Source organism: Polaromonas jejuensis NBRC 106434 (genome assembly GCF_001598235.1).
Classification (GTDB): Bacteria; Pseudomonadota; Gammaproteobacteria; order Burkholderiales; family Burkholderiaceae_C; genus Polaromonas; species Polaromonas jejuensis.
The window spans coordinates 111,920-223,262 of sequence record NZ_BCYO01000007.1 but is presented as its reverse complement, the minus strand read 5'-3'; the positions used below and the strand labels follow the sequence as shown (position 1 = coordinate 223,262).

103 protein-coding genes, 6 tRNA genes and 1 pseudogene (1 of these 110 only partly in view) are annotated in these 111,343 nt (G+C 63.4%); 69 read left to right on the top strand and 41 right to left on the bottom strand.

All coding sequences use genetic code 11. The annotated features are described in order from the left end of the window. From PJE01S_RS11340 to PJE01S_RS11305, 8 genes are all read left to right on the top strand, one after another. Nucleotides 1–903: LysR family transcriptional regulator (locus PJE01S_RS11340; RefSeq protein WP_068833736.1), on the top strand; the 903-nt coding region annotated here is incomplete at its 5' end. 67 nt (nt 904–970) lie between these two features. Continuing rightward, entirely contained in the window at nt 971–2,542 is a 1,572-nt protein-coding gene (locus tag PJE01S_RS11335; protein WP_068833705.1) for an ABC transporter ATP-binding protein, read from the top strand. Next, the gene (locus tag PJE01S_RS11330) at nt 2,529–3,626 is read left to right on the top strand and encodes an ABC transporter permease (protein WP_068833704.1); all 1,098 of its coding nucleotides are present in this window, start codon (nt 2,529–2,531) and stop codon (nt 3,624–3,626) included. Before PJE01S_RS11335 ends, PJE01S_RS11330 begins: the two co-directional genes overlap by 14 nt. Next, nucleotides 3,626–4,546, top strand: coding sequence for an ABC transporter permease (locus PJE01S_RS11325; RefSeq protein ID WP_068833703.1), 921 nt, complete (start codon nt 3,626–3,628; stop codon nt 4,544–4,546). Before PJE01S_RS11330 ends, PJE01S_RS11325 begins: the two co-directional genes overlap by 1 nt. Before the next feature lie 73 nt (nt 4,547–4,619). Next, nucleotides 4,620–5,774 (top strand): BMP family ABC transporter substrate-binding protein, encoded by a 1,155-nt coding sequence (locus tag PJE01S_RS11320; protein ID WP_068833702.1) that lies wholly within the window; start codon nt 4,620–4,622, stop codon nt 5,772–5,774. Between the two features lie 98 nt (nt 5,775–5,872). Next, complete coding sequence (locus PJE01S_RS11315; RefSeq protein ID WP_068833735.1) at nt 5,873–6,862, top strand: aromatic ring-hydroxylating dioxygenase subunit alpha; 990 nt, start codon at nt 5,873–5,875, stop codon at nt 6,860–6,862. 17 nt (nt 6,863–6,879) lie between these two features. Continuing rightward, complete coding sequence (locus PJE01S_RS11310; RefSeq protein ID WP_068833734.1) at nt 6,880–7,920, top strand: adenosine deaminase; 1,041 nt, start codon at nt 6,880–6,882, stop codon at nt 7,918–7,920. Nucleotides 7,921–7,986: 66 nt separating this feature from the next. After that, nucleotides 7,987–9,246 carry a YbfB/YjiJ family MFS transporter gene (locus PJE01S_RS11305; RefSeq protein WP_068833701.1) on the top strand — a complete coding sequence of 420 codons (1,260 nt, stop codon included), beginning with the start codon at nt 7,987–7,989 and terminating at the stop codon, nt 9,244–9,246. A gap of 44 nt (nt 9,247–9,290) precedes the next feature. Here PJE01S_RS11305 and PJE01S_RS11300 read toward each other — a convergent pair whose 3' ends face one another. Further along, nucleotides 9,291–10,280, bottom strand: a complete 990-nt coding sequence (locus PJE01S_RS11300; protein ID WP_068833700.1) for a LysR family transcriptional regulator — start codon at nt 10,278–10,280, stop codon at nt 9,291–9,293. An 87-nt stretch (nt 10,281–10,367) separates the two neighbouring features. Here PJE01S_RS11300 and PJE01S_RS11295 point away from each other — a divergent pair, with 87 nt between their 5' ends. The 10 genes from PJE01S_RS11295 (at nt 10,368) to PJE01S_RS11250 (ending at nt 19,618) form a co-directional block, all read left to right on the top strand. Then, on the top strand, nt 10,368–11,231 hold the full coding sequence (locus PJE01S_RS11295) for a fumarylacetoacetate hydrolase family protein (RefSeq protein ID WP_068833699.1): 864 nt from the start codon (nt 10,368–10,370) through the stop codon (nt 11,229–11,231). Then, nucleotides 11,228–11,980, top strand: a complete 753-nt coding sequence (locus PJE01S_RS11290) for an SDR family NAD(P)-dependent oxidoreductase (RefSeq protein WP_068833698.1) — start codon at nt 11,228–11,230, stop codon at nt 11,978–11,980. Before PJE01S_RS11295 ends, PJE01S_RS11290 begins: the two co-directional genes overlap by 4 nt. Before the next feature lie 101 nt (nt 11,981–12,081). Beyond that, the gene (locus PJE01S_RS11285; RefSeq protein ID WP_068833697.1) at nt 12,082–13,392 is read left to right on the top strand and encodes an MFS transporter; all 1,311 of its coding nucleotides are present in this window, start codon (nt 12,082–12,084) and stop codon (nt 13,390–13,392) included. Between the two features lie 31 nt (nt 13,393–13,423). Beyond that, nucleotides 13,424–14,611, top strand: a complete 1,188-nt coding sequence (rhmD, locus tag PJE01S_RS11280; protein WP_068833696.1) for an L-rhamnonate dehydratase — start codon at nt 13,424–13,426, stop codon at nt 14,609–14,611. A gap of 122 nt (nt 14,612–14,733) precedes the next feature. Further along, nucleotides 14,734–15,819 carry a BMP family ABC transporter substrate-binding protein gene (locus PJE01S_RS11275; protein ID WP_068833695.1) on the top strand — a complete coding sequence of 362 codons (1,086 nt, stop codon included), beginning with the start codon at nt 14,734–14,736 and terminating at the stop codon, nt 15,817–15,819. Between the two features lie 76 nt (nt 15,820–15,895). Further along, the gene (gene queE, locus PJE01S_RS11270) at nt 15,896–16,531 is read left to right on the top strand and encodes a 7-carboxy-7-deazaguanine synthase (RefSeq protein WP_068833694.1); all 636 of its coding nucleotides are present in this window, start codon (nt 15,896–15,898) and stop codon (nt 16,529–16,531) included. Nucleotides 16,532–16,554: 23 nt separating this feature from the next. Beyond that, a complete protein-coding gene (locus PJE01S_RS11265; protein WP_068833733.1) occupies nt 16,555–16,917 on the top strand; it encodes a 6-pyruvoyl trahydropterin synthase family protein in 363 nt (120 codons plus the stop codon). 82 nt (nt 16,918–16,999) lie between these two features. Next, nucleotides 17,000–18,292, top strand: coding sequence for a guanine deaminase (guaD, locus tag PJE01S_RS11260; protein ID WP_068833732.1), 1,293 nt, complete (start codon nt 17,000–17,002; stop codon nt 18,290–18,292). Between the two features lie 181 nt (nt 18,293–18,473). Beyond that, entirely contained in the window at nt 18,474–19,040 is a 567-nt protein-coding gene (gene dcd / locus PJE01S_RS11255; RefSeq protein WP_068833693.1) for a dCTP deaminase, read from the top strand. Nucleotides 19,041–19,240: 200 nt separating this feature from the next. Next, nucleotides 19,241–19,618, top strand: coding sequence for a hypothetical protein (locus PJE01S_RS11250; RefSeq protein WP_068833692.1), 378 nt, complete (start codon nt 19,241–19,243; stop codon nt 19,616–19,618). Nucleotides 19,619–19,663: 45 nt separating this feature from the next. Here the strand turns inward: PJE01S_RS11250 and pcp are convergent, their stop codons facing one another. After that, a complete protein-coding gene (gene pcp, locus PJE01S_RS11245) occupies nt 19,664–20,335 on the bottom strand; it encodes a pyroglutamyl-peptidase I (protein ID WP_068833691.1) in 672 nt (223 codons plus the stop codon). A gap of 76 nt (nt 20,336–20,411) precedes the next feature. Next, on the bottom strand, nt 20,412–21,080 hold the full coding sequence (locus PJE01S_RS11240) for a DUF4136 domain-containing protein (RefSeq protein WP_245660730.1): 669 nt from the start codon (nt 21,078–21,080) through the stop codon (nt 20,412–20,414). A gap of 192 nt (nt 21,081–21,272) precedes the next feature. Here PJE01S_RS11240 and ypfJ point away from each other — a divergent pair, with 192 nt between their 5' ends. Together ypfJ and PJE01S_RS11230 are read left to right on the top strand one after the other, a co-directional pair. After that, nucleotides 21,273–22,175, top strand: a complete 903-nt coding sequence (gene ypfJ, locus PJE01S_RS11235; protein ID WP_068833689.1) for a KPN_02809 family neutral zinc metallopeptidase — start codon at nt 21,273–21,275, stop codon at nt 22,173–22,175. 164 nt (nt 22,176–22,339) lie between these two features. Beyond that, complete coding sequence (locus PJE01S_RS11230) at nt 22,340–23,782, top strand: DEAD/DEAH box helicase (protein WP_068833688.1); 1,443 nt, start codon at nt 22,340–22,342, stop codon at nt 23,780–23,782. Nucleotides 23,783–23,815: 33 nt separating this feature from the next. Here the strand turns inward: PJE01S_RS11230 and PJE01S_RS11225 are convergent, their stop codons facing one another. After that, entirely contained in the window at nt 23,816–24,661 is an 846-nt protein-coding gene (locus PJE01S_RS11225) for a symmetrical bis(5'-nucleosyl)-tetraphosphatase (protein WP_068833731.1), read from the bottom strand. A 24-nt stretch (nt 24,662–24,685) separates the two neighbouring features. Here PJE01S_RS11225 and PJE01S_RS11220 point away from each other — a divergent pair, with 24 nt between their 5' ends. After that, a complete protein-coding gene (locus PJE01S_RS11220) occupies nt 24,686–26,023 on the top strand; it encodes a hemolysin family protein (RefSeq protein WP_068833687.1) in 1,338 nt (445 codons plus the stop codon). A gap of 283 nt (nt 26,024–26,306) precedes the next feature. Here the strand turns inward: PJE01S_RS11220 and PJE01S_RS24485 are convergent, their stop codons facing one another. From PJE01S_RS24485 to PJE01S_RS25135, 5 genes are all read right to left on the bottom strand, one after another. Beyond that, a complete protein-coding gene (locus PJE01S_RS24485; RefSeq protein WP_245660728.1) occupies nt 26,307–26,642 on the bottom strand; it encodes a hypothetical protein in 336 nt (111 codons plus the stop codon). Nucleotides 26,643–26,692: 50 nt separating this feature from the next. After that, the gene (locus tag PJE01S_RS11215; protein WP_068833686.1) at nt 26,693–27,148 is read right to left on the bottom strand and encodes a FecR family protein; all 456 of its coding nucleotides are present in this window, start codon (nt 27,146–27,148) and stop codon (nt 26,693–26,695) included. Nucleotides 27,149–27,158: 10 nt separating this feature from the next. Further along, nucleotides 27,159–29,603: a two-partner secretion domain-containing protein gene (locus PJE01S_RS11210; RefSeq protein ID WP_068833685.1), complete on the bottom strand. Its 2,445-nt coding sequence runs from the start codon at nt 29,601–29,603 to the stop codon at nt 27,159–27,161. A gap of 23 nt (nt 29,604–29,626) precedes the next feature. Continuing rightward, nucleotides 29,627–31,237, bottom strand: a complete 1,611-nt coding sequence (locus tag PJE01S_RS11205; RefSeq protein WP_068833684.1) for a ShlB/FhaC/HecB family hemolysin secretion/activation protein — start codon at nt 31,235–31,237, stop codon at nt 29,627–29,629. Nucleotides 31,238–31,431: 194 nt separating this feature from the next. Continuing rightward, a complete protein-coding gene (locus tag PJE01S_RS25135; RefSeq protein WP_157090293.1) occupies nt 31,432–31,575 on the bottom strand; it encodes a hypothetical protein in 144 nt (47 codons plus the stop codon). Nucleotides 31,576–32,107: 532 nt separating this feature from the next. Here PJE01S_RS25135 and PJE01S_RS11200 point away from each other — a divergent pair. Both PJE01S_RS11200 and PJE01S_RS11195 read left to right on the top strand, forming a co-directional pair. After that, entirely contained in the window at nt 32,108–32,866 is a 759-nt protein-coding gene (locus PJE01S_RS11200; RefSeq protein WP_068833683.1) for a type IV toxin-antitoxin system AbiEi family antitoxin, read from the top strand. After that, nucleotides 32,859–33,773, top strand: a complete 915-nt coding sequence (locus PJE01S_RS11195) for a nucleotidyl transferase AbiEii/AbiGii toxin family protein (protein ID WP_068833682.1) — start codon at nt 32,859–32,861, stop codon at nt 33,771–33,773. The genes PJE01S_RS11200 and PJE01S_RS11195 overlap by 8 nt, the downstream gene beginning before the upstream one ends. A gap of 1,382 nt (nt 33,774–35,155) precedes the next feature. Here the strand turns inward: PJE01S_RS11195 and PJE01S_RS11190 are convergent. The 10 genes from PJE01S_RS11190 to PJE01S_RS11145 all read right to left on the bottom strand — a co-directional run bounded on the left by PJE01S_RS11190 (nt 35,156) and on the right by PJE01S_RS11145 (nt 44,060). Next, nucleotides 35,156–35,482 (bottom strand): helix-turn-helix domain-containing protein, encoded by a 327-nt coding sequence (locus PJE01S_RS11190; RefSeq protein WP_068833681.1) that lies wholly within the window; start codon nt 35,480–35,482, stop codon nt 35,156–35,158. 112 nt (nt 35,483–35,594) lie between these two features. Continuing rightward, nucleotides 35,595–36,095, bottom strand: a complete 501-nt coding sequence (locus tag PJE01S_RS11185; RefSeq protein ID WP_068833680.1) for a MarR family winged helix-turn-helix transcriptional regulator — start codon at nt 36,093–36,095, stop codon at nt 35,595–35,597. A gap of 121 nt (nt 36,096–36,216) precedes the next feature. After that, on the bottom strand, nt 36,217–36,621 hold the full coding sequence (locus PJE01S_RS11180; RefSeq protein WP_084389473.1) for a PaaI family thioesterase: 405 nt from the start codon (nt 36,619–36,621) through the stop codon (nt 36,217–36,219). After that, nucleotides 36,614–37,576 carry a hydroxymethylglutaryl-CoA lyase gene (locus tag PJE01S_RS11175; RefSeq protein WP_068833730.1) on the bottom strand — a complete coding sequence of 321 codons (963 nt, stop codon included), beginning with the start codon at nt 37,574–37,576 and terminating at the stop codon, nt 36,614–36,616. Before PJE01S_RS11175 ends, PJE01S_RS11180 begins: the two co-directional genes overlap by 8 nt. Nucleotides 37,577–37,599: 23 nt before the next feature. Beyond that, entirely contained in the window at nt 37,600–39,237 is a 1,638-nt protein-coding gene (locus tag PJE01S_RS11170; RefSeq protein WP_068833678.1) for an AMP-binding protein, read from the bottom strand. Continuing rightward, complete coding sequence (locus tag PJE01S_RS11165) at nt 39,227–40,027, bottom strand: enoyl-CoA hydratase/isomerase family protein (protein WP_068833677.1); 801 nt, start codon at nt 40,025–40,027, stop codon at nt 39,227–39,229. The genes PJE01S_RS11170 and PJE01S_RS11165 overlap by 11 nt, the downstream gene beginning before the upstream one ends. A 21-nt stretch (nt 40,028–40,048) precedes the next feature. After that, nucleotides 40,049–41,056 carry a Bug family tripartite tricarboxylate transporter substrate binding protein gene (locus tag PJE01S_RS11160; protein ID WP_068833676.1) on the bottom strand — a complete coding sequence of 336 codons (1,008 nt, stop codon included), beginning with the start codon at nt 41,054–41,056 and terminating at the stop codon, nt 40,049–40,051. Between the two features lie 39 nt (nt 41,057–41,095). Further along, entirely contained in the window at nt 41,096–42,307 is a 1,212-nt protein-coding gene (locus tag PJE01S_RS11155; RefSeq protein ID WP_068833675.1) for a CaiB/BaiF CoA transferase family protein, read from the bottom strand. Next, complete coding sequence (locus PJE01S_RS11150; RefSeq protein ID WP_068833674.1) at nt 42,307–43,047, bottom strand: enoyl-CoA hydratase/isomerase family protein; 741 nt, start codon at nt 43,045–43,047, stop codon at nt 42,307–42,309. Before PJE01S_RS11150 ends, PJE01S_RS11155 begins: the two co-directional genes overlap by 1 nt. Before the next feature lie 29 nt (nt 43,048–43,076). Continuing rightward, nucleotides 43,077–44,060 (bottom strand): NAD(P)H-dependent flavin oxidoreductase, encoded by a 984-nt coding sequence (locus PJE01S_RS11145; RefSeq protein ID WP_068833673.1) that lies wholly within the window; start codon nt 44,058–44,060, stop codon nt 43,077–43,079. Nucleotides 44,061–44,248: 188 nt separating this feature from the next. On the opposite strand from PJE01S_RS11145, the pseudogene PJE01S_RS26305 reads away from it, so the two are divergent. Then, nucleotides 44,249–44,432 (top strand): annotated as a pseudogene (locus PJE01S_RS26305) (NAD(P)-binding protein); the annotation flags it as partial. 375 nt (nt 44,433–44,807) lie between these two features. Here PJE01S_RS26305 and PJE01S_RS11135 read toward each other — a convergent pair. From PJE01S_RS11135 to PJE01S_RS11125, 3 genes are read right to left on the bottom strand one after another with little or no spacing between them, the layout of a single operon-like run. Then, entirely contained in the window at nt 44,808–47,021 is a 2,214-nt protein-coding gene (locus PJE01S_RS11135; protein WP_068833671.1) for a xanthine dehydrogenase family protein molybdopterin-binding subunit, read from the bottom strand. A 10-nt stretch (nt 47,022–47,031) separates the two neighbouring features. Next, entirely contained in the window at nt 47,032–47,490 is a 459-nt protein-coding gene (locus PJE01S_RS11130) for a (2Fe-2S)-binding protein (protein ID WP_068833670.1), read from the bottom strand. A 46-nt stretch (nt 47,491–47,536) separates the two neighbouring features. After that, on the bottom strand, nt 47,537–48,202 hold the full coding sequence (locus PJE01S_RS11125) for a hypothetical protein (protein WP_068833669.1): 666 nt from the start codon (nt 48,200–48,202) through the stop codon (nt 47,537–47,539). Between the two features lie 883 nt (nt 48,203–49,085). Between PJE01S_RS11125 and PJE01S_RS26295 the strand changes: the two genes are divergently transcribed. Then, entirely contained in the window at nt 49,086–49,559 is a 474-nt protein-coding gene (locus tag PJE01S_RS26295) for a hypothetical protein (RefSeq protein WP_369406096.1), read from the top strand. Between the two features lie 275 nt (nt 49,560–49,834). Here PJE01S_RS26295 and PJE01S_RS11115 read toward each other — a convergent pair. From PJE01S_RS11115 to PJE01S_RS11095, 5 genes are all read right to left on the bottom strand, one after another. Continuing rightward, a tRNA-Thr gene (locus PJE01S_RS11115) sits at nt 49,835–49,910 on the bottom strand. A gap of 12 nt (nt 49,911–49,922) precedes the next feature. Continuing rightward, the gene (locus PJE01S_RS11110; RefSeq protein ID WP_068833667.1) at nt 49,923–50,930 is read right to left on the bottom strand and encodes a class 1 fructose-bisphosphatase; all 1,008 of its coding nucleotides are present in this window, start codon (nt 50,928–50,930) and stop codon (nt 49,923–49,925) included. A gap of 47 nt (nt 50,931–50,977) precedes the next feature. Next, nucleotides 50,978–53,707 (bottom strand): aminopeptidase N, encoded by a 2,730-nt coding sequence (gene pepN, locus PJE01S_RS11105; RefSeq protein WP_068833666.1) that lies wholly within the window; start codon nt 53,705–53,707, stop codon nt 50,978–50,980. A gap of 70 nt (nt 53,708–53,777) precedes the next feature. Beyond that, a protein-coding gene (gene prfB, locus PJE01S_RS11100) for a peptide chain release factor 2 (RefSeq protein ID WP_157090291.1) occupies nt 53,778–54,882 on the bottom strand; the annotation gives its coding sequence in 2 pieces (ribosomal slippage) (nt 53,778–54,800 and nt 54,802–54,882; 1,104 coding nt in all). A 73-nt stretch (nt 54,883–54,955) separates the two neighbouring features. Next, the gene (locus PJE01S_RS11095; RefSeq protein WP_068833665.1) at nt 54,956–55,963 is read right to left on the bottom strand and encodes an alpha/beta fold hydrolase; all 1,008 of its coding nucleotides are present in this window, start codon (nt 55,961–55,963) and stop codon (nt 54,956–54,958) included. 97 nt (nt 55,964–56,060) lie between these two features. Here PJE01S_RS11095 and PJE01S_RS11090 point away from each other — a divergent pair, with 97 nt between their 5' ends. The 6 genes from PJE01S_RS11090 (at nt 56,061) to PJE01S_RS11065 (ending at nt 63,954) form a co-directional block, all read left to right on the top strand. Then, entirely contained in the window at nt 56,061–57,770 is a 1,710-nt protein-coding gene (locus tag PJE01S_RS11090) for an acetate--CoA ligase (RefSeq protein WP_068833728.1), read from the top strand. 107 nt (nt 57,771–57,877) lie between these two features. Then, nucleotides 57,878–59,221, top strand: a complete 1,344-nt coding sequence (locus PJE01S_RS11085; RefSeq protein ID WP_068833664.1) for an ABC transporter substrate-binding protein — start codon at nt 57,878–57,880, stop codon at nt 59,219–59,221. A gap of 14 nt (nt 59,222–59,235) precedes the next feature. Further along, the gene (locus tag PJE01S_RS11080) at nt 59,236–60,975 is read left to right on the top strand and encodes an ABC transporter permease (RefSeq protein WP_068833663.1); all 1,740 of its coding nucleotides are present in this window, start codon (nt 59,236–59,238) and stop codon (nt 60,973–60,975) included. A 21-nt stretch (nt 60,976–60,996) separates the two neighbouring features. After that, nucleotides 60,997–62,085: an ABC transporter ATP-binding protein gene (locus tag PJE01S_RS11075; RefSeq protein WP_068833727.1), complete on the top strand. Its 1,089-nt coding sequence runs from the start codon at nt 60,997–60,999 to the stop codon at nt 62,083–62,085. A gap of 23 nt (nt 62,086–62,108) precedes the next feature. After that, nucleotides 62,109–62,993 (top strand): LysR family transcriptional regulator, encoded by an 885-nt coding sequence (locus PJE01S_RS11070; RefSeq protein ID WP_068833662.1) that lies wholly within the window; start codon nt 62,109–62,111, stop codon nt 62,991–62,993. Nucleotides 62,994–63,255: 262 nt separating this feature from the next. After that, the gene (locus PJE01S_RS11065) at nt 63,256–63,954 is read left to right on the top strand and encodes an acid phosphatase (RefSeq protein ID WP_068833661.1); all 699 of its coding nucleotides are present in this window, start codon (nt 63,256–63,258) and stop codon (nt 63,952–63,954) included. Nucleotides 63,955–64,102: 148 nt separating this feature from the next. On the opposite strand, the gene PJE01S_RS11060 is transcribed toward PJE01S_RS11065, so the two are convergent. Continuing rightward, the gene (locus PJE01S_RS11060; RefSeq protein ID WP_068833660.1) at nt 64,103–64,759 is read right to left on the bottom strand and encodes a YiaD family glycine zipper/OmpA-like lipoprotein; all 657 of its coding nucleotides are present in this window, start codon (nt 64,757–64,759) and stop codon (nt 64,103–64,105) included. Between the two features lie 219 nt (nt 64,760–64,978). On the opposite strand from PJE01S_RS11060, the gene PJE01S_RS11055 reads away from it, so the two are divergent. After that, nucleotides 64,979–66,043: an aldo/keto reductase gene (locus PJE01S_RS11055; protein ID WP_068833659.1), complete on the top strand. Its 1,065-nt coding sequence runs from the start codon at nt 64,979–64,981 to the stop codon at nt 66,041–66,043. A gap of 115 nt (nt 66,044–66,158) precedes the next feature. Here PJE01S_RS11055 and PJE01S_RS11050 read toward each other — a convergent pair whose 3' ends face one another. Genes PJE01S_RS11050 through PJE01S_RS11040 form a run of 3 tightly spaced genes read right to left on the bottom strand, consistent with a single transcriptional unit; the run spans nt 66,159 to nt 71,164 of the window. Continuing rightward, entirely contained in the window at nt 66,159–66,893 is a 735-nt protein-coding gene (locus tag PJE01S_RS11050) for an amino acid ABC transporter ATP-binding protein (RefSeq protein WP_068833658.1), read from the bottom strand. 58 nt (nt 66,894–66,951) lie between these two features. Next, a complete protein-coding gene (locus PJE01S_RS11045; protein WP_068833657.1) occupies nt 66,952–68,202 on the bottom strand; it encodes a M20/M25/M40 family metallo-hydrolase in 1,251 nt (416 codons plus the stop codon). Nucleotides 68,203–68,215: 13 nt separating this feature from the next. Next, on the bottom strand, nt 68,216–71,164 hold the full coding sequence (locus tag PJE01S_RS11040; protein ID WP_068833656.1) for an FAD-dependent oxidoreductase: 2,949 nt from the start codon (nt 71,162–71,164) through the stop codon (nt 68,216–68,218). 116 nt (nt 71,165–71,280) lie between these two features. Between PJE01S_RS11040 and dapA the strand changes: the two genes are divergently transcribed. The 7 genes from dapA to plsY all read left to right on the top strand — a co-directional run bounded on the left by dapA (nt 71,281) and on the right by plsY (nt 77,368). Next, entirely contained in the window at nt 71,281–72,177 is an 897-nt protein-coding gene (gene dapA, locus PJE01S_RS11035; protein ID WP_068833655.1) for a 4-hydroxy-tetrahydrodipicolinate synthase, read from the top strand. 62 nt (nt 72,178–72,239) lie between these two features. After that, entirely contained in the window at nt 72,240–73,067 is an 828-nt protein-coding gene (locus PJE01S_RS11030) for an ABC transporter substrate-binding protein (RefSeq protein ID WP_245660724.1), read from the top strand. Nucleotides 73,068–73,156: 89 nt separating this feature from the next. Beyond that, nucleotides 73,157–73,882, top strand: coding sequence for an amino acid ABC transporter permease (locus PJE01S_RS11025; protein ID WP_068833654.1), 726 nt, complete (start codon nt 73,157–73,159; stop codon nt 73,880–73,882). 27 nt (nt 73,883–73,909) lie between these two features. Next, entirely contained in the window at nt 73,910–75,364 is a 1,455-nt protein-coding gene (gene hydA / locus PJE01S_RS11020) for a dihydropyrimidinase (RefSeq protein WP_068833725.1), read from the top strand. A gap of 49 nt (nt 75,365–75,413) precedes the next feature. Then, nucleotides 75,414–76,097 carry a GntR family transcriptional regulator gene (locus tag PJE01S_RS11015; RefSeq protein WP_084389470.1) on the top strand — a complete coding sequence of 228 codons (684 nt, stop codon included), beginning with the start codon at nt 75,414–75,416 and terminating at the stop codon, nt 76,095–76,097. Between the two features lie 119 nt (nt 76,098–76,216). Then, nucleotides 76,217–76,708, top strand: coding sequence for an aminoacyl-tRNA deacylase (locus tag PJE01S_RS11010; protein WP_068833652.1), 492 nt, complete (start codon nt 76,217–76,219; stop codon nt 76,706–76,708). 21 nt (nt 76,709–76,729) lie between these two features. Then, on the top strand, nt 76,730–77,368 hold the full coding sequence (gene plsY, locus PJE01S_RS11005) for a glycerol-3-phosphate 1-O-acyltransferase PlsY (protein ID WP_084389469.1): 639 nt from the start codon (nt 76,730–76,732) through the stop codon (nt 77,366–77,368). Between the two features lie 96 nt (nt 77,369–77,464). Here plsY and PJE01S_RS11000 read toward each other — a convergent pair whose 3' ends face one another. Both PJE01S_RS11000 and PJE01S_RS10995 read right to left on the bottom strand, forming a co-directional pair. Then, nucleotides 77,465–78,118: a retropepsin-like aspartic protease family protein gene (locus tag PJE01S_RS11000; protein ID WP_068833724.1), complete on the bottom strand. Its 654-nt coding sequence runs from the start codon at nt 78,116–78,118 to the stop codon at nt 77,465–77,467. A gap of 24 nt (nt 78,119–78,142) precedes the next feature. Further along, nucleotides 78,143–78,628 carry a YajQ family cyclic di-GMP-binding protein gene (locus PJE01S_RS10995; RefSeq protein WP_068833650.1) on the bottom strand — a complete coding sequence of 162 codons (486 nt, stop codon included), beginning with the start codon at nt 78,626–78,628 and terminating at the stop codon, nt 78,143–78,145. A 55-nt stretch (nt 78,629–78,683) separates the two neighbouring features. On the opposite strand from PJE01S_RS10995, the gene murB reads away from it, so the two are divergent. From murB to PJE01S_RS10935, 12 genes are all read left to right on the top strand, one after another. Further along, a complete protein-coding gene (murB, locus tag PJE01S_RS10990; protein ID WP_068833649.1) occupies nt 78,684–79,751 on the top strand; it encodes a UDP-N-acetylmuramate dehydrogenase in 1,068 nt (355 codons plus the stop codon). Nucleotides 79,752–79,886: 135 nt separating this feature from the next. After that, the gene (locus tag PJE01S_RS10985) at nt 79,887–80,276 is read left to right on the top strand and encodes a thiol-disulfide oxidoreductase DCC family protein (protein WP_068833648.1); all 390 of its coding nucleotides are present in this window, start codon (nt 79,887–79,889) and stop codon (nt 80,274–80,276) included. A gap of 228 nt (nt 80,277–80,504) precedes the next feature. Then, nucleotides 80,505–81,548 carry a fatty acid desaturase gene (locus PJE01S_RS10980; RefSeq protein ID WP_084389467.1) on the top strand — a complete coding sequence of 348 codons (1,044 nt, stop codon included), beginning with the start codon at nt 80,505–80,507 and terminating at the stop codon, nt 81,546–81,548. A gap of 206 nt (nt 81,549–81,754) precedes the next feature. Continuing rightward, nucleotides 81,755–84,091, top strand: a complete 2,337-nt coding sequence (locus PJE01S_RS10975) for a heavy metal translocating P-type ATPase (protein WP_068833647.1) — start codon at nt 81,755–81,757, stop codon at nt 84,089–84,091. A gap of 6 nt (nt 84,092–84,097) precedes the next feature. After that, entirely contained in the window at nt 84,098–84,313 is a 216-nt protein-coding gene (gene ccoS / locus PJE01S_RS26290) for a cbb3-type cytochrome oxidase assembly protein CcoS (protein ID WP_084389466.1), read from the top strand. 56 nt (nt 84,314–84,369) lie between these two features. Further along, on the top strand, nt 84,370–85,821 hold the full coding sequence (gene ccoN / locus PJE01S_RS10965; protein WP_068833646.1) for a cytochrome-c oxidase, cbb3-type subunit I: 1,452 nt from the start codon (nt 84,370–84,372) through the stop codon (nt 85,819–85,821). A gap of 13 nt (nt 85,822–85,834) precedes the next feature. Then, nucleotides 85,835–86,440 carry a cytochrome-c oxidase, cbb3-type subunit II gene (gene ccoO, locus PJE01S_RS10960; RefSeq protein WP_377372000.1) on the top strand — a complete coding sequence of 202 codons (606 nt, stop codon included), beginning with the start codon at nt 85,835–85,837 and terminating at the stop codon, nt 86,438–86,440. A gap of 11 nt (nt 86,441–86,451) precedes the next feature. Then, nucleotides 86,452–86,589: a CcoQ/FixQ family Cbb3-type cytochrome c oxidase assembly chaperone gene (locus tag PJE01S_RS10955; RefSeq protein WP_068833644.1), complete on the top strand. Its 138-nt coding sequence runs from the start codon at nt 86,452–86,454 to the stop codon at nt 86,587–86,589. Nucleotides 86,590–86,600: 11 nt separating this feature from the next. Beyond that, nucleotides 86,601–87,575, top strand: coding sequence for a cytochrome-c oxidase, cbb3-type subunit III (gene ccoP / locus PJE01S_RS10950; RefSeq protein ID WP_068833643.1), 975 nt, complete (start codon nt 86,601–86,603; stop codon nt 87,573–87,575). Between the two features lie 12 nt (nt 87,576–87,587). Further along, nucleotides 87,588–89,066, top strand: a complete 1,479-nt coding sequence (gene ccoG / locus PJE01S_RS10945) for a cytochrome c oxidase accessory protein CcoG (RefSeq protein ID WP_068833642.1) — start codon at nt 87,588–87,590, stop codon at nt 89,064–89,066. Nucleotides 89,067–89,090: 24 nt separating this feature from the next. Continuing rightward, nucleotides 89,091–89,384: a FixH family protein gene (locus tag PJE01S_RS10940; RefSeq protein WP_068833641.1), complete on the top strand. Its 294-nt coding sequence runs from the start codon at nt 89,091–89,093 to the stop codon at nt 89,382–89,384. Further along, nucleotides 89,371–89,667, top strand: coding sequence for a hypothetical protein (locus tag PJE01S_RS10935; RefSeq protein WP_157090290.1), 297 nt, complete (start codon nt 89,371–89,373; stop codon nt 89,665–89,667). Before PJE01S_RS10940 ends, PJE01S_RS10935 begins: the two co-directional genes overlap by 14 nt. Here PJE01S_RS10935 and fnr read toward each other — a convergent pair. Then, nucleotides 89,645–90,364, bottom strand: a complete 720-nt coding sequence (fnr, locus tag PJE01S_RS10930) for a fumarate/nitrate reduction transcriptional regulator Fnr (RefSeq protein ID WP_068833722.1) — start codon at nt 90,362–90,364, stop codon at nt 89,645–89,647. The two genes, PJE01S_RS10935 and fnr, sit on opposite strands and share 23 nt — an antisense overlap. A gap of 203 nt (nt 90,365–90,567) precedes the next feature. Between fnr and hemN the strand changes: the two genes are divergently transcribed. Further along, entirely contained in the window at nt 90,568–91,950 is a 1,383-nt protein-coding gene (hemN, locus tag PJE01S_RS10925) for an oxygen-independent coproporphyrinogen III oxidase (RefSeq protein WP_068833639.1), read from the top strand. Then, a complete protein-coding gene (locus PJE01S_RS10920) occupies nt 91,950–92,627 on the top strand; it encodes a sulfite exporter TauE/SafE family protein (RefSeq protein WP_068833638.1) in 678 nt (225 codons plus the stop codon). The genes hemN and PJE01S_RS10920 overlap by 1 nt, the downstream gene beginning before the upstream one ends. A gap of 233 nt (nt 92,628–92,860) precedes the next feature. Here the strand turns inward: PJE01S_RS10920 and argG are convergent, their stop codons facing one another. The 4 genes from argG to PJE01S_RS10900 all read right to left on the bottom strand — a co-directional run bounded on the left by argG (nt 92,861) and on the right by PJE01S_RS10900 (nt 96,817). Beyond that, nucleotides 92,861–94,201, bottom strand: a complete 1,341-nt coding sequence (gene argG / locus PJE01S_RS10915; RefSeq protein ID WP_068833637.1) for an argininosuccinate synthase — start codon at nt 94,199–94,201, stop codon at nt 92,861–92,863. Nucleotides 94,202–94,217: 16 nt separating this feature from the next. Next, nucleotides 94,218–94,544 carry a pyrimidine/purine nucleoside phosphorylase gene (gene ppnP, locus PJE01S_RS10910; RefSeq protein ID WP_068833636.1) on the bottom strand — a complete coding sequence of 109 codons (327 nt, stop codon included), beginning with the start codon at nt 94,542–94,544 and terminating at the stop codon, nt 94,218–94,220. 100 nt (nt 94,545–94,644) lie between these two features. Then, the gene (locus PJE01S_RS10905) at nt 94,645–95,793 is read right to left on the bottom strand and encodes an L-talarate/galactarate dehydratase (protein WP_068833635.1); all 1,149 of its coding nucleotides are present in this window, start codon (nt 95,791–95,793) and stop codon (nt 94,645–94,647) included. A gap of 64 nt (nt 95,794–95,857) precedes the next feature. Further along, nucleotides 95,858–96,817 (bottom strand): Bug family tripartite tricarboxylate transporter substrate binding protein, encoded by a 960-nt coding sequence (locus PJE01S_RS10900; protein WP_068833634.1) that lies wholly within the window; start codon nt 96,815–96,817, stop codon nt 95,858–95,860. A gap of 287 nt (nt 96,818–97,104) precedes the next feature. On the opposite strand from PJE01S_RS10900, the gene PJE01S_RS10895 reads away from it, so the two are divergent. Beyond that, nucleotides 97,105–98,115 (top strand): LacI family DNA-binding transcriptional regulator, encoded by a 1,011-nt coding sequence (locus PJE01S_RS10895; protein WP_068833633.1) that lies wholly within the window; start codon nt 97,105–97,107, stop codon nt 98,113–98,115. A 72-nt stretch (nt 98,116–98,187) separates the two neighbouring features. On the opposite strand, the gene PJE01S_RS10890 is transcribed toward PJE01S_RS10895, so the two are convergent. Both PJE01S_RS10890 and PJE01S_RS10885 read right to left on the bottom strand, forming a co-directional pair. Continuing rightward, nucleotides 98,188–98,868 carry a glycine zipper 2TM domain-containing protein gene (locus PJE01S_RS10890; protein ID WP_068833632.1) on the bottom strand — a complete coding sequence of 227 codons (681 nt, stop codon included), beginning with the start codon at nt 98,866–98,868 and terminating at the stop codon, nt 98,188–98,190. Nucleotides 98,869–99,128: 260 nt separating this feature from the next. Next, nucleotides 99,129–99,473 (bottom strand): arsenate reductase, encoded by a 345-nt coding sequence (locus PJE01S_RS10885; protein WP_068833631.1) that lies wholly within the window; start codon nt 99,471–99,473, stop codon nt 99,129–99,131. Between the two features lie 211 nt (nt 99,474–99,684). On the opposite strand from PJE01S_RS10885, the gene pip reads away from it, so the two are divergent. The 14 genes from pip (at nt 99,685) to PJE01S_RS10815 (ending at nt 110,036) form a co-directional block, all read left to right on the top strand. Further along, nucleotides 99,685–100,647, top strand: coding sequence for a prolyl aminopeptidase (gene pip, locus PJE01S_RS10880; RefSeq protein WP_068833630.1), 963 nt, complete (start codon nt 99,685–99,687; stop codon nt 100,645–100,647). 76 nt (nt 100,648–100,723) lie between these two features. Then, nucleotides 100,724–102,034 (top strand): bifunctional tetrahydrofolate synthase/dihydrofolate synthase, encoded by a 1,311-nt coding sequence (folC, locus tag PJE01S_RS10875; RefSeq protein ID WP_068833628.1) that lies wholly within the window; start codon nt 100,724–100,726, stop codon nt 102,032–102,034. 75 nt (nt 102,035–102,109) lie between these two features. Continuing rightward, a complete protein-coding gene (locus PJE01S_RS10870; protein ID WP_068833626.1) occupies nt 102,110–102,877 on the top strand; it encodes an SPOR domain-containing protein in 768 nt (255 codons plus the stop codon). A 13-nt stretch (nt 102,878–102,890) separates the two neighbouring features. Then, nucleotides 102,891–103,376 (top strand): CvpA family protein, encoded by a 486-nt coding sequence (locus PJE01S_RS10865; RefSeq protein WP_084389465.1) that lies wholly within the window; start codon nt 102,891–102,893, stop codon nt 103,374–103,376. Between the two features lie 50 nt (nt 103,377–103,426). Continuing rightward, nucleotides 103,427–104,944 carry an amidophosphoribosyltransferase gene (gene purF / locus PJE01S_RS10860; RefSeq protein WP_068833625.1) on the top strand — a complete coding sequence of 506 codons (1,518 nt, stop codon included), beginning with the start codon at nt 103,427–103,429 and terminating at the stop codon, nt 104,942–104,944. 1 nt (nt 104,945) lies between these two features. Beyond that, the gene (locus tag PJE01S_RS10855) at nt 104,946–106,160 is read left to right on the top strand and encodes an O-succinylhomoserine sulfhydrylase (protein ID WP_068833624.1); all 1,215 of its coding nucleotides are present in this window, start codon (nt 104,946–104,948) and stop codon (nt 106,158–106,160) included. Beyond that, complete coding sequence (gene gltX, locus PJE01S_RS10850; RefSeq protein WP_068833622.1) at nt 106,157–107,551, top strand: glutamate--tRNA ligase; 1,395 nt, start codon at nt 106,157–106,159, stop codon at nt 107,549–107,551. Before PJE01S_RS10855 ends, gltX begins: the two co-directional genes overlap by 4 nt. Before the next feature lie 70 nt (nt 107,552–107,621). Continuing rightward, nucleotides 107,622–107,697: transfer RNA gene (locus PJE01S_RS10845), tRNA-Ala, on the top strand. 65 nt (nt 107,698–107,762) lie between these two features. Next, nucleotides 107,763–107,838, top strand: a tRNA-Glu gene (locus tag PJE01S_RS10840). Nucleotides 107,839–107,938: 100 nt separating this feature from the next. Next, nucleotides 107,939–108,015: transfer RNA gene (locus PJE01S_RS10835), tRNA-Asp, on the top strand. Between the two features lie 127 nt (nt 108,016–108,142). Further along, nucleotides 108,143–108,218, top strand: a tRNA-Glu gene (locus PJE01S_RS10830). 78 nt (nt 108,219–108,296) lie between these two features. Continuing rightward, nucleotides 108,297–108,373 (top strand) — tRNA-Asp (locus PJE01S_RS10825). 373 nt (nt 108,374–108,746) lie between these two features. After that, complete coding sequence (locus PJE01S_RS10820; RefSeq protein WP_068833621.1) at nt 108,747–109,226, top strand: aminoacyl-tRNA deacylase; 480 nt, start codon at nt 108,747–108,749, stop codon at nt 109,224–109,226. Nucleotides 109,227–109,298: 72 nt separating this feature from the next. Then, nucleotides 109,299–110,036 (top strand): Mut7-C RNAse domain-containing protein, encoded by a 738-nt coding sequence (locus PJE01S_RS10815; protein ID WP_068833619.1) that lies wholly within the window; start codon nt 109,299–109,301, stop codon nt 110,034–110,036. A 13-nt stretch (nt 110,037–110,049) separates the two neighbouring features. Here PJE01S_RS10815 and PJE01S_RS25120 read toward each other — a convergent pair whose 3' ends face one another. Further along, nucleotides 110,050–110,283: a hypothetical protein gene (locus tag PJE01S_RS25120; RefSeq protein WP_218017513.1), complete on the bottom strand. Its 234-nt coding sequence runs from the start codon at nt 110,281–110,283 to the stop codon at nt 110,050–110,052. A 98-nt stretch (nt 110,284–110,381) separates the two neighbouring features. Here PJE01S_RS25120 and PJE01S_RS10810 point away from each other — a divergent pair, with 98 nt between their 5' ends. Beyond that, on the top strand, nt 110,382–111,343 hold the 5' portion of the coding sequence (locus PJE01S_RS10810; RefSeq protein WP_068833618.1) for an NAD(P)/FAD-dependent oxidoreductase. The gene runs 295 nt beyond the window's last position; 962 of the gene's 1,257 nt are visible here — the first part of the coding sequence; its start codon is at nt 110,382–110,384; the stop codon falls past the right edge of the window.

Here is a 111,343-nt window from a genome sequence, read left to right as displayed (position 1 = left end):
GACCTCCATCTCATCAGGGTCTTGAACACCGTGCTCACCGAACGCAGCGTATCACGCGCCGCCATCCGCCTGGGAATGTACCAACCCGCCGTCAGCGCGGCGCTCAAGCGCCTGCGCGGTCTCGCGGGTGATCCTATCCTGGTGCGTTCGGGCGCCGGCATGGTGCCCACAGACGCCGGCCTGCGCATGATCGAACCCTCGGCCAGCATCCTGCGTGCGGCCGGCATGCTGTTCAGCGATGCCCGGGGCTTTGACCCCGCCACGGCCCAGACCACTTTCCGCCTGGCGGCCAGCGATTACCTCGACCCCCTGTTTTTGCCGCAGCTGGTCGCACAGATCAAGAGCCAGGCGCCGCATTGCCATGTTGAAATCCATCCGCTGTCGGCCGAATCCGACTACCGCGCCCAGCTGGCGCAGGGGCAGGTGGACATCGTGATCGGCAATTGGGCGGCGCCGCCCGACGATCTGCACATGGCGCGTCTCTTTGGCGACGAGGTGGTGTGCCTGGTGGCCGAAAACCACCCGGCCGTGCGCCGTGGCTGGGACCGTCAGGGCTGGCTGGAGGCCGAGCACATCGCGCCCACGGCCACGCACCCGGGTGCCAAGGGCGTGATCGACGAGCACCTCGACAGCCTGGGTCTGGCGCGCAATATCACGGTGCGCTGCCCGCATTTTGGGCTGATGCCCTCCATGGTGGCATCAAGCTTGCTGGTGATGACCACCGGCCGCCAGTACTGCGAGCGTTTTTCGGGCCGGTTAGCGGTGAAAATACTGCCTTGCCCCATTGAATTTCCCCGCATGATGTATTACCAGCTCTGGCACGAACGTACCCACGCGTCCAATGCGGCCAGGTGGCTGCGTGACCGGGTCAAGTCCGTGGCCTCCATGCTCCGAAAAGAATAGCTGCCTGTACCCGTTTATAAAGGGCAGGAAGCCTGAAACACCATAAATTTCCGGAATTCCAGAGACCATGACCGCTTTCTCCTCCCTGACCGACAAGCCCGCCGCCGCGCCGCTGCGGCTGCAGCTGTCGGGCATCACCAAGCGCTACCCGGGCGTGGTGGCCAACAGCGAGATCGCGCTGGCCGTGCAGCCCGGTGAAATTCACGCCGTGCTCGGCGAGAACGGCGCCGGCAAGTCCACGCTGATGAAAATCATCTACGGCGCGGTCAAGCCCGACGCCGGCAGCGTGGCCGTGGACGGCCAGCCGGTGGTGGTGCGCAACCCGCACGAGGCGCGGGCGCTGGGCATCAGCATGGTGTTCCAGCACTTCAGCCTGTTCGACACCCTGACGGTGGCCGAAAACGTCTGGCTCGGCCTGAGCAAGCGCCTGAGTCTGGCCGAGGTGTCCCAGCGCATCATGCAGACCACCGAGGCCTATGGCCTGCAGCTGGACCCGACGCGGCCGGTGCACACGCTGAGCGTGGGCGAGCGCCAGCGCGTGGAGATCGTGCGGGCGCTGCTGACCCATCCCAAGCTTTTGATCCTGGACGAGCCGACCTCGGTGCTGACGCCGCAGGCGGTGGAGAACCTGTTTGTCACCTTGCGCCAGCTCGCCGGCCAGGGCTGCAGCATTCTGTACATCAGCCACAAGCTGCATGAAATCCGCGCACTCTGCACCGCTTGTACCGTTTTACGCGGCGGAAAGGTATCCGGTGAATGCGATCCGCGCCAGGAGTCCAACGCCTCCCTGAGCCGCCTCATGATCGGGGCCGAGCCACCGGCGCTGGAGCACCGCGCGGCCCATGCGGGCGAGGTGGTGCTCGACGTGCACCGGCTGGATCTGGCCCGGGACGAGCAGTTTGGCGTCGATTTGCACCAGGTGGCACTGCAGGTGCGTGCCGGTGAGGTGGTGGGCATTGCCGGGGTTTCGGGCAACGGCCAGAAAGAGTTGCTGTATGCGCTGTCGGGCGAGGATACCCGGACGGCCGCCGCGGCCATCAGCGTCAGGGGCCAGGCGGCGGGCAAGCTGAGTCCGGGCCGCCGGCGTGCGCTGGGCCTGCACTTTGTGCCCGAAGAGCGCCTGGGGCGCGGCGCCGTGCCTTCGCTGTCGCTGGCCCGCAACCTGCTGCTCACGCGCAAGCAAGCCGTGGGCACCAGCGGCTGGCTGAAGGGCGGGGCGCTGCAGGCCCAGGCCGCGCAGATCATTGCACGCTACAAGGTCAAGGCCGGTGGGCCGCAGGCGGCGGCCAAGTCCCTGTCGGGCGGCAACCTGCAGAAATTCATCATGGGCCGCGAAATCGACGCGGCCCCGACGCTGCTGATCGTCTCGCAGCCCACCTGGGGAGTGGACGTGGGCGCGGCCACGCAGATTCGCGGCGAGCTGCTCAAGCTGCGCGACGCCGGCTGCGCCGTGCTGGTGGTGAGCGAAGAGCTCGAAGAGCTGTTTGAAATTTGCGATCGCCTCTATGTGATGGCCAAGGGCCAGCTCTCGCCCTCGCTGCCGCGCGCGGAAGCCACGGTGGCGCTGGTCGGTCAGTGGATGAGTGGCCTGTGGGCGCAGCCGGGCAAGGCATCGGAGGTGCAACATGCCGCAGCTTGAAGTCCGGCCCCAGGCCTCCTCCTTCTGGAGCTACGCTTCGCCCCTGCTGGCGCTGTTGATCACGGTGGCGATCGGCATGGGCTTGTTCCTGGCGCTGGGCAAGGACCCGGTCAAGGGCCTGCAGGTGTTTTTCTGGGAACCCATCAAGTCACCGTATGCGCTCGGCGAGCTGCTGGTCAAGGCCACGCCCCTGCTCATCATTGCGCTGGGCCTGGCCGTGTGCTTTCGCTCCAATGTCTGGAACATCGGCGCCGAAGGGCAATATGTCATGGGCGCTCTCGCGGCCGGTGGCGTGGCCCTGCTGGCCGACAAAACCACCGGGGCCTGGATCATGCCGGTGGTTTTGCTGGCCGGCGTGCTGGGCGGCATGGCGTGGGGCGGTATCACGGCGCTGCTGCGCGACCGCTTCAATGCCAATGAGATTCTGGTCAGCCTGATGCTGGTCTATGTGGCCGACATGGTGCTCAGCTACCTGGTGTTTGGCCCCTGGAAAGACCCCAACGGCTACAACTTTCCGCAAACCAAGACCTTTGAGGCCGTCACCCAGATCCCGCGCCTGATGCAGGGCTCGCGCGTCAACATCGGCATTGTGCTGGGCCTGCTCGGCGTGGCCGGGCTGTGGCTGTTTCTGTTCAGGACCTACGCCGGATTCCGGCAAGAGGTCAGCGGCCTGGCGCCGGCCGCGGCACGCTACGCGGGCTTTTCCTCGCGCCGCGCCTTGTGGGTGGCGCTGCTGGTGTCCGGCGGGGCGGCGGGTCTGGCCGGGGCGCTGGAGGTGGCCGGCCCGATTGGCCAGCTCACGCCCTACGTGCCGGCCGGTTACGGTTTTGCCGCCATCATCGTCGCCTTTGTCGGGCGGCTGCATCCGGTGGGCATGGTGTTTTCCGCCCTCCTGATGAGCATGTTCTATATCGGCGGCGAGCTGGCACAGTCGCGCCTGGGCCTGCCCAAGTCGCTCACCGGCGTGTTCCAGGGCCTGCTGCTGTTCAATCTGCTGGCCTGCGACACCCTGATTGCCTACCGCCTCAAAATATTCAAATCGCGCGTCAGCACGATGGCGGCGTCTGTGAAAGGAGCGCACTGATGGATTCCACCGCTTTGCTGGTGGCGGCGACCCTGAGCGCCGGCACCGTGCTGGTCATTGCCGCGCTGGGCCTGCTGATCAACGAAAAAGCCGGCATCGTGAACCTGGGCGCCGAGGGCATGATGCTGTGCGCCGCCATTGCCGGCTTTGCCACCGTGGTGCACACCGGCAACAGCTGGCTGGGCTTTGCGGCCGGCATGGCGGCGGGCGCGTTGCTGGCCGCCGGTTTCGGCGTGCTGGTGATCTGGCTCAACACCAACCAGTACGCCACCGGGCTGGCCCTGAGCCTTTTCGGCGCGGGCTTCTCGGCGTTTGCGGGCATCAAGTACGTGCAGGAAAAGCTGCCCGAGCAGTCGCAGCACCCCATTCCGTTCCTGGGTGATATTCCTTTCTTTGGCCCGGCGCTGTTCCGCCAGCATCCCATGGTCTATATCGCGATGGGATTGACGCTGGCGCTGATCTGGTTTTTATACCGCACGCGGGCGGGGCTGGTGCTGCGCTCGGTCGGCGAAAGCCCCGAGTCGGCCCATGCGCTGGGCTATCCGGTGCGGCGCATCCGGCTGGCGGCCGTGGTGGCGGGCGGGGCGCTGTGCGGCTTGGCGGGGGCCTATGTGTCGGTGGTGTACACGCCGCTCTGGGTCGAGGGCATGATTGCCGGCAAAGGCTGGATTGCGCTGGCCCTCACCACCTTTGCCACCTGGCGGCCGGCCCGGGTCTTGCTGGGTGCCTACCTGTTTGGCGGCGTGACCATGCTGCAGTTCCATCTGCAGGGTCTGGGCGTGAATGTGCCCAGCCAGTTTTTGACCATGCTGCCTTACCTGGCCACCATCGTGGTGCTGGTGCTGATCTCGCGCAACCCGCTGTGGATACGCGTGAACATGCCCAGCTCGATTGGCAAGCCGTTTTACCCCGGGGCCTGATGTTTCGGGTCGCATAATTTGACTTTCTTCCTCCAGCACCGATTCCTTGACCCTTGAACGAAAGCGAGATGACATGACTGACCTGCAAAAACGCTCCCTGCTCAAGCTGGCAGCACTCTCCGCGGTGGCGGCCGCCGCCCTGGTGGGTTGCGGCAAAAAAGAGGAGGCGGCTCCGGCACCGGCAGCCGCTCCTGCGGCAGCGGCTCCGGCCAAGCCCGAGCCGCTGAAAGTGGCTTTTGCCTATGTCGGCCCGGTGGGCGACGGTGGCTGGACCTTTGCCCACGACAACGGCCGCAAGGCGGTTGAAGCCGCTTATGGCGACAAGGTGGTCACGACCTTTGTGGAAAAAGTGCCTGAATCGGCCGATGCCGAGCGCGTGCTCCGCGACCTGGCCGGCCAGGGCAACAAGCTGGTCTTTGGCACTACCTTCGGCTACATGGAGCCCATGCTCAAGGTCGCCAATGACACCAAGGAGGTCAAGTTCGAGCATGCCACCGGCTACAAGACCGCCGGGAACCTGCGCACCTATGACAGCCGCACCTACGAAGGCGCCTACATGGCCGGCGTGGTGGCGGGCAAGATGAGCAAGTCGGGCACGCTGGGCGTGGTCGGCTCGGTGCCGATTCCTGAAGTGGTGCGCAACATCAACAGCTTCACGCTGGGCGCCCAGTCGGTCAACCCCAAGATCAAGACCAAGGTGGTCTGGGTCAACGAGTGGTTCAACCCGCCCAAGGAAACCGAGGCTGCCACGGCGCTGATCAATGGCGGTGCCGATGTGCTGTTCCAGAACACCGACTCGTCGGCCGTGCTGCAGACCGCCGAAAAAATGGGCAAGCGCGCCTTCGGCTGGGACTCCGACATGACCGCCTACGGTCCGAAAGCCCACCTGGCTTCTGCCGTGATCAACTGGGGACCTTACTATGTCAAGTCCGTGGGTGAGGTGCTGGAAGGCAAATGGAACGGCGGCACGGGCTCCTGGTGGGGCGTGAAGGAAGGCGCGATCGACCTGGTGTCCATCGCCGCCGACGTGCCTGATGAAACCAAAAAACGCATTGACGAAGTCAAGGCCGGCCTGAAGGACGGCAGCTTTGCCATCTGGAAAGGCCCGATCATGGACAACACCGGCAAGGAGCTGGTGGCCAAGGATACGGTCGCCGATGACAAGTTCCTGGGCGGCCTGAAAACCTACGTCAAGGGCGTGGAAGGCAAGGTTCCGGGCAATAACTGATCCACGGTCATGCCGCCGCGGCGTGACCTGATCGCCGCGCCGCCCCAGGGTGGCGCGATGGGAGCTGCCTTGGTGCAGCTCTTTTTATTGGTGAAATGATGATTGAAGAAACGATCTGGCACCCCGTTGCCCTGGCCACCGGCCTCACTGGGCAGCCGCTGGCCGCGCATTTGCTGGGGCATGAGGTGGTGCTGTGGCGCGATGAGGCTGGAGCGGTTCATGCGTGGGCGGACCAGTGCCCGCACCGCGGGGCCAAACTGTCTCTGGGGCGTGTCGAAAATGGGCAGCTGGAGTGCCCCTACCACGGCTGGCAGTTCGCCGCCTCGGGGCAGTGCGTCAAGGTGCCGGCCTTGCCCAACTTCACGCCGCCCGCCGCGCATTGCGCGCGGACTTACGCGGCGCAGGAGGCTTATGGGCTGGTCTGGGTGCGCCTGTCGGGTGGCGACGCCGCGGATTCGGCCGCCTTGCCCGCGTTTGCCGCCGAAGCCGATGCCCGCCTGCGAAAGCTCAATTGCGGCCCTTACGACGTGGCCACCAGTGCGCCGCGTCTGGTCGAGAACTTTCTGGACATGTCGCATTTCGGCTTTGTGCACGAAGGCTGGCTCGGCATGCGCGGCGCCAGCGCGATCGAAGACTACCGCGTCGAGGCGACGCCCACGGGCCTGCTGGCGACCCGGTGCAAGGCCTGGCAACCGCAATCCAACGTCCACTCGATTGCGCCGGCGCAGGTGGAATACAGCTATGAAGTGACCGCTCCCTATAGCGCGGTGCTGACCAAGGTGCCGGAGGCGGCGACGGTGTCTGTTGATGGTTACCGTGAGTCGATTGCCATGTTCATCAGCCCCATGACGCCGGAGCACAGTCGGGTCTGGTTCCGCCTGGCGGTGGCGGATTTTGTGTCGCCGGACGACAAGCTGCGCGATTTCCAGCACACCATCTTCATGCAGGACAAGCCCGTCCTGGAGTCCCAGAGGCCGCAGCGCCTGCCGCTGGACCTGCGTGCAGAATTGCATACGGCGGCGGACAAGGCGTCGTCCGCCTACCGCCGCCATCTCAAAAATCTCGGTATTAACTTTGGAGTGTGCTGATGTCTTCTGCCAGTTTCGTGCGCAAGGTCAAACCCGTTGCCGCCGACCGCCTGCCCGAGCTGCTCAGGCGCATGCCCAAGGCCGAGCTGCACATTCACATAGAAGGCTCGCTGGAGCCCGAGCTGATCTTTGCGCTGGCGCCGCGCAACGGCGTGAAGATTCCCTACGCCAGCGTGGAGGACCTTCGCCGCGCCTACGCCTTCACCAACCTGCAGAGCTTTCTCGACATTTACTACGCCGGCGCCAGCGTGCTCCTGAAGGAGCAGGATTTTTACGACATGGCGCGGGCCTACCTGCTGAAGGCGGCACAAGATAACGTGGTGCATGCCGAGCTGTTTTTTGACCCGCAGACCCATACGGCTCGTGGCGTGAGCATGGAAACCGTGATTCATGGTTTACACCGGGCCTGTGCAGATGCGCAGGCCGAGCTGGGCATCAGCGCGTCATTGATCTTGTGCTTCCTGCGCCATCTTTCCGAAGAGGATGCGTTTGAAACGCTGGAGCAGGCCTTGCCCTATCGCGACAAGTTCATTGGCGTGGGCCTCGATTCCAGCGAAGTGGGCAACCCGCCCGAGAAGTTTGCGCGGGTGTTTGCGCGCTGCCGCGAGCTGGGCCTGCATCGGGTCGCACATGCCGGTGAAGAGGGGCCGCCGGCCTATGTCTGGACCGCGCTGGACCTGCTCAAGGTGGAGCGCATAGACCACGGCGTGCAGTCCGGCCGGGACGCGGCGCTGATGCAGCGGCTGGCCGCTGACCGCATTCCGCTCACGGTGTGCCCGCTGTCCAACCTCAAGCTATGCGTATTTCCCGACCTGGCCAGCCACAACCTGCGCCAGCTGCTCGATGCCGGGCTGGTGGCCACCGTCAACTCGGATGACCCGGCTTATTTTGGCGGCTATATGAACGAGAACTTCACGCAGACCTTTGCGGCGACGGGGCTCAGCAGCCAGCACGCCTACACCTTGGCGCGCAACAGTTTCGCGGCCAGCTTCATCGATGCGGCCACGCGCCAGCGCCTTATCGGGCGGCTGGACGAAACCTTTGATACTTTCCAATGAGCGCAGCGCGCTTCGCCGCCGTATGGCGGCATCTCCGAATCTTCGGGACAGGCGGGTAGTGCATCAATGACCTCACGCGAGAAAACAAAAAAAACGCCAGGCCCCTGGGCCATCGCACTGGCGGGGCTGGTGTCACTGGCCGTGGCCATGGGCATAGGCCGCTTTGCCTTCACGCCGCTGCTGCCCATGATGCTGAGCGATGGCGTGATCGATCTGCCCGGTGCCAGCTGGCTGGCCAGCGCCAACTACTTTGGCTACATGCTGGGTGCCTTGCTGTGCTCGCTGCAGCCCTGGCTATGGGCCCGGTTTCGCCGGCTTCCCTTGCTGGCCTATTCGGCTATGGTGCGTGCGGGCTTGCTGGCCACCGGCGTGTTGACGCTGGCCATGGCCTGGCAGTTTTCTGCGGCCTGGCCCGGGCTGCGCTTTGTGGCCGGGGTGACGAGCGCGGTGGTGTTTGTGTACACCTCGGGGTGGTGTTTGTCGCGGCTGGCCAGGCTCGGTGTGCCGGCGATGGGCGGCTTCATCTATATGGGCCCCGGCGCAGGCATTGTGATGAGCGGACTGTTTGCCAGCGGCATGGTGGCCTGGCACTGGACCGCGGCCACGGGCTGGCTGATCTTTGGCGTGCTGGCCTTTGCCCTCACGGCCCTGGTGTGGCGCACGCTGCAGGGCCGGGATGAGCATTTGACGCCACTGGGCACGCGTGCGCCGGGTGCCGCGGCGGGTACGGCTGAAATCCCATCACCGCACGGCCAGGCGGAAATCAGCGCTTTCGTCCTGGCCTACGGCCTGGCGGGGTTCGGCTACATCATCACGGCCACCTTTTTGCCGGTGATTGCCCGGGCGGCGCTGCCCGGCTCCGCCTGGCTGGACATGTTCTGGCCCATCTTCGGCCTGGGCGTCATGCTGGGCGCCTTGCTGGCCACCCGCTTTCCGCACAACAAGGATTTCCGCTATTTTCTGGCAGGCGCCTACTTTTTGCAGGCGCTCGGCATTGCCGCCAGCCTGTGGAGTCCCAGTCTGGCCGGCTTTGCCATAGGCAGCCTGCTGCTGGGTTTGCCCTTCACCGCCATCACCTTTTTTGCGATGCAGGAGGTGCGCCGCCTGCGCCCCGCCACCGCCGCCAGCTTCATGGGGCTGCTCTCGGCCACTTACGGGGTGGGACAGATTCTGGGCCCGCCGCTGGTGGCGCTGCTGCTGCGGCACACCCGCAGCGCGGGCGAGGGTTTTACGCTGTCGCTGGAGATCGCCGCTTCGACCCTGGTGATGGGCGCTGCCATGTATCTGTGGATGATCAAGGCCTACCCGGTGTCGCGGCGAGCCTAAGCGTCATCCCTTGCCTGAGCGCAGGGGCTGGCCCTGCTGAAGCTTCAAGCACGGACGGCCGGCTTTCGCGTCCGGCGCGGCGCAGTCGCCGGTTCGGCGAAACGGTGCAGCAACTCGACGAATGTGGCGGCGATCTCCGACAGGGCTTCGCCCTTGCGCGTCAGCACCCCAAAGCCCTTCAGATCGCTGCCGATGGGGACGGGCAGTACGCGCAACAAGCCGGCCTTGACATGGTCGCGCACGACCGACTCCGGCAGCGCCGCCACGGCATCGCTGGTTTGCAGGAGCTGCAGCGTGGCGAAGACCGACGCGCATTCGACGACATTGGGCGGGGTGGACAGCCGGGCCTTGGCGAATTCTTCCTCGAGCAGCTGACGCGCGGGGCTGGTCACCGGCTGCAGTATCCAGGGCCAGTCCATCAGCGTCGCCAGTTGCAGCTTCTTGTGGCGCACCAGCGCATGTCCGCGTCGCACCACCATCTGCATGACTTCATTGGACAGCGGCGTGAAGTCAAACAGGTTGTGCTGCAGCAGCGAAGCAAAACGGCCCACGGCCAGCTCGATGTCATGGCGCTCCAGCGACGTGCTGATCTGGTCACTCGTCTCGCCAACCATGCGGATGTTGAGCAGGGGTCTTTCGCGTTTGATCTGCGCCACGGCACGCGCCACCAGGTCGGGCGCCGCGCCCATGATGGCGCCGATGACCAGCTGCCCGTGCCCGCCGCGCCGCTTGACCTCCAGCCCCTCGATGAAGCGCGCCAGGCTGGCCTGTGATTGCCGGGCATAGGCGACCACTTCTTCGCCCAGTGGTGTGGGCCGCAGCCCGCGCGAGTGGCGCTCAAACAGCGTGAACTGAAAAGCGGTCTCGATGTCGGCCAGCATCTTGGTCGCCGATGGTTGCGTGACGCTGATGCGTGTGGCGGCTTCGTGCAGCGTCCGGGTCTCGGCCAGCGCGGCCAGCAGTGCCCAGTGCTTGAGCCGCAGCCGGTTGATCAGCCTCGGTGCAGCGTTTGCTGTCATTTCTCGATATTCCATTTTGGAAATGCTTTGAATGAATTTTCAATTGGAATTGTATGGCTTGGCATCTTACAGTTCCCCATCAATCACGACAAAGGAGACATGATGAAGCTGGTTCGCTACGGCCAAGCGGGAGATGAAAAACCGGGAATGATAGACAGCGATGGCCGCCTGCGGGACCTGTCGGCCCATGTGATGGACATTCGCGGCGAGACGCTGGGGACTGCCTCGCTTGAACGCCTGGCGGCAGTCGATTCTTCGACACTCCCCCTGGTCGATGGCTCACCCCGCCTGGGGCCCTGTGTCGGTGGCGTGGGCAAGATGATCTGCGTGGGGCTGAACTATTCCGACCATGCCAGGGAGTCCGGCATGGCCATCCCCACCGAGCCGGTGCTGTTCATGAAGGCCACCAGCGCCATCGTCGGCCCCAACGATGACGTCGAGATTCCGCCCGGTGCGCAGAAGGTGGACTGGGAGGTAGAGCTCGGCGTGGTGATTGGAAGCACTGCGCGCTACGTTTCCAGGGAGCGGGCGCTGGACCATGTGGCGGGCTACTGCATCGTCAACGACGTGTCCGAGCGTGCCTACCAGCTCGAGCGCGGCGGCCAGTGGGACAAAGGCAAAGGCTGCGACACCTTTGGCCCCTTGGGTCCGTGGCTGGTCACGCGTGACGAGGTGCCCGACCCGCAGGCCCTCGACATGTGGCTGGAAGTCGATGGCAAGCGCTACCAGGATGGCAACACCCGCACCATGATTTTTGACGTGGCCACGCTGGTCTCCTACATCAGCCAGTTCATGAGCCTGCAGCCCGGTGACGTGATCTCCACCGGCACACCGCCCGGCGTGGGCATGGGCCAGAAGCCATCACCCGTCTACCTGTCAGCCGGGCAGGTCATGCGTTTGGGTATCGCCGGACTCGGCGAGCAGCAACAAAAAACCATCCCCGCCAATTTTCAGGAGACAAAATGAACCAGCTCGATCTCAACAAACGCGTGGCCGTGATCACCGGCGGCGCCCAGGGCATGGGCTACGCGACGGCGCAAAGAATGCTGGCCTCCGGCGCTGCGGTTGCCTTGTGGGATATCGATGCGCAACGCCTTGAACAGGCGCGCGAGACGCTCAAGCCTTCAGGCAAGGTCATTACGGCGGTGGTCGAACTGACGGACCAGGCCTCGGTGGAGGCTGCCACGCAGGCCACGCTGGCCGCGCTCGGACGCATCGACATCCTTGTCAACAATGCAGGCATCACCGGCGGCAACGGCACCACCTGGGAGCTGGCGCCGGAAGTCTGGCGACGGGTCATAGAGGTCAACCTCATCGGCCCTTTCCTCACCAGCCGCAGCATCGTGCCGCACATGGTCAAGCAGGGCTACGGCCGCATCGTCAACATCGCATCGGTGGCGGGCAAGGAGGGTAACCCCAACGCTTCGCACTACAGCGCATCGAAGGCCGGCCTGATCGGCTTGACGAAGTCGCTGGCCAAGGAACTGGCGAAGACCGGGGTGCTGGTCAATGCCGTCACGCCTGCCGCGGCCAAGACGGCGATCTTCGATTCGATGAAGCAGGAGCACATCGACTTCATGCTGTCGAAAATCCCTATGGGCCGCTTCCTGCAGGTCGACGAAGCCGCGTCGCTGATCGGCTGGCTGGCTTCGGAAGACTGTGCGTTCAGCACGGGTGCGGTGTTCGACCTGTCCGGCGGGCGCGCTACCTACTGATGCTGAATCCCCGCGCGGCGCCGGCATCGTGGCCGGCGTGCGCTGCTGCCTGGAGCGGCCACAGAGCCGTACCCGCCAAACTACAACCGGAGACTAATTTCATGAGCGTCAATCCCCATCCCGAACTCGAGCGGGTCACGGCCAAGGCCATTCGCCGGCTCGTGCCATTTCTGCTGCTGATGTATGTGCTGGCCTTTCTGGACCGTGCCAACATCGGCTTTGCCAAGCAGGCCTTTCAACTTGACACCGGCGTGTCGAATGCGGCCTATGCCTTTGGCGCCGGCATCTTCTTTATCGGTTATGCGCTGTTCGAGGTGCCCAGCAATCTCATCATGCACCGCGTCGGCGCCCGCATCTGGATGTGCCGCATCATGGTCACCTGGGGGCTCGTCTCGGCGGCGCTGATGTTCGTCACCAGCGAAACCTGGTTCTACGCATTGCGCTTTCTGCTCGGCGTCGCAGAAGCCGGGTTTTTCCCGGGCGTGATCTATTTCCTGACCAAGTGGTTTCCGGTCCATGCGCGGACCCGGGTGATCGGTCTCTTCTACTTCGGGGCGCCGCTGGCCTTCATTTTTGGCAGCCCCTTGTCTGGGCTCCTGCTGGAGATGCAGGGCGCATTCGGCCTGCACGGCTGGCAATGGATGTTCCTGGTCGAAGGCCTGCTGGCCAGCGCCGTCGGCATCTGGGCCTTCTGGTACCTGGACAACCGGCCCGAAGACGCGAAGTGGCTGACCCCGGCCGAGCGCGCCACGCTGGCCGATGCCATTGCCAGCGAAGAGCAGTACAAAGCCGTGCACGGACCGCGCAGCGTGCTGGCGGCCTTGACCAACACCCGGGTGCTCTTTCTGGCAGGGATTTATTTCATCATCCAGATGAGCGTTTATGGCGTCGTGTTTTACCTGCCCACACAGGTGGCGACACTGCTGGGCAAGAAGGTTGGCTTCGACGTCGGCCTGGTGACCGCCATTCCCTGGATTTGTGCCGTGATCGCCGTCTACCTGATCCCCCGCCTGGCCGAGCGCCGGCAGCAGCATGCCGGCATGGCCTGCGCGACGCTGGTGGTCTGCGCTGCGGGCATCGCGCTGTCGGTGTCGTCGGGCTCGCCGCTGCTGTCGCTGGTGGCGCTGTGCTTTGCCGCCGCCGGCTTCATCGCCGTGCAGCCCCTGTTCTGGACTTTTCCCACGGCCTATCTCGGCGGCGCCGCGGCGGCCGGTGGCATTGCACTGATCAACTCGATCGGCTCGCTGGGTGGTTTCTTCGCACCCAACGTCAAGACCTGGGCCGAGAAGGCCTTTGAATCGCCGAACGCCGGGCTTTACCTGCTGGCCGGCACGACGCTGATTGGCGCCGCACTTTTCCTGGCCTTGCGCCAGAGAAAACCAGTGCCGGTTGTGGCCACGCGCTCCGCCTGATATCCCGGACAAACCCAAGCAAGGAGTAACCATGAGCAACATGCCAACCATCAAACACGTGCGCGCCTTCACCCTGCGCGGCGGTGGGGCCGACTACCACGACCAGGGTGGCGGCCACTGGATCGACGACCACATCGCCACGCCGATGAGCAAGTACCCCGCCTACCGCCAGAGCCGCCAGAGTTTCGGCATCAACGTGCTGGGAACGCTGGTGGTGGAAATCGAGGCCAGCGACGGCACGGTGGGTTTTTCGGTGACGACCGGCGGCGAGCTGGGCTGCTGGATCGTCGAGAAGCATCTGGCCCGCTTCATCGAAGGCGCCAAGGTCACCGACATCGAAAAGATCTGGGACCAGATGTACAACGCCACGCTGTACTACGGTCGCAAGGGCATCGTGATCAACACCATTTCAGGCGTTGACCTCGCGTTGTGGGACCTGCTGGCCAAGGTCCGCAAGGAGCCCGTGCATGCACTGCTGGGCGGCCCGGTGCGTGACGAACTGACGTTCTACGCGACGGGGGCTCGCCCCGATCTGGCCAAGCAGATGGGCTTCATAGGCGGCAAGATGCCGCTGCACCACGGCCCGGCCGAGCGCGAGGATGGTTTTAAGAAAAACATCGACATGCTGGCTGATATGCGCAGCCGCGTCGGTGACGACTTCTGGCTGATGCTCGACTGCTGGATGAGCCTGGACGTGGAGTACGCCACGCGCCTGGCCCAGGCGGCCAGCGAATACAAGCTGAAGTGGATCGAGGAAGCCCTGCCGCCCGACGACTACTGGGGCTACGCCGAGCTGCGCCGCAACGTGCCGCGCGGCATGCTGGTGAGCACGGGCGAGCACGAGGCCACGCGCTGGGGCTTTCGCCTGCTGCTGGAGATGGGTTGCTGCGACATCCTGCAGCCCGATGTGGGCTGGTGCGGCGGCATCACCGAGCTGATCAAGATATCCAACCTCGCCGACGCGCACGGCAAGCTGGTGGTGCCGCATGGCTCCTCGGTTTACAGCTACCACTTTGTCATCACCCGCCACAACAGCCCGTTTGCCGAATTCCTGATGATGGCGCCCAAGGCCGACGAGGTGGTGCCTATGTTCCACCCGCAGTTGCTGGACGAGCCGGTGCCGGTCAATGGCCGCATGAAAGCCTCCGCGCTGGATGCGCCGGGTTTCGGCGTGCGGCTTAACCCGGAGTGTGCGCTGCACCGGCCATTCCCCCGCTGATGCGGGCTTTCCGGCGTATCGCCGGCAGTCGCCCGGCCTGAGGTATTAAAATACGGCTTCACCAGCGTGCTGTCTCGGCGCGCTGGTGTTTTGCTTGTTCCGGGGCCATGTAGAGGACTACCATGTATAAAAACCTCGCTGCCGTGCTCGCGGCCGCTTGTTTTATATTCCCCGCCTTTTCTCAATCTCCCGCGCCTGCAAAAGGGCCGCTCAAAATCGGCTTTGTCTATGTCACGCCGGTCACCGAGGCCGGCTGGGTGCACCAGCACGAGGAGGGCCGCAAGGCCGTCGAGGCGGCGCTGGGTGCTAAAGTCAAAACCACTTATGTGGAGGACGTGGCCGAGGGCGCAGACGCCGAGCGCGTGATCCGCGACCTCGCCGGTCAGGGCAACCAGCTGATCTTTACGCCGAGCTTTGGCTATATGGAGCCCACGCTCAAGGTGGCCAAGGACTTTCCGGACGTGAAGTTCGAATCCATCACCGGCTACAAAACGGCGGCCAACGTGGCCGTCGCCAATGCCCGCTATTACGAAGGCCGTTACCTCGCCGGTATCGCGGCCGGCCGTTTGGCCAGCAGCGCCGGCTATGTGGCGGGCTTTCCGATTCCCGAGGTGATCCAGGGCATCAATGCCTTCACGCTGGGCATGCGCTCGGTCAACCCCGGGGCCGAGGTCAAGGTGGTCTGGCTGGGCACCTGGTTCGATCCGCCGCGCGAGCGTGAAGCGGCCATGACGCTGTTCAACCAGGGCGTGGAGCTGATGGCGTTTCATACCGGCTCCACGGCCGTGATGAGCGCCGCGCAGGAGCGCGGCAAGCTGGCGGTTGCCTACCATTCCGACATGCGCAAGACCGCACCCGATGCGCAGGTGCTGGCCGTCACGCACCAGTGGGGCCGCTACTACACGCGCCGCGCCCAGGCGGTGCTGGACGGCAGCTGGAAAAGCGCCAGGCTGTGGGGCGGCGTGAAGGAAGGCATGATCCGCGTTGACGGCTTCGGCCCCAAGGTGCCGAAAAAAGTCGTCGACGAGGTGCTGGCACGCCAGCGCGACATTGCCACGGGCAAGCTGCACCCGTTTGCAGCGGGCAAGGCGCCCATCATGAGCAACGCTGGCACGCCAGCGATACTGGCCGGAACCGCGCTGTCCGACGAGCAGATTCTGGCCATGAATTTTCTGGTGCAGGGCGTGCAGGGCAAGCTGCCCAACTAACTGCCACCTGCCGGTTCAACCCCTGCGTGGGTGAGGCCGGCATCACTTATTCCAGAAAATTCCAGAAAAGACAGCCATGAGTTACCAGGTCAAAGAGATTTTTTACACGCTGCAGGGCGAGGGCGCCAACGCCGGTCGCCCCGCCGTCTTTTGCCGCTTCGCCGGCTGCAATCTGTGGTCCGGCCGCGAGCAGGACAGGGCCGGCGCCGTCTGCCAGTTTTGCGACACGGATTTTGTCGGCACCAACGGCACCTTGGGCGGCAAGTTTGCCGAAGCCGACGCGCTGGCGCGCCAGATCGAAGCCCAGTGGCCCGCCGGCGATACGGCGCACCGCTTCGTGGTGATGACCGGCGGCGAGCCGCTGCTGCAGGTCGATGCCGCGCTGATAGCGGCCCTGCACGCGCGCGGTTTCCTGATTGCGGTGGAGACCAACGGCACGATTGCCGCCCCCGAGGGCATAGACTGGATTTGCGTCAGCCCCAAGGCCGGTGCGCCCTGGGTGCAGCGCGAAGGCCAGGAGCTCAAGGTGGTCTGGCCCCAGCCGCGCCTGGATCTGGCCGAGCTGGAGGCCGCCCGCTTCACGCACCGCTACCTGCAGCCCATGGACAGTCCCGAACGGCTGCGCAACACCGAGGCTTGCATCCAGCTGTGCCTGGCGCGGCCCGCCTGGCGGCTCAGCCTGCAGACCCACAAGATCACGGGCATCCGATGAAATACGACGCTAAGGACGAAGCCATGCATTGCGAGATCAGCCAGACCTTTTATTTTGATGCGGCGCACACCCTCAAGCGCGCCATCGAGGCCGACGGCAGCAAGCGGGTGCACGGCCATACCTACAACGCCGAGGTCTTCGTCGCCGGCCAGCCCGACCCGACAACCGGCATGGTGATGGACCTGGGCCTGGTGCGGCGCGAGATCGCCGTGCTGCGCGAACAGCTGGACCACCATTTGCTCGACGAGGTTGAGGGCCTGGGCCCGCCCACGCTGGAGAACCTCTGCCAGTTCATTTTCCGCAAGCTCGATGCCCGCCTGCCCGGGCTTGCCTCGGTGCGCGTCTGGCGCGCCTCGCTGGGTGACGGCTGCCGCGTGAGCCGTTGAGTCCATGAGCCGGTGACGGGGCGATACACCTTATCGGGTTTTGCATATCGCCGCGCGCGGTGGCTGGGGTAACCTAGCGGCCATGAAAGCCTACCGCGCCGCCATCCTGTATTTCACTGGCCCTGCCCAGGCCGTGTATGAGGCCGACGGCCTGCTGGTGGTCGGGCCCGATGCCCAGGGCCGGCAGGTGGCGCAGGCGGTGGGGGCGTATACCCAGCTGGCGCCGCGCTTTGCCGAGGTGCCCATCGAGCATTTTCCGGGCCGCATCATCGCGCCCGGTTTTGTGGACATGCACATCCACTACCCGCAGCTGGACGTGATCGGTTCGCCCGCCGACGGTTTGCTGCCGTGGCTGGAAAATTACACCTTTCCACATGAAAAACGCTTCTCCGCCCCCGATTACAGTGCCCAGGTAGCTACGTTTTTCATAGCGGAGCTGCTGCGCAACGGCGTCACCACGGCGCTGACCTTTGCCAGCTCGCACCCGGAATCGGTCAACGCGCTGTTTGCCGAGGCGCAAAAACACCAGTTGTGCCTGATGGCCGGCAAGGTGCTGATGGACCAGAACGCCCCGGACGGTGTGCGCGACGAGACCGGGCAAAGCCTGATCGATACCGAGGCATTGATCCGGCGCTGGCATGGCGTGGACCGCCTGGGCTATGCCATCACGCCGCGCTTCGTGCCCAGCTGCAGCGAGGCGCAATTGCGCGGCGCCGGCGAGCTGGCCGCCCAATATCCCGAGGTGTGGATCCAGTCCCATGTGGCCGAAAACAAGGACGAAATCGCCTGGGTGCGCCAGCTCTACCCTGAGGCGCGCAGCTACCTGAGCGTGTACGAGGCGTTCGGCCTGCTGCGCCCGCGCGCCGTGTACGCGCACTGCATCCACCTGGACGACGAAGACCGTGCGCTGCTGCGCAGCACCGGCACGGCGGCGGCCGTCAGTCCTACCAGCAACCTGTTTCTGGCCAGCGGCTTTTTTGACTACGCCAGCGCCGACCGCGCGGGTTTCATGTACGGCCTGGCCAGCGACGTGGGCGGCGGCACCTCTTTCAGCCCGTTTCACACCATGCTCGCCGCCTATTACGTGGGCCGCCAGGGGCAGGGCAAAGAGGGCCTGTCGCTCAAGCCGCAGCAGCTCTGGTGGCAGCACACGGCCGGCGCGGCCCGGGCGCTGGGCCTTGAAGGCGTGGTAGGCAATCTGCAGCCCGGCTGCGAAGCCGATTTTGTCGTGATCAACCCGCAGGCCACGCCGCTGCTGGCCCGCAAAACCGCCCAGGCCGCCAGCCTCGACGAACTGCTGTTTGCCCTGATCGTGCTGGGCGACGACCGGCTGATTGAGAAAACCGTGATTTCCCAGGCCGGTAGCGCCGGCTAGCCGCTGTACGGAGAAATATGGGGTCAAATCGGCCTCCAGCCCAGGCAGGACGGGCGCAGGAAGCTATTTAATTGCTAGCGTCAGGCCTTGTTTCTGGGCCGCCTGCCGGATGAGGGCAAAGAGCCGGTTTTCCCTGGCGTCGGCTTGCCTACAATCACGGGCAACGCAAGGAACCTTCCGCATGAGCATCAAAAGCGACAAATGGATACGCCGCATGGCCGAAACCACCGGCATGATCGAGCCTTTCGAGCCCAGCCAGATCCGGCAGCGCGACGGCCACAAGATCATCAGCTACGGCACCTCCAGTTACGGCTACGACATCCGCTGCGCGCCCGAATTCAAGGTTTTCACCAACATCCACAGCACGGTGGTGGACCCGAAGAATTTTGACGAAAAGAGCTTTGTCGACTTTCATGGCGACAGCTGCATCATCCCGCCCAACAGCTTCGCGCTGGCCCGCACCGTCGAGTATTTCCGCATCCCGCGCAATGTGCTGACGATCTGCCTGGGCAAAAGCACTTATGCGCGCTGCGGCATCATCGTCAACGTGACGCCCTTCGAACCCGAATGGGAAGGCTATGTGACGCTGGAGTTCTCCAACACCACGCCGCTGCCCGCCAAGATTTACGCCGGCGAAGGCTGCGCCCAGGTGCTGTTCTTTGAAAGCGACGAGGTCTGCGAGACCAGTTACAAGGACCGCGGCGGCAAGTACCAGGGTCAGGTCGGGGTGACCTTGCCCAAGGCCTGAGGATCAGGCGATCAGCCGGGCAGCGCCAGCGCCGTCCGCGCTGGCACGGTAACCGCGGCGGTGGGGGGGGCTGCGGCAATGGCAAGCCGCCCGCCCGGGGTGTCATCGTATTTATCCTACAGCGGCATGGGGAAAGTACCGAATGGCATTTTGAAGCGCGGCAATAGCATGAGATCACACCGACGAAGAGGGAGTGAGCCATGTCTTCTGAGCATCTGAACAAAGTTGACGGATTGTCTTGCAAGACCTGGCTCGGTATCGCCGCATTCCTGGTCATGCTTTGCCAACTTGTGGCCATGGCCCTGGTCGTGGACAGGCAGATGGAGAAAGCGCAACTGCGAGACGCGCGCCACGCGTCTGTGGGAATGGCGATAGCCTCCTGCTATGAGCGCAGCGCGGGGCCGGCGCGCCTCAGCTGCATCCAGCAGGCGCAGGCAGCCGCTGATCCCGTCTCCGGGCTTGACACCGGCCAGCCAGTGCGGGCTGTGGCCACAGCCCCTGGCATTGAGTTTGTGGCGAAACCGGCCGTGCGTCAGATGCCCGGCATTCTGGCCGCTTCGTTGGCGACACGCCAATAATCCTCTCATTCACGCCTGTGACGCCGCAGGCCGCGGCAGAACCGGTCAGCTGATGGCGCCGGCGCCCAGTGCCATGTCCCGGGGCGTTGCCAGCGCGGTGGCCACAGCCAGTCGGAGTCCGCGCACCATGTCGTCCAGCGCCAGGCTGGGCTCACCCTGGCCGGGCACATAGGGCACATGGATAAAGCCGCCGCGTGCGTGCTTGAAACCCTGCTGCGTGGCCAGCGCATGCATCAGGCCATAAAACACATGGTTGCAGACAAAGGTGCCGGCGGTTTGTGACACCTCTGCAGGCAGGCCCGCTGCCTGCAGGGCTTGCAGCATGGCCTTGATGGGCAGCGTGCTGAAGTACGCGGCCGGGCCGCCCGCCACGATGGGCGTATCAACCGGCTGCCTGCCCGCGTTATCGGGCAGGCGGGCGTCGTCGAGGTTGATGGCCACGCGCTCCAGGGACAGGGCGCTTCGCCCGCCCGCCAGGCCCAGGCAAATCACCAGGGCCGGCTGGTGCAGGCGCAGCAGGCGTGCCAGCTCCATCAGCGACGTATTGAACACGGTGGGCAGTTGCGCTGCGACGATTTGATGGTCCGCGATTTGTTGGCCATGCAGTGCGCTCACGGCCAACCAGCTCGGATTGAGCGGCATCGGGGCATCTCTGGCCTCGCCAAACGCATCAAAGCCGGTGAGTAGTACGCGGTGAAGCGAAAAAGCCGTGCTCATGCCGACATTGTGAAGTGTCCCGGCATGGGCATGCTGAATGGGTGTGCCGGGCGGCTAACGGCGAACCGCCTGCCGGCTATTTCTTGATCATTGCGCCGGTTTTTCTGTCGAATTCCACCGTTCGCACCTGTCCGTTCTGGCCCGGAAACTCATCAAACACCGCACGCACCAGGTAGGGCACCAGCAGCGGCAGGTCGCCGCTCTCGCCTTCATACACGGCCTGCGATTCAAACACGGAGCGGGGCTTGCCTGGCGGGCTTGCCTGGGTGTCCAGCAGGCGTAGCCGCAAGCTGCTGGTGTGCAGGGTATAGCTCACCTGGCGGTCGCCGACATAGCGCGGCCCCCAGGGGTCCGCTGTCCAGAAGCCCGGGAAAACCCGGCCTCTCGCATCGCGGAAAGGCGGCACAAAGACATAGTTGTCCAGGTAAACCGGCTGCAGGTAGGTTTTTTGCTCGCTGTAGCCGGTGAACGACACGTCGGCCTGAATGCGCCCCAGCTGCCCGGCCGGTGCGCGCTTCAGGCCCTGCGCTTCAAGCGCGGCCTGCACATGGCTCTCGTAGGTGGCTTGCTCGAGTTCGCGCCTGCTGTCCACCGGGGTCAGAAAGCTGAAGGTGCTGCCGGCCGCATCGCCGGGCCACTGGTTAAAGCTGGTGACCCGGGTCGTGATCGGACCGGCGCAGGCGCTCAGCAAGGCCGCGACCAGCAGCGCCAAGCCCAGCCGCGGCGAGAAAAACAGGGCGGACATCGCGGAATGGCGAAAAGCGGCAAAACGCATGAAAAATAGATACATCGGGCTTCAATTTTGTTCCGCCGGGCCAAGCTCGCTCAAGTAAAGTCGGCGCATGCGCTGCCTTCTGGCCCGTGCGGAGAGTTTTGCACGGGCTGCAGGGGTGGCAAAGACATTTTGCCCGGAATGGATGGGCGATCAGGAGCGACCATGAAGTGGGAAGGCAATCGGGAATCCGACAACGTCGAAGACCGGCGCGATGACGAGGGGGGCGGGGGCGGCGGTTTTAGCGGCGGCGGCCTGCTGGGCGGCCGCAGCATAGGCATTGGCACCATTGTGGTGGCCTTGCTGGGCGGCTGGGTTTTAGGCATCAATCCGCTCACGATACTGAACCTGCTCAGCGGCGGCGCGCCGACCGCCCAGGTGCAGCAGCAACAGCCGCAGAGGCCCGCGCACCGGCCGCCGGCCGATGACCACATGGCCAAGTTTGTCTCCACCGTGCTGGCAGACACCGAGGATGTCTGGAAGGATGTGTTCGCCAAGGCCGGCGGCACTTACAAGGAGCCGCACCTGGTGCTGTTCCGTGGCGCGACGCAAACCGCCTGCGGCCAGGGCCAGGCGGCGATGGGGCCGTTTTACTGCCCGGCCGACCAGAAGGTCTATATCGATCTCGGTTTTTACGAAACCCTGAAAAACCGTTTGGGCGCGCCTGGCGAATTTGCCCAGGCCTATGTGATTGCGCATGAGGTGGGTCACCATGTGCAGAACCTGCTGGGCATCAGCGCCAAGATGGACCAGATGCGCGGCCGGGTCAGCAAGGTCGAATACAACGCGCTGAGCGTGAGGCTGGAGTTGCAGGCCGACTGCTTTGCCGGCGTGTGGGCATACAACGCCAACAATTCCCGCCAGATCCTGGAGGGCGGTGACATCGAGTCCGCCATGAATGCAGCGGCCAAAATTGGCGATGATGCCCTGCAGCGCAGCAGTGGCGGTGCCGTGGTGCCCGAGAGCTTTACCCACGGCACCAGCGCCCAGCGCCAGCGCTGGTTCAACACCGGCCTGAAAACCGGCAGTATCAAGGCCTGCGACACCTTCAGCGCCCGGAATTTATAGGAAATCATGCTCTAGCCAAGACGGGTAGGGCGCAGGTAGCTATGAATATGCTAGCGGCATGCGTATGGCCAGCCACGAGTCGGGCCGAGCCTGGCGGGATGTTGCCGGTTTGCTTGAGCGGTAAAAAGGGGTATTTGGCCCAAAGTGCGACAATAGAGGGCTAAATGACATCCTCTTTCTCGAATTTATCGCTGGCGGAACCGCTGGCCCGCGCCGTAGCCGATATGGGCTACGAAACCATGACGCCCATCCAGGAGCAGGCCATTCCGGTCGTTCTGCAGGGCCGGGACGTGATGGGCGCCGCGCAGACCGGTACCGGCAAAACCGCGGCTTTCTCGCTACCGCTGCTGCAGCGCATGCTGAAGCACGAAAACGCGTCGACCTCGCCCGCGCGCCACCCGGTGCGGGCGCTGGTGCTGCTGCCGACTCGCGAGCTGGCCGTTCAGGTGGCCGAACAGGTCAAGCTCTACGCCAAGCACACCAGCCTGCGCAGTGCCGTGGTGTTTGGCGGCATGGACATGAAGCCGCAAACGGCTGAGCTCAAAAAAGGCGTTGAGGTGCTGGTGGCGACGCCGGGGCGTTTGCTCGACCACATCGAAGCCAAAAACACCGTGCTGAACCAGGTGGAGTATGTGGTGCTGGACGAAGCCGACCGCATGCTGGACATCGGCTTTTTGCCTGACCTGCAGCGCATTCTGAGCTACCTGCCCAAGCAGCGCATCACGCTGCTGTTCTCGGCCACCTTCTCCCCTGAAATCAAACGCCTGGCGAACAGCTACCTGCAGGACCCGGTGACGATTGAAGTCGCGCGTTCCAACGCCACGGCCTCGACGGTGGAGCAGCATTTCTACAGCGTGGGCGCCGACGACAAGCGCCGCGCGCTGCACCAGATTCTTCGCCAGCGCGGCATGAAGCAGGCTTTCGTCTTTGTCAACAGCAAGCTGGGCTGCGCGCGCCTGGCCCGCTCGCTGGAGCGTGAAGGTCTCAAGACCACCGCGCTGCACGGCGACAAGAGCCAGGACGAGCGCCTGAAGGCCCTGGATGCCTTCAAGAAAGGCGAAGTCGACCTGCTGGTCTGTACCGACGTGGCGGCCCGCGGCCTGGACATCAAGGACGTGCCGGCGGTGTTCAACTTCGACGTGCCCTTCAACGCCGAAGACTATGTGCACCGCATTGGCCGCACCGGCCGGGCAGGCGCATCGGGCCTGGCGGTGAGCTTTGTGGCCGGCAGCGACCAGCGCCTGGTGGCCGACATTGAAAAGCTGATCAAGACCAAGATCGAGCTGGAGCCCGTCGAATTCGAGGAAGACCTGCCGCGCATCAGGGAACAGGGCCGCATCAACGATGGTCGCCGCATGTACCGCGAAGCCGAGGACGGCGCTGGGCGTGAAAGGCCGGAACGTCGGGAGCGCCGCGAGTACACCCCGTATCGCCAGCCCGCAGCACCGCGAGATCCATTTTTTGACCAGCCCTACGAACCCAGCGCCTCTGCAGACCTGCAGCCATCCTGGGAAGCGGCCGCCAAGGCCAGCCCTGCGCGCAGCGGTGTGTCGGCCAACATCAAGCCGAAGAAAAAAATCGCGGCACTGTTCAAGACCGCCAGCTAAAGCCCAAGGCTAGCCCAAGTCCAGGCGCCCTGGTTAAGGTATGGGGTTTTGCGCCTGGGCGCAGGCCACAGAGATCAGCTCATACTCGGCTGGCGTCGGCCCCAGCCTGGCGGCCGTCAGGCAACCACCCCACACACAGCCGGTGTCCAGCGGCAGCAGCTGGCTGCCGGTATTCAGGGTATCTTGCGCCTTGAGCGTTGACCAGTGGCCAAACATCACCGGCGTGCCCTCGGTCTGGCGCCCCGGCACATCAAACCACGGCAGGTAGCCCTGCTGCGCGGCCTCCGCACCCTCCTTGGTGGCAAACTCCATCACCCCTTGCGGGGTGCAAAAGCGCAAGCGCGTCAGCGCATTAACCACCACCCTAAGCCGGTCCGCGCCCTGCAGGCTGTCGTGCCACTGGCAGGGGGTGTTGCCATACATTTTGCTCAAAAACCCTTTCAGGTCGGGCCCGCGCAGCGCATGCTCCACCTCGGCGGCCAGTGCCAGGGTTTTAGCGGTGCTCCACTGCGGCAGCACGCCGGCATGCACCATCAGCCAGCCGTGTGCGTGAATCGCCATGTTGCGGTGGCACAGCCAGTCCAGCAGGGCGCTGCGGTCACTGGCCTGCAGGATGTCCTGCGCGGTATCGCTGCGGTGCAGCTTGCCCATGCCCTGCCACAAGGCCAGCAGATGCAGGTCGTGGTTGCCCAGCAGGCACTGCGCGGCATCGCCCAGGCGGCTCAGGTGGCGCAGCACGGCCAGCGAGTGCGGGCCGCGGTTGACCAGATCGCCCAGCAGGTACAGGGTGTCCCGGCTGGGTGAGAAATCAATCTTTTGCAGCAGGCGTTGAAAGGGGTCATTGCAACCCTGCAGGTCGCCGATACAGTAAAGTGCCATGGTGTTCATTCTGCCTCTGGATTCATGGATTTCCTCCTTATCGCCTTTCTAACGTTGCTCAATGGCGTGTTTGCCATGTCGGAGATGGCGCTGGCCTCCAGCCGCAAGGCGCGGCTCACCGCCATGACCGAATCGGGGGACAGGGGCGCGCAAGCGGCTCTGGGCCTGCTGGACAACCCCACGCAATTCCTGTCATCGGTGCAGGTGGGCATTACCTCCATAGGCATGCTGAACGGGATTATTGGCGAAGCGGCTTTCAGCAGTGGCGTGTCGGTCTGGATACAGGGCTTTGGCCCGTCCGAGCGGGCCGCCGAAATTTCAGCCACGGCGATCGTGGTCACGGTGATTACCTTCATCACCATCGTGTTTGGCGAACTGGTGCCCAAGCGGATTGGCCAGCTCTACCCCGAAACCGTCGCCCGTCTGGTCGCCAGGCCCATGATGTGGGTGGCCAGCGGCGCCAAGCCTTTTGTCAGGCTGCTCTCAATCAGCACCCATGCCACGCTCAAGCTGCTGCGCGTCGACAACGCCGCCGGCCGGTCCGTGACCGAAGAGGAAATTGCCGCCAGCCTTGAAGAGGGCGTCGATGCCGGGCTGATCGAAGAACATGAGCACCAGATGGTGCAGAACGTGTTTTTGCTCGACGACCGCTTGCTGACCTCGCTGATGCTGCCGCGCTCCGATATCGAGTGGCTCGATGCCTCCGACAGCGTGGCCCAAGCCATTGAAAAAGCTGGCGTGACCGGGCACTCGTGGTACCCGGTATGCCGGGGCAGCCTGGACGATGTGGTGGGCGTGGTCAATGTGGCCAGCTTGCTCGCCCTGCATTGCCAGATTCAGCCGCCAGCGACGGGCCACGAATCAGCGACAACGCCGATGGCCACCGACCGCATTGATGCCTATGCCGTACCCGCCGTGTTTGTGCCTGAAACGCTCACAGGCATGGAACTGCTCGAGCAGTTTCGCGCCAGGTCCACCCGCATCGTGTTTGTGGTCGACGAATATGGCGTGGTGCAAGGCCTGGTGACGCCCATGGACATGCTGGAGGCCATCACCGGCGAGTTGCAGCCCGGCGCGCAGGTGGACGCCTGGGCGATCGAGCGCGAGGACGGCAGCTGGCTGATCGACGGCGTGATGCCGGTGTCTGAACTCAAGGCCAGGCTGGACATCAGGGAGCTGCCCGAAGAGGAAAAGGGGCGCTACAACACGGTGGCCGGCCTGCTTCAAAGCGTGTCGGGCCGGCTGTTGGCGACTGGTGAGAAGGTCGAGTGTGCCGGCTGGCGCTTTGAGGTGCTGGACCTGGACGGCAAACGCATAGACAAGGTGCTGGCCAGCCGCGCCGCCGAACCCACCGCCGGTTGAGCCCTGCGCCGCGGGCCGCCTGCAGGCCAAGCTGGAGCGCAACCGCAAGATACGCTTTACCAATTTCGACCCGCTCAGCACCGGCTCAGGCATCGTGCAGGACAACGCCGACCACAATTTCGCGGTGCAGTGGGAAGACTCTTTCATCATGCCTGATCAGGAACACCCGTCTGACGGCACCCACCGGTAAGGCCGGCCTGACCCGGAGGGCGGAAGAATCCGGTCACCGGCTGGCTCGGCTATCTGACGGCCATTCGTTACTTCAATGGCCTGCCGGGCAGTACTAGCGTACTTCGCAATCAACAGTGTTCGACTTGGCGGGGCCAGTGCTTGCGCCGGGCCCGGTCGACTGGTTGAATGCTGGTGGCGGGGTGAACTGTATCCCCGGATTCTTCGGCACGATAACCGGCGGTTGTTTGATGGAGGCTGTATACCCAAACTGCCCGGCGGAAAAGTTCGTCGTACCAGTCGGGTTGGTGACATGGATCAGGCCATCGAGGACTTGCACATATAAACCCGGCGCCCTGCCCTGGGAAGGAGTGGGCACCTGCGCGAAGACGGGTGCACCGTGCAGGACTGCAAGCAGGGCTGCGAACAAGGCGATGGGTAATTTTTTCATGGAAGTTCTCGCTGTATGTGGAAGTGGTCCGGCAGTGAGGAGGCGGCCATTCAAGGCGGCGTGAGGGAAACAATCATGGACGCGCTTCCCTGCAGCGTTCCCATGGGCGTGGTGACCACGGTGGCGTCCTGGCTGCGCTGCCCCAGCAGCCCCGCGACGCTGCGAAAGCCGCCCTGTACCAGGTTCAGCTCGACCTTGTCCTGCTGCGGCTTGTCCGCATCGTAGGTGTAGCGTGTCAACACCAGCGTGGATTCAGGCTGCAGGGTGAGTTCGGCACCGTCCACGAACTTCATCAGGGCATAGGTATTGCGTTCGGTGATGAGCGTGTCGCCCTGCCTGACCTGGGAATTCACGGCCAGCACTCTGGCCTTGCCGTTCATGTCTTTGGCCACCAGCAGACCCGACAGGGTGGCCACCGAGCCGACGGCCTGGGCGTGTACGTCTTGCGCCACCAGGAGCAGGACTGCCAGGGGCAGCAGTTTGATGAGGTGTGTAAGCGGTTTCATTTGCCGCTCCTTAGTTGCAATACATCTTTTTCACGGGGTCCGTTTTTGCGATAAGTTTTTCATCCTGCGCTTTTGAGGAAGGCTTTCCGTCGTCTTTGGCGGATTTCTGGTTGTCCGTAGCGCTGCCGCCCGCAGTTCCGATCTGGGGGCCGGAGCTGGTCAGGGGTGATGGGCCGATGGGGCTGCTCAGGATTGAGTTGATGATGTTGACGGTGCTGTTGAGAGCGGAGGCTATCGGCCCACTCGCCGTGCCGAGGGCTGGGGCAAAGGCCGCCGTGACTCTCGCGGCTGAATTTCCGCTTCCCGGGTAAGAGACAGAAAAAATCGGGCCGCCGTTGCTGGATGAGGCTGGCGGTAGATTGACCTGGCTGAAGGCCCCGCTGTTGCTGGGGCTACGCGCGAACACGATGTCGGCGAAAGCGCCGCTTGCCGATGCGAAGGTGCCCAGCGTGCTGAGGTTTAGCGTGCCGCCCAGGCCGGCTGAGCCGTCGATGTCGAGCAAGTCAAACTGGCTGCTGCCCGTGCCGCTCAGCTTGATGTTGAGCACGCCGGTGCTGCCTTGCTTGTAATTGCCTTGCACGGTGAGCCTGCCCAGCGCCGCGCTGGTGCCGGGCGACACCGTGCCGTTGTTGAACAGTGTGGCACTGCCGCCCAGGGCGATGACGCCGCTGCCGCTGATGCTGCCGTTGTTGTACAGGTCCGCCTGGCCGCTGCCCAGCGTGGCGCCGGCTTGCAGCACGATGGCCCCATTGTTGGGGTTGGAGGCGGACAAGCCCGCGTCCAGCTCGCCCTGGTTGACCTGGACAGTACCGCCCGCAAGGTTGGCCAGCGAAAGAGAAGTGGAGCCGGCGCCGTTCTTCACGATGGTGCCGCTGTTGTTCAGAATGCCTGAGACCGAGGCACCCGCCCCGGCCAGGTACAGGCTGCCGCCGGTCAGCACGTTGACGGTGGCGGCATTGAGTGTTGACGTTGCCTGGTTCAGGTAGACGCTCCCGCCTGCGGCAACGTTGAGCGTGCCGTTGGGAGCGCCCATCGTGCCCTCCGACACATTGAGCGCACCGCCATTCAGGTCGATGTTGGCGTTGAGCTGTACCGCATGGCCTGTCATTACCGGAGAATTGCCCTGGTAGTTACTCTTGAGGTTGAGGGCGAGCTTGCTGTTGCTGCTGGTGATGGGTGCGTTGATGATGATGTTGTTGCTGGCGTTCAACGTCAGCGCCGAATCCACATTGCCGGTTTTGTTGATGCCTGCAGACACGGTGATATCGCCCAGCGCGGTCGTGGGACTGCCCGTGGTGATGCTCACGTTGGTGCCCAGGTCGAGCTGCGTGACGATGGTGCCGGCGCTGATTTGGGCACCGGTTTCTGTAGAGACGATGGCGTTGCCGCTGGTGACCGCCCTGTCAGGGCCGGCGGCGACGATCTCGATATCAAGCGGGTCGATATGCCACTCGCCGCCCCGGCCCACCACAGGCGCGTTGACGACGTCCAGCATGCGCCGGCCCGAGGTATCGACATAGCCGCCCGGGCCGGTGCTGCCGGTGGCCGAGACATTGCCGTCTATGTGTGCGGCGCCATCGGCATACAGCACCACCTGGCCGCCGCTGCGGCCGTTGGCGCTGATGTCGGAAGTTGCGGATGTGGCCAGGTCGCCCGACGCCCGCAGGAAGATGCGGCCGCCTTCGCGCACCACGCTGGAGGCATTGATGCTGCCGCTGTTGGCGATCAGGCCTGCGGCCAGGCCGATGCGGCCGGCTTCTGCCGTGATCCGGCCCAGGTTGCGGACTTCACCGGGAACGCCGGTGATCGCCACCGAAACGCCGGGCGTGCCGGTGTCGACGAGCTGCACGGTCTGCCCGGCGGCCAGCAGCACTTCGCCGTTAGGTGCATTCAGCGTGCCCGTGTTGCTGACCTTGGGGCCCACCAGGTAGATGCTGCCGCCGCTCGCGGCATTGATTGTTCCGGCGTTGCGCAGCTCGCCGGGCGTGCCGCCGGCTTTAAAGGTCAGGCGGCCCGCGAGGAAATCGCTGTCGCTGACATTGAGTGTGCTCACAATAAAGCTGCCCACGTCGATGCGTGCACCGGCACCCACCATGATGCCGGCCGGGTTGATCAGCCACAACGCGCCGTTGGCCTTGATCTGCCCATAGATCTGCGACGGGTCGCCGCCCGTCGTGCGCGCCAGGAGCGCCGAAGAACTGTTGAGCTGGCGAATGTTGACCAGCGCGCCCGAGCCGACATTGAAGGTCGAGAAGTTGACCAGTGCCTGGGGCGTGGCCTGGTTGATGTTCAGCGTCGTGCCGTTCTGTGCGATGGAGACATTGCCGGAAGCGACGCTCCAGCCCGTGGGCAAGGCGCCCGCCGGCAGGGACTGCGCGAACAGCTGCGTGCTCGTTGCCGTGAACAGGGCGGCGGCGAGCAGGCTCAGGGACTGGCGTTTGAAATGCGGGTGCATGAGATACCCCTTCTGTTCTTTATTTAGAATGCAAGCGTCGCACTCAGGTGCGCGTTCCAGTCGCCGCGCTTCTCGCTCGCCGAGGTGCCCGCGTTGTTGACACGGGCCAGGTCCAGGCGCACCGCGAAGTCGCGCCCCCATCCATAACGCAGGCCCACGCCCATGCTGGACACGGTGACGCTGCGCGGCACGCCGGTGCCGGCTGCCTGGCTGTTGGCGCCATAGCCCGCGTCATGAAAAACCAGCGCCCGCAGCTGGCCGGGTAGCCCGGCCATGGCGGCCAGTTCCGGCGTATAGATTTCGGCGTTGACAACCATGCCGCTGTCGGCCGCGACCGCGCGCTCCTGGAAGCCTCGCACCAGCGCCGAGCCGACAAGGCCGAACTGCTCGCTGGCGACCAGCGGGGTGTCGGTGTATTGCGCGCTCCCGGCCAGGCGTGCCTGCCAGCCGCTGGCAAAGCCCTTGAAGAGGGATGCGCTGCCGTGCAGGGCCATGAAGTCGTCGCGTGTGCTGCGGTTGCCGGGCGTCAGGAAGGAATACCTGTCGGTGCGCCCATCCAGGTTGGTATAGCGCGTGCCGCTTGGCAGGTTGCGCGACAAGCCGACACTGAAGGCGGTCACCTGATCGACGCTTTCGCGCTGGCTGCTGTAGGTAAGGCTGAGCGGCGTTGTTTCGTAAGGAACGCAGGCGGCGATAGGCGGCGTCGGCGGCTCTATGCTTACCGCCACGCCGCCCACCTCGCAGCGGGAGTCGATCCGCTTGTGGTCCAGGCCCAGCACAAGCTTTGCGGTGCTTTCACCGTTGCGGCCCAGGAAATGGTTCCAGCGCAGGCCGTAGATGTCGCCCTTGCCGGTGAAGCCCAGCGCGCCGCCCAGCGTGGGCGACGAGGCGGGGGAGTTGACGCTGGACTTGCCGTAGATGAAGTCCACGCTGTCGCCCATGCCGTACAGAGGGCTGCGGTAACCCACCGAGAACAGGTTCACGTGCACCCCCGAGGGGCTGTCGGGCGACGTGGTGTAGGCCAGCGTGCCGACCTGGTCCCGGTTGAACAGGTTGGCATGCTGCAGCGCCACGCCGGTGCGCCAGCGGCCGCTGGACGGCGAGCCCGTGTTGTCGAGCGTGGCGATGAGGCGCAACGGGTTGTTGTCGGTCACCGCGACCTTGGCGTCGATAGCGCCGGGATTGGCGCCTTCACCCAGGGTGACGCTGACTTGCTTGGCCGGGTTGTCGTTGGCCAGCTGGATGGACTCCGATATCTCGCGCAGGCTTGGGGGTTGGCCCACCCGCAGCCGCGCAAGGCTGGCGCGGATGTTGTTCTCGTCGAAATTCTGGTTGCCGCTGATGGTGATCGACGAAATCACGCTTTCCGTCACCTGGAGCTTCACGGTGCCGCCAGTCAATTCCTGCTCGGGCACGGACACCTGCACGGCTGTATAGCCAGCCTGGCGGTAGGCCTGCTCCAGTGCTTCGATCGCCAGCTGTACATCACCATACGCACGCTCGTGCCCGGTCAGCGGCCCGAGCAGGCGCTCGACCTCCGACGCGCTCAAAAGCGTGTTGCCATCAACCTGGAAACGTGCAATGTCAAATCGTTCGTCTGCCGCGCCGGCAGTTGCGGCCACGACGGCAAGCATCCCAGTCAGGCCGCGCCGGGCCAGATATCTCATCAAGCGTCGACTCATTTTTTTTGTCATTCACGGGGACCGATGGGCTGAACAAATGACTTGCGAGCGAATTCGCCAAGAATTCTGTTCAGGACTTGCGTTGCAGCAACCAAGTGTAATGAGTAGTCCAAAGTGTAACGAAAATAGACGAATTACTGCTGTAGTTAACGCGGTGCAACTTTCGGCGTGTAGGCGCCGATGCGGGCAGCAAAAAGAAAAACCTCCCTTGTGGAGGTTTTGACCAGAGCGAACCATTGAAAAAATGACGGCCATCCATCGTCATGGCTTTCAGCGGTGGATTCGTTCAATACCGCTTTCGACGGGACTGCGCATCTGACTAGGAACACCCGTCTGATGGCTGTGCTTGCTCTACCGCTTCAAGCAGGGACAGAGCATGATTCGACCTGCCTTTCGAAGTAATGTTATCGGCCGCGAGTCGATGTCACAGCAAATGCTTGCTCAGTGGGCTAGCAAAGTGATGCATGAAGACCGAACCGCCCAGGACTCTGGGCTGCTGCGCCAGTTGCGCGCAGGCAAATCAGACCGTACAGGGGGAGCGTGAAATATGCGGGCGGCGCTGAAAACTAAAGTACCGCGTTCACGCTTTGAGGAGGGCGGCTGACGGGGTCTTAGCCATCGGGGTCTGGTTGTCCAATCTTTTGATCGAACTTCGCATAAGAGTAGTGGACATTACGGACACTGGTTAGCTCGTCTTTGTTGAGAGTCAAAGTGATGATTTTTGATTGGATAATGTCTTAAAAGTAGTACAAAACACTAAAAATCATGATTAATTCAATCATGATTCTTGAGATTGATTAGAAATTGTGCTATTTTTAGCATATGGATAGAACTCGACGACACGCTCTAATCAAGAAGCTCCAGACCAGTCTGCCGCGCGGGATGCCGTTCGATCTGGCCACTCTGGAGCGTATCGGTGTGTCTGCCCAACTCGCGGCCCACTACGCTGAAAGCGGCTGGCTGGACCGGTTGGGCCAAGGCGTTTATGCGTTTGCCGGTGACACCCTGAGCGCGCATGGCGCGATCAAGCTCCTGCAAACCCGTGTCGTTGGCCTGCATGTGGCAGGCAGGAGCGCACTGACGCTTCAGGGCGTGCGCCACAACCTCGCGACGCGCGAGGCTTTAGTGTTGTGGGGTGACGTGCGCTTCGCGCTGCCCGCATGGTTTACCTCCCGATTTCCATCGCGTTATCTGTCGGCCAGGTTGTTCAACTGGCCGGACAGCACACTTGCCGACAACAGTCTGACCACGCCGCCCGGCGTAACTGATGGCTTGCGCGTATCGGTCCCGGAGCGCGCCGTCCTCGAACTGCTTTACGAGGTAGGCACGCATCAGGGACTGGAGGAGGCGCGTAACCTGTTCGATGGTCTACGCAACCTGCGCAAAGATGTTCTGGGCGAGCTACTGCAGTCCTGTACCAGCGTCAAAACCGTTCGCCTGTTCCAGACCTGGGCACGGGAAACCAACGTTGTCGATGTGGAAGCCCTGCAAAAGCAGTACACGCTGCCCGTCGGCAGCGACAAACGATGGATCACCCGCATGAAAGATGGCAACCTGTTGAGTCTCAAGCCTCATGGATAAAGCCTACGCCGATACGGTCCGCCTGCTGCTGACCGCAGCACCCGATGTGTTCGCCAACGCCATCTTCGCCATGAAGGGCGGTACCGCCATCAACCTGTTCGTGCAGGACATGCCTCGGCTTTCGGTCGATATCGATGTGGTCTACACGCCTTGGCAGACCCCGCGCGAGCAGGCCTTGAAAGCCATCAGCGACGAACTCGACGCCATTGCCGGTCGCCTGGTCCGACTGGACCTGACCACACGCAAGGTCAACTCCAGGGATCTCGGCGACACCAAGCTGCTGATCGAGAACGCCGAATCCCAGGTAAAAGTCGAAGTCAACGTGGTTTTTCGCGGCACGGTTCTTCCGGTCGAGCGCCATCCCTTGAGCCCGAAGACAGCCGGCCTGTTCAGCGTGGCGCTGGAACTGCCAGTCCTGGCACCGGCGGAGCTGTATGGGAGCAAACTGGTCGCGGCCATGGACCGCCAGCATCCGCGCGACTTGTTCGACGTGTTGAAGATGTTCGAGTCTGGCGGCTTGTCGGACGCGGCTGTGGAATGCTTTGTGACCTACTTGGCTGGGCATAACCGGCCCACCCACGAAGTGCTGTTCGGCAATGAAAAAGACATCGCCCATGAATACCATCAGAATTTCGTCGGCATGACCACCGAGCCAGTCAGTCTTGAGGTCCTGCTGGAAACCCGTACCAGGCTGCGCGAGGAACTTTCGCGACGGCTGACGGGACAGCACAAGCAGTTCCTGATTGGTCTGGCCCGTGCACAGCCTGACTGGACTTTGCTCCAATGTCCGCATGCCGCCGAGTTACCGGCATTGCGCTGGAAAGTGGGCAACCTGCAGACCTTTAGCCAGCGTCGGCCAGCGGACTTTGAAAAGCAGGCAGCTGCTCTGGAGGCTCTGTTGGCGTGATGCCGTGTGTAGTCGAAGCGAAGACCATGGCAGGCTGATCGAGGTTCCCCTTTGACGGCAGCATTTCCCCGGTGCACCGCATCCAGTACCGGTTGATTCGAACCGGCCGGAAGCGCTGGTGTTCATCGGTTCTCAGGTCTTTGAGTTTGCGCTCAACCTCGTTCACAGATCAGTAGGACACTGGCTGCGTGTTGTTCAAAATAGGCGCCCTGATTTTCTGGGGGTACGCTACTATTTTAGATAGGAGCTCTTGCGAGCAAAGGAGAATGAGATGGACATCTTGGTGCTGAGCATCGTGGCCGGACTGGTTGTGATCGGAGGCATCTGGATGGTTACTCGGGACACCAAACCCGAGGAAAAGCATCAGGACGACCATCGCATCGCTTGAATCCACGTTTCAAAAATGGAAACCCCGCCTGGCGAAAGCTGGCAGGGTTTTTCTTGTGCGCCCAGCATGGGCGCACTCCCGGAGGTGCAAGTCCTCCCGCGAGTTGACCACCGCGAGCGAAGTGAAGCGCAACTGCATGAGGGTGACCGAGTGTGGGAAGGAAGCGCAACTGCATGAGGGTGACCGAGTGTGGGAAGGAAGCGTGGCGCGTATCCAGAACGACAGACCTCAACACACCGACACAGCAATCGATCAGACCGTGTCACAGGACGGTAGTTGGAGCACATAACCCCAATGTAGCGCTAGTCCGGCCATCATGCGCGGGCGCCGATCAGGGGACTTGGCGAGCACCGAGCGCGAGCTGCAGGGGGACATCGTGCATCGAGCTGGAAGACACGCCAACTGCCAAAAAAGAGATCCCCTGCGCCCGTTCGTTCGGCCATCCGAGCGTGTGCATCAAGGGGCAGGTCAAGACTGACAGCGGCTGTAGAGATTTTCGAACTGGGCGCTCCAAACCGGTCACCGAGCTCTGCAAGTCGAATGTCGGCAATGTGGCGATGATTTCAATGATTGCAGCACCCGCACCCTGCCAGGAGCAGCCACTCGTGCGGCGAGCGCATACCTGTCACTCGAGCGCCGGCCGATGGCAACTGTGTAGGCGATGAGGCGCGACCAACCGAAATACCTGCATTGGCGCGCTTACAAGTGGCCATGGCCGTTGAATTGTTAGCATATGAGGCCGAAGGCATAGCGGCATGGGTACAACATAGGAAGGGATAGCCGATCCAATTCCCTGTCGGCTATTTCGTCGTGCAACCGGGGATAGGCGGTCTCTTCAACGCGGCTCATCGATGGACGCTGCCAATCATTGGGTAGATCACGGTACTTCGTTGCCTCTCACCGCTATCTGCTCGCGCACGACCGCCTCAAAGATTTCAGCGTAACGACCGAGACCAGCGTCTGATGGAGCGAGCACCACAGGGCAGACGATAGATCAGGCGAACTGCAGCTCGTTTTTTCCGGCGCGCCGCCGCACGGGGCCGACGACAATCGTCACTTCGTGGCCCAACTTGGCCACCAGTTCCAGCAGCTTCGCTTCGCTGACGCCGCGGAACTGTCCTCGAGTGATGCGCGACACCTTCGACTGATCGATGCCGAGCAACGCGGCGGCACCGTCTTGCGTCAGACGGCGTGCTTTGATCGCGCGGGCGATCTCGCCCGCGCGTTGGGACTTGGGTTGCATCTCGGCCGCGTCGCCATAACCCAGGTCGGCGTAGACGTTGGTGCTGCCTTCTTCGGTAATTTCGCTATATCGGGCCATCACCGTGCTCCTTGCTGTGCTAGCCAAACCTCGTAATCCTGCCGTAACAGCGAGAGTTTGGCTCCAGATTGGCATCATCTGCCTGAATGTGCTGATTCTTGGTTCATAGCCGTCAGGTACTGTGTCTATTTTTTGTCGCCTTCTGTCGCGCCTCGTCCAGCATTTCGCCCGCCCGGTCGGTCAGCTGCGCCAGGATGCGCTCGAGGCATTGCCGGTCGTCTTCGCTGAGCACTGAGAGCAAGGCCTCATTACGTTTGACGGCCTTGGGAAAGACCTTGCGGTAGACGGATTTACCTTGCGGCGTGAGGGACAGCTGCACGCCGCGGCCGTCATTTTCGTCGGCGCCGCGTTGCAGGAGGCCGCGTTGGATCAAGGCGGAAACGATACGGCTGGCCTGGCTTTTGTCGACATTGACCTCGCGGGCTAGTGCCTGCAGCGAGAAAGGAGAAAAGGCGCCAAGCAGGCCGATGATTCGCCACTCGCGAGAGTCGAGTTCGAACTCCTGTTCGTTGACAAGGGCGGCGATCTTGCTGGACAGGTAGGCCAGCACGTTGAGCCGGAAGGAAAACAGCTCCTTGAGATTTGCGGGCGGCTGGCGATCGGGAGAGGTCATTCGGGTGGCAACGCTGGCTGTCGGTTGGAAGTTAGGCGATAGCATAGTGGATAGGCCTCCGTTTTGCGTGGTTTCTCGCGTCAATTCGACTCTGAACGTCGCTTGGGCAGCCAGTCATCCATCAACGTGCCTTCGCGCCGGCCCGGCGCAGCCGCATGGTGGCCATGGCCGTGGCGACCAGAACGCCGTCTGTGTCGCGCACCTCGCCCCGGCAGAACGCCAAGCTCCGCGACTGAGAATCGACAAAACCAGTGGCTGTCAGCGTGCCGGCGGCCGGCGCCATGAACTGCACGTGCAGGTCAACCGTGCCGCCGAGTTCCAGGCCCTCTTCCATGGTGCGTGCGGCACGGGCCATGGCGCTATCGAGCAAAGTCGCCAGCACCCCACCGTGAATAACGCCGCGACGATTGTTGAGGTCAGTCTTCTGCACCACTTGCAGCCGCACCTGGCCGGCCTCGGCCGACATCAAGGTAACGCCCATCCACTCGGTGAAAGGTGCAACGTCTAAGTACCCCTGCTCACTCATGCGGAACGGCACCCATCAAAGGCAAGGTGTTCAGCGGATTGAGCCCACTGCGTGTGACCCTGCCCTGTAGTTCGCGACCTAACGCGGCCTCGCATTCAGCGGCGACAGTGAGCAACTGCGCACGGTCGATGCCGGTGCGAACGCCCATGGCCTCGAACAGGTCGACCAGATCTTCGGTAGTGACGTTTCCGGTGTGTCCACCGCCGTACTTGACCTTGACCGGGTGGCCTCCAACACCGCCGAAGGCACAGTCGAAATATCGCACGCCGGCTTCCAGCGCGGCGACGTAGTTAACGATACCGGTGCCGCGTGTGTCATGGAAATGAGCAATGGCCTCGACCCCGGGCAGTTCTGCCTGCATGCGTTTGAACAGTGCACGGGTGGTCAGCGGCGTAGCAACGCCTGTGGTATCGCCCAAGGTGACATGGCGCACGCCGAGCGCGGCAAAGCGCGCGGCGTCTCTCATAACCGAGTCCGGGCTCACATGACCTTCGAAGGGGCAGCCGAAGGCCATGGAAATGGTGCCGACAAGGCGAAAGCGCCCGCCGGCTGCAGCGACCATGGCGGCGATATTGGTCCACTGGTCTTCGCGGGAGCGCGCCAGGTTTTTGAGCGAATGGGAATCGGTGGCGCTGACCAGCAGGCTGATCTCGTTGGCTCCGAAACCTTGCGCCTGGTCGGTCACGGCGCGTTCGACGGCGCGGACATTGGCGCAGGTGGCTTTGTAGAACACGCCGGGTTTGCGCGGAAGGGTTCGCAGCACCTCGCTGGCGTCGCCGAACTGGGGGATCACCTTCGGATTGGAATACGAGGTCGCCTCGACCCGCGGGAAGCCGATCTCGGCAAATCGGCTGATGAGAGCGACCTTCCGCGCGGCACCCAGAATGGCGATTTCATGCTGCAAGCCATCGCGAGCAAAGCATTCGCAAAGCATCACGTCGCGGTCTGAATCCATGGCATTCAACACAACTCCCGAGCTCATGGTGCCGCCTTGGTCGGTGCCAGGTTCCACAGCTGGATGGCGTGTTCGCGCAGCTTGTTCTTTTGCACTTTCGAGCTGCCGGTCATACCTATGTTCTCAAAGGTCTCGACAATCTCAAGGTAACGCGGCACCTTGAAATTGGCGGCGCGTTCCTTGCACCACTCGACTAGCGCTTCGCGGCTGACTTCTTCGCCCTCCTTCAACAACACGAAGGCACCGGTGACTTCACCCAGGCGCGCATCAGGCACGCCGATGACCTGGGCTTGGCGCACAGCCGGGTGGGCGTGCAGCACTTCCTCGACCTCCGACGGGGCGACGTTTTCACCGCCAACACGGTACATGTCTTTCAGGCGGCTGACCATACGCACACGGCCTTCACTGTTCATCTCGCCGAGGTCGCCGGTCTTCAGCCAGCCGTCTTGACTGAAGGCCTTGGCGGTCGCTTCGGGCATCTTGTAGTAGCCGCGCATGACGTTCCAGCCACGCACCTGGATCTCGCCGTGCTCGCCTGCCGGTTTGGGCCGGTCGGTATCGGGGTCAGCTAAACGAACTTCGGTGCCGGGGTGCGGAAAGCCGAAGCCGTTGATACGCAGCGGCAGTGGGTCATCAAAAGACGATAGCAGCACGTTTGGCGCGGCCTCGGACTGACCGTAGGCGTTACAGAGGCCCGGCACGCGCATACGCGAATGGATCTGCTCCATCACCTCGGGGCCGGCCGCGGCCCAGCCGCCGCGCAGGTGGAGCTTGCTGGCGTCGAAGCCGGGGTGGCCCATAAGCATCAAAAAGATGGTGTCGTTGCCGGAGATCAGGCTGCACCGCTCACGGTCCAGGATGGCCAGGTTCTCGGCCACGTCGAACTTGGGCAGCGAAAGCAAGCAGCAGCCGGTGCTGAGACTGACCAGCACCGACAGCGTGCTGCCGGCGACATGGAAGAAAGGCCGGATACTGAAGTAACGGTCGTCGGCGCGCACACCCATGCGTTTGGCGGCCGCCTGCGCATCGAGCAGCATATTCGCGTGGCTGAGCATCACCCCCTTGGGGAAGGAAGTGGTGCCCGAGGTGTACTGGATCAGCAGCACGTCGTCCGCCTTGACGGCTTCGGCCAGCGTATCGAGTGCATCTGGCTCGACGCTCTCGCCCGCCGTGATGAAGTCGGCATACGCGCGACAACCCGCCGGCAAGGCGCCCCTGCCGATCATCACGGCCTGGCGCAGCTCGGGTAACTCGGCGCCGGGCAAGGTACTGGCGGCAGCTGGCTCGGCGGATTGCAGCAACTCGCGAAAATCGATGCCCAGGAATTCGTCGGTAAAGATTAGCAGGCGCACGTCGGCCTGCTTGAGGCAAAAACGCAGCTCTTCGGTCTTAAAGCGGGTGTTGACCGGTACGGTGACCGCGCCGATGCTGGCGATGCCAAGGAAGGTTTGAATCCACGCACCGCTGTTGCCCATCAAGACGCCGACGTGGTCGCCATGCTGGACGCCGGCGGCATGCAGCGCGGCGGCGGTGCGGCGGGCGCCTGCCGCGATGTCATTCCAGCTCAGGCGCTCACCGGGGCCGACGTAGGCATCCTGCGTGCCGAACTGGCTGGCGGTGGTCCGCAGTGTCGCGGCGGCGGTGGTCGGGTCAAGCGGCATGTTTAGTCTCGGTTGTTTCGAGCTGGTTGGCTTTGGGGTCTTTGTCATTGCCGAACTTGGCGATGGCGCCCTTCCAGTCGCTGTGGCGCAGGTTTTCCTGTATTGCGAGCAATTCGACGGCCATGGCGCCCTGGCGGGTGGTTTCCAGGCCGGTGTCGATGCTGTGCTTGGTCAGGCGTACGGTGAGCGGGTTGTTCTGGGCGATGGCCGCGGCCATGGCGTCAGCTTCGGCACCGAGTTGATCGGGCGCGTAGACATGGTTAGCCAGTCCCAGCGATTGCGCTTCGGCGGCATCGACCATGCGCCCGGTGTAGAGCAGTTCCTTGGCCATGCGGCGGCCGACGATTCGCGGCAGGCGTTGCGTGGCCCCTACGGTGCGCCAGCCGACTTCGGGATACTTGAAAGCGGCCTCGGTGCTGGCCAGCACGAAGTCGCAGGCCGCGGCGATCTCGCCGCCCGAACCGAAGGCTGCACCCTGCACGACGGCAATGACGGGGATCGCCAGGTCTTCGATGGCGGCGTAGGCGGTGAATCCCTCGACACGGCGCGCGACCATGTCGGCGGTGGTCATGCCCTGGCGTTCCTTGAGATCGGCGCCGGCGCAGAAGACCTTGCCGGCGGCCTTGATGAGCAGCACGCGGATATTAGCGTCGGCGCCTGCGCGTTCACAAGCTGCCACGATGTCACGGCACATCTGCAAATTGAGAGCGTTGCGGCTGTCGGGGCGGTTCAGGGTCAGGGTGGCGACGTGGTCGTCCACCTTGAACAGCAGGGTATCGTAAGTGTTCATGGTGATGTTGATGCTTGGTGGTCAGTCCGTGAGTTTTATGCCTGTGCCCTTGATGAGCTCGCTCATGGTCTTGGCGTCTTCCTGCACAAAGGCCCGGGTTTGGGCACGTGTGAAGTTGTAGATTTCAGCACTTTGCTGGGCGGCGGTGTTGACGAATTCAGGGCTGACCAGCACGGCGGTAAGCGCCTTGGTCAGGCGGTCCAGCACCGGCGCGGGCGTCTTGGCCGGCGCGGCCAGGCTATACCAGCTGCCCGAGATGAAGTTGGGAATTCCAGCTTCGGCGAAGGTCGGCACATCGGGCAGACTGGGCGAACGCTTTCTGCCGCCATAGACCAATGCACGTAAGCGGTTGGCCTTGATGAAGGTCTGTACTCCCGAGATGTTGAGCATACCCACCGGCACCGTGCCCGCGACCATGTCGGTGGTTGCGGGAGCTGCGCCACGGTAAGGAATGTGCAGCAAAAAGGTCCCAGTCCTGTACTTGAACATCTCCATGCCGATGTGTGGCGAACTGCCCAGTCCGGCCGAGGCATAGCTAAGCAGGCCCGGCTGGCTCTTGACCAAGGCAATGAATTCCTTGACGTTGTTGGCCTTGATCCCGGGGTGGACGGTCAGCACGTTGGGCACGTTGGCGACGATGCCGATGAAGTCGAAGTCCTTGATGCCGTCATAGGGTACTCTGGTAGCGGCGGGTGTGACGACGTGCGCGGCCGAGGTGCCGTAAAGCAGTGTGTAGCCGTCGGCCGGCGCCTTCGCGACAAAGGCCGCACCGATGGAAGCGCCGCCGCCGGCCTTGTTCTCGACGATGACGGGCTGGCCCAGCTGTTCGCCCAGGCCTTTCGCAAGTACACGGGCCAGCTGGTCGGCGGGGCCGCCCACGGCGTAGGGGTTGACGAGGGTAATGGTCTTGGTCGGGAACGCTTGCGCTGCTGCCGTGAGCGGCAGAAAAGCGAGGCCGGACAGTGCCGAGATCGCGGTGATGACGGAAGCCGCCGTGGGTATGAGGGAAAATGTCTTGTTGAAGGTCATGTCTTGTCTCCGGATGTCCTGCGCGTGGGGAACAGGGTTTCAGATGGCGCGCTGTGTGCGCAAGGTGGCGACCTGTTCGGCGCTCAGGCCCAGGCGTTCTTGAAGGATGGCATCAGTGTGCTCGCCGAGCAGTGGCGGTCGCTTCATGACCGGGTCGTCGAAGCCCTCGAACTTGAAAGGCACGCGCAGGCCCTTGAAGCGGCCGATGAGCGGGTGGTCGTACTCGCCCACCATGCCGCGCGCGGTCACATGTGGATCGGCCAGTACTTCATCAACGTTGAGGATGGGACCGGCCGGAACACCCACGGCGTCGCAGCGACGACAGACCTCGTCTCGGGTTAGCAGAGCGATAGCCTTGGACAGGCCGGCCATGACCTCCTCGCGGCGCGCGATACGGTCGACATTCTTGACCAGGGTTGGATCGGTCGCCCAAGCTTCGAGGCCCAGCAGGTTACACAGCAGCGCCCAATGTTGGTCGGCGCCAGTGATTTGTACCCACTTGCCATCGCCGCAGACGAAGGCTGCCGAGGGAATTCGGCCTGGGTGCTCGGTGCCCATGCGTGGCGGCACTTCCCCGAGCGTGAAGTAGCGCGCGGCTGCCAGTGACAGCAAGCCGACCTGGCCGTCAAGCATCGAGAAATCGACGTGGCAACCGGCGTCGGTCTTCTGCCGGCCGATGAGGGTAGAGAGGATGCTGATGGCGACCCACAAACCCGAGGTGAGGTCGGCCATCGGCAAGCCAGGTTTCACCGGACCGCCACCGCGCTCGCCGGTCAGGCTCATCAGCCCGCCCATGGCCTGAAAGATGGTGTCGTATCCCTTGCGGCTGGCGTAGGGGCCGTCCATTCCGAAGCCGGTGCAGGACACATAAACCAGGCGCGGGTACAGAGCGGCCATAGTCTCGTAGTCGAGTCCGTATTTCTTCAGGGTACCGACGGGGAAATTTTCCAGCAATACGTCGGCTGACGCGGCGAGCTTACGGATCACATCCTGGCCTTCAGGCGAACGCAGGTTGACGGTGATGGATTGCTTGCTGCGGTTAAAGGCCAGGTAGTAGGCCGACACGTCGCCGTCGTTGCCGTCCTTGTCCTTGCCGTGGACCACGGGCTCATAGCTGCGGGTCTCGTCGCCGGTGACGGGCTGCTCGACCTTGATGACGGTGGCGCCAAGCTCGGCCAGTATCTGCGTCGCGAACGGGCAGGCCAGTACGCGCGAGAGGTCGAGGATGGTAAGGCCTTCGAGCGGGCGCATTATTTGGCGGCCTCTGATTTTGCCTTGCGAAAGCCGCGCATCATCACGTTGGCATCACGGCCCACGTCCAACGCCTGGGCCAGCGACAGATCGGCCACGCGGTGGAAGGTGCGCTTGGTGGTCGCCATCGCGATCGGGCTCCAGCCGGCCAGCCGTTCGGCGATCTGCAGCGCGACGGTGACGACTTCGCCATCTGCTGCGACCCGGTTGCAGATGCCGAGGGCCAGGGCGCGCGGGCCGTCGATGGCGTCAGCCATGGCGACCAGTTCGAACGCCTGCTTCTTGCCGACCTGGCGTACCAGGTTGGCCAGCACCACGGCGGCAACGATGCCATGCTTCAGTTCAGGGTAGCCGAAACGCACGGTATCGGCCATTACGACCATGTCGCAGGCGACGGCCAGGCCCGCGCCGCCGCCCAGCGCGTTGCCGCGCACGGCCGAGATCACTGGCTTGGACATCTGCGAAAACACCAGGTGCAGCGAAGTGGTGAGATCGGCGCGACGGGTTACAGCACCCGGGTCTTCGGGCACGAGTGCCGAGAACTCGGTCGTGTCGGCGCCGGCGCAAAAAGACTTGCCGGCGCCGGTCAGCACCACAGCGTGGATGGCATCGTCGCAATCGGCCGCGCGCAGGGCGTCGAGCAGCGCCTGCGTCAGCTCTGTGTTGAGCGCGTTATGTTTGTCGGGCCGGTTCAGAGTCAGCAGGCGGACGGCGCCGCGGTCTTCGATGAGGAGGGTCATGGATTGTGGTGTTTCGGGGTTGTTGGGTTTCAGGTGGCGACAGTTTCAGTCACGGCCTGTGGCACGCCGGCAATGGCCCGAATGCGGGCGAAGGCTTCGCTTAACTCGCTGACCAGCGCCTGCATCACTTCACTGGCGGAATCGATGCGGTGCACCAGCCCGGCTGACTGGCCCGCCTCGACCTTGCCCCAATCGACGTCACCGTCGAGCGCGGCCTGCCTGAGCGTGCTTTTTTTGAACAGCGCTTCATATTCATTGGCCGGCGCGTTGCGCTGTTCGGCGTCGAAGATGCTCTGGGCAAACTTGTTGTTGAGTGTACGCACCGGCAAGCTCCGGCGGCCGACCAGCACCGGGTCCGCCACACCCGCGTCCAGCACCGCTTTCTTATATGCGGAGTGCACGGTGGCTTCATGGGTCATCAAAAACCGCGTGCCCAGCTGGACCGCGTCGGCCCCCAGGGCCAGCAGCGCGGCAATGCCCCAGCCGTCGGCCACGCCGCCGCCGGCAATCACCGGGAGGGACACCTGGCGCAGCACTTGCCGCACGGTGACCAGGGTGCTTACCTCGTTGGCCGGCGGGTGGCCGCCGGCCTCGGTGCCGACGACGACCAGCCCATCGACTCCGGCGGCCTCGGCCTTGAGCGCGTGTTCAAGTGTGGAGACGACCTGAATCCATTTGGCGCCATAGTCGCGAAAGCGCGGCAGGTGCGCCTTGGGACCACCTTGCGACGCGATGATGACCGGCACCCGTCGCGCATGCATGGCGTCGAGGATCTCGCCAACCTGCGGCCGGTAGAGCGGGATATTGACGGCGAAGGGCTTGTCCGTGAGGACGGCCATCTGGTCGAGCACGCTGCAGAAGTCCTGTACATACATGGGGCCGGCTGCAACCACGCCCAGGCCGCCGGCATTGGACACGGCCGCAGGCAGTGCTGAGCTGGACGAGGCCCAACTCATGCCCGCCTGCAGGATGGGGTGGTCGATGCCGAGCAACTCGGTGATACGGGTTTTCATTAATACGCTTCCTGATTAATTAGTTGCAAATATAAACTATATCGTGGATAAGTGCAACTATTTAGGCGCCAGGGATTTTCGGAGTCGTAATGCCGGGCACGGAAGGTTCAAGAAATGGAGATGACGATGGGGCAAGAAACAACCACGGCTGACCAGGCAGATGTTGGCGCTGCGCAGAAGGCCGCGCAATGACGAATACCAGTACGGTGGACTATGTGGTTATCGGCGGCGGCTCGGCCGGTTGTGTGATCACGGCAACGGCTGGTTGCTGCGGGCAAATCGGTAATGCTGCTGGAGGCCGGCCCGCCGGATAATCACCCTTTTATTCATGTGCCGGCGACCTTTGTGCGCATCATCGGTCCTTCATGTACCGTACAGAGCCCGAGCCGGGGTAATCGTACTTTCAATGTAGACAACGTCGCCCCGTCGCCGGTCGAGTTGCATTGGGACGCGCTGGTGCATCTAACGGCTTCGATGATGAGCGGTCAGGCCAGCGCGGTGGCTGCGCTGGCGCGTTTCGACTCGGCCGCCCAGGGTGACCCGATTTTCCACAAGCCGGCCGCCCGGCTCAGCGACTACAATGCGGCCCGTCTGGTCGTGATGCTGCCGCGTCCCAAGTTCTTCGAGAAACTACCCAACTTGGCCTACCTGTTGGGCTACGCCGCCACCATCGTGGCGCGCATGGAGGACGCCATGCTGCCTTGAGAGCCGTCGCGGAACACAATGGACAGAGGTCCCCAAAGCAGTTCAGACCATCAGCGCATCGAACGGCAGCTTGCGCAAGCGCTTGCCGGTCAAGGCCGCCACGGCGTTGGCGATGGCCGGCGCAATCGGCGGCACGGGCGGCTCCCCCATGCCTGTGGGCGGGTCACTGCTGGGCACGACATGCACGTCGACGGTCGGCGCCTCGGCCATGTAGGCCGGCGTGTAGTCGGAAAAGTTCGATTGCTGCACCACACCGTCCTTGAGGGTGATCTCGAACCCCGGCAAGATGGCGGACAGCCCGAAAACGACACCGCCCTGCACCTGCGCCTCGATCGTCCGCGGATTGATGGGCATGTTGCAGTGAACACCGGCCGTCACGCGGTGCACCTTTGGCTGCCCCTCGACGAGCGACACCTCGGCGACATAGGCGATCGACGTGTTGAACGCATGGTGGACTGCCACCCCCCAGGCCCGCCCTTTGGGCAGCTTGCGCTTGCCGTAGCCCGAGCGTGCCACGGCCAGGTCGAGCGCCTGCCTGCTGCGTTCGCCATGCTGACCCGACAGCAGCGTCTTTCGGTACTCCACCGGATCCCGGCCGACCGACCTTGCGATCTCGTCGATCAGGGTTTCCATGACAAAGGCGCTGTGACTGTGACCCACCGAGCGCCACCACAGCACCGGGACATTGGTCTTCATGTTGTGCACGGCCAGCGCCAGGTTGGGGATCGCATAGTGTGAGTGACGCACGCCTTCGACCATCGTCTCGTCGACGCCGTCCTTGACCATGAACGACTCGAAAGCAGTGCCAGAGATGATGGACTGGCCGACGATCACGTGATCCCAGGCGTTGATCTTGCCCGCCGCGTCGTAGCCTATGCGCACCCGGTGCACATGCATGGGTCGGTAGTAGCCACCCTTGAGATCATCCTCGCGCGACCACATGAGCTTGACCGGCGTGCCCCGCATGGCCTTGGCCACATGCGCCGCCTCCACGGCATTCTCGGAACTCGGCATGGCGCGCCGCCCGAAGCCTCCGCCGGCCATCATGGTGTTGAACTCCACCTTGTCGACAGCCAGGCCCAGGACCTTGGCAATCGCCTCCCGATCGGCGGACTGGAATTGCGAGCCCGCCCACACGGTGCAGGCGTCGCCGGTGAAGTGCAGCGTCATGTTCAACGGCTCCATGATCGCATGCGCCAGGTAGGGGAACTCGAAGACCGCCTCGATCATCTTGGCCGAAGCACCAATGCCAGAGACATCGGCCCTCTCGGCCGGGATGCCCGGCTTCATGGACATCGCCTTGTAGTCTTCAAACTGCTTGTCGGTGCTGACGCGTTCGACACCGGTGAAGTCCCAGTCAATCTTCAGCGCATCGCGGGCCTTTTTGGCGGCCCAATAGCCATCGGCGACCACCGCGATGGCCTCGCCGCCCCGAATGGCGGGAATCTTGAAGATACTGCGCACCCCGGGCATGGCCGTGGCCACCGCATCATCGAGCTTGGCCACCTTGGCGCCCCAAGGCGCTGGCCTGGCCACCAGGGCCACCTTGATCCCGGGCACGTCAACGTCGATGCCGAACTTCTGCTGTCCGCTTGACTTCGCCGCTGAGTCCAGGCGCGGTGTGGCCTTGCCAATGATCTTGAATTGCTTTGGATCCTTCAGCTCGACCGTCGGTGGCACAGGCATCTGCATCGCCGCGTCGGCGACCGAGCCGTAGCTCGCCCGCTGTCCGGCAGGCCCCGTAATGACCCCGGCCGCCGTCTTGCAGGCTGCCGGGTCGACCTGCCACTGGCGGGCAGCCGCTGCGACCAGCATGCTGCGCGCACGGGCGCCGATCTCGCGGTACTGCTGGAAGGTATTGGCCATGCTGCTTGAGCCCCCGACCATCTGTATGCCATAGACGACGTCGCGATAGGCGTCTTCACCCTTGGCCAATTCGGCCCGCACGTCCTTCCAGTCGCAATCCAGCTCCTCTGCCAGCAGCATCGGCAACGCCGTCAAAGTGCCTTGACCGATGTCCACCTTCGACACCTGGACCAGGACCGAATTGTCCGGTGCTATGCGCAAGAATGCGTTGGGTACAGAGACCTTCGTAGCTGGCGTCTGGGCGTTGGCCACGCGACCCATTGACGGGACGAAGAACTCGATGACCAGGCCGGCTCCCGCCAAGGCCGACGCCTGCAGAAATTGGCGACGCGACGCGGTCGGCTCGCTGAAGTCGGTCACGACAGTCCTACTGATTTGTTCGGATGACATGGTGCACTCCTTATGTCAGCGACTTGGATGCATCAAGCACCGCAGCCTTGATCCGCTGATACGTGCCGCAGCGACACAGATTACTCCCCATCGAGTCGACCACCTCGGCCTCGGTGGGGTGCCGCCTGCGCTTGAGAAAATCCACCGCCGTCATCACTTGCCCGCTTTGGCAATAGCCGCATTGCGGCACGTCGTGCTTGATCCATGCAAGCTGCACCGCTTTGCCGACCGGGTCGGCACCAATGGCCTCGATAGTGGTGACGGGCTGCTGGCCTACGGCGGACAAGGGGTACGAGCACGAGCGCACGGCGTGCCCACCGACGTGAACCGTGCAGGCGCCGCAAGCGGCCACGCCGCAGCCATACTTGGTCCCGGTCAGCTTGAGGTTCTCCCGGATAACCCATAGCAACGGTGTGTCGGGCGCGGCATCGACTTGTACGGTACGGCCGTTGATCTGAAGGGCAATCATTTGGATCTCTCCTTGATGGACGAAGAGGGGCTTGCTGCAGCCTGCATCACTTGGCTTGACCCGCCATCTTGGCAGGGGCCGGGCATGGCCCGCCAGCTTGCGCCCATTTTTCAAAAACGGCGACGAACTCGGCATGCGTCATAGGCGGAGAAGCTCGCGGTGTGCCGTCGGACCGTGTGCCTGGCTCGAAGGCCCACAGCACGAGCGCCTCTTTCTTGTGATGCTCGGTGAGTTCGGCCAGGCTGTGGTTGCCGTTCTTCGCACGCGTCTTGAGGGTCGAACACAAGGTGGCGCTACTCATGGCAACGCCAGGCTTGGACTCCCACGACATGCTCAGGGGCGCGATGTGCCATCCAGGGCCGCCAGGGACCCCGCTTGCCGAGTTGTTGCTCGCTTGATGACAGGCCACGCACAGTGCACCTGGCACACCCTTGCCATCGTGCCCGCGCACAATACCGAACTTGTGCCGATGCCGGTCGTCCCCTTGCCGGGGATAGTTGGTGGCGGTGTGGCAGTTCAGGCAGCGCGGGTGAGTCAGCACCGAGTAGACCTCGCTCCACTGCTGCGCTTCAGCAGTCGAAGTGCTCTGCGCATGCACTGCGCCCGAAGCACCGAGGCACGCCATTGCCACGGCGATCAGCAGTCGACCTTGTTCGCTCGGCGCGCGACCCGGTAGCCCATTGCGAGTTGTGCTTGCCTGCGGCTTGCTCATGTTTTTCTCCTACGTCGAGAATCTGAAAACTGCCCAGCGGGAAGCATGGCTTGATCGAATTCAGGAACCGCGTCGATCTCAGCGTCGGCAGCTCTTGGTGATACCCTTTATCTCTGCTCGCAATCATGAAGACCGCCTCATTCGGTGACCATCGACGCACAATAGGTGCGCGTATTACAGAAGTCAAGGTAGCCGGGGCCAGATTCCGACCAAACTTGTCGACCGGGAACCGTGGCGGTCGTTGGCGCATCAGCATCACTGGCCGCAAGCGCCGCGCGCGAACAATCCATTACGATTGTTGCGGCAGTGATGCACGTGGAAACTCCGCCCCATCACCGCAACATCCGGACGCAACGGGCTACCCGCTGCGCGCTGAGCCGAACACGGCGACCAGGCGCGCCCTGGACCTTCAAGAAAAGCAGGGGCTCGAACGGCGCATCGCCGACGCGCGAGAAGAAGAGCAACGCGAGCTTGAAGAACGCAGAGCGCGAAGAAAAGATGAAGATGAATCCTTCCACAACAAAAATCGCTCTGGTGTCGGCGCACCTCCGGCCCCGACACCCCTCCCGCCGCTTGTGGCCGACGAGGACTACGCCCCCCGGCTGATGCACCCAGTCTATGCGCCGGACGCACCATCCAGGCTGTTCGCCAAAACGGCCCTGGCTATGCCGGACAAGGAAATACGTAAACAAGACGAAGAGGTTGGCAGGAAGCTGACAAGCCGAGGCATCCTGCGCAATATCGCCGCCCCAGAAAACGCATTCGAATCACTGGCAGCGCTGCGCGCGAACCAGCCTCACTTTGGCGAAGTGATTGACCTGGTGCATGACCAACTCATGCTGACTTCACATACATCCGCATCGAGATCGGCTTCTGCTACCTGGTGGCCATTCTTGATGCCTGCAGCCGCAAGGTCGTTGGCTATGCGATCTCGCGGTGTATCGACACACCTCTCGCCTTTGCGGCACTGCGCTCTGCGGTCCAGAGCCGCAAGCCACCGATCGGGTGCATCCACCACACGGACCGCGGCAAGGGTCGTGCACAGCCTCATAGTCCCCAGCGTCGCGCCAGCTTGCGCCGACACGCATCTGAATTTTTTGCGCCTCAGTCTTGGCTTTCATCTTGTCTCCGTTGTTCGAATATCGGGGCCAATGCTTACCCGGCATGCAGTTTAAGAAGCGGGTGCTGCCACTGTCCATGGCCTTTTTCGGGACGCCGCGTGCAGGTTTTCCGCATGATCGGCGCGGCTGAAAATGGAGGGGGTACCAAAAGGAGTAGATGCTGGGTATCACTACAACAGGTAGCCGCTGGTAAAGCTAAAGACAAGTGGGAGCGGCGGGCTTGCGGGCGACCGTAATGCAGACTGTCGAAATTAACCGGAGCTGCTGCATTTGAATTCCAGAGTTTGGCCGCTACTTCAATTCATAGCCCCACTTCAGAAATCGAGCGCATAGGAACGAGCAGCAGGGCGAAAACCACCAGACCCCCCAACCCGCCGCGTGCGGGTCTTTTTCTGGATGCTGCAAGCCGAAAAGGTACAAAAACGCGTACCGCTGGCTACATAGTGGCTACATGACCACAAAGAGAAAAGGGCTTGCTACTAAATTAATAGCAGCAAACCCTTGTATCTATTGGTGCCGGAGAGATGAATCGAACACCCGACCTTCTCATTACGAATGAGCTGCTCTACCGACTGAGCTACACCGGCGTAATCTTCACATTATAGCCCGGAGTGATAGGCGGTGACCCGCTCGACCTCATTTTTCGAGCCGAGGATCACGCTGACGCGTTCGTGCAGCTTGCCGGGCTGGATGTCCAGGATGCGCTGCCTGCCATTGGTCGCGGCGCCGCCGGCCTGCTCGACCAGCCAGCTCATGGGATTGGCTTCGTACATGAGGCGCAGCTTGCCGGCCTTTTCGGGCTCGCGCTTGTCCCAGGGGTACATGAACACGCCGCCGCGGGTCAGGATGCGGTGCACGTCGGCCACCATGGAGGCGATCCAGCGCATGTTGAAGTCCTTGCCGCGCGGGCCTTCCTTGCCCTGCAGGCACTCGTCGATGTAGCGTTTGACGGGGGCATCCCAGTGGCGCATGTTGCTCATGTTGATGGCGAATTCCTGGGTGTCCTCGGGAATCTGCACGTTTTCTTCGGTCAGCACGAACGAGCCTTGCTCGCGGTCAAGCGTGAACATGGCGACGCCGTCACCCACGGTCAGTACCAGGGTGGTTTGCGGGCCATACACGCAGTAGCCTGCGGCCACTTGCTGGCTGCCGGGCTGCAGGAAGTCTTTTTCCCCGACGCCGGCGTGACCTTCGGGCTTTTTCAGCACGCTGAAGATGGTGCCAATGCTGACATTCACATCGATGTTGCTGGAGCCGTCGAGCGGGTCAAACATCAACAGGTATTCACCCTGCGGATAGCGGTTGGGCACCAGGTAGATGCTGTCCATTTCTTCCGAGGCCATGGCGGCCAGGTGGCCGCCCCATTCGTTGGCTTCGATCAGCACTTCGTTGGCGATGATGTCGAGTTTTTTCTGCACTTCGCCTTGCACGTTTTCGCTGCCGGCGGTGCCGAGCACGCCGCCCAGCGCACCCTTGTTGACGGCCTGGCTGATGCTTTTGCAGGCGCGGGCGACGACTTCAAGCAGCAGGCGCAGCTCGGGCGGAATGTGGCCGTCCATGCGCTGCTGCTCGACCAGGTAGCGCGTGAGGGAGATGTTGTGGGACATAAGGGGTTCCTCTCGGTGGGTGGATGCGTCGGCTCGCGTCAATGGGCTCAATCCGCCAATGCGCGGGTGACAACTTCAAGCGTGTCCTTGCTCAGATCGGTCTTGGCGGCGACGCGGACAATGGCTTCGCGCGCGGCGCTGCGGTAGGGTTCTGCCAGTTTGCTCCAGCGGTCCAGCGCACGGGCCAGGCGGGCGGCCACCTGGGGGTTGATGGCGTCGAGTTCGATCACGCGATCGCTCCAGAACACATAGCCTGCGGCATCGGCGCGGTGAAACGCCGCCGGGTTGCCCTGGCAAAAGGTGCTGATCACGCTGCGCGCGCGGTTGGGGTTGCGCAGGCTGAAATCGGGATGCTTCATGAGCTGCTTGACTGCTGGCAGGATATTGCCGCCGCGGTCGGGCGCGCCGGCCTGCAGGCCCATCCATTTGTCGATGACCAGCGCCTCGTCCTTGAACATGGCATGAAAGCGCGGCAGCGCCTCGGCCGCCAGCGCGTGGCCGCTGGACACCAGGGCGCTCAGGGCATTGAAGCGGTCCGTCATGTTGCCGGCGTCCTTGAAGCGCTGCAGGGTCTTGCCTGGCCACACGGCATCGCCGCTGGCTTGTGCCGCGAGGCACAGATGGGTGAGTGCCATGCCGGCCAGTGCGCGGCGCCCCGAGGATGCGGCATCGGGCGCGTAGGCGCCGGTGTCGTGGTGGGCCTGGTACGTGGCTTCCCAGTCGGCCGCCAGGGCCGTGGCCAGTTGCTGGCGCATGGCTTCGCGCACCGCGTGGATGCGCTGGGGATCGACCACGTCCAGTTGCTCGGCCAGGTAGGTTTCAGACGGCAGGGTCAGCACCAGTTCCTTGAAGGCGGCGTCCAGCGTGGGGTGGAGCAACACCTGGCGCATGGCCTCCAGATAGGCATCATCCAGCACGCTGGCGTCCGAACCGCCTGCGCTGTAAGCTATCGATTTGATAGCATTGACGGCCCGGTTGACGGCCAGGCGTTGCCCGGCTTCCCAGCGGTTGAAGGGGTCGCTGTCGTGCGCCAGCAGATGCAGCAGCTGGGCGTCGGTGTAGTCAAACTCCAGCACCACGGGGGCGGTGAAGCCGCGCAGGATGGAGGGCACGGGTTCGGCGGCTATGTTGATGAAGGTCAGCGTTTCGCTGGCCTGCGTCAGCACGACGGTGCGTGTTCCGGCAACGGCATCGGTCTCGCCGGCCGGTTGCAGCGGCAGGTCTTTTCCGTCCGCGCCCAGCAGGCCCAGGCCGACGGGAATGACAAACGGTTCCTTGACGGGCTGGCCCGGCGTCGGCGCGCAGCTTTGCGCCAGCGTCAGGGTATAGGTGCGTTCGGCGGCGTCGTACACGCCTTGCGCGTGCACGCGCGGTGTGCCGGCCTGGCTGTACCAGCGCTTGAACTGCGGCAGCAGGCGCGCCAGGTCGGACGTGGGGTTGGCATCGGCAATGGCTTGCGCGAAGTCGTCGCAGGTCACGGCCTGGCCGTCATGCCGCTCGAAGTACAGCGTCAGGCCCTTGGCAAAGCCCTTGCGGCCGACCAGGGTCTGCATCATGCGAACCACTTCCGCGCCTTTTTCGTAAATCGTGACGGTGTAGAAGTTGCTGATTTCGATGTAGCTGTCGGGCCGCACCGGGTGCGCCATCGGACCCGCGTCTTCGGGGAACTGGGCGGTGCGCAGCACGCGCACGTCTTCAATGCGCTTGACGGCGCGGGCCGAGGCAACGCCTGCCAGGTCTTGCGAAAACTCCTGGTCGCGGAAGACGGTCAGGCCTTCCTTCAGGCTGAGCTGGAACCAGTCGCGGCAGGTGATGCGGTTACCGGTCCAGTTGTGGAAGTATTCGTGGCCGACCACGCTTTCGATATTGGAAAAATCAAGGTCCGTGGCCGTGGCCTGATTCGCCAGCACGTACTTGGTGTTGAAAATGTTCAGGCCCTTGTTCTCCATCGCGCCCATGTTGAAGTCGCTGGTGGCGACGATCATGAAGCGTTCCAGGTCCAGCGGCAGGCCAAAGCGCGCCTCGTCCCAGGCCACCGAATGCATCAGCGAATTCATCGCGTGCTCGGTCTTGTCGAGGTCGCCGGGGCGCACATAGACCTGCAGCACATGGTCCTTGCCGGCGCGCGAGGTGATGCGCTGCTCCCTGGAGACCAGCTGGCCGGCCACCAGCGCAAACAGGTAGCAGGGCTTGCGGTGCGGGTCCACCCATTTGGCAAAATGCCGCGCGCCATTGGGGCCATCTTCCAGCGGGCCTTGCGCCACCAGGTTGCCGTTGGACAGCAGCACCGGGTACTGGGCCTTGTCGGCGCGCAGCGTCACGCTGTAGCTGGCCATCACGTCGGGGCGGTCCAGGAAGTAGGTGATGCGCCGGAAACCTTCGGCCTCGCACTGCGTGAAGAAGGAGTCGTTGCTGACATACAGGCCCATCAGCTGGGTGTTCTTGGCCGGGCAGGTGGTGGTGAAGATTTCCAGCTCGAATGCATCGGGCAGGTTGTCCAGCACCAGCTGCTTGCCCTCCATCTTGAACGAGGTGCCCTGGCCATTGACCAGCACGCGCGCCAGGTTGAGTTCTTCGCCGTCGAGTTTCAGGGCCTGCGCCGGCACATCCGGGTTGCGGCGCAGCGTCATCTTGTTGAGCACGCGCGTTTTTGCCGGGTCCAGGTCAAAGCACAGATCGACGGTGTCGATCCAGTACGCGGGGGCGATGTAATCGGCGCGCTTGATGACCGCGGCGGTCCCCGGTCCAGTTCCTCGATCATCCATCATTTGCAACATGTTTTTTTTCCTAGAAAACTCGTAAAACGTTCTGAAAATTCACCCACCCGCATGACGGCGCAGATCGCCGTCAGACGCCTTGTTTCAAGGAGGCCTCGATGAAGGCATCGAGGTCGCCGTCCAGCACCTTTTGGGTGGCCGAGATTTCGACGTTGGTGCGCAAGTCCTTGATGCGGCTGTTGTCCAGCACATAGCTGCGGATCTGGTGGCCCCAGCCCACATCGGTTTTGGTGTCCTCGAGTTTTTGCTGGGCTTCCTGCTGCTTGCGCAACTCGAAGTCATACAGCCGGGAACGCAGGCGCTTCCAGGCCACGTCGCGGTTGCTGTGCTGGCTGCGGCCGTCCTGGCACTGCACCACGATGCCGGTCGGGATGTGCGTCAGGCGCACGGCCGAGTCGGTCTTGTTGATGTGCTGGCCGCCGGCGCCGCTGGCGCGGTAGGTGTCGGTGCGCACATCCGACGGGTTGATCTCGATCTCGATCGAGTCGTCAATTTCGGGGTAGACAAACACCGAGGCAAACGAGGTGTGGCGGCCGCCCGAGGAGTCAAACGGCGACTTGCGCACCAGGCGGTGCACGCCGGTTTCGGTGCGCAGCAGGCCAAAGGCGTATTCGCCTTCGATCTTGATGGTCGCGCCCTTGATGCCGGCGGTGTCGCCGGGCGATTCGTCTTCGACCGTGGTTTTGAAGCCCTTGCGTTCCGCGTACTTCAGGTACTGGCGCAGCAGCATGCTGGCCCAGTCGCAGGCTTCCGTGCCGCCGGCGCCGGCCTGGATGTCGAGGAAGGCGTTGAGCGGGTCGGCCGGGTTGTTGAACATCCGGCGGAATTCCATTTTTTCGACCTCGGCGGCGACCGTGGCGGCTTCGGCTTCAATCGCCCGCATGCCGGCTTCGTCGCCTTCGCCCCTGGACATTTCGAACAGCTCGGTGTTGTCGGACAGTTCCTGGTCCAGGCGGTCAATCACATGAACCACGTCTTCCAGCGATTTTTTTTCCTGGCCGAGGGCCGAGGCGCGCTTGGGGTTGTCCCAGACCTTGGGGTCTTCCAGCGCGGCGTTGACTTCGTTTAGCTTGCGTTCCTTGGCAGGGTAGTCAAAGATACCCCCGAAGTTCATTCACCCGGTTGCTCAGGTCCGCAAGCTGGTTGCCGATGGCGTTGATGTGTTCTGCTTCCATGATGAGTGTTCAATCCTGAATGGGGTGGGGCCGAAGTTGGCTAACCCTTCATTTTCTCACGACCGGAAAAGACTTAGTCCAGAAAGCCCTCAATCAGGCGCGCCAGCTGCTCGGGCTGGTCGTGGTGCAGCATGTGGCCGGCGTCCTTAACCACGGCAACCCTTGCCTGGGGCAGGTTTTTAAGTCTTTCGTGGTACTCGGCCAGGGTGTATTTCCCCTGATACCAGCTGCCCAGGGAATCGTCGGAGGCCTCAATGGCCAGGGTGGGCGCGCTGATGCGCCGGTAGATTTCCAGTACTTCATCGAGGCGGTAGAGCTGGGCGCTGGTGATTTTGTGGGCCGCCTCGCCCAGGATCCGCCATTTTCCCGCCGCATCGGGGCGGGCCCAGTGGCTGGCCAGCCAGTCGGCCTTGTCGGGGGAGAGGCGGGGGTTGGTCTTCATGAGCCGCCGCGCCACGCCGTCCTGGTCGTTGTAGGGCTTGAGGTCCAGATCGCCGCGGTGCAGGCTTTTGAGCTCGTCCATCCACTTGGCATAACGCCCGGGCGCCTGGCTGGGCCTGCTGGCCGGCAGGCCGAAGCCCTCCAGGTTGACCAGCTTGCGGATGCGTTCGGGCCGCACCCCGGCATACAGCATGGCCACATTGCCGCCCATGCTGTGGCCGACCAGGTCCACCGCCTGGCCCGCTGCGTAATGGTCGAGCAGAAAGTCGAGGTCGGCCAGGTAGTCGGCAAACCAGTAATGGTCGACCTGGGCGCCGGCCGGGCCGGTACCGGTTTGCCCGAAGCCGCGCCAGTCGGGCGCGATGATGGTCCGGTCCTGCGCAAAAGCGTCGGACAAGGCATCCACCATGAACTGCCAGGACGCCGCCACGTCCATCCAGCCGTGCACCAGGACAAGTGGTACCCCCACGTTCCCCACTGCGTGTGGTTCACTGCCCCCCGAGGGGGCTGGCCTTGCTTGGGGCGGCCCGGCGCTGGCGGCCCTGGCGTCGGTCTGGGGTGCCTGCCAGATGCGTACGTGGTAGTTGAGTCCGCGTATAGGGACAAACTCGCTGCGGGAAGAGCGTTTTTCTTTGTACATTGCTTTCATCATAAGGAGACTCGAGTTGAAGCGCAGTCAAGACAGGGACACGCCGGGCCAGGCGCCCGGCAGCCGGCCCGCCGACCATTACGCGGCCATGCATCGCAATTTTCGCTGGCAGGTCGACGAGCACTTCAACATCGCCGAGGCCTGCTGCGGCCGCTGGGCCCGCGCTGAAGATGACGCGCTGCCTGCTACCAAAAGAATAGCTATTCGCACCCATAGGCCGGGCGCTGAGACCCTGTTTCATACTTATTCAGAGCTGCAGCGGGCGGCGGATGCGCTCAGCCATGTGCTGGCTGGCCTGGGCGTGCAGCGCGGCGACCGGGTCGCCATCGTGATGCCGCAGCGCTTTGAAACCGCCGTGGCCTACATGGCGATTTTTCAGATGGGGGCGGTGGCCATGCCGCTGTCCATGCTGTTTGGTCCCGACGCGCTGGCCTTTCGCCTGCAGGACAGCGAGGCGGTGGTCGCGATTTGCGACGAGAGCGCCATTGCCAGCGTGAAGTCCATACGCACCGACTGCCCGGCGCTGCGCACCGTGGTGGCGGCCGGCGCGGCGGTGGGGCAGGGCGATGTTGATTACGAGTCTGCCCTTGCCGCGCAGCAGCGCTCGTTCACGGCGGTGAAGACCAAGGCCGACGAGGCGGCCATCCTGATCTACACCAGCGGCACCACCGGCCCGCCCAAGGGGGCACTGCTGGCGCATCGCGCGCTGATAGGCAACCTGCCTGGCTTTGTCTGCAGCCAGAACTGGTTTGGCTTTGACGGCAAGACCAATGCGGCGTCCGACGCCGTGTTCTGGAGCCCGGCCGACTGGGCCTGGACCGGTGGCCTCATGGATGCGCTGCTGCCCACGCTGTATTTCGGCCGGCCCATCGTGGCCTTCAATGGCCGCTTCAGTCCCGAGCTGGCCTTCAGCCTGATGGCCGAGCAAGGGGTGACGCACAGCTTTCTGTTTCCCACGGCGCTCAAGGCCATGATGAAGGCCTATCCGCAGCCGCGCCGGCAGTTCAGGCTCAGGCTGCAAGGCCTCATGAGCGCGGGCGAAGCGGTCGGCGATGCGGTGTTTGCCTACTGCCGCGAGCAGCTGGGCGTGACCGTCAACGAGATGTTTGGCCAGACCGAGGTCAACTACATCGTCGGCAACTGTTCCCGGTATTGGCCTGCCAGGCCGGGCAGCATGGGCAAGGCTTACCCCGGTCATCGTGTCGCCGTGCTGGATGACGAAGGCCGTGAATGCGCCGTCGGCGTGCCCGGCGATGTGGCCGTGAACCGTTTCGATGTGCACGGCGATCCGGACCCGATCTTCTTTTTGGGCTATTGGCGCAAGGACGAAGCCACCCGCGCCAAGTTCAGCGGCGACTGGTGCCGCACCGGCGACCTGGCGCGCCGCGATGCCGACGGCTACCTCTGGTACGAGGGCCGCGCCGACGATGTCTTCAAGGCAGCCGGCTACCGCATCGGCCCCGGTGAAATCGAGAACTGCCTGATCAAGCACCCGGCCGTCGTGAATGCCGCCGTGGTGCCCAAGCCGGACCGCGAGCGCGGCGCCGTGGTCAAGGCCTATGTTGTGCTTGCTCCTGATTTCATAGCTTCTCGCGCCGGTTCGACGGGGGCTGAAGGTCAGTTTGAGCTGCAAATGATCGCCGAGCTGCAGGCCCATGTGAAAAACCTGCTGGCGCCCTACGAATACCCCAAGGAAATCGAATTCATCGACGCCTTGCCCATGACCACCACCGGCAAAGTGCAGCGCCGGGTGCTGCGGCTGCAGGAGGAAGCCCGCTTCAAGGCCGCCGAGGGTTAACCCGACGCCTGTTGCTGCTGATGGGAGGCATCAAAAACTGTGATTGGTCAGCCGGCGGCGTCGTGCGTAACCTTCGGGCACAACTCAACAACCCGAAGGAGACATCCATGCGCAGCATTGCATTCAAGCCGGTAGTCACGGCCCTGGCGCTCGCCCTAGGCCTGTCCATTTACGCGGCCGCCCAGGCCGGCACGGTCACCGTAATCACTTCTTTCCCGAAAGAAATCACGGACACCTACAGAAAGGCGTTCGAGGCCAAAAACCCCACGATCAAGCTCGAGATACTGAACAAAAGCGGCACCGCCTCCATTCCCTACATCCGCGAAACCGCGGCCGGCCAGCGCCCCGATGTGTTCTGGTCGTCGGACGTGGTGGCCTTTGAGGTGCTGGCGCGCGACAAGCTGTTGCAGAAGGTGCCCGAGGCCGGCAACCCGCTGGTGCCGAAAAAAATCGGCAACTACCCGGTCAACGATCCGGAGGGCTTTTACTTTGGCCAGGCCTTGTCGGGCTACGGCATCATGACCAACAAGCGCTATATGCAGGCCAACAAGCTGCCTGCACCCAAGGAATGGGCTGACCTGACCAAGGGCGTTTACTACGGCCATGTGGCGCTGTCGTCGCCCTCGCGTTCGGGCACTACCCATCTCACGGTGGAAACCATCCTGCAGGGTGAAGGCTGGGAAAAGGGCTGGACCCAGCTGTTGCAGATCGGCGGCAACTGCGCCGCCGTCACCGACCGCAGCTTCGGCGTACCCGACGGCGTGAACAACGGCCAGTTCGGCATAGGCCTGGTCATTGACTTCTTTGGCCTGGCGGGCCGGTATTCGGGCTTCCCGGTGGACTTTGTGTATCCCAGCGTCACGTCGGTCGTGCCCGCCAGCATTGCGATGATTGCCGGCGGCAAGAATACCGCCGAGGCCAGCAAGTTCATCGCCTACTCGCTGTCGACGGAAGGCCAGGAGCTGCTCTTCGATCCCAAGATCAGCCGCATGCCGGTGCTTCCGTATTCTGTCGCGGGCCTGAAGGTGCCGCACGACTACCCCAACATCTACGACATCGCGCGCAAGTCCAAGGTGAAGTTCGACTCGGAGCTGTCCGAGGCGCGCTACGCGCTGGTGACCAGCCTGTTCGACCAGACCGTCACCTTCCGGCTGAAAGAGCTGCAGGCGGCGACCAAGGCCATTCATGAGGCTGAACGCAAGCTGGCCGCCAAGCCCAACCCGCGCGCCGCCGAGCTGCTCAAGCAGGCGCGCAGCTTTGCCTACACGCCGCTGGTGGACGAGAAGAACGTCAACGACAAGCAGTTCCTGGAAATCTTCCGCAAGAACAAAAAAGACGTGGCCGTCGCCAAGCAGCTTACCGGCCTGGAAGAGCTCTGGAACTCCAAAGCTAAAGCCAACTACGCCCGCGCCGAACAGCTGGCCGGTGAAGCGTCCGCGCTCCTCAAATAAGGACTGCCCCGTCAATGACTTCTTCAACCGTGAACTCGCCGGTGCTGCTGGCACAACCCCGCACCTGGCGGCTGCCGGGCGGGCTGGGCGCCTGGCTGGCCGGCCTCATCATCTTCGCCTTCCTGGCGCTGTTTCTGCTCGCGCCCGTCGGGTCGGTGATCTACACCGCCTTCGTGACGGAAGAGGGGCGGCTCACCTTGGGCCATTTCGCCAACTTCTTCGGGCAGTCCCTGTTCAGGGAGTCCTTCGTCAACAGCATGCTGGTGGCCGTGTTCTCCGTGGTGTTCGCCTCGCTTATCGCGATCCCCCTGGCCTACCTGACGGTGCGTTTTGAGTTCCGCGGCGCGCTGGTCATCCAGACGCTGGGCATCCTGCCGCTGATCATGCCGCCCTTCGTGGGCGCCGTGGCTTTGCAGCTGATCTTCGGGCGCAGCGGCTCGGTCAACCTGCTGCTCGACCAATGGTTCGGCTTCACCATCCCGGTCATGGAAGGCCTGGGCGGCATCATCTTCGTCGAGAGCCTGCACTACTTCCCGTTCATCCTGCTGAACCTGGTGGCGTCCCTGCGCAACATCGATGGCGCCATGGAAGAGTCCGCGCAAAACCTGGGCTGCACCGGTTTCAGGCTGTTCCGCCGCGTGATTTTCCCGCTGGCCATGCCCGGCTTCCTGGCGGGGGCGTCCCTGGTCTTCGTGAAGGTGTTCGACGACCTGGGCACGCCGCTGGTGATGGGCACGACCAATATGCTCGCGCCCCAGGCCTATCTGCGCATCACGTCCGTGGGCGTGGACGACCCGCTGGGCTATGTGATCAGCGTCATCATGATTGCCTTTTCCATCCTGGCCATGTGGCTGGCGGCCCGGGTCATGAAGGGGCGCGACTACTCGACCCTGCAAAAGGGCGGCAACAGCATCCAGCGGCGCAAGCTGACGGCCTGGCAGTCCGCCATCGCCTACTTCTGGATAGGGCTGGTGCTGGTGGTGGTGCTGTCGCCGCACCTGGGCATCCTGCTGATGAGCTTTGCCAAGGTCTGGAGTTTTTCCGTCCTGCCGGATGCCTTTACGCTGCAGCACTACGCTACCGTGTTCAGCGACTCCAGTCGGATGATCCACAACACGCTGCTGTACTGCGGCCTGGCCGCCGGGCTGGACGTGGTCATCGGCACGGCCATTGCCTACCTGATCCTGCGCACCCGGCTGCCGGCGCGCCAGTGGCTGGACTGGGCCTCGTCGATTGCGCTGGCGATTCCCGGCCTGGTGCTGGCGATTGGCTACCTGCGCATCTTCAAGGGCATGGCGGTTCCGTTCAGCGACACGCCCATCACCGCCACCTGGGTGCTGATCATGATTGCCTATGCCGTGCGACGCCTGCCCTACGCCTTGCGTTCCTGCTACGCGGCGCTGCAGCAGGTGCACATCTCGCTGGAGGAGTCGGCCCAGAGCCTGGGCGCCAACCGGCTCAGCACGATACGCCGCATCGTGGTGCCGCTCATGGCCGGCGGTATCCTTGCCGGTTTTGTCACCAGCTTCATCACCGCTGCCGTGGAACTGTCGGCCACCATCATGCTGACCACGACCGAGTCGAACGCGCCCATGAGCTACGGCATCTACCTGTACATGCAGAGCGTCTCGGGCCGCGGCCCCGGCTCGGCCCTGGGCGTGATCGCCGTGGTGGTCGTCGCCGTGGGCACCTATCTATCCCACTGGGTGGCTGAGCGCTCCAATGCGCGCACGGCCGCCCGCCACGAAGACTGAGAGTAAACCATGTTGAAACCCTTGAAAAAAGTGGGCGTTGTTGCCAAACACCTTTCCCTGAGCTACGGAAAAACCGAAGTCCTGAAAGACATCACCCTGTCGGTGGAGCCCGGCGAGTTTTTCGCGCTGCTGGGCCCCAGCGGCTCGGGCAAGTCCACCTTGCTGCGCCTGATCGCCGGCTTCAACCAGCACCAGGGCGGCTCGCTGCTGATCGACGGCAAGGACGTCTCGGGCACACCCCCGCACCTGCGCAACGTCGGCATGGTGTTCCAGAACTACGCGCTGTGGCCCCACATGACCGTCTGGGACAACGTCGCGTTCGGCCTGGTGGAGAGGAAAGTTGATAAGAAAACCATCCAGCAGAAAGTCGAGGATGCGCTGGACCTGGTGGGCCTGAAACAGTACGCCAAGCGGCGGCCTTCCATGCTGTCGGGTGGCCAGCAGCAGCGCGTCGCGCTGGCGCGCACCATCGTGATCGAGCCGCAGGTGCTGCTGCTGGACGAGCCCTTGTCCAACCTGGACAAGCAGTTGCGCGTGCAAATGCGCGAGGAGCTCAAGAACCTGCAGCGCACCTTGGGCATCACGACGATTTTCGTGACGCACGACCAGGAAGAGGCCATGACCACGGCCGACCGCATGGCCGTGCTCGACAAGGGCATCCTGCAACAGGTCGGCACCGCCGCCGGGCTGTTCGATTTCCCGGGCAACCGCTTCGTGGCGGGCTTCGTCGGCACGGCCAACCTGCTGGAGGGCCACATCAGCCATGTCAATGGCGAGACCATGAGCTTCAACGTGAACGGCCTGGGCCCGCTGACCTTCCCGCATCCGCCCGAATCGACCCTGCGCCCCGGCGCGGCGGCCATGGCGTTCAGGCCGCACCAGGTCAGCATCCGGGTGCGCGACGAGCAGGTGGACGCTTCCCGCGTCTGGGTCGAGGGGCGCGTGGAAAGCTCCGAATTCCTCGGCGAGTTCTCGCGCTACCGCGTGCGCGTGGGCGAGGTGGCCATGGTGGCCGACCAGGCGCACTACTCGGGGCTGGCCATGTTCCCGCCAGGCGCCGAGGTGCGGCTCGGCATCGAGCCGACGCAGGTCCGCTTTCTCGACAACTGAACGACGACCCCGCGTCGCCGCTCATGGAAATCTACCAACTGCGCGCCTTCGTCACCGTGGCCAAGCTGGGCCATCTGACACGGGCCGCCGAAGTGCTGCACGTGACGCAGCCGGCCGTCACGGCCCAGATCAAGGCGCTGGAGGAGGAACTGGGCCTCACCCTGTTCGACAGGCGGCCGGGCCGCATCACGCTGACCAAGGCGGGCGAGCTGATGCTGGCCGACGCGGAGCAGGTGCTGGCCGCGGCCGGGTCGCTGCTCGGCAAGGCCATGGAACTGAAAGGCAAGGTCACGGGCTCGCTCGTCATCGGCACGGTCGGCGACCCGGATTCATTGCGGCTGGGTTCGCTGCTCAACTCGCTGGTGCGGACGCTGCCCTTGCTCGACATCAAGACGCGCCACGGCCATGCCGAGGAGCTGCGTGATCTCGTGGCGGCCGAAGCGCTGCAGGGCGCGTTCTACATCGGGCCCAATATCCCGCGCGAAGTGCTGGGCGTGCCGCTGCAGACCATCCAGTACCGCATTGCGGGGCCGTTCGGCTTTCGCCCGCGCCTGCTGCATGCGGGCTGGCGCGAGATTGCCGGCATGCCGTGGATAGGCGCGCCGGCCCAGCACCATGCGCAGACCCTGCTCAAGGACATGTTCGCCCGCCAGGGGCTGACGCCCAATACCGTGCTGGAGTCGGATGAGGCCGCCTCGCCGCACAGCCTGGTGCGTTCGGGTGTGGGCCTGGCGTTGCTGCGCGAAGACATCGCGGTGCCGGCCAGCGAGCGCGACGAGGTGGTGATCTGGCCGCACACGCGCGTGGCGGCGCTGCTGAGCTTCATTTACCCCAAAACCGCGGAGCACGACCCGGCGGTGATCGCGACCCTGTCGCAGCTGCGGACCATCTGGGGGGTGTCGCACTGAGCGCGTGAGAGTTTTTCGATTTCACTCCCTCTCCCTCTGGGAGAGGGCGGGGGTGAGGGCCGGCGAGTGGCCACGACAGGGGCGCGCGGCCCCTCTCCCCAAAGGGGCGAGGGAGGAAATACCGTCGCTTCGAAAAACTCTCAGCCTCTGAGCGCGTCCGCACCGTGATCGCTGGCGATATTTTGTTTTGACCCGTCTTGTGAGGAATTCCGCGCCGCCCGGTTGGCGGCTGATGCATAAGCGTAGACCGAAGGAGAGATGAATGAGGAGACTGGCCAATTTGCTGTTGTGTGGCGCCTTCGTGGCTTTTGGAAGCACGGCCGTGCTGGCGAAAGAGGAGCAGTCGCTCTATCTTTCCGTGGAACAGCTCGATTCGACCCGCTTCCTGGCGCCACCGCCAAGCGCGGAGGTTGCACGCCGGGAAATCGAATGGATGCTGGATCTGCAGAAGAAGCGGACGCCGGAGCAGGCGGCCCGGTCGGCGGCCGACCTGGAACAGAGCGTCTTCCGTTTCGCGGATGTCATGGGGCCGGCGTTCACCGAGCAAAACCTGCCGGCGGCGGCGAAGTTCTTCAAAAGGCTTTACAAGACCGAGAGCGCGTTCAACAAGCAGGGCAAGGACATGTGGGCGCGCCCGCGTCCGCCCGTGGTCGACAAACGCCTCGAACCGGTCGCCAAGTATTCCAACAGCGGGTCTTACCCGAGCGGGCATTCCACGTTTGGCTTTCTCACCGGCATTGCGCTGGCCGACATGGTGCCGGAGAAACGGACGCAGATCTTCGAGCGCGCCAAGGAATTCGGCGACAACCGGGTGCTGGGCGGCGTTCACTACCCCAGCGACGTCGAAGCGGGCCGGCAGCTGGCCGTGATGATCGCGGTGCTCGCGCAGCAGAACGCCGAGTACCGCCGGGACTTCGCCGCCGCCAAGTCCGAATTGCGCGGCGTGCTCGGGCTGCCGTGAGGTCTTGTGCGCGCCCGAGTGCCGCTTTTTCGCTGTCGCAATTCGAGATAAAAATCCGCATTGGAACTGGCACCGATCGGTTGGGTTGCCATCCTGCAAAACAAAAAGCACCCGAAGGTGCTTGAGAAGGAAGCGCGGGGCGCCGGGATTATCGGCCTGCGACCCGCTCCGCCACATAGATTTCGACGCGGCGGTTTTTGTCACGGCCGGCCTGCGTGCTGTTGTCGGCGACCGGTTCGCGCGAACCGCGTCCGTCCGTGGCGATGCGGGTTGCGGCCACACCACGGCTGACGAGGTAGTCGCGGGCCGCATTGGCACGGTCGAAGGACAGGGGGTTGTTGATGGCGTCGGTACCGGTGTTGTCGGTATGGCCAATGATGGTCACCGTGGTGACCGGATTCTGGTTCAGGCTGGTGGCGAAGTGGTTCAGCACCGGTGCGAAGTTGGGCTTGATGGCCGCGCGGCCCACGTCAAACGACACATCGCTGGGGATGTCCAGCTTCAGGCGATTGTCGGCGGTCTGGCTGACGGCGACACCGGTGCCCGCGGTGGCTTTCTCCATGGCCGCTTTCTGGTCCTGCATTTTCTTGGACCAGATGTAGCCGCCGCCGGCGCCCAGGGCGCCGCCCAGCACGGCTCCGGTAGCGGCGCCTTTGGAGCCGTCGGTCGCCGCACCCAGCAGGGCACCAGCGACGGCACCAATGCCGGCGCCCTTGGCCGTGTCCTGCTGTGTTTGGCTCATGTCGGCGCAGGCCGTCAGGGCCAGTGCAGCGCAGATCAGGGATGTGATGAAGGGTGTTTTCATGAAGATGCTCCTCGGAATGGGTAAATGGGACAGGGCGAGTTAACACCGCTGATGGAGGAATCCTACTGCTCAAATGCGCAGGTGTTGTAAGACAAGGGCGCGAATTGCTGAGCCGCAAATGGTCATTCAAGGCCTTAAACTAAGGCTTTGTGAGTTCCGTCACCGATCGTCTGTCTCCTCTTCACGGGGGACTGTTCACTAATTTCCAGCCTCATTCCCATGAATAAAGTTCAACTCGGCAGCAGTGATTTGCACGTCACGCCCATTTGCCTGGGCACCATGACTTTTGGCGAGCAGGTCGATGAAGCCACTGCCCATCGCATACTCGACCGCTCGCTGGAGCGGGGCATCAATTTTCTCGACACCGCCGAGATGTATTCGGTGCCGGCACGGGCCGAAACCTTTGGCGCCACCGAGACCATACTCGGCAACTGGTTCGCCAAACATCCCTCCGCCCGCGGCCAGCTGGTGCTGGCCAGCAAGGTGGCCGGCCCGGCGCGCGGCATGCCCTGGATTCGCAACGGCAGCACCGACCTCACCGCCGCAGACATCGTGGGCGCCTGCAATGACAGCCTCAAGCGCCTGAAGACCGATGTGATTGACCTCTACCAGATTCACTGGCCGGCACGCCATGTGCCGGCGTTTGGCGCCTTGTACTTCGACCCGGCCAAGGACAAGGCGGTGTCGTCGATTCATCAGCAGCTCGAAGCGCTGGCCGGCCTCGTCAGGGCGGGCAAGGTGCGCGCCATAGGCCTGTCCAATGAAACGCCTTATGGCGTGCACGAGTTTGTGCGCCTGGCCGAGCAGCACGGCCTGCCGCGCGTGGCCACCGTGCAAAACCCCTATTGCCTGGTCAACCGCACGGTGGAAAACGGCCTGGACGAAACCATGCACCGCCTGGGCGTCTCGCTGCTGGCTTATTCGCCGCTGGCCTTTGGCCTGCTGACCGGCAAATACGACCAGTCGGGCATTGACGGCCCCGATGCGCCCAAAGATGCGCGCATCGCCAAGTTTGAATCGGTGCGCATGCAGCGCTGGGGCCGTCCCGAGGCGCTGGCCGCCGCGCGGCGCTACAACGCCCTGGCGCGTGCGCATGGCCTCACGCCCTCGCAGCTGGCGCTGGCGTTTTGCTACACCAAATGGCAGGTGGCCAGCACCATCATCGGAGTGACTTCCGTGGCGCAACTCGATGAAGACCTGGATGCTCACGGCACCACCCTGTCACCTGAAGTGCTGGCCGAGATTGACAAGATCCGCTGGGAAGCACGCGACCCGGCCCTGTAAGCCGGTTGCTATTGATTGAATAGCTTCTGACATAGGCGGAATAAGTGCTGGCGGCCTAAAGCCTATGCGGCGCATGTGCACCTGCATGAGGTACCCCAAAACCATGTCGGTTCTATCAATGCTGAAGTATCTTGGATAGAAACTGCTGTGCCCGTTCGCTGCGGGCGTGGGGGCTGCCAAAGAACGATTCCTTGTCGCAGTCCTCCACAATCGCACCCCGGTCCATGAAGATGACGCGGTGCGCCACCTTGCGTGCAAAGCCCATTTCGTGGGTCACGCACATCATGGTCATGCCGTCGCTGGCGAGCTGCACCATGACGTCGAGCACTTCGTTGACCATCTCGGGGTCCAGCGCCGAGGTGGGTTCGTCAAACAGCATGGCGATGGGGTCCATAGCCAGGGCCCGGGCAATCGCCACCCGTTGCTGCTGGCCGCCCGAGAGCTGGGCCGGAAATTTGTGCGCATGGGCCGACAGGCCGACACGTTCCAGTAAGACCAGGGCCTTGCGCCGGGCTTCGCTCTCGCTGCGTTTGAGGACCCGGATCTGCGGCAAGGTGAGGTTCTCCGTGATCGACAGGTGCGGGAACAGCTCGAAATGCTGGAACACCATGCCGACGCGCGAGCGCAGCTGGTTGAGGTTGATCTTGGGGTTGGTGACCGAGACACCGTCCACCACGATGTCGCCTTGCTGGATCGACTCCAGCGCGTTGACGCATTTGATGAGGGTGGATTTGCCCGAGCCCGACGGGCCGCACACCACCACCACCTCGCCCTTGCGGATCCGGGTGCTGCAGTCGCTCAGCACCTGGAAGCTGCCATACCATTTGCTGACATTGTTGATGTTGATCATTTCAATACTTTCTGTGCGGTCCTGAGCGGTTGAGGGGGCCTGCGGTGCAGCTGCGGCTTCAGCCGGTCAGCAGTTCCAGCAGGACGTTGGCCACCACCTGCGTGGCCTGTTGCAGTTCCAGCAGCGGCACTCGCTCATCGGCGCGGTGGCCGTTGGCTGCCAGCAGCGTGGCCGGGCCGGCGCCGTACATCACGGTGGGAATGCCGGCTTCGCTGTAGAGCCGGGCATCGGTGTACAGCGGTACGCCTATCGGTGTCACCGGTGTGCCCAGCACGGCGCTGCCTTCGCGGCACACCAGATCGGTGAGGGCCTGCGCGCCGGCCACGGGCTTGAACGGCCGGGCCAGCAGGATTTGCGTGACCTCGACCTGGATGCCGGCGAGCTGGCGCACCGACGCGGCAACCACCTCGCGCAACTCGGCTTCGACCTGCTCCGGCACTTCCTCGGGCACGATGCGGCGGTCGACGCGCAGGGTCACCATATCGGGCACGACATTGGTGTTGATGCCGCCCTTGACCAGCCCGACCACCAGGGTCGGGTGGGTGATGCCGGGGGTGCGGGACGGGCGATCGGCCAGGCTGTCGCGGTAGCGGTACAGCGCGGCCAGCAAGGGCACGCTGGCCTCGATGGCGTCGCTGCCGGTCTCGGGCCAGGCGGCGTGGGCGGATCGGCCGCGCAGCGTGATTTCCAGGTGCAGGCAGCCGTTGTGCGCGGTCACCACATGGTGCGAGAAGGCCGCCGACAGCACGTAGTCGGGCTTGGACAGCCCTTGCTGCAGGATCCAGTGCGGGCCGGTCATGCCGCCGGTTTCCTCGTCGTAGGTGAAGTGCAGCTCCACCTGGCCCTTGAGCGCCACGCCGGAGAGGGATTTCAGCGCGCGCAAGGCGTAGGCGTAGGTGGTGAAGTCCGACTTGGACACGGCCGCGCCGCGGCCGTACAGCCAGCCGTCGCGGATCTCGCCGCTGTAGGGGCTGGCGGTCCAGCCCTCGCCCGGGGGAACCACATCGCCATGGGCGTTCATGGCCACCACCGGGCCACCGTCGCCGAACTTTTCCCGCACGATCAGGTTGGTGACACTCTGCATGCCGTGCTGCTGCGCCAGGGCCTGCGGCACCGCATGGCGCTCCACCGCAAAGCCCATCTCCGCGAGCCACTGCGCCGTGACCAGCGCATGCGGTGCGCAGTCGCCGGGCGGGTTGTCGGACGGGCATTGCACCAGGCGGGCGAGGGCGCGGACCTGCTCTTCAAAATGCTGCTCTATGAAGCCACGCATGGCGTCTTTGGCGGATGGCGGGGTCTGGGTTTTCATAGTTGTCATGGGCTTAGTTGAAACGTTCGATGCGATAGGGTTGGATGTCGATGTCGGTACGCCCGCGCACCAGCAGGTCGGCCACCAGGCTGGCGGCGATCGGCGCCAGGGTGTAGCCGTTCGAGGTGACGGCGTTGAAGAAGCCCGGCACGCCAGGCACCTCGCCCAGGATGGGGGCGCCGTCGATGTTGACGTTCATGCCGGCCCAGCAGCGGACCACATGCAGGCCGGCCAGGGCGGGCAGCACCTGGTTGGCCACCCACAGATTGCCTTCGATGCTGCTGCGTTCGGCGTGGTTCAGGCGCATGCCGGCATCAAACGCCGCGGTCCAGCCGCCGCCGATGATGAGGCCGCCGGTGGCCGCCTGTTTCATGCTGAGGTGGCGGTCGGCGTGGGCAATCAGGTGGCTGACCAGGGGCGGCGCCGGTTCGGTCACGATCATCTGCAGCGGCGCGCCCTTGACCGGCACTTTGACGCCCAGCATCGCACCCACGGCGCTGGACCAGGCGCCGCTGGCGTTGACGATGCGGCCGGCGCGTATCGTGCCGCGCGAGGTGTGCACGGTGAAGCCCGCGCCATCGCCTGCGTGGCGCTCGATCCGCTCCACGTTGCAGCCACGGATGAAGCGGGCGCCGCGCTGCATCGCCTTGGCCGCCACCGCATAGGTGGCACGCAAGGGGTTGATCTTGCCTTCCATCGGGCACCATCCGGCGCCCAGCAAGCTGGGCGACAAGGCCGGGGACAGGCGGCGCAACTCGTTGCCGTCCACCACATGGGCTTCTATGCCGTGGCTGCGCTCCAGCGCCGCCTTGGCCTGCAGGAATGCCATGCCTTGGGCGCTGTCGGCCACCATCAGGCCGCCGGTGATTTTGACTTCCAGGTCTTCGCCGCAATCTTCCTGGATCTGTTGCCACAGCTTGACCGACAGCGGTCCCAGCGGCAGCGTGGCAGCGGCCGGGCCACCGCCTTCCTGCGCTTTGGCGCCAAAGTCGAACGAGAGCAGTTGCACATGCAGGCTGCCCGCGTTGGCGCCGGAGGCCTGCAGGTTGATGTCGTCGCGGTCCACCACCAGCACGTCCTGGCCTGCGCGCGCGAGAAAGTAGGCGAGGTTGGCCCCCAGCACGCCGCCGCCAATCACCAGCACATCGACTTTTTTCTCCGCCAGCGGTGCGTCTTCCACCGGGTGGGCCAGATTGGGCGTGATGGCCGGGCGGTGGCCGCCCCATTCCGGCTTTTCGAAGCCCAGGGCGCCCGCGGGCACGGGCCGGGTCGGCGCGCGCGGGGCGAAGTACTGTTCCACGCTGTTGGGCCGGCCGGTGATTTCGTGCACCAGGCGCGCCGCCACGTTGGCGCAGTAGCGGCCCTGGCATCGGCCCATGCCCAGGCGGGTGTTGCGCTTGATGGCGGCCAGGGTGTCGCGGCCCGCCGCAATCTGGGCGCGTACCGAGCCGAACGTGATGTCTTCGCAGCGGCACAGCAAGGTCTCGTCGGGTACCTGCCGCAGACTGACCGGCGGCGCCTGGTAGAGCGACCAGAGCGCGTGCTGGAAGGCCAGTCCCCGCTGCAGCGCCTGCAGGCTGTGCGCCGGTGGAGGTGCGGCATGGCCTAGCTGGCGTGCGGCGGCGCAGCCTGCCAAGCTGCCGCGCGCCAATGCCACGCGCGAGCCGCCCAGGTCGGCGCCGTCGCCCACCACAAAGACGCCGGGGATGCTGGTGCGCCCGTCTTCGTCGGTCACGGTGGCCAAGTAGCCCAGGTGGCGCGCTACCAACCGGTGCTGGCAGCCCAGCATGCGGGCCAGTTCGGTGGAGGGGATGAATCCGTAGCCCACACACAAGGCGTCGGCCTGGAATCGCTGTTCGCTGCCCGCCACGGCCTGGCCCTGCGCATCGAGCCGCGCCGCATGCACGGTGTGCAGGCTGTCCTTGCCCTCGGCCGCGACCACCGCGTGGCCCCACAGCACCGGGACGCCGTGGCGGCGCAGTAACGCCAGGTAGCGGGCGCCGTCCAGCAGCAAGTCCGGCCCGGTGCGGCTGGCCTGAACCAGCTCGCGCCATTGCGCAAAGCCGGGCCGGGGGGCGCTTTCCAGCACGGCCAGTACCTTGGCGCCTCCTGCGAGCAACTCGGCCGCGAGTTGCAGGTTCAAGGGGCCGTTGCCGGCGATCACCACGCGCTGGCCGGGTGACACGCGGTAGGCGCGGGCCAGGGTCTGACCCGCGCCGGTGCTCATCACGCCAGGCAAGGTCCAGCCGGGAAAGGAAACGGGCCGCTCGTACGCACCCGGCGCAATGACCAACTGCTTGCAATGGAATACCGTGGCGCGGCCTTCGATGATGGCGCCTACTTCGGTGGCCGAAAACGCGGCCCATACCTGGGCACTTTGCCGGATATCCACCCCTGCCGCCTGCGCTTCCCGGGTCAGCGCAAGACCACCGGCGAACTGCTTGTCAGCTGGTTTGGCGGCTTGGTGCGAGAGCGCCAGCGGCTTGTAAAACTGCCCGCCGGTCTGCAGGCGTTCGTCCAGCACCGTGGCGCTGGCACCGCTTTTGCATGCTGCGATGGCGGCGGACAAGCCCGCCGGGCCGGCGCCAATTACCAGCACATCAACCGTGATGGCGGCCGGCGCCGCATGGGGCGGTGGCGTTAGCGGATGCAGCTGGGGGGCGTTCTCTGTCACTGGCGAGCTTGCGGATTGCACGATTTGCCCGGCTTGCGCCTTGGTCATGCAGGCGCGCTGGCTGGCCAGGCCGTCCACGGTGACCAGGCATTCATGGCAGGCCCCCATGCCGCAGTACAGGCCGCGCCGCTGACCATCCCGGGTGCGGCGCAAGGCCTGGATGCCGCTGGCAGCCAGGGCGGCGGCAATGGTTTCGCCCTCCAAGGCCGGCACGGCCTGGCCGTCGTAAGAGAAGTGCAGGGGCGTGCCGGTGCAAGGTATCAGGGGGTGGGTGAGGTGCGCCGCCATGGTGGACGAATATTTGTAAACAGGCTTGACTTGGTGAAACGTATACGTATACTACACGTATACATCAAAAAAGCAAGTCGCAAAAACTGCTTTCCACACCAGAAGTGAAGCCAAACATGAGCAAATTCCGCGGTACCTACACCGTCCTGATCACCCCTTTGACGGCGGACGGCAAGCATGTCGATGTGCCCGCCCTGCAGCGGCTGGTGGACTGGCAGATAGAGCAGGGCATCCACGGGCTGATTCCACTGGGCAGCACGGGGGAGTTCCTGTCGCTGACGCCGGGTGAACGCCAACTGGTCATCGACACCTGCATCAAGACCGCGAACAAGCGGGTGCCGGTGCTGATCGGTACCGGCGCGGAGTGGACCGATGAATGCGTCCGTCTCAGCAAGGAGGCGCAGGAGATGGGCGCCGATGGCGTGATGGTCATTCCGCCTTTCTATTCGTGCCCTACGGAAGACGAGCTGTTTGCGCACTACCGCAAGGTAGGCGAGGCGATCAGCATTCCCATCATGCTGTACAACAATCCGGCCACGGCCAATGTGGACCTGACGCCGCCTATCGTGGCGCGCCTGGCGCAGATCGACAACTGCTGCTATATCAAGGAGTCCACGCTGGAAGTCACCCGCGTGCGCGACATCATCGACCTGTGCGGCGACCGCATGACGGTGTTTGCCGGCATTCTGGGCTACGAATCTTTCTGGCTGGGCGCCCAGGGCTGGGTGGCGGTCTGCTCCAACCTGATTCCACACATGTCAGCCCGCCTGTTCGAGCTGGTGGCCGACGAAAAAGACATGGACCAGGCCCTGGCCCTGTACCAAAAAATGCTGCCCATCGTGAAGTGGGTCGGCGGCCACCGCTATGTGGCCGCCTCGAAAGACGCGCTGGACATGATGGGTCTGCCGGTGGGCAAGCCCCGCGCGCCGCGCCTGCCCCTGCCTGCAGCCGACGCGGCCGAGCTGCGCCGCGCGCTCGACAAGCTGGGCCTGCTGAACTCGATTTCCCGTTGAACCTCTGCCAGATCTCGCCGCCCTTGCCTTAACCACCTCCAACCGCTACCAAAGGAACCACCATGATGAAGTTTTCGCTTGCCCTCGTTTCCATCGCCGCCATCTTGGGGGCCACCCAGGCCCAGGCGCAGGACTGCAAATACAGCGTGCCCGAGTCACAGCTGGTGAAGAAAGGCACCTTGACCATGTCCGTCAACCCCACGCTGCCGCCCTTGCAGTACGTGGACCAGACCGGCACGCTCAAGGGCATGCGGGTGGAGCTGGGCGAAGAAATCGCCAAACGCCTGTGCCTCAAGCCGGAATACGTGCGCATCGAGTTTTCGGCCATGGTGCCCGGGCTGCAGGCCGGGCGCTGGGACATGATCAACACCGGCATTTTCTACACCGATGAGCGCGCCAAGCTGATGCAGATGTTGGCGTATGAAGACCAGGCCATCAGCATCTCCACCGCCAAGGGCAATCCCGGCAAGATCAGCAAGGTGGAAGACCTCTCGGGCAAAACCATTGGCGTGGAGCTCGGCGGCTTCGAGGAGCGCAAGACCCGCGAACTCGACAAGCAACTGACCGACAAGGGCTTGAAGGGCATGAACATCCGCACCTTCGAGAACTTTGCCATGTCCTTCCAGTCGCTGCGCGCAGGCCAGGTCGAGGTGGCGTTGTCGATCGACTCCACCGGCGCCGAATACCAGAAGCGTGGCGATTTTGAACGGGTGTTGTCGGGCCTGTTCCCCACCCCCGTGGCGGTCGCGCTGAAGAACAAGCCACTGGCCGACACCGTGGCCAAGGTGCTGAACGACATGCGCGCCGATGGCAGCTTTCAGAAGCTGTTCACCAGCTACGGCGTGAAGCCGATTGACGGCGCCATCGTCGTCAAAGGCCCGGCGAACTGAAGATCAACCGCACATTCCCTTTAACGTGAAACAACTTTCATGGCTTGGGGTGCTCTGCCCCCAAGTGCATGAAAGTCAGGAGAAATGCAATGGGACAAGGCTGGAGCTGGTCGGGCTTTTTTGAATATCTGTTGAACCCGTTCATCCTGGGGGGCGTGGTCACCACCGTCTGGCTGACGCTGGCGGCGATTGCCGGGGGGCTGGTGCTGGGCTGTCTGCTCGCCCTGGCCCGGCTGTCCAGGAACCGCTGGCTGAACGCGCCCGCGCACTTCTACATCTGGCTGTTTCGCGGTACGCCGCTGATGGTGCAGCTGATCATCATCTACACCGGCCTTCCGCAACTGGGCCTGAAGTTCTCGGTGATCGAATCCGCGCTGCTGGGCCTGATCCTGAACGAGGCCGCCTACCTGGCCGAGATTGTACGGGGCGGCATCCAGTCGATTCCAGTCGGTCAGACCAACGCCGCCCGGGCCATGGGCTTCACCGGGGCCCAGACCCTGCGCGACATCATCCTGCCGCAAGCCATGCGCCTGATCGTGCCGACCCTGGGCAACAGCATCAACGGCTTGCTGAAGACCACCTCGGTGACTTCGGTGATTTCCATGGAAGAGCTGCTGCGCCGCACCCAGGTGCTGATCCAGGAAAAGTTCATGGTGTTGGAACTGTTCCTGGTCGCGGCGCTGTACTACCTGCTGCTCACATCCATATGGGACTTTGTGCAGCGCCGCATCGAGGCCTACTACGGCCGCGCCTACGGCAATGCCAGCGAAGGGCCGGCGCCGATACGCGCTGCCGAGATGATGGAACAACGCTAGCCAACGTCAGCAATAGGAGGCTTGCACGTGGACACTTACGATCTGATCGTTAAAAACGCCGACATCGCCACCTCGGGCGACCGCTACCAGGCCGACATCGGCATACGCGCCGGGCGCATCGTCGCCATCGCCAAGGACCTGTCCGGCGAGGCGGGCGAGGTGATCGATGCCCTGGGGCGCCTGGTCACTCCCGGCGGCGTGGATGGCCATGTGCACCTGGACCAGCCCACCAGCGATGGCGCGGTGTTTTCCGACGACTTCTTCACCGGCACCCGGTCGGCGGCCTGCGGCGGCACCACCACGGTGATTCCGTTTGCGGCGCAGCAAAAAGGCCATTCCCTGCAGGAGGCCGTGGACGACTACCACCGCCGCGCCGACGGCAAGGCGGTGATCGACTATGCCTTCCACCTCATCGTGTCGGACGCCACCCACGCGGTCACGCGCGAAGAACTGCCCCGGCTGATCAGCCAGGGCTACACCTCGCTCAAGATCTACATGACCTATGACGACATGAAGCTGGGCGACCGGCAGATCATCGAGGTGCTGGCCACGGCGCGCCAGCATGGGGCAATGACCATGGTCCATGCCGAGAACAGCGATTGCATAGGCTGGCTGACCGAGCATCTGCTGGCCGCCGGGCTGGCCGCGCCCAGCTACCACGGCAACTCCCGGCCCATGGTCGTGGAACGGGAGGCCACTCACCGCGCCATCGCCCTGTCCGAGCTGGTGGACACGCCGATCCTGATCGTCCATGTGTCGGGCCAGGAAGCGGTCGAGCAAATCCACTGGGCGCGCGGCCGCGGCCTGCCGATTTATGCCGAGACCTGCCCGCAGTATCTGTTCCTGAGTGCCGACGACTTGCAGCCCCAGGGAGATGACCACGCCCACGGCATGCGCTGCATCTGCAGCCCGCCACCACGCGACAAGGGCAACCAGCAGGTGATCTGGAACGGCCTGGCCAATGGCCTGTTCACCATCGTCTCGTCCGACCACGCACCCTTCAATTACCACGGCCCGCGGGGCAAACGCCTGGCTGGGGAACAGGCGCCGTTCAACCAGGTACCCAACGGCATTCCGGGGGTAGAGACCCGGTTGCCGCTGCTGTTGAGTGCGGGCGTGCTGGGCGGGCGTATCGACATCCACCGCTTTGTCGAACTCACCTCCACCAACCCGGCCCGGCTGTACGGCCTGTATCCCAAGAAGGGCACTATTGCCGTGGGCAGTGATGCAGACCTGGTGGTCTGGAACATGTTCGAGCCCGGGCAAGAGCAGGCTCTTACCCACGCGATGCTGCACAGCGCCTGCGACTACACGCCTTACGAAGGCCAGACGCTGCGCTGCTGGCCAGCGCTTACGCTGTCACGCGGGCGCACGGTGTGGCGCGACGGCGTGTTCACGGCCCAGGCGGGTGACGGCCAGTTCCAACCTTGCTTGCGGCCGCGTGAGCCGGTCGCCGGCAGCCCGTTGGCAAAATGGCTGTAAGGAGATAATCCCGGCGAGATAGCCATCCAACCATAAGGTAAACCCAAACATGTCGAGCGTTCTGGAATCGCCCTCTGCCATGCCCCCGCTGGGAGCACTGGAAGTGCGCTCGGCCAGCCTGTCCGAGCAGGCCTACATCCGCATGCGCGAGCTGATCCTGGACCGGAAAATCTCTGCCGGCAGCACGCTGCTGGAGGGGAAGATTGCCGACGAGCTGGGTATCTCCCGAACCCCCATGCGGGAGGCTCTCGGTCGGCTGGCCGGAGAAGGCCTGCTGGTGCGGCGCGATGCGCGGTCGTATTCGGTACGCAGCGTGGGCACCAAGGAATATTTCGACTCCATGCGCACGCGCGAACTGCTGGAGTGCGAGGCGATCGCCCTGGCCATCAACCGCATCGATGAGGCGGACCTGGTGAGCCTGGCTGCAGAGGTGGACGCACTCAATACGGGCCAGCATACCGAAACCGAGCACTGGCACTTCGACGACCGTTTTCACCTCTTCATTGCCCAGGCCAGCGGCAACGTCGTGCTGCCCCGGCTGATCCAGCAATTGCGCGACGACTCACGCCTGTTCCGCCTGCACAGTCCGCTGCACCGCCAGAAAGAAAACCACCACGAACACGGCGAAATCATCCACGCCCTGCGCAAGAAGGACGTGGAGGGCGCCAAGGGCGCCATGCGGGCCCATTTGCGCAGCCTGCAGAACGATGTCCAACGGGTCATCATGGGTTGACGTGCCGCTCAATGAAGTCGGCAACATCAAGCACTGCACTAGATTCACAAAGACCATCCACTGCACCGCAGCGGAAGATGTCACAAACGTTGCTGCGGTGAAGACCAGAAATTTCATATATGGCCAAACAAGAGCATATTTCCGAGACACCGGCCACCCAACTGCTCAAAGCGCAGCGCGTGGCCTTCACCGAGCATGCTTACGCCTACGTGGAGCATGGCGGTGCGCAGCACAGCGCAGAGGTGCTGGGGCTTGACCCTTTCACCGTCGTCAAGACCTTGGTGATGCAGGACCAGGATGCCAAACCCCTGCTGGTGCTGATGCACGGCAACCGCAAGGTCTCGACCAAGAACCTCGCGCGCCAGATCGGCGCCAAATCGGTCGAGCCCTGCAAGCCCGAAGTCGCCAACCGCCACAGCGGTTACCTGGTCGGCGGCACCTCGCCTTTCGGCACGCGCAAGGCGATGCCGGTCTACATCGAGGAAAGCATTCTGGCCCTGTCTAAAATCGCCATCAATGGCGGCCGGCGCGGCTACCTGGTGGGCATTGATCCGCAGGTGTGCGTCACGCTGCTGGGCGCAAAGCCGGTGCACTGTGCATTGGCCGAATAACAGAAACAATGGGAGACGATTTTGGAATACCTGTACTCGATGGGTGCCGCGCTGCTGGCTTATCTGCTCGGCTCGCTGTCATTTGCGGTGATTGTCAGCAAGGCCTTGGGCCTCAAGGACCCACGCAGCTACGGCAGCAAGAACCCGGGCGCCACCAACGTGCTGCGCTCCGGCAGCAAGGCCGCGGCGGTGACCACCCTTTTTCTCGATGGCCTGAAAGGCTGGCTGCCCGTGGTACTGGTCAAGTGGTTTGGCGCGGACTACGGCCTGGGTGACGGTACCGTGGCGGCGGTTGGCCTGGCGGCCTTTCTCGGCCATCTGTACCCGGTATTTTTTCAGTTCAAGGGGGGCAAGGGCGTGGCCACGGCGGCGGGGGTACTGCTGGGCATCAGCTGGCTGCTGGGCCTGGCGACGTTGGCCACCTGGCTGATCGTGGCGTATTTCTCGCGTTACTCCTCGCTGGCGGCGATTGTGGCGGCGGTCTTTGCGCCGCTGTATTACCTGTTCGGCGACCGGGCCGCCTGGTATGTCGACAAGGGCATTCTGGTGGTGGTGTTCGCCATCGCCGTACTGCTGGTGTACCGCCATCGCGAGAACATCAACAAGCTGCTCAAGGGGACAGAGTCCAAGCTGGGGGCTTCCAAAAAACCTGCCAAATAGGTCGCTCGGGCGGTTTTCTCAAGTGAAAATGGCCTGCAACCCAGGAAAAACAAGCGTGGTGAGCTATCAAATAGATAGCGAATTCATCGCCGGGCGCTAGTAGCGCTTGTCCAGCGTCATCAGGTTGTTTTCGCGCTTCATCTGGAAGCGGGACAAAAAGCTGTTGCCCAGCAGCATGTAGGGCATGGCCTGGGGAACAACCACGGCGTCCACGTCGTAGACCTCCACGTCGCCCACGCGCACCGAATTGAGCCGGACGCGAAAGCCCTGGGTGATGCCGTTGGCGGTGGACATGCGCACGGGCTGCCCGTTCTGGTAGCTGATGCCGGCACGGTCCGCATCGGCGGTGCTCATGGCCACGCTGGTGGCGCCGGTGTCCACCATGAACTGCACGGCACGGCCGTTGATCTGGCCTGCCGTCATGAAATGACCACCGCCACTTTCGGTCAGGACAATGCGGGTGCCCCGGCCAGCCGCCGCCGTGTTGCCGCCGGTGCTTACCGGGGCCTCGCCGACCCGCAAGGTGTGGCGTTTGCCCGACTGCTCAATGACGGCCTGGTCACCCGAGGTCGAAATGACCTTGACGCCCTGGTAGGTTTCCCCGGCGGCGACGGATTTGGGCGCACCGCCGTCCACCACCAGCAGGGCCTTGCTGCCCAGCATGCCGGCCAACGCCACGGATTGCGCCTGGACGCTGGAGGCGCCCAGCATGAGCGCAAAGCCCAGGCCCAGGGCTAAAGCGCGTGCCATGGCAGGCGTGGCGGGCATGGGGATTTAGTCCCGAAAGTTGTCGAAGCTCAGCGGCAGGTCGCTGATTTCGGCCCGGATAAGGGCCATCGCGGCCTGCAGGTCGTCGCGCTTGGCGCCCGTCACGCGCACCTTGCCCTCCTGGATGGCGGCCTGCACCTTCATTTTGTGGCCCTTGATGAGCTGCTGGATTTTCTTGGCCTGCTCGGTTTCGATGCCGTCGCGCACCTTGGTGACCTGCTTGACCTTGTCGCCGCCGATTTTTTCGACCTTGCCGATGTCCAGGAAGCGCACGTCAACGCCGGCCTTGGTGAGCTTGTTGCGCAGGATGTCGTGGATCTGGTCGATCTGGAAATCACCATCGCCTGTCAGCGTGATGTCCTTGTCCTTCAGCTCGATGGCGGCGGCGGTGCCCTTGAAGTCAAATCGGGTGCCGATTTCCTTGCTGGTGTTTTCAACGGCGTTTTTGACCTTGACCATATCGGTTTCAAGAACGGTATCAAAGGAAGGCATGGTGTGGGCTTTGCTAAGAAAAAAGAGGTGACACGGGGGGTGAGACAATCCTGAGATGTTAGTCGAGAAAAACGTTCCACTCCAGCAAGCCAACACCTTCGGCATCATGGCCAAGGCACTCACCCTGGTCAGGGTGAGCAGCGAAGCCGATATTGCCGCCGTGCTGCAGGATGCCGGCTTGCGTGTGCAGCCCAAGTTCGTGCTGGGCGGGGGCAGCAACATCGTGTTGACCGGCGATGTCAAGCCTTTGGTGCTCAAGGTCGAAATCATGGGCAAACGCCTCGTCAGCGAGACCGCCAAGGCCTGGATTGTCGAAGCCGGCGCCGGTGAAAACTGGCACGATCTGGTCACCTGGACCCTGCAAATGGGCTACCCCGGCCTGGAAAACCTGGCGCTGATTCCCGGCACGGTAGGGGCCTCGCCGGTGCAGAACATTGGCGCCTACGGGGTGGAACTGCAGGACCGCTTTGAATCACTCGATGCCGTGGACCTGAGCACCGGCCAGCCTTTCACGCTCAATGCCGCGCAGTGTGCGTTTGGCTACCGCGATTCGGTGTTCAAGCACGCCAGCAAGCCGGGCGAAGCGTCGGGCGCGCAAGGCCTGGGCCTGGCGGAAAAGGCGCTGATCACCCGGGTGCGCTTTTCACTGCCCAAGCCCTGGAAACCCGTGCTGGGCTATGCGGATATCGATAAAAAAATGCTGCAGTCCAGGGTGAGCGCGCCCAGTGCGCTACAAATTTATGAGTGGATTTGCGATATTCGCCGGGCCAAGCTGCCCGATCCGCAGCTCATAGGCAATGCCGGCAGCTTCTTCAAAAACCCCACCGTCTCGGCCGAGCAATGCGCCGACATCATCCAGCGCGATCCCAAGATCGTGCACTACCACCTGGCCGACGGCTCTGTCAAGCTGGCGGCGGGCTGGCTGATTGACGCCTGCGGCTGGAAGGGCAAGTCCATAGGCAACGCCGGCGTGTACGACAAACAGGCGCTGGTGCTCGTCAATCGCGGCGGTGAGGCCAACCCGGTCACCGGCGGCGAAGTGATGACGCTGGCCAAGGCCATACAGACCAGCGTGTATGAGCGCTTCGGCATCCGGCTGGAGCCGGAGCCGGTGGTCGTTTGATTCCATGTCTACTTCAATGCGATATGTCGTTGCCCCGCCTTGCCGTGCTGCAGCACTGTCTGCGGCGGAGCGCCTAATCTCGCACCGAATGAGCAATGGAATAAGGCGGTTGCATGCCGGGCCGCGGCGCAGGCCATGATTGTTGTGTTTGATGCGCAATGCCTGCTCTGCAATGGCTGGGTGCGGTTTCTGCTGCGCCATGACCAACGCCGCGTGCTGCGTTTTGCGTCCATACAGGGCGCGCACGGCCAGGCCCTTCTGGCGCGGGCCGGGCTGAAGGTCGAAGGCCTGCAGACGCTGCTGCTGGTCGATGGCGACCGCATCTTGCAGCACACGGCGGCTCTTTTGCGCATGTGTCATGCCCTGGGCGGCCCCTGGCGCCTGGCGTGGCTGGCCTGGCTCATACCGGCCCCGCTGCGCGATGCGCTCTACCGCTTTCTGGCGCGGCATCGCTACCAGTGGTTTGGCCGCAGTGAGACCTGCCTGCTGCCGCCGGCCGACTACGCGCAGCGCTTTCTGGACTGATTCCAGAGAGTATCGACAAGGCGCAGGCGCTGCGCCCAGCGGCCGGGCTGAAAGAAGAGCGCCCGTTTCCTTGCACAAAGCCACCTCCTGGTGGCTTTTTTCCATGCCAGTGCCGGGCACATTGCGCAACCGCTCATAGGGCCTCAGCAGTGCTTGACGTGGATCAACACGCAGCGAGCTCCCGACGCTAAGCTCAAAAGCTTCGCCCTGGGCGCTCATATTCAACTTATGCACCAAGCTACAGTCATCCCGCACCGCAAAATCATTCGAGAATGGCTTGCGCCCATCGTCACCAAAAACACGGCTTACGCCATTTGCCTGGTGGTGATGGATCTGCTGCTGTTTGGGCTGGCGTTCAGCGCGGCCGTTTTGCTGGCCCAGCCCGCGCTGCAGGTGCTGGCCGGCATCGTCACAGGCCTGGTCATAGGTCGGCTGTTTATTTTGGGTCACGATGCCTGCCACCAGAGCCTTACGCCGCACCGCCGGCTCAACCGCTGGCTGGGGCGGCTGGTGTTCCTGCCCTCGCTCACACCCTACAGCCTGTGGGACGTGGGCCACAACGTCGTGCACCACGGCTACACCAACCTCAAGGACTTCGACTTTGTGTGGCAGCCGTATTCACTCGACGCTTACCGGCGCCTTCCCGCCTGGCGCAGAGTGCTGGAACAGGTGTACCGCAGCGGCTGGGCACCGTGGCTTTACTACGGGCTTGAAATCTGGTTCAAGCGCATGTACTTCCCGTCAAAAAAGCTGATGCCGACACGCCGAGGCATTTTTACGGCCGACTGCCTGCTGGTCACTGGCGTAGCAATGGCCTGGGTTACCGCACTGGTCTACGCGGCCTACACCACCGGCCAGTCGCCGTGGTGGCTATTAAGTGTCGGGTTTTTGCTGCCTTTGCTGGTGTGGAATGCCCTGATCGGTTTTGTCGTCTATGTGCATCACACCCACACCCGCGTGGCCTGGTATGCGCAAAAGAAAGACTGGTCAGCGGCCAGCCCCTTTGTTTCGACCACCGTCCATCTGACCTTTGGTGCAGGCATTGGCAACGCGCTGCACCACATCATGGAACACACGGCGCACCATGTCGACATGGGCGTGCCGCTGTATCGCCTCAAGCAGGCACAGGCGCTGCTGGAAGCCAAACTGCCCGGCCACATCGTGATTCAGCCCTTTTCCTGGGCCTGGTATTTTGAGACGGCCAGACGCTGCAAACTTTACGATTTTGAGCAGCAGTGCTGGACTGATTTCGCGGGCCAAAGAACGAGTTAACTCTTTTTACGCAACCCGTCGGCTCCGCGCATGGTGATTACTTGGCTTACGTCTGGTGAAAAAATAGCGGCCTGAGATGGACGCTTGAGGCCGCAAATCGGCGGACTCCGTTCCGAGGCATTTCAGCCGCCTGCCAGACCTCCCCGATGACCCGGTCCTTGATCCATGTCAAGGTATCCGGCCTGTGCTGCCGGTAGTCTTGGCCCATGCAAGCCGCTGACCTCCTAGCTGAGTTGCCCGAGCCCGGTCCTGGGGTGATCCGGGAAACCGGGCCCGGCCGTCTTGCCGTGTTTGACGACCCTGAGGAGTGGGCCACTTTTAGCCAACCCGCCGAGCCAACCCCGGGCAAAGCCTCAGCGGACACGACGGACTTGTGGGAGTCGCAGGTAGTGGTGCGTGGCATGCACTGCGCGGCCTGTTCGCTCACGCTGGAGCAGGCGCTGCTGGAGGTTCCTGGCGTCAGCGCTGCCCAGGTCAGTGCGGCGAGTCAGCGCGCCAGCATTGTCTGGGCGGCGGCGCTGACCCGGCCTTCCGAGTGGATGGCTGCGCCGCTGGCCTTGGGCTACCGGCTGCTGCCCGCTGCCGATGCGTTTGCGCTCCGGCACGGCCGCAGGGTCGCGCGGCTGGCGCTGTGGCGCTGGCTGGTGGCCGGGTTTTGCATGATGCAGGTCATGATGTACGCGACGCCGGCTTACATCGCGGGGCCGGGTGATATCACACCCGACATTCAAAGCCTGCTGCGCTGGGCCTCCTGGGTGCTGAGCCTGCCCGTGGTGTTCTTTTCCTGCGCGCCGTTTTTTGGCAATGCGCTGCGCGATTTGAGGCAGCGCCGCATCAGCATGGATTTGCCGGTGGCGCTGGGCATTGTCATGACCTTCGCCATCAGCAGCGCCGCCACCTTTGAGCCACAGGGCCGGTGGGGGCAGGAGGTTTACTTTGATTCGCTGACGATGTTCGTTTTTTTTCTGCTCACCGGCCGCTGGCTGGAGCAGCGCCTGCGTGCGCGCACGGCCGGTGCCCTTGACAGCCTGATGCAGCGGCTGCCCGACAGCGTGGAGCGGCAGCAGGCCCACGGCGGCTTTGAGCGGGTGGCCGTGCGCCGGCTGGTGTCCGGTGATCTGGTTCGTGTGCTGCCCGGGGAGGCTTTTCCGGCCGACGGCACGATTGTCCTGGGCGACACCTTTGCCGATGAAGCGCTGCTGACCGGTGAATCCCGTCCCGTCGCCCGCCCGCTGGGCGCATCGGTGCTGGCCGGCAGCCACAACCTGTCGGCCGCCGTGGAGGTGCGCGTTGACAACATCGGCGAGAGCACCCGTTACGCGCAGATTGTGGCCCTGATGGCACGGGCTGCCGTAGACAAGCCCCGACTGGCGCTGCTGGCCGACCGGGTGGCCAAGCCTTTTTTGGGCTTTGTGCTGTTGGCCGCAGTTCTGGCCGCCGCGTACTGGTGGAACACAGACCCCGCCCGAGGCCTGATGGCGGCGGTGGCCGTGCTGGTGGTGACCTGCCCCTGTGCGCTGTCGCTGGCCACGCCCACCGCCATGCTGACTTCCGCAGGCCTGCTGGCGCGGCATGGCGTGCTGGTGCGCCGTTTGCAGGCGCTTGAAGATCTGGCCAGCATAGACACGGTGATTTTTGATAAAACCGGCACCCTGACCGAAGCCCGCATGGGCTTGCGCGGCGTGAGCACCCATAGGGGCATGACGGCCGAGCAGGCGCTGCAACTGGCGTGCGCGCTGGCCCAACACTCGCTGCACCCGCTGTCGCGCGCATTGGTGCAGGCGGCGGGTCCGGTCTTCACGCCCGGAACGCAGAAGGTCTTCGATGTGCGGGAGTTTGCGGGCCAGGGGCTTGAGGGCCGACTCACCGATTTGCCTGTGCCGGGTGTGCTGGGCCTGGTGCGCCTGGGCTCGGCCCGGTTTTGCCGGCTCGATGGCCCGCACCACAGCCTGCGGGTCTACCTGGCCGACGATTCGGGTTGGCTGGCCGGGTTTGACCTTGACGAAGTGCTTCGCCCTGATGCTCATGAAGCCGTCACCCGCTTGCAAAAGATGGGACTTGAGGCGCAGATGCTGTCGGGCGATAACGATGCCGCGGCCAGGCGGGCAGCAGGCCGGCTGGGCATCAAAGAAGTGCAGGGCGATTGCACACCCCAGAACAAGCTGGAGCGCTTGCAGGCCTTGCAGCAACAGGGCCGCAAGGTGCTCATGGTCGGGGACGGCCTGAACGACGGACCGGTGCTGGCCCGTGCCCATGTCTCGGTGGCCCTCGGGCAGGCCGTGCCGCTGGCGCAGGCCCAGTCTGACCTCGTCATGCCGGGCGGGCAGTTGCTGATGTTGCCCGCCATGCTGGCCCACGCGCGCCAGACCCTGCGCGTCGTGCGCCAAAACCTCTGGTGGGCCGCTGCCTACAACGCGATCTGCGTGCCTTTAGCCCTGATGGGCTGGCTACCGGCCTGGCTGGCCGGATTCGGCATGGCGCTCAGTTCGCTGCTGGTCATTGCCAATGCGGCGCGTTTGTCGCGTCTGAAAGAAAAAAGCTGAGTTGTCATGGATGTTTTGTTTCTTCTGGTTCCCCTGTCGGTGTTGCTGGCGCTGGCGGTGCTGGGGGTGCTGGCATGGGCGGTCTGGTCGGGTCAGTTTGAAGACATGGAAAGCGAAGGGCAACGCATTTTCCAGGATGAAGCGATGACGTCCGGTGAATCAGCAGACTTGATCTCTATTGATCCATATCAACACGCGCATCACGTCCCAGCGGCACACTGAAGTTAACTTAGGTCACCGAGGACTGCTTGATGAGTGCCGTACTTTCAACCCCCGCGATGCGGGCATCCCAATCGGGCTGGGCAGCTTCGCACGCCACGCAGTACAACGACAGGATCGTGCGCCAGTTTGCCGTGATGGCCGTGGTCTGGGGTGTCGTCAGCATGCTGGTCGGCGTGTTCATCGCGGCGCAAATGGCCTGGCCCGAGCTCAACTTCGGCATTGCCTGGCTGTCATTCGGGCGCCTGCGCCCGCTGCACACCAATGCCGCCATCTTTGCGTTTGGCGGCTGCGCGCTGTTTGCCACCAGCTACTACGTGGTGCAGCGCACCTGCCAGGTTCGGATCATTTCGGACAAGCTGGCGGCCTTTCACTTCTGGGGCTGGCAGGCGGTGATTGTCGGGGCCGCCATCTCGCTGCCCATGGGTTTTACCCGCGGCAAGGAATACGCCGAACTGGAATGGCCGATCGCGATTTTGATTGCCCTGACCTGGGTGGCTTATGCGATGGTGTTTTTCGGCACGATTGGCCTGCGCAAGGTCAGGCATATCTATGTGGCCAACTGGTTTTATGGTGCGTTCATCATCGCCGTTGCGCTGCTGCATATCGTCAACGGCGCGGTCGTGCCTGCAGGCTGGATGAAGTCTTATTCGGCCTACGCCGGCGTGCAGGACGCCATGGTGCAGTGGTGGTACGGCCACAACGCCGTGGGCTTCTTTTTGACGGCCGGTTTTCTGGGGATTGTGTATTACTTCATTCCCAAGCAGGCCGAGCGGCCGGTGTATTCCTACCGGCTTTCCATCGTCCATTTCTGGGCGCTGATCTTCACCTACATGTGGGCCGGCCCGCACCATTTGCACTACACCGCGCTGCCCGACTGGACGCAGTCCATTGGCATGGTGTTCTCGCTCATTCTGCTGGCCCCCAGCTGGGGCGGCATGATCAATGGCGTGATGACCCTGTCGGGCGCCTGGCACAAGCTGCGTGAAGACCCGATCATCCGCTTCATGATTGTGGCCCTGTCCTTCTACGGCATCGCCACCTTCGAGGGGCCCATGATGTCCATCAAGACGGTCAACGCCTTGTCGCATTACACCGACTGGGGCATTGCCCATGTGCATGGCGGCACGCTGGGCTGGGTCGGTTTTATTTCGATGGGCGCGCTCTACTTCCTGGTGCCGCGCCTGTTTGGGCAAACCAGAATGCACAGCGTCAAGGCCATCGAGGTCCATTTCTGGATGGCCACGATTGGCATCGTGCTGTACATCGCCGCCATGTGGATTGCCGGCGTGATGCAGGGCCTGATGTGGCGCGCCATCAACACCGATGGCTCATTGACCTACACCTTTGTGGAGAGCGTCAAGGCGACCTACCCGTTTTATGTGGTGCGCTTTTTGGGCGGTCTGCTGTACCTGAGCGGCATGGTGCTGATGGCCTGGAACGTCGCCATGACGGCGCTGGCCGGCAAGCCGTCCAGCACCACGATTCCACGCAGTCTGGCACATGCCTGAAAGAAGCGCCCTTATGTCTTTTTCACACGAAAAAATTGAAACCAGCAACTGGTTGATGATTGTTCTGGTTCTGATCGTCGTGGCCGTCGGCGGTCTGGTTGAAATTGTTCCCCTGTTCTTCCAGAAGTCCACCACGCAAGCCATCAAGGGGGTGGTGCCGGACTCGCCCCTGAAGCTGGTGGGCCGCGATATTTATGTGCGCGAAGGCTGCTACAACTGCCACTCGCAAATGATCCGGCCGCTGGTGGCCGAGACCCTGCGCTACGGCCATTATTCCGTGGCCGGTGAGTTTGTGTACGACCACCCGTTTCAGTGGGGCAGCAAGCGCACCGGTCCCGATCTGCACCGCGTGGGCGGCAAGTACAGCGACGAATGGCAGCGCCTGCACCTGGTGAGCCCGCGCGACCTGGTGCCCGAATCCATCATGCCGGCCTATCCCTGGCTGGAAAAAGCCCCGGCCGATGCCGAATCCGTTCAGCGCCGCATGAAAGCCCTGCGCTCGGTAGGCGTGCCTTACACCGATGCCGAAATCGCCAGCGCGCCCGAAGAGGTCAAAGGCAAGACCGAGCTGGATGCGCTGGTGGCGTATTTGCAGGGCCTGGGCCTGGCACTGAAATAAGAGGACTCACCATGGATATCAACCTACTGCGCAGCTTGGTCACCGTGGCCGCGTTTGCCGTCTTCATCGGGATTCTGGTGTGGGTTTGTTTGCCCGCCAGAAAAGCGCAGTTTGACGATGCGGCGCAACTGCCCTTCCGGTCTGAATAGGAGCAGTCACGATGAGCGATTTCACGAACGGATTCTGGCCCTGGTATGTGGCGGCCATCAGCCTGGTGTCGATTCTTGCCTGCGCCTGGTTGCTGTGGGTAGCCGGCAAAGCCAGGGTCAGCGCGCATCCGGGGCAGTCAGGGCAGGCGAGCGACAACACCACCGGCCATGTCTGGGACGAGGACTTGCGGGAGCTGAACAACCCCCTGCCGCTGTGGTGGATGTGGCTGTTCATTCTGACGGTGGTTTTTGCGCTGGGTTATCTGGTGGTTTTCCCCGGCCTGGGCAGTTTTCCGGGGCTGTTGAAATGGTCGACCGAGGCCGAGCACACGCAGGATGTCCGCCAGGTCCGCGCTCAAGTGGCACCGCTCTATGCCGAGTTCACCGCGCAACCCGTTGAAGCGCTGGTAAGAGATCCGCGCGCCATGGCCATCGGCGAGCGGCTGTTCATGAACAATTGCTCGCAGTGCCACGGCTCCGACGGGCGCGGCAGCAAGTCCTACCCCAATCTCACCAATGCCAATGCCGCATGGCTGGGCCAACGGAGTGCCGAGCACATCGTGCAGACGGTGACGAACGGCCGTACCGGCGTGATGCCGCCCATGGGGGCGGCCATAGGCGGCGAGGCCGAGATCAGTGAGCTGGCCAATTACGTGTTGTCGCTGTCGGGCAGCCCGCATAACGAGATCAAGGCCTACAGCGGCAAGAAAAAGTTTTCGGCCTGTGCCGCCTGCCATGGCGTGGACGGCAAAGGCAACAAGGCGCTGGGCGCCCCCAATCTGACGGATGACTACTGGCTGCACGGCTGGGGCGAGGCCGCGATTGCCAACATCGTCAAAAACGGCAAGACCAACGTCATGCCGGCCCAGTCGCCCAAGTTGACGGCCGAGCAGATTCATGTGGTGTCGGCTTATGTGCTGAGCTTGTCGGGCAGCAGCTTTCCGGCGAGTTCCGGGGCCGCGGCACCGGGCATCAAGCCGAACTAAGGGACGGTTGGCGTGACATCTCCCAGCAGCACTTCCCGCTTGCCGAAACGCGTCATTCCGATTGTGGCGGTGGGCGGTGTGGCTGCCGGTAGGGCAGCAGAAGACGACTCTTCGGCCGTGGTGTCGCTGTACCAGTCTGAGCAAAAGATCTATGCCCGCAGTGTCTCGGGCTGGTTCAACCAGTGGCGCTGGGCCATGGTGTGGGTGACGCAGCTGGTGTTTTACGGGCTGCCCTGGCTGTCCATGAATGAGCGGCAAGCCATGTTGTTTGACCTGGGTGCCCGGCGTTTCTACATTTTCAATCTGGTGCTGTACCCGCAGGACCTGATTTACCTGACGGGCCTGCTCATCATCAGCGCGCTGTCGCTATTTCTGTTCACGGCGGTGGCCGGGCGGCTGTGGTGCGGCTACGCCTGTCCACAAACGGTGTACACCGAAATCTTCATGTGGGTGGAGCGCAAAATCGAGGGCGACAGGGTGGCGCGGATGCGGCTGGACAAATCCCCTTGGGGGGCTGCCAAGCTGGCCCGCAAAAGCGCCAAGCACGCGGCGTGGATCGCGATCGGCTTATGGACCGGCTTTACTTTTGTCGGCTATTTCACGCCGATCAAGGAACTGGCGGCTTCGGTCCTCAGTTTTTCGCTGGGGCCGTGGGAATTGTTCTGGGTGCTGTTTTATGGCTTTGCCACCTATGGCAACGCGGGCTGGATGCGCGAGCAGGTCTGTAAGTACATGTGCCCGTATGCACGCTTTCAGAGTGCCATGTTTGACCGCGACACGCTGATCGTTACCTATGACGCAGCCCGGGGCGAAGGCCGAGGCTCACGTCCGCGCAGTGACAAGCCAGCCGACTACCAGGCCAAAGGGCTAGGGGACTGTATTGACTGCGGCCTGTGCGTGCAGGTGTGCCCGACCGGCATCGACATCCGCAACGGCCTGCAGTATGAATGCATCAGTTGCGCGGCCTGCATTGATGTGTGTGACGGGGTCATGGACAAGATGCATTACCCGCGCGGTTTGATTCGCAACAGTACGCAAAACGGCATCAGTCAAAAGTTGTCCCGGGCGGCCATGTTTCGCCGGGTGCTGCGCCCCAGGGTGCTGATCTACACCGCGGTTCTCGCGGCGGTCAGCCTGGGGCTGCTGGGAAGCCTGCTGACCCGCGCCAGCTTCAAGGTGGATGTGGTGCGCGACCGCGGGGTGATGGCCCGCATGGTGGGGCAGGGCCAGATCGAAAACGTCTACCGCCTGCAAATCATGAATGCCACCGAACACAGCCAGCAGTATGCGATTCGTGTGAACGGGATTGACGGGGTCAGGATGGCGTCGGACGCGGCGGTGGTGGTGGATGCCGCCACTTCACGCTGGGTGCCGGTGCGCGTGCAGGCACCGCCCAACGCGGCCACGGCCGGCTCGCACCCGATTGAATTCGTGATCACTACGTCGGCCGATAAGGTGACCGAAAAATCAGTCTTCCTGGTACCCCGTTAGACATTTGGCTCAATAAGGCAAAGCATGAATCCTGTTAACAAAACCGCCCGCCATGTTTCGCGGATCTCCACGGCCCCCCCTTGGTGGAAGGAGCCTTATGTCTGGCTGGTGATTGCCGGGCCACTGTCTGCGGTGCTGGCTTGTGCGGTCACGGCGGTGTACATCATGCAGGGGCCGGAGGCGCTGGTTTCGGATGATGCTTACCGGGAAGGGATCGCGATCAGCCAGAAAGTGCAGACGGCGCGACCGCCCATGCAGCCCGCACTGACGGGGCGCAACCACAGTGCAACGGGAGGCAAACGCGATGAACAACCTTGAGTCGAATGAGATGTCGAAAGTCAGGTATTGGGTGCTCGTCATCTGGCCAGCATTCCTGGCGGCTTGCCTGCTGGAGGCGCTGGTGTTTGCCATGGTGGACCCGGGCGAGGTGCATTGGCCGGGACCCACTTTCCAGCCGTCGCGCCAGGGCGGTTACGCGATGGCGTTTTTCAGCTTCTGGCTGATCAGCATGGCTTGCAGCGGGTTGGTTTTATGGCTGGCTAAACCGGAACAGGGAAATGGATTAAGAGGATCAAAAATCAGCGACAAACTTGCGGATTGACGATGCGCTTGAGTGCCTCGGCATCCCGTATCTGGATATGGCGCTGCTTGACCTCGACCAGGCCATCGTCGGCGAATTTTGAGAAGGTCCGGCTCACGGTTTCAAGCTTCATACCCAGATAACTGCCGATTTCTTCCCGCGTCATGCGCAGCACCAGCTCTGATCTTGAAAAACCGCGCGCCTGCAGCCGCTGCACCAGATTGAGCAGGAAGGCCGCCAGCCGTTCCTCGGCCCGCATGCTTCCCAGCAAGAGCATCACGCCATGGTCCCGCACAATTTCGCGGCTCATGATTTTGTGGACATGGTGCTGCAGCGCATTGACCTCGCGTGAGATTTCCTCGATGCGGTCAAAAGGCATGACGCACACTTCGGCGTCTTCAAGCGCAATGGCATCGCAGGTGTGCCGGTCATTGACGATGCCGTCCAGGCCAATGATCTCGCCGGCCATCTGAAAGCCCGTGACCTGGTCGCGCCCGTCTTCCGCGGTCACGCTGGTTTTGAAAAAACCGGTCCGGATGGCATACAGCGAGGTGAATTTCTCGCCATTGTGGAACAGGGACATGCCGCGCTTGATGCTTCGCCGCGTGGCAACCAGTTCGTCCACGCGGCTTAGTTCCTCGGCATTCAGGCCCACGGGCATGCACAGTTCGCGCAAATTGCAGTTGGAGCAGGCGACCTTGACGAATTCTTTGTCCATTCGGGCTATTTTGACGGAGCCGGGTGGCTTCTCCAAATTTTCCGCTTCGGTGTTGGTTGCAGGGACTATGGCGCTATCGAACATGACGGACTCCTGACGTGGTTTCGATTGTCCTCTTGCCTGCCTGCCCGGGACTTGATCCATGTCAAGGTATGACTTGGCAATTGACGGCAGAGTAGGGTGCTCGCCCAAGGGATTTGTTCATGAGTGTTGTTTCGCCTGACTTGCTGCGCCAATTTGACCTGACCGGACCGCGGTACACCTCGTACCCGACGGCCGACCGGTTTGTGGAAGCGTTTGCTGCGGATGATTACGTTCAGGCCCTCAAACAGCGCCGCAGCGGGGTCGCCGCGATGTCTTTGCCACTGTCGCTGTATGTTCACATTCCGTTTTGTGAGTCCTTGTGCTACTACTGCGCCTGCAACAAAATCATCACAAAGCACCACGAACGGGCCGAGCCGTATTTGCGCTACCTGAGCCGCGAGGTCGACCTGCACACGGCTCACGTCGGCTTGGGCCAGGTGGTCAGCCAGTTGCACCTGGGTGGCGGCAGCCCGACTTTTTTAAGCGATGATGAGCTGCGGGCCCTGATGGCCATGCTGCGCCGCAGTTTTTCCCTGGCTCCCGGGGGTGAGTATTCGATCGAGGTGGATCCGCGAACCGTGGATGAAGGCCGGCTTGCCGTGCTGGCCGAGTTGGGTTTTGACCGTTTGAGCTTTGGCGTGCAGGACTTTGATCCGGCGGTGCAAAAAGCCGTACACCGCGTTCAACCCGCAGAGCAGGTGTTTGCGCTGGTTGAAACGGCCCGGCGGCAGGGCTTTGAGTCAATCAACGTGGATCTGATTTACGGCTTGCCCCGGCAAACACCGGAATCATTTGAGCGCACCCTGGCCCAGGTAACAGCACTGCGCCCGGACCGTGTGGCCTTGTACGCCTATGCGCATTTGCCGGAACGTTTCAAGCCGCAGCGCCGCATTGTGACGGCCGAGCTTCCCTCGGCTTCTGCCAGAACGTCCATGCTGGCCCGCTCGCTGGCCTTGTTTGATGCGGCGGGCTATGTGTATGTGGGCATGGACCATTTCGCCTTGCCCAGCGATGCGCTGGCCATAGCCAAGCGCCAGGGCCGCCTGCACCGCAATTTTCAGGGCTACAGCACCCAGCCTGATTGCGACCTGATTGCACTGGGTGTCTCGGCCATCGGTCGGGTGGGGGCTGCTTACAGCCAGAATGCCAAGACCCTGGCCGAGTACTACGACCATCTGGATCAGGGGCGGCTGCCGGTCGTGCGCGGCCTGGCCTTGTCGCGCGATGACCTGGTCAGGCGTGCGGTGATCATGGCCTTGATGTGCCAGGGGGCCTTGCAGTTCGAGTCGATCGAGCTGGCCTACCTGCTCGATTTTCGGACTTACTTTGCGCCTGAGCTGGAAGCGCTGGACGTGCTGGCCGGGCAGGGGTTGCTCAGCCTGAATGATTCCGGTATGGAGGTGACGGCCAAAGGCTGGTTTTTTGTGCGGGCGGTTGCGATGGTGTTTGACCGCTATTTGCAGGCAGACCGCAACCGTGCGCGGTTCTCAAAAATCATCTGATGCAGACCACGCTCGCCGCAACCGCTTTGCTGATGGGGCTTGCCGGTGGGCCCCACTGCATTGCCATGTGCGGCGCCGCGTGTGCCGGCATCGGGCGTTCTGGTGGCCGTAAGAGCACACGCTCCCTGTGGGTTTTTCAGGCGGGCCGGGTCGTAGGCTATTCAAGCTTGGGCGGTATCGCCGCGGCTTCGATGCAGGGCCTGGGCTGGCTCAGCGTTCAATCGGCAGCCCTTCGACCCCTATGGACACTGTTCCACGCGGCCACCGCGCTGCTGGGTTTGATGCTGCTGTGGCAGGCGCGCCAGCCGGTCTGGCTGGAGAACACCGCGCGCAAGGTCTGGGGCAGGGTGCGCGAAGTCACCCAGGGTTCGCGCGGCGGGGCCCCGCTGCTGCTGGGTGTTTTGTGGGCGCTGCTGCCTTGCGGGCTGCTGTACTCGGCCTTGCTGGTGGCGGCGCTGACCAGCAGCATGCTTGAGGGTGCCGCCGTCATGGGGCTGTTTGCGCTGGGAAGCAGTGTTTCTTTGATGGCCGGGCCATGGCTCTGGCTGCGGCTGCGCGGGCAAGGTTCAGGCCAATGGGCTGTGCGTCTGGCGGGTCTGGCTTTGTCCGTGACCTCCTTGTGGGGGCTGTGGATGGGCTTGGCGCACAACACGGCACCTTGGTGCCTGAGCCCATGAGTGAAACGACCCGCGAATCGCTTACTGCGGCCCGCGCAGCATGAGCCCGAAACGCACCAGAGCACTGTCTGTGGCGGTGCGTCTACTCTCTCATTGAATTAGAAATGGACTGACATGAAAAAGCCACCTGGCGGTGGCTTGTTTCGTGATGGCTGGTGATTGCTATTGTTTTAATAGCTAATTGCGCCCGTCAAACATGGGCTGCAGCCATTTTTTCTTGAGTTTATCGGTTCTTAGCGGCCTTCGTTCTTGCCCAGACTGGGCAAGGCCTGTCCTTCGCCAGTGGACAGCAGGCCGACCTTGGCGTAAATGCCCAGCTTGTCGCGCGTGTCCACGATGTCGAGGTTGCGCATCGTCAGCTGGCCGATGCGGTCCAGCGGGGTGAATGGTGCGTCTTCAACTTTTTCCATGCTCAGGCGCTCGGGCTTGTAGGTCAGGTTGGCCGACTCGGTGTTGAGGATGGAGTAATCGTTGCCGCGGCGCAATTCCACGGTGACCTCGCCGGTGATGGCGCGCGCCACCCAGCGCTGGGCCGTCTCGCGCAGCATGATGGCCTGCGAGTCGAACCAGCGGCCCTGGTACAGCAGGCGGCCCAGCTTGCGGCCGTTGTCGCGGTATTGCTCGATGGTGTCTTCATTGTGGATGCCGGTGACCAGGCGTTCGTAGGCGATGAACAGCAGGGCCAGGCCCGGGGCCTCGTAAATGCCGCGGCTCTTGGCTTCGATGATGCGGTTCTCGATCTGGTCGCTCATGCCCAGGCCATGGCGGCCGCCTATGCGGTTGGCTTCGAGGATCAGGTCCACCAGGCTGTCGTAGCGCACGCCATTGAGGGCCACGGGGCGGCCTTCCTCAAAGCGCACCGTGACTTCTTCGCGCTTGACCTCGACCTCATCCTTCCAGAAGGCCACGCCCATGATGGGCTGGACGATCTTCATGCCGCAGTTCAGCTGCTCCAGGTCCTTGGCCTCGTGCGTGGCGCCCAGCATGTTGGAGTCGGTGGAGTAGGCTTTTTCGGCCGACATCTTGTAGCCGAAACCGGCTTGGGTCATGAAGGCCGACATTTCGGCGCGGCCACCGAGCTCGTCGATGAAGAGCTGGTCCAGCCAGGGCTTGTAAATCTTCAGGTCCGGATTGGTCAGCAGGCCGTAGCGGTAAAAGCGCTCGATGTCGTTGCCCTTGAAGGTGCTGCCGTCGCCCCAGATGTTGACGTCGTCTTCCTTCATGGCCGCGACCAGCATGGTGCCGGTGACGGCGCGCCCTAGCGGCGTGGTGTTGAAGTAGGTCACGCCGGCGGTGGTGATGTGGAAGGCGCCGCTTTGCAGCGCGGCAATGCCCTCGGCGGCCAGCTGGCTGCGGCAGTCGACCAGGCGGGCCTTTTCGGCGCCGTACTGCATGGCCTTGCGCGGGATTTCGTCGTAGTCAGGCTCGTCGGGCTGGCCCAGATTGGCGGTGTAGGCGTAAGGGATGGCACCCTTGAGCTTCATCCAGTGCAGCGCGGCGCTGGTGTCGAGGCCGCCGGAAAAGGCGATGCCGACTTTCTGGCCGGCGGGAAGGTTCTGGAGAATGGTGCTCATGGTGGGATTCCTGAAATCAACCGAAGTGGCAGATGTAGTGGTAGGCGTCGAAACCCGCGGCAACGCGGATCTCGAACTTCGCGTTGCCCGGAACGCTGAATTTTTCGCCGGCGGAGGATTTCACCCAGTTGTCGCTGCCGGCCAGCCGGTATTCGCAGGCACCGGCCACGCATTCCATGATTTCAGGAACGCCGGTATTGAAGGTCAGGGTCGCGGGCAGGATCACGCCCACGGATTTTTTAGTGCCATCGGCAAACGTGATGCCGTGGCTCACGCATTTGCCGTCAAAGTACACATTGGCCTGGGTGGTGACACTGATGTTGTCGATCTTTTCGGTGGTCATGGATGGGATGGGGTGGGTGATGAAAAGTGCCGGCTGCCGCTTGGGGCCAGGCCGTGAACCCCCGATTTTAGGGCACCCGGGCGGTCCGGGGCCGGTCAGATCAAGCCCGCTTGCCGATTTCGGCGACTTCGCGCGTCCACGCCCTGGCCTGCTCGCTGAGGCTCAGGCCGAGGCCGGGGCGGGTCGGCACCAGCATGCGGCCGTCCTTGATTTCCAGGCGCTCGTTGAAAAGAGGCTCGAGCCAATCGAAGTGTTCGACCCAGGGCTCCGTCGCATAGACGGCGCCGAGGTGCACATGCAGTTCCATGGCGAAGTGCGGGCCGAGGGCCAGGCCGGCGTTCTCGGCTTGCGCGGCGATGCGCAGGAAGGGTGTGATGCCGCCCACGCGCGGTGCGTCCGGCATCAGGTAGTCGGCCGCGCGGTGGCGAATCAGCTCGGCGTGCTCTGCCGCGGATGTCAGCATTTCACCGGTGGCGATGGGCGTGTCGAACTGCGCGGCCAGCGCGGCGTGGCCTTCGTTGTCGTACGCATCCAGGGGCTCTTCAATCCAGACCAGGTTGAACTGCTCGAAGATGCGGCACATGCGCTGCGCGGTGGGCCGGTCCCATTGCTGGTTGGCGTCGACCATCAGCGGCGTGTGCTCGCCCAGGTGCTTGCGCACGGCTTCGACACGCTGGATGTCGAGCGCCTGGTCGGGCTGGCCGACCTTGAGCTTGATGCCGCCTATGCCGCGTTCGCGCGATGCAGCGGCGTTGACCAGCAGCTGGTCCAGTGGCGTGTGAAGGAAGCCGCCGGACGTGTTGTAGCAGCGGACCGAGTCGCGTTGCGAACCCAACAGCTTCGAGAGCGAGAGGCCTGCACGGCGGGCTTTCAGGTCATAAAGGGCCACGTCAAAGGCACCAATCGCCTGCACGGCCATGCCGCTGCGGCCGACGGATGCGCCAGCCCACTGCAGTTTGGTCCAGAGCTTGGAGATGTCGCTCGGGTCCTCGCCGATGAGCGCCGGTGCGATTTCCCTGGCATGCGCGAACTGGCCGGGGCCGCCGGCGCGCTTGGAATAGCTGAAGCCCAGGCCCTTGTGGCCGTCCTTGGTCTCGATTTCCGCAAAGAGCATGGCAATCTCGGTCATCGGCTTCTGTCGGCCGGTCAGGACCTTGGCATCACTGATGGGATTGGCCAGCGGCAGATAGCACGAGGAGATGCGAACCCAGGCGATGCTGTCCGCGGAGATGGAGGTAGTGGTGGTCATGTGTAGTGTTTTCAGAAAAATGCGAGCGTTCCGGCAGCGACCCACAGGCCGCCGCTGTAAAAACTCATTCGATGGAAATCCTGCCAGTCTCGATGACTTTCTTCCAGCGGGCATATTCCTGCTGCTGAAAGGCGGCGAATTGCGCCGGCGTGTTGGCGACCATTTCGAAACCGATGGAGGTGAACTGGCCTTTCACCTTGGGGTCGTTCAGGGCTTCGACGAATGCGGCATGCGCTTTTTCGTGAATGGCTGCAGGCAGGCCCTTGGGCGCGACGATGGCTTGCCACGATGTGACTTCCACATGGGGCACGCCCGCTTCGGCCAAGGTCGGAACATCAGGCAATGCCGCGGAGCGCTTGGCGCTGGTAATGGCAAGGGCGCGCATCTTTCCTCCCTTGATGTACTGGACCACGGCATTGATGTTCTGGAATGAAGCATCGACCTGGCCACCGATCAAGTCGGTGTGGGCCGGCGCGCCGCCCTTGTAGGGGACATGCACGCCGGTGGTTGCGGTCTGTTGCCAGAACAGCTCGGCGGTCAGGTGGTCGCTGCTGCCGTTGCCTGCCGAGGCAAAGCTCATCTTGCCGGGGTGGGCTTTTTCGAAGGCGATGACGTCGGCGACGGTTTTGTGCGGCGAGTTGGCGGGGACAACCAGCACGTTGGGCGACTGCACCGCGACCGTGATGAGGTCGAAGTCCTTCAGCGGGTCGTACTGCATGCCCTTGATCAGGTGCGGCGTGATGACCAAAGGGCCGAGCGAAGTCACGAGGAAGGTGTAGCCATCGGGTGCGGCGCGTTTGACGAACGTGGCGCCTATGGTGCCCGTTGCACCGGCACGGTTGTCGACAAGGAAACCTTGCTTGAACTTCTCGGTGACTTTCGGACCGACCGCGCGAGCGACCTGGTCGGTCGAGCCGCCCGGTGGGAAAGGAACGACCAGGGTCACCGCTTTTTCGGGCCAGGCTTGGGCATGGGCGCCGAGAATGGACAGGCCGAGAGCAACAGCGGTCAGGTATTTTTTCATTCAGGTCTCCAGTGGTTTGACGCCGAGGCGCCGCGTTTCGAATGGAAGTGGCAAAGCTCAGCGCGCGGAACGAATGATAACGTTGTCAATTCGAGCATAAACCCATGTTTTCATGGGGTTTTCCCTTGTGTTTCGCTTATGAAGCACCATTGAAGCGTGAGCCCGAAAGCAAAAGGCCCCAGACATATATATCCGTAAAATGCTAACGTTGTCAGAATCTCAGGCGCGCGACAGTTTGTTAAGGTTTCAATCGTTCGTTCTTTACTTCATGTCCCGGCCCACATCCCATGAATACCGCAGTCCCATCCAAAGCCGCTACCCTGCACGATGTCGCTCGCGAGGCCGGCGTGTCCTTGATTACTGCCTCTCGGGCGCTGACCAACCCGAAACTGGTTTCAGACACCACCATCTTGAAAGTGCAGGCCGCGGCGCAAGCCATCGGCTACATCCCGAACCTGCTGGCAGGTGGGCTGAAATCCAGACGCAGTCTGATGGTGGCAGCCCTGGTGCCCGCCATCTCGGTGGCGCAGTTTTTGCCAACGGTGCAGTCGCTGACGGAGGCGCTTTCGGACGCCGGCTATCAGCTGATCCTGGGGCAGACGGGCTACGATCATGCGCGGGAAGAGGCGCTCATCAACACGATGATGAGCCGGCGCCCGGACGGCATCGTGTTGACTGGCCTGGTGCATTCGGCCACGGCTCGGGAGCGCTTGCGGCGGGCGGGCATACCCGTGGTCGAGACCTGGGACCTGAGTGACCGGCCTGTGGACATGCTGGTGGGGTTTTCCCACGTGAAGGTGGGCAGTGCCATCGCGGGCTACTTCCTTGGGAAAGGCTGGCGGCGCCTGGGTATTGCCACCGGTGACGATCACCGCGGCGCCTTGCGCCGGGAGGGCTTTCTGGCCGCCGTCGGAAAGGATGTCCCGACCGCCGTGGTTCCTGCGCCGAGCAGCCTTGAACAGGGCCGCCGGGCACTGGCGGAACTGCTTGCGAAGGATTCAAAGCTACAGGCGGTTTACTGCAGCTCCGACCAGTTGGCGCAGGGTGTATTGGCCGAGGCGCTTGCCCGCGGCATTCGCGTGCCGGAAGAACTGGCTGTTTGCGGCTTCGGTAATGCCGACTTCGCGGCGCACATGCAGCCTTCCCTGACGACGGTGCACGTCGATGGCGCAGCGATTGGAAGGCTTGCCGCGAAGCTCGTGATTGACCGCTGCAACGGGACGTCCATTGCGAACCCCATCGTTGATGTCGGTTTCCGCATTATCGAGCGCCGCTCGACTTCCTTGAGCCACGCATAGGCCCTAGGAGTTACAGGCGCTGCCAAAGAAAAAGGGTGCATGAATGCACCCTTTTTCTTGATGTCTGCAGGTTTACCGCCAGTGGTGGTGCCCGCCGAAACCCCGGCTGTAGCCGAAACTCAGCGACAGCCCGATGGGCGCGTAATACGGGTAATAGGGCTGGGCGTAGTAGGGCTGAGGGTAATAGGCGGGGTACGCCACGGGCTGCACATAGACGGGTTGCTGCTGTACCGGGGCCGGCTCGATGTAGGTCTGGGGCTGCGGTGCAGGCGTCACCGCGCCGACCGGCGTGACCTGCAGGCGCACATAGGGGCCGGGGTCGTTGGCCATCTGCACGTTGTACTGCGTGCCCTGGTATTCATACACCACGTTGTAGTGGCTGGGGCGGTTTTCGTAATAGGTCTGCGTGCTGCACTGCTGGACGTTTTGCACCTGGGTGTTCGGGCCTTCAATGCGGTCGCCAATGATCGCGCCGCCCACCAGGCCGATCACGGTGGCAGCCGCCCGCCCGCCGCCATTACCAATCGCGTTGCCGGCCGCGCCACCGGCCAGCGCACCCATCAGGGCGCCCGCACCCGACTTGGGCGCCTGCGTGATGACGGGCTGGCTGCTGCAAACCTGCCGCGGCACAGCCACTTGCTGCACCACCGGCGTGCTGGAAATGACGCGTGCCAGGATATCCGTGGCCGAGGCGGGCACAGCGGCAAGGCCTGCTGCGGCAGCGACGGCGGAAATAACAAGTGCTTTTTTCATGATTCAAGTTCCTTCCCGGCCTGTTGGCTGAAGTCCCGGCGCCCTGGCTGCGCCTTGTCCTGATGAGAAGGGAGAAGGCGCCAGCTTCGATAACTCTAATTTTAGGTAGTCAGAGTCGTTTTGACGCGCAGAGTTCGGTAAATCGGCTGTAAAGCTTGCCGGGGTCGGCGAGTCAGGCCGGAAAAGCGCGGAAAAAGCGCGGGAATAGGCATGAAAAGACCGGAAAACGGCCAAAACCGCCGGCTCCGGCTTTGGGCGCCTCAGACCCGGGAGGCCCAGTCCTCGGCATCAAAGCCGACCGTGACGGCCTGGCCCCAGTTCACCACCGGGCGCTTGATGACGCTGGGCTGGGCCATCATCAGGGCCTGCGCGCTGGCGTCGTCCTGCACGGCGGCTTGCACACCGGCATCGAGCTTGCGCCAGGTGGTGCCCTTGCGGTTCAGCAGCCTGTCCCGGCCGACCGCCTGGGTCCACTGCGCCAGCGCCTGCGGCGGCACGCCCTGTTTCTTGAAGTCATGAAACTCATAGCTTTGGCGGTGCTCGCTGAGCCAGGTGCGGGCCTTTTTGACGGTGTCGCAGTTGGGGATGCCGTAAAGAATAATCATCGCCGGATTTTCGCATGGATGAATAAAACTGCCTCCAGCCCAGTTTCAACGGGCGCAGTCAGCTATTGATTTGATAGTGAATGCGGGCGCGGGCGCATTGCCGGGGCCTGCCGGGACCATGCCTGAACCGCGAGGCTGGAATAATCGGTTTTCGGCACCGGCGCCTTGCTGCGCCGATGCGCATGGTCACCTTTAACCTCACGGACGCCCCATGATTGCTTCGGCCAGCCCTGCAGCGCTTCTTTACCCCCCGATAGAGCCGTTTCGCAGCGGCGAACTCGATACCGGGGACGGCCACACCCTCTATTGGGAGATGTGCGGCAACCCCGATGGCAAGCCCGCCGTTTTCCTGCACGGCGGCCCCGGCGCGGGCTGCTCGCCCGAGCACCGGCGGCTGTTTGACCCGCAGCGCTATTGCGTGGTGCTGTTCGACCAGCGCGGCTGCGGGCGCTCTCGTCCCAGCGCCTCGCTGGAAAACAACACGACCTGGCATCTGGTGGCCGACATCGAGCGCCTGCGCACGCTGCTGGGCTTTGAACGCTGGCTGGTGTTTGGCGGCTCCTGGGGCAGCACGCTGGCCCTGGCCTATGCCCAGACGCATACGGCGCGGGTGTCGGAGCTCGTCGTGCGCGGCATCTTCACCCTGAGGCGGGCGGAGGTGCTCTGGTACTACCAGGAAGGGGCCTCGTGGCTGTTTCCCGATCTGTGGGAAGGTTTTCTGGCGCCGATTCCGCCCGAGGAGCGGGGTGACCTGATCGCCGCCTACCGCCAGCGTCTGGTGAGCGAGGACGCTGCCGAGCGCCTGATGGCCGCCCGGGCCTGGAGCTTGTGGGAAGGCCAGACCATCACGCTGCTGCCGGACCCGGACGCGGCGACCAAGCACGGCGGCGATGCGTTCGCGCTGGCGTTTTCGCGCATTGAAAACCACTATTTCGTGCATGCCGGCTGGCTGGAAGAAGGCCAGTTGATTCGCGATGCCGGCAAGCTCGCCGGCATTCCCGGCGTGATCGTGCAGGGCCGCTATGACACGGCCACCCCCGCCAAAACCGCCTGGGACCTGCACCGCGCCTGGCCGCAAGCCGAGTTTCACCTGGTCCCCGATGCCGGCCACGCCTACAACGAACCCGGCATTTTGCGGCAGCTGATCGCCGCCACCGACAACTTCGCACGCTGAACGCCGGCCGGGTGGGCGAGTCGGGCCGGCTCGCCGTATCCAGGGTTTTTGCCCTTGCGCGACAATGTCGGGCTCTATGGAACATCTCACCACTCTGGACGACTGGCTGGCCTATTGCGAGCGCCTGCACCCCAAAAGCATCGACATGGGACTGACGCGCGTCAAGGCCGTGGCCGAACGCATGGGGCTGAAGTTTGACTGCCCCGTGATCACGGTGGCCGGCACCAACGGCAAGGGCTCGACCTGCGCCATGCTCGAGGCCATCCTGCTGCAGGCCGGCTACCGCACCGGCGTCTTCACCTCGCCGCATCTGGTGCATTTCGAAGAGCGCTGCCGGGTCCGCGGCGACATCGTCAGCGCTGCTGATTTGATAGCGAAGTTTGAAGTCGTGGAGAGGGCCAGAGGCAAAAATGGCGAAGAAATTTCGCTGAGCTACTTCGAGTTCACGACCTTGGCCATTTTGCAGCTGCTGGCCGACGCCAGGCTGGATGTGGTGATTCTGGAGGTCGGCCTGGGCGGCCGCCTGGATGCGGTGAATATCATCGATACCGACTGCGCCGTGATCACCAGCATAGACCTGGACCACATGGAGTTTCTGGGCCACGACCGCGAAAGCATTGGCCGGGAAAAGGCCGGCATCATGCGACCCGGCAAGCCGGTGGTGGTGAGCGACCCGGTGCCGCCGCAAAGCATTGTTGACCACGCCGCCCAGCTGGGCGCGGATTTGTGGCGTTTCGGCACCGACTTCAATTTCTCCGGCGACAAGCAGCAATGGGGCTGGGCCGGCCGCGGCCGGCGCTATGCCGGGCTGGCCTACCCGGCGCTGCGCGGCGCCAACCAGCTGGTCAATGCCGCCGGCGTGCTGGCGGCGCTGGCGGCCCTGCGCGAGCGCCTGCCCATCACGGCCCAGGCGGTGCGCAACGGGCTGTCGATGGTCGAGCTGCCCGGGCGCTTCCAGATCATTCCCGGCCAGCCCACCCTGGTGCTGGACGTGGCGCACAACCCGCATTCGGTGGCCGCGCTGACGGAAAACCTCGACGCCATGGGCTTTTATCCCTGCACCCACGCGGTGTTTGGCGCCATGGCGGACAAGGACGTGGTGCCCATGCTGGCGCGGGTCGGGCCCTTGATCGACAAATGGTATTTCACGGATTTGCCCACGCCACGGGCCGCCAGCGGCGAGGACTTGCGCGCCAAATGGCAGGCGCTGAACACCCGCGGCGACGTCACGGCCAGCACTTACAAAAGCCCCGAGGAGGCCCTGCAGGCCGTCGTCAAGGCGGCGGACCCCGCTGATAGAATCGTGGTGTTCGGCTCGTTCTACACGGTGGGCGGCATTTTGAAGGGCGGCGTGCCGCGCCTGACGGCCCCGCATCTGGCCTCCTGAGGCTGGACAAACCCGCCTGACCCGGCGCCTTGCCAGGCCGACAGCCCATGTAACCGTCAACGGATTCAAGCCACCATGCCGTTTTTCAACTTCCGCCGGGGCGGCTCCAACACTGCTCCCGCCGCCGGCTCAGCCGCTCAACCGGAAAGCGCGGAAGTCATACGCAAACGCGCCAAGCACCGCCTGATTGGCGCCTCCGTGCTGGTGCTGGCCGGGGTGCTGGGTTTTCCGCTGCTGTTCGATACGCAGCCGCGGCCGATTGCGGTCGATATTCCGATTGAAATTCCGGGCAGAAACGCGGTCAAGCCCCTGGCCATTCCGGCACCGGCGCCCGCCACGCTGCCCGTTCCGGCGGCGACACCCGCGCCGGCACCGGCCGAAAAAGTGGCCGCCGCGGCCAGCCTGGCGCCCAAGGAAGAGATTTTGCAGTCAAAACAGGCTACAGCCCCTGATTCGCCTGCGCCGGCAGCTATCAAAAATGAAGCAAAACCGGAGCCCAGACCAGAGCCCAGACCAGAGCCCAGGCCGGAAGTCAGGGCCGAACCCAAGCCGCCAGCCAAGGCGGCGGACCATGACGGCGCGCGCGCTCGCGCCCTGCTCAACGGCGCGCCGGAAGGCCGGCTGGTGGTCCAGGTGGGGGCTTTTGCCGACGAGGCCAAGGCCCGCGAAGCGCGGGCCAGGCTGGAGAAATCCGGCCTCAAAACCTATACCCAGGTCGCCGAAACCAAGGATGGCAAGCGCATCCGGGTTCGCGTGGGACCGTTTGCCAGCAAGGCCGAGGCTGAAAAGGCCGCCAGCAAGATCAAGACCCTTGATTTGCCCGCCGCCATCCTGACCTTATAGGCAATGCCGATTCGTGACGACTGTTGACTGGATTTTGCTGGGGGTTTTGTTTTTTTCCATGCTGCTGGGGGCCTGGCGCGGGCTGGTGTACGAGGTGCTGTCGGTCCTCGGCTGGGCCGCCTCGTTTTTTGTGGCGCAATGGTTTGCGCCCCGGGTCGCCGCCAGCTTGCCCCTGCAGTCGGCGTCGGAGCCGCTCCGTTATGCCGCGGCGTTTGTGCTGGTCTTCATTGCCGCGGTATTTGCGGCAGGCCTGCTGGCCTTTGTGTTGAAGAAGCTGGTCGAAGCCATTGGCTTGCGGCCGGCGGACCGCACGCTGGGGGCGGCCTTTGGCGTGCTGCGCGGGCTGATTTTGCTGCTGGCCGCGACCGTCGTGATTGACATGACGGCGCTCAAGTCCAGCCCCTGGTGGCTGGAGTCCAGAGGTGCGAGCCTGCTAAGCGCCTCGCTGGAAAGTTTGAAGCCGGTGTTGCCGGCGCAGTTCGCCAGGTATCTGAATTAGTTTTTTGAGATTTACGTTTTTAAGAGTCAACACATCATGATCGGAACACCATGTGCGGGATAGTCGGCGTCGTCAGCAAAGCCCCCGTTAACCAGCTGATTTATGACGGCCTGCTGCTGCTGCAGCACCGCGGCCAGGATGCCGCCGGCATCGTTACGCAGCAGGGGCGCAAGTTTTACATGCACAAGGCCAAGGGCATGGTGCGCGACGTGTTCCGCACCCGCAACATGCGTGCCCTGCCGGGCAACGTGGGCCTGGGCCAGGTGCGTTACCCGACGGCCGGCAACGCCTACAGCGAAGACGAGGCGCAGCCCTTTTACGTCAATGCGCCGTTTGGCCTGGTGCTGTCGCACAACGGCAACCTGACCAACGCGGCCGAGCTCAAGGCCGAGCTGTTCAACACCGACCACCGCCACATCAACACCGACAGCGACTCCGAAGTGCTGCTCAATGTGCTGGCGCACGAGCTGGAAAAGACCACGCGCGGTCTGCCGCTGAATCCCGTCGATGTGTTTGCCGCGGTGCGCGGCGTGCACAAGCGCGTGAAGGGCTCCTACGCCGTGGTGGCGCTGATCGCCGGCCACGGCCTGCTGGCCTTTCGCGACCCGTTCGGCATCCGCCCGCTGTGCATAGGCCGGGGACAGAACGAAGAGGGCACCACCGTGATGGTGGCCAGCGAGTCGGTCGCCCTGGAAGGCACTTCGCACCAGTTCGAGCGCGACATCGCACCGGGCGAAGCGGTGTTTGTGGACATGGAGGGCACGGTGCACGCCGAGCAATGCGCCGCCAATCCCCAGCTCAAGCCCTGCATTTTCGAGTTTGTCTACCTGGCCCGGCCCGACTCGGTGCTGGACGGCATCTCGGTCTATCAGGCGCGCCTCAACCTCGGTGAAACGCTGGCCAAGCGCGTGGTCTCCACGGTGCCGCCCAACGAGATCGACGTGATCATTCCCATCCCCGAGTCCAGCCGCCCCAGCGCCACGCAGCTGGCGCACCTGCTCGGCATTCCCTACCGCGAAGGCTTTGTGAAGAACCGCTACGTCGGCCGCACCTTCATCATGCCGGGGCAGGGCGTGCGCAAGAAGTCCGTGCGCCAGAAGCTCAACGTGATTGCCAGCGAGTTCAAGGGCCGCAATGTGCTGCTGGTCGACGATTCCATCGTGCGCGGCACCACCAGCCGCGAGATCGTGCAGATGGCGCGCGACGCCGGCGCACGCAAGGTCTACCTGGCCAGCGCCGCGCCGCCGGTACGCTACCCCAACGTCTACGGCATCGACATGCCCACCTCGACCGAGCTGGTGGCGCACAACCGTACCGTCGAGGAAATTCGCGTGGCCATTGGCTGCGACGCGCTGATTTACCAGGACGTGGAAGGCATGAAGCGCGCAGTGGGTTCACTCAACGGCAAGCTGGACGGCTTCGATGCCTCCTGCTTTGACGGCGTGTACATCACCGGCGACATCACGCCTGAAACCATCGAAAAAATGAATCAACAGCGGGTGGACACCAGCGAAGAGGGCAGTGTGGACGTCTCGCGCCTGGCGCTGCCCAATCAGCAGGACGCCTGAAATGACCCAGAAAGCATTGCCCGAGAACCTGCACCGCGACACCTTGGCCGTGCGCGTCGGCATCGAACGCAGCCAGTATGGCGAGAACTCCGAGGCGCTGTATCTGTCCAGCGGCTTCGTGCAGCCCGATGCCGAAACCTCGGCGCGCCGCTTTGCCGGTACCGAGCCAGGGTATACCTACGCCCGCACCTCGAATCCGACGGTGACCAGCTTCGAGCAGCGGCTGGCCGCGCTGGAAGGCACGGAGGCCGCCATTGCCGCCTCCAGCGGCATGGGTGCCATCCTGATGATGGGCATGGGGCTGCTCAAGGCGGGCGACCATGTCGTGTGTTCGCAGTCGGTGTTCGGCTCGACGCTGAACCTGTTCGGCAAAGAGTTCGCCAAGTTCGGCGTCGAGACCAGCTTTGTTTCGCAGACCGACCTCGCGCAATGGCGCGCGGCCATGCGTCCCAGCACCAGGCTGCTGTTTGCCGAGACCCCGACCAATCCACTGACCGAGGTGTGCGACATCCAGGCGCTGGCCGACCTCGCGCATGCGGGCGGCGCGCTGCTGGCCGTCGATAACTGTTTCTGCTCGCCGGCCCTGCAGCGGCCGACCGAATTGGGCGCCGATCTGGTGATTCACTCGGGCACCAAGTACCTTGATGGGCAGGGCCGCGTCATGGCCGGTGCGATTTGTGGGCCGTCGAAACTGATCGTGGATGTGTTCGGGCCTATCGTGCGCACCGCCGGCATGGTGCTCGCACCCTTCAATGCCTGGGTCGTGCTCAAGGGCATGGAAACGCTGCGCATCCGCATGCAGGCGCAAAGTGCCGCGGCCTTGGCCATTGCGCAGTGGCTGGAAGCGCACCCCGCGGTTGCCCGCGTGTACTACCCCGGTTTGGCATCGCACCCCCAGCACGCGCTGGCCATGCGCCAGCAATCGGGCCTGGGTGGCGCCGTGCTGTCTTTCGATGTGCGCGGCGGCGACCCCGAGACGGCGCGCGCCAACGCCTTTCATGTGATCGACAGCACGCAGGTGGTCAGCATCGCCACCAATCTGGGCGACACCAAGTCCATCATCACCCATCCGGGCACGACCTCCCATGGCCGGCTCACCGAAGCACAGCGCCAGGCGGCCGGCATCGGCCAGGGCCTGATCCGCTTTGCGGTCGGGCTCGAACACATTGACGATTTGAAGGCCGACCTCGCACGCGGTCTGGACACCCTGGCATGACACAAAAAACACGCACCCGCTTTGCGCCTTCGCCGACCGGCTTTATCCACCTCGGCAACATCCGCTCGGCCCTGTACCCGTGGGCGTTTGCGCGTGCCACCGGCGGTGACTTCATCTTGCGGATTGAAGACACCGACCTGGAGCGTTCCAGCCAGGCCGCCGTCGATGTGATCATTGAAGGCATGCGCTGGCTGGGGCTGGATTACGACGAGGGCCCGTTCTACCAGATGCAGCGCATGGACCGCTACAAGGCGGTGCTGGCCGACTTGCAGGCCGCCGGCCATGTCTACCCCTGCTACATGAGCGTGGCGGAGCTTGACGCGCTGCGTGAAAAACAGATGGCCGCGAAAGAAAAGCCGCGCTACGACGGCACCTGGCGGCCAGCGCCCGGCAAGACGCTGCCCCCCGTTCCTGCCGGCGTGCAGCCGGTGCTGCGCTTCAAGAATCCGCAGGGCGGTGCTGTGGTCTGGGACGACAAGGTCAAGGGCCGCATCGAGATCAGCAACGACGAACTCGACGACCTCGTGATTGCGCGGCCCGATGGCACGCCGACCTACAACTTCTGCGTGGTGGTGGACGACATGGACATGGCCATCACGCATGTGATACGCGGCGATGACCATGTGAACAACACGCCGCGCCAGATCAATATCTTCCGCGCGCTCGGCAAGGACGTGCCGGTGTATGCGCATTTGCCCACCGTGCTGAACGAGCAGGGCGAGAAGATGAGCAAGCGCAACGGTGCCAAACCGGTGACGCAATACGCTGCCGAGGGTTACCTGCCCGACGCCATGGTGAATTACCTGGCCCGCCTGGGCTGGAGCCATGGCGACGACGAGATTTTCAGCCGCGAGCAATTCCTGCAGTGGTTCAACCTCGATCATCTCGGCAAGAGCGCCGCGCAATTCGACGAAGCCAAGCTGCGCTGGGTCAATGCCCAGCACCTGAAGGCCATGGCCGACGACAAGCTGGCCGAGCTGGTTCAGCCCTTCCTGGCAGGGCTGGGCGTCACGGGTCTCGATGCCGACTGGCTGGCACGCGGCTGCAGCCTGTTCAAGGACCGTTGCAGCACCCTGGTCGAGCTGGCGGGCTGGTTGCAATTGTTGGTGACGGGCGGCCAGCCCAGCGCGCAGGACCTCAGCACGCATGTGACCGACGCCGTGCGACCGGCGCTGGCCAAACTCGCGCAGGCGCTGGCCGGCTGTGAATGGACCAGGCCGGCGATTGCCGCCGCCATCAAGCAGGTGCTGGCAGAGGCCGGCCTGAAGATGCCGCAACTGGCCATGCCGGTACGTGTTCTGATCATGGGCACGCCGCAGACGCCTTCGCTGGATGCGATTCTGGAGCTCATGGCGCGAGAAAAGGTGATCGCCAAATTGAATTTAATCTGAAAATTTGAAAAGGGCGGATTTTTCCCGCTATAATTTGAGGCTCGACAGGTTGCTAAGCAATTAGCGACAGGGGGGTATAGCTCAGCTGGGAGAGCGCTTGCATGGCATGCAAGAGGTCAGCGGTTCGATCCCGCTTACCTCCACCAGTCGAAATTTTTTTGAAGTTTTGTTGCAGATCTTTAAAAGTCTGCGCCGGAAGTTCCCAGGTTTAGACCCCATCGTCTAGAGGCCTAGGACACTACCCTTTCACGGTAGGTACCGGGGTTCGAATCCCCGTGGGGTCGCCAGTATTCTTCACAGCGATGTGATGAGCCAGGCACAAGTCGGTAACAGCAGGCCCGCAAGGGCAGGCGACTTGGCTCGAAAGAGCGAACGTTACTGCTACCAGGAGTGGTAGTTCAGTTGGTTAGAATACCGGCCTGTCACGCCGGGGGTCGCGGGTTCGAGTCCCGTCCACTCCGCCAGATTGAAGCCCTTGTAATTCATCGAGTTACAAGGGCTTTCCTCTTCCATGCGCCGCAGATTGGTGGCGAGGGTTTGAGGTTTTGCTGCAGGCCTTTAAAAAGTCTGCACCGGAAGCTCCCAGGTCAGGACCCCATCGTCTAGAGGCCTAGGACACTACCCTTTCACGGTAGGTACCGGGGTTCGAATCCCCGTGGGGTCGCCAGTATTCATCACGCTTCGGCGTGATGCGCAAGGCACGAGTCATTAGCACTTGGCTTGAAAGAGCAAGCGCTATCTACCAGGAGTGGTAGTTCAGTTGGTTAGAATACCGGCCTGTCACGCCGGGGGTCGCGGGTTCGAGTCCCGTCCACTCCGCCAGTACATAAGGGCTTGTTGCTATGAAAATAGCAGCAAGCCTTTTTTGTTTTCCAGGTCTTGACCTATCCGTCGGCAAGCGGCTTGCGCACCATTCGCGTGCCGCGTCGTGTCCCTCACATTGCCGCTTCCCTGGGCAGGTTTCCCGTTCACGCTCGTTCATGCCTTTGGGCGGCAGTCCTGAGGGGGGCGCGGCGGAAACAGAATACTCCCGGCTGCTTTTCGCTGTTGTGGCCATCGGTTCAGCCAGGTTTTCCCTGCGGCGGCATGACTGGCGAGCCTGCACGGTCAGGACTAAACTGACAGAGTGGCCGGCATGTCCGATGCCGCGCCGCTGTCCGGACCACGGTCCGTCGTTTTGACCAAGGAGGCAGTCATGCCGATTCCCTCACATCTATCCAGCTACCTGGACCAGCGCGGCGCCCGCTACGAGATTTGCGCGCACAAGCATAGCCACACCAGCGCAGAGACCGCCCGCAGCGCCCATGTTCCGCAAAACCAGCTCGCCAAGTCGGTGATCCTCGAAGACGACGCGGGCTGCGTGATGGCCGTCATCCCGGCCGACAAGACCGTCATGGTGGGTGAACTCGCCCGCCTGCTGGGCCGCAAGGAACTCAGGCTCGCCGATGAAGGCCGCATCGCGAAGCTGTTCGCGGACTGCGATCTCGGTGCGGTGCCCCCGGTCGGCATGGCCTGGGGCGTCGAGACGATCGTCGACGATGAGCTCGAAGCCAACGAGGTCGTGTACATGGAAGGCGGTGATCATGAGCGCCTGCTGCGGATGTCGCAGGAACAGTTCCATGCGCTGATGAGTTCGCAGCCGCACGGGCGCTTTTGCAAGGCCCCTACGCACTGAGTCGAGCGCCGGCCTGTCGGCGCCCGCACTCGCCGCTGGCCGTGTGCAGCTTGCGGCCCTTGAGGTTCTGTGATGGTCATGGCGAGCTTTCGCTTCTACGAGGAGCTCAATGAATTTCTCGCCCCGGAGCGGCGCGGGCGCGATTTCGCCTGTCCCTGCGCGCGGGCGGCGACCACCAAGCACATGATCGAAGCGCTGGGTGTGCCGCACACCGAGGTCGAACTGGTGCTGGTCAACGGCGAGTCGGTCGGCTTCGAACGCCTGCTGCGCGAGGGCGATCGCGTGGCCGTCTATCCGAAGTTCGAAGCGCTGGATGTCACGCCGTTGCTGCGCGTGCGCGGCCAGGCCCTGCGCGTGACGCGCTTTGTCGCCGATGCGCATCTGGGCGGGCTGGCTCACCTGCTGCGCATGACCGGCTTCGACACTTTGTACGACAACCACTTTCGCGACGACGAGATCGAACGCATCGCCGCTGTTGAGGGCCGCATTGTCCTGACGCGGGACCGCGACCTGCTCAAGCGCCGCGCCATCACCCATGGCTGCTACGTGCACGCACTGCGAACGGAGCAGCAACTGCGCGAAATCTTCGATCGGCTTGACCTGGCGCGCGGTGCACGGCCGTTCACGCTGTGCCTGTATTGCAATGCGCCCCTGCATGCGATCGAGAAGACGCGGGTGGCGGCCATGCTTCCCCCGCGCGTGCGCGAGCACTACCAGCGCTTCAGTGTCTGCGACATGTGCCATCGCGTGTTCTGGGAGGGGTCGCACTGGCGGCGCATGCGTTCGATGCTGGATGGCTTGTTGCTATGAAAATAGAAGCAATTCATTTTTCAACATGCTGATTCTGGCGCTCTGCATCAATGTGATCGCCGGCATGCTGCAATAGCGCGGAACGCCGCTCCTTCGCGCCTGCGCTAACTGGCGATCCGGTCGTTAAGCGCTGCAGCGGTGTTGAAAAAGGCTGGGCGGTGCCGGAAAGCGCTGCGATTCGTGAAAAAATAACGCCATCACCCTTGCGCGCAAGGGCTGCACCTTGTGCACCGGCCAAGCTCTCCATGGTGGCTGGGGCTGACGCAGGCCGTCTGCGTCACCTCGGCGGGAAGGGGACAGGCTGGCGGCAGGAATTGGCTGGGAACCCCTCTTGAAGTTGACGAAATGAAGAACAACACCGTTGTGGTGATGGGCGCCGGCATGGTCGGCGTTGCCTGTGCATTGGAATTGCAGCGCCGCGGCGCGAAGGTCACGCTTATTGATCGCCGTGAGCCCGGCCAGGAAACCTCTTACGGCAATGCGGGGGTCATGGCGCGCAGCTCGCTGATGCCTTTCAACAACCCCGGCCTGTGGCGCGGCTTGCCCAAGCTGCTCGGCAACCAGACCGCCCAGTTTCGCTACAACCCCTGGTTTCTGGCGCGCAACCCGCGCTGGGCATTGGGCTTTCTGGCGCGGGCACGGCAGTCCACGTTCCAGGAAACGGCCACCGCCCTGGATGCCCTTATCCGCTTGTCGCTGGTGGAGCACAAGCGCCTGATGGGCGAGGCGCAAATTCTGCACCGGCTGCGCGAAAACGGCTGGCTGTTTCTTTATCGCAGTGCCGCGGCCTATGCGGGCAGCCAGCTGGCGCGCGACACCATGGATCACTTTGGCGTGGCTACGGAAGCGCTGGACCGCAAAGCGCTGTCTGACCTGGAGCCTGCATTGCGGCCGATTTTTGACCGCGCCTTGTGGATCAAGGACGCGTCTTCGGTGGACGATCCCTCTCAAGTGGTCCAGGCCTATGCGCGGCTGTTCGTCGCGCGTGGCGGCCTGATTCGCCAGGCCGCTGTGGCCGGCCTGCAAGCCCACAAGGACAAGCACTGGAAGGTGCTTGACGATGCCGGCGGACATCTCGAGGCTGAACGTGTGGTGGTGGCGATGGGGCCCTGGAGCAAAGCGTTTCTTGCGCCCTTGGGGATTTCCGTGCCCATGGCCTTTGAGCGCGGCTATCACATGCACTACGGCAGCGCGGAAGGCGTGACGCTGAAGCGCCCGGTGTATGACACGGGCGGCGCTTATGTCCTGTCGCCCATGGAGCGCGGCCTGCGCCTGAGCACCGGGGTGGAGCTGGACGACTGTGACGC

Bases quoted from the DNA above. Each gene is read 5' to 3' on its own strand.
- PJE01S_RS11335 (WP_068833705.1), top strand. From the start codon at position 971: ATGACCGCTTTCTCCTCCCTGACCGACAAGCCCGCCGCCGCGCCGCTG.
- PJE01S_RS11330 (WP_068833704.1), top strand. From the start codon at position 2,529: ATGCCGCAGCTTGAAGTCCGGCCCCAGGCCTCCTCCTTCTGGAGCTAC.
- PJE01S_RS11325 (WP_068833703.1), top strand. From the start codon at position 3,626: ATGGATTCCACCGCTTTGCTGGTGGCGGCGACCCTGAGCGCCGGCACC.
- PJE01S_RS11320 (WP_068833702.1), top strand. From the start codon at position 4,620: ATGACTGACCTGCAAAAACGCTCCCTGCTCAAGCTGGCAGCACTCTCC.
- PJE01S_RS11315 (WP_068833735.1), top strand. From the start codon at position 5,873: ATGATTGAAGAAACGATCTGGCACCCCGTTGCCCTGGCCACCGGCCTC.
- PJE01S_RS11305 (WP_068833701.1), top strand. From the start codon at position 7,987: ATGACCTCACGCGAGAAAACAAAAAAAACGCCAGGCCCCTGGGCCATC.
- PJE01S_RS11300 (WP_068833700.1), bottom strand. From the start codon at position 10,280: ATGGAATATCGAGAAATGACAGCAAACGCTGCACCGAGGCTGATCAAC.
- PJE01S_RS11295 (WP_068833699.1), top strand. From the start codon at position 10,368: ATGAAGCTGGTTCGCTACGGCCAAGCGGGAGATGAAAAACCGGGAATG.
- PJE01S_RS11290 (WP_068833698.1), top strand. From the start codon at position 11,228: ATGAACCAGCTCGATCTCAACAAACGCGTGGCCGTGATCACCGGCGGC.
- PJE01S_RS11285 (WP_068833697.1), top strand. From the start codon at position 12,082: ATGAGCGTCAATCCCCATCCCGAACTCGAGCGGGTCACGGCCAAGGCC.
- rhmD (WP_068833696.1), top strand. From the start codon at position 13,424: ATGAGCAACATGCCAACCATCAAACACGTGCGCGCCTTCACCCTGCGC.
- PJE01S_RS11275 (WP_068833695.1), top strand. From the start codon at position 14,734: ATGTATAAAAACCTCGCTGCCGTGCTCGCGGCCGCTTGTTTTATATTC.
- queE (WP_068833694.1), top strand. From the start codon at position 15,896: ATGAGTTACCAGGTCAAAGAGATTTTTTACACGCTGCAGGGCGAGGGC.
- PJE01S_RS11265 (WP_068833733.1), top strand. From the start codon at position 16,555: ATGCATTGCGAGATCAGCCAGACCTTTTATTTTGATGCGGCGCACACC.
- guaD (WP_068833732.1), top strand. From the start codon at position 17,000: ATGAAAGCCTACCGCGCCGCCATCCTGTATTTCACTGGCCCTGCCCAG.
- dcd (WP_068833693.1), top strand. From the start codon at position 18,474: ATGAGCATCAAAAGCGACAAATGGATACGCCGCATGGCCGAAACCACC.
- PJE01S_RS11250 (WP_068833692.1), top strand. From the start codon at position 19,241: ATGTCTTCTGAGCATCTGAACAAAGTTGACGGATTGTCTTGCAAGACC.
- pcp (WP_068833691.1), bottom strand. From the start codon at position 20,335: ATGAGCACGGCTTTTTCGCTTCACCGCGTACTACTCACCGGCTTTGAT.
- PJE01S_RS11240 (WP_245660730.1), bottom strand. From the start codon at position 21,080: ATGTCCGCCCTGTTTTTCTCGCCGCGGCTGGGCTTGGCGCTGCTGGTC.
- ypfJ (WP_068833689.1), top strand. From the start codon at position 21,273: ATGAAGTGGGAAGGCAATCGGGAATCCGACAACGTCGAAGACCGGCGC.
- PJE01S_RS11230 (WP_068833688.1), top strand. From the start codon at position 22,340: ATGACATCCTCTTTCTCGAATTTATCGCTGGCGGAACCGCTGGCCCGC.
- PJE01S_RS11225 (WP_068833731.1), bottom strand. From the start codon at position 24,661: ATGGCACTTTACTGTATCGGCGACCTGCAGGGTTGCAATGACCCCTTT.
- PJE01S_RS11220 (WP_068833687.1), top strand. From the start codon at position 24,686: ATGGATTTCCTCCTTATCGCCTTTCTAACGTTGCTCAATGGCGTGTTT.
- PJE01S_RS24485 (WP_245660728.1), bottom strand. From the start codon at position 26,642: ATGAAAAAATTACCCATCGCCTTGTTCGCAGCCCTGCTTGCAGTCCTG.
- PJE01S_RS11215 (WP_068833686.1), bottom strand. From the start codon at position 27,148: ATGAAACCGCTTACACACCTCATCAAACTGCTGCCCCTGGCAGTCCTG.
- PJE01S_RS11210 (WP_068833685.1), bottom strand. From the start codon at position 29,603: ATGCACCCGCATTTCAAACGCCAGTCCCTGAGCCTGCTCGCCGCCGCC.
- PJE01S_RS11205 (WP_068833684.1), bottom strand. From the start codon at position 31,237: ATGCTTGCCGTCGTGGCCGCAACTGCCGGCGCGGCAGACGAACGATTT.
- PJE01S_RS11200 (WP_068833683.1), top strand. From the start codon at position 32,108: ATGGATAGAACTCGACGACACGCTCTAATCAAGAAGCTCCAGACCAGT.
- PJE01S_RS11195 (WP_068833682.1), top strand. From the start codon at position 32,859: ATGGATAAAGCCTACGCCGATACGGTCCGCCTGCTGCTGACCGCAGCA.
- PJE01S_RS11190 (WP_068833681.1), bottom strand. From the start codon at position 35,482: ATGGCCCGATATAGCGAAATTACCGAAGAAGGCAGCACCAACGTCTAC.
- PJE01S_RS11185 (WP_068833680.1), bottom strand. From the start codon at position 36,095: ATGACCTCTCCCGATCGCCAGCCGCCCGCAAATCTCAAGGAGCTGTTT.
- PJE01S_RS11180 (WP_084389473.1), bottom strand. From the start codon at position 36,621: ATGAGTGAGCAGGGGTACTTAGACGTTGCACCTTTCACCGAGTGGATG.
- PJE01S_RS11175 (WP_068833730.1), bottom strand. From the start codon at position 37,576: ATGGATTCAGACCGCGACGTGATGCTTTGCGAATGCTTTGCTCGCGAT.
- PJE01S_RS11170 (WP_068833678.1), bottom strand. From the start codon at position 39,237: ATGCCGCTTGACCCGACCACCGCCGCCGCGACACTGCGGACCACCGCC.
- PJE01S_RS11165 (WP_068833677.1), bottom strand. From the start codon at position 40,027: ATGAACACTTACGATACCCTGCTGTTCAAGGTGGACGACCACGTCGCC.
- PJE01S_RS11160 (WP_068833676.1), bottom strand. From the start codon at position 41,056: ATGACCTTCAACAAGACATTTTCCCTCATACCCACGGCGGCTTCCGTC.
- PJE01S_RS11155 (WP_068833675.1), bottom strand. From the start codon at position 42,307: ATGCGCCCGCTCGAAGGCCTTACCATCCTCGACCTCTCGCGCGTACTG.
- PJE01S_RS11150 (WP_068833674.1), bottom strand. From the start codon at position 43,047: ATGACCCTCCTCATCGAAGACCGCGGCGCCGTCCGCCTGCTGACTCTG.
- PJE01S_RS11145 (WP_068833673.1), bottom strand. From the start codon at position 44,060: ATGAAAACCCGTATCACCGAGTTGCTCGGCATCGACCACCCCATCCTG.
- PJE01S_RS11135 (WP_068833671.1), bottom strand. From the start codon at position 47,021: ATGTCATCCGAACAAATCAGTAGGACTGTCGTGACCGACTTCAGCGAG.
- PJE01S_RS11130 (WP_068833670.1), bottom strand. From the start codon at position 47,490: ATGATTGCCCTTCAGATCAACGGCCGTACCGTACAAGTCGATGCCGCG.
- PJE01S_RS11125 (WP_068833669.1), bottom strand. From the start codon at position 48,202: ATGAGCAAGCCGCAGGCAAGCACAACTCGCAATGGGCTACCGGGTCGC.
- PJE01S_RS11110 (WP_068833667.1), bottom strand. From the start codon at position 50,930: ATGTCCCACAACATCTCCCTCACGCGCTACCTGGTCGAGCAGCAGCGC.
- pepN (WP_068833666.1), bottom strand. From the start codon at position 53,707: ATGTTGCAAATGATGGATGATCGAGGAACTGGACCGGGGACCGCCGCG.
- PJE01S_RS11095 (WP_068833665.1), bottom strand. From the start codon at position 55,963: ATGTACAAAGAAAAACGCTCTTCCCGCAGCGAGTTTGTCCCTATACGC.
- PJE01S_RS11090 (WP_068833728.1), top strand. From the start codon at position 56,061: ATGCATCGCAATTTTCGCTGGCAGGTCGACGAGCACTTCAACATCGCC.
- PJE01S_RS11085 (WP_068833664.1), top strand. From the start codon at position 57,878: ATGCGCAGCATTGCATTCAAGCCGGTAGTCACGGCCCTGGCGCTCGCC.
- PJE01S_RS11080 (WP_068833663.1), top strand. From the start codon at position 59,236: ATGACTTCTTCAACCGTGAACTCGCCGGTGCTGCTGGCACAACCCCGC.
- PJE01S_RS11070 (WP_068833662.1), top strand. From the start codon at position 62,109: ATGGAAATCTACCAACTGCGCGCCTTCGTCACCGTGGCCAAGCTGGGC.
- PJE01S_RS11065 (WP_068833661.1), top strand. From the start codon at position 63,256: ATGAGGAGACTGGCCAATTTGCTGTTGTGTGGCGCCTTCGTGGCTTTT.
- PJE01S_RS11060 (WP_068833660.1), bottom strand. From the start codon at position 64,759: ATGAAAACACCCTTCATCACATCCCTGATCTGCGCTGCACTGGCCCTG.
- PJE01S_RS11055 (WP_068833659.1), top strand. From the start codon at position 64,979: ATGAATAAAGTTCAACTCGGCAGCAGTGATTTGCACGTCACGCCCATT.
- PJE01S_RS11050 (WP_068833658.1), bottom strand. From the start codon at position 66,893: ATGATCAACATCAACAATGTCAGCAAATGGTATGGCAGCTTCCAGGTG.
- PJE01S_RS11045 (WP_068833657.1), bottom strand. From the start codon at position 68,202: ATGAAAACCCAGACCCCGCCATCCGCCAAAGACGCCATGCGTGGCTTC.
- PJE01S_RS11040 (WP_068833656.1), bottom strand. From the start codon at position 71,164: ATGGCGGCGCACCTCACCCACCCCCTGATACCTTGCACCGGCACGCCC.
- dapA (WP_068833655.1), top strand. From the start codon at position 71,281: ATGAGCAAATTCCGCGGTACCTACACCGTCCTGATCACCCCTTTGACG.
- PJE01S_RS11030 (WP_245660724.1), top strand. From the start codon at position 72,240: ATGATGAAGTTTTCGCTTGCCCTCGTTTCCATCGCCGCCATCTTGGGG.
- PJE01S_RS11025 (WP_068833654.1), top strand. From the start codon at position 73,157: ATGGGACAAGGCTGGAGCTGGTCGGGCTTTTTTGAATATCTGTTGAAC.
- PJE01S_RS11015 (WP_084389470.1), top strand. From the start codon at position 75,414: ATGTCGAGCGTTCTGGAATCGCCCTCTGCCATGCCCCCGCTGGGAGCA.
- PJE01S_RS11010 (WP_068833652.1), top strand. From the start codon at position 76,217: ATGGCCAAACAAGAGCATATTTCCGAGACACCGGCCACCCAACTGCTC.
- PJE01S_RS11000 (WP_068833724.1), bottom strand. From the start codon at position 78,118: ATGGCACGCGCTTTAGCCCTGGGCCTGGGCTTTGCGCTCATGCTGGGC.
- PJE01S_RS10995 (WP_068833650.1), bottom strand. From the start codon at position 78,628: ATGCCTTCCTTTGATACCGTTCTTGAAACCGATATGGTCAAGGTCAAA.
- murB (WP_068833649.1), top strand. From the start codon at position 78,684: ATGTTAGTCGAGAAAAACGTTCCACTCCAGCAAGCCAACACCTTCGGC.
- PJE01S_RS10985 (WP_068833648.1), top strand. From the start codon at position 79,887: ATGATTGTTGTGTTTGATGCGCAATGCCTGCTCTGCAATGGCTGGGTG.
- PJE01S_RS10980 (WP_084389467.1), top strand. From the start codon at position 80,505: ATGCACCAAGCTACAGTCATCCCGCACCGCAAAATCATTCGAGAATGG.
- PJE01S_RS10975 (WP_068833647.1), top strand. From the start codon at position 81,755: ATGCAAGCCGCTGACCTCCTAGCTGAGTTGCCCGAGCCCGGTCCTGGG.
- ccoS (WP_084389466.1), top strand. From the start codon at position 84,098: ATGGATGTTTTGTTTCTTCTGGTTCCCCTGTCGGTGTTGCTGGCGCTG.
- ccoN (WP_068833646.1), top strand. From the start codon at position 84,370: ATGCGGGCATCCCAATCGGGCTGGGCAGCTTCGCACGCCACGCAGTAC.
- ccoO (WP_377372000.1), top strand. From the start codon at position 85,835: ATGTCTTTTTCACACGAAAAAATTGAAACCAGCAACTGGTTGATGATT.
- PJE01S_RS10955 (WP_068833644.1), top strand. From the start codon at position 86,452: ATGGATATCAACCTACTGCGCAGCTTGGTCACCGTGGCCGCGTTTGCC.
- ccoP (WP_068833643.1), top strand. From the start codon at position 86,601: ATGAGCGATTTCACGAACGGATTCTGGCCCTGGTATGTGGCGGCCATC.
- PJE01S_RS10940 (WP_068833641.1), top strand. From the start codon at position 89,091: ATGAATCCTGTTAACAAAACCGCCCGCCATGTTTCGCGGATCTCCACG.
- PJE01S_RS10935 (WP_157090290.1), top strand. From the start codon at position 89,371: ATGAACAACCTTGAGTCGAATGAGATGTCGAAAGTCAGGTATTGGGTG.
- fnr (WP_068833722.1), bottom strand. From the start codon at position 90,364: ATGGACAAAGAATTCGTCAAGGTCGCCTGCTCCAACTGCAATTTGCGC.
- hemN (WP_068833639.1), top strand. From the start codon at position 90,568: ATGAGTGTTGTTTCGCCTGACTTGCTGCGCCAATTTGACCTGACCGGA.
- PJE01S_RS10920 (WP_068833638.1), top strand. From the start codon at position 91,950: ATGCAGACCACGCTCGCCGCAACCGCTTTGCTGATGGGGCTTGCCGGT.
- argG (WP_068833637.1), bottom strand. From the start codon at position 94,201: ATGAGCACCATTCTCCAGAACCTTCCCGCCGGCCAGAAAGTCGGCATC.
- ppnP (WP_068833636.1), bottom strand. From the start codon at position 94,544: ATGACCACCGAAAAGATCGACAACATCAGTGTCACCACCCAGGCCAAT.
- PJE01S_RS10905 (WP_068833635.1), bottom strand. From the start codon at position 95,793: ATGACCACCACTACCTCCATCTCCGCGGACAGCATCGCCTGGGTTCGC.
- PJE01S_RS10900 (WP_068833634.1), bottom strand. From the start codon at position 96,817: ATGAAAAAATACCTGACCGCTGTTGCTCTCGGCCTGTCCATTCTCGGC.
- PJE01S_RS10895 (WP_068833633.1), top strand. From the start codon at position 97,105: ATGAATACCGCAGTCCCATCCAAAGCCGCTACCCTGCACGATGTCGCT.
- PJE01S_RS10890 (WP_068833632.1), bottom strand. From the start codon at position 98,868: ATGAAAAAAGCACTTGTTATTTCCGCCGTCGCTGCCGCAGCAGGCCTT.
- PJE01S_RS10885 (WP_068833631.1), bottom strand. From the start codon at position 99,473: ATGATTATTCTTTACGGCATCCCCAACTGCGACACCGTCAAAAAGGCC.
- pip (WP_068833630.1), top strand. From the start codon at position 99,685: ATGATTGCTTCGGCCAGCCCTGCAGCGCTTCTTTACCCCCCGATAGAG.
- folC (WP_068833628.1), top strand. From the start codon at position 100,724: ATGGAACATCTCACCACTCTGGACGACTGGCTGGCCTATTGCGAGCGC.
- PJE01S_RS10870 (WP_068833626.1), top strand. From the start codon at position 102,110: ATGCCGTTTTTCAACTTCCGCCGGGGCGGCTCCAACACTGCTCCCGCC.
- purF (WP_068833625.1), top strand. From the start codon at position 103,427: ATGTGCGGGATAGTCGGCGTCGTCAGCAAAGCCCCCGTTAACCAGCTG.
- PJE01S_RS10855 (WP_068833624.1), top strand. From the start codon at position 104,946: ATGACCCAGAAAGCATTGCCCGAGAACCTGCACCGCGACACCTTGGCC.
- gltX (WP_068833622.1), top strand. From the start codon at position 106,157: ATGACACAAAAAACACGCACCCGCTTTGCGCCTTCGCCGACCGGCTTT.
- PJE01S_RS10820 (WP_068833621.1), top strand. From the start codon at position 108,747: ATGCCGATTCCCTCACATCTATCCAGCTACCTGGACCAGCGCGGCGCC.
- PJE01S_RS10815 (WP_068833619.1), top strand. From the start codon at position 109,299: ATGGTCATGGCGAGCTTTCGCTTCTACGAGGAGCTCAATGAATTTCTC.
- PJE01S_RS25120 (WP_218017513.1), bottom strand. From the start codon at position 110,283: ATGGAGAGCTTGGCCGGTGCACAAGGTGCAGCCCTTGCGCGCAAGGGT.